Source organism: Streptomyces sp. NPDC057616 (genome assembly GCF_042800575.1).
Lineage (GTDB): Bacteria > Actinomycetota > Actinomycetes > Streptomycetales > Streptomycetaceae > Streptomyces.
The window spans coordinates 203,982-315,672 of sequence record NZ_JBHVGU010000004.1 but is presented as its reverse complement, the minus strand read 5'-3'; the positions used below and the strand labels follow the sequence as shown (position 1 = coordinate 315,672).

Genomic DNA, 111,691 nt, shown 5'->3' with positions numbered 1-111,691 from the left:
AAGGGGCGCGGCCGAGGGGTCGGGTCCGGCCGTCGCGGTGGGTTCCACGGTGGGGGGGTCCTTCCTTTTCGCCCCCCCCCCCCCCCCCCCAGGGCCGCGGCCACGCCCTGCATCGTCAGCATCCCGGACGAGTGCAACCCCAGGGCGTGGCCGCTCAGCTCGCCCGGGGTCAGCGCCATCAGCCGCTCCTGCTGGACCAGGCTCGCGCCGAACCCGACCGAGGCGAGGGCCGCCGCGAGGGCGGCGAGCGGCAGCGCCGGGTGGAGCACGAAGAAGACGTACGGCGTGGCCAGCAGCAGGAGCAGCGGGGTGGCGAGCCGGCGGCGCAGCGCGGGCGGCACGAGGCGGCCCACCGTCACGTCGCCCGCCAGCATCCCGGCCGCGGCGCAGGCGAACAGCGTGCCCGCGGCGTGCGGGGCGTAGGGCACGTAGAGGGACTCGCAGCCGACGACCAGCCCGTTGGGCAGCCACAGTCCGAGGTAGGTGAGGCGACGCGGGCGGGAGGACCACAGCAGCGCGTTGGCGCGCCAGGTCGCGGCGACGGAGGGGCGGCCGGTGGCGCGGGGCGGGCGGCGGGTCAGTCCGAGGCGGGTGACCAGCGCCGCGAGCAGGTGCAGCAGGGCGGACAGGAGCAGCGCGGCCCGCGGGGACAGGGTGGCGACCAGGACGCCGCCGGCCGCGTAGCCGATGATCTGCATGAGGCCGTTCGCCATGTTGAACAGCGACCGGGCCGGGAGATAGCCGTCGCCGGCGACGATCTCGTTGAGCAGGCCCCAGCGCACCCCGCCGCCCAGCGAGCTGACCAGGCCGAGCGACAGGCTCAGCGCGAGCAGGGCCCCGATCGGCAGGCCGGGCGCGGTCATGGCCGCCGTGCCGGCCGCGAACGCCAGTGAGATCGCGGTGAGGGCCGCCCGCGGCGGGATGCGGTCGGCCGCCGACAGCAGGGTGGTCGCGCCCAGGACCTGCGCCAGCTGCGGGGCGAACATGCTGACCGCCGACAGCAGCGGGGAGCCGGTCGCCGCGTAGACCAGGGTGCCCAGGGCCGGTCCGCCGACGGTCGCGGCGGCCGCCATGGACCCGGTGGACAGGAACAGCGGGGTGAACTCCCTTACCCGGAAGAGGTCTTGGTAGCTGCGCATGCGGCGAGTCTGGGAGGTCCGCAATCCGGCCGGTACTGTTTCGCGCACACGCGAAAGGTGGTGCCCCATGGGCTGGTGGCAGGTGAGCGCCGACACCCTCGCCCGCAGCCGGTTCGTGCTCTCTCCGCTCGCGGAGACCTTTGCCTGCCTCAAGCTCCTGCACGCGGGGGTGGGCGCGCACCCGGGCGAGCGGGCCTGGCTGCGGGACCGGCTGCCCGCCTACCGGAGCCGTCTCGCGGCCGATCCGGTCGCCGCGGCGATCGTGCGCGCGGGGCTGGGGCGGGAGTGGATCGCGGACTTCCTGACGCCGACGCCGCGGGACGGGGAGTCCTTCGAGGAGGGGGTCGCGCGGGTCCGCGCGGCCCGACCCGAGGACGCCCGCGCCCACCTCCTGGTGGCCCTCGGCGGCGCCCCGCTCCCGCCGGAGCTGGAGCGCGACGACCTGCCCGCGCGGGCGGCGGACCTGCTGCATCACGTCTGGGAGACGGCCGTACGGCCGGACTGGCCCCGGCGCCGGCGCATCCTCCAGGCCGATGTGACCGCCCGCACCGCGCAGTTCGGGCAGGGCGGCTGGGCGGCCGTGCTGGAGGGGCTGCGGCCCGGGCGGACACGCTGGCTCGGCGAGAACCGGCTGCAGGTCAACGCCCACGAGTACCCACCGCGCGACCTGTCCGGCGCCGAGCTGGTCTTCGTGCCGGTCACCCCGCAGCGGCACGGCTGGGTGTCCTGGGAGGGGCACGAGCGGTACGCCGCCGTCTATCCCTGTGTGGGCGCCCTGGCGGGCGGCTCCCGGGACGCCGCGCCGGAGTCGCTCGGCGCCCTGCTGGGCCCGGCCCGCGCAGGCGTACTCGTCCTGCTGGCCTCCCCCCTGAGCACGACGCAGCTGACCGCCGTCACCGGCCAGGGCCTCGGCTCGGTGGGCCGGCACCTGCGGGTGCTGCTCGACGCGGGGCTGGTGGAGCGGCGGCGCGCGGGCCGCTCGGTCCTCTATTGCCGTACGGCCGCGGGCGACGTCCTGACGGAGGCGCAGAACCGGCACGACACGTGGCGGAGTTAGCATCCGCTCATGACGACTGCAGACAGCAACGGTTGCGCACCCCTCGACGTGGAGATCGGCGCCCTCCAGGGCGGCTCCGCCGGCCTCTCCCAGTACGCGGGCAAGGCCGTCCTCATCGTGAACGTGGCCTCCAAGTGCGGGCTGACCCCGCAGTACAGCGGACTCGAGCGCCTCCACGAGCGCTACGCCGAGCAGGGCTTCACGGTCCTCGGCGTGCCCTGCAACCAGTTCATGGGACAGGAGCCGGGCAGCGCCGAGGAGATCGCCGAGTTCTGCTCGGCGACGTACGGCGTGAGCTTCCCCATGACCGAGAAGGTCGAGGTGAACGGCGACGGCCGGCACCCCCTCTACGACCGCCTGACCGGCTTCGCCGACGCCGAGGGGCACACCGGCGACATCCGCTGGAACTTCGAGAAGTTCCTGATCGGGCGGGACGGCAAGGTGGTCGCCCGCTTCTCCCCGCAGACCGAGCCGGAGGCGGCGGAGGTCGTGGCCGCGGTCGAGAGCGCCCTCGCCTAAGGCCGGCCGCGAACCGGCCGGGGGCGCGGCGCGATCACTTCAGCTCGTCGGGGCAGGGCGTGCCGCGCGGCAGCTGGTAGGGCGCCCCCAGCCGGTACAGCCCCGCCTTCGGGGCCACCAGGATCGTCCACCGGTCCCCCTTGTCGTCCTCCTCCGTCTGCATCAGGCAGCCGTTGACGTTGTCGAAGGACTTGGGCGTGCCGTCGGGGCGGTGCTTGGAGGCGTCCGTCTCCTTGGGCGGCTTGACGCCCTTGCCCTTGGCGTCGACGAGGCCGAGCCAGGGCGAGTACGGGACGCGGATGAGGACGCGGCCGGGCTTCTTGACCTCGATGGTCAGCTCGCCCTGCTCCGCGCGGTCGACGGTCGCGGGCGGATCGGCCAGCGGCACGGGGTCGGTGACCCGGAACAGCTGCCAGTTGGCGTCGCCCCAGATCTGCTTCAGATACGGCATGCCCCGCTGGACGAGCTCCCGCTCGCGCTCACCGCCGTCGCCGTCCGGCTCGCCCTTGGGCAGCACGACGTAGTGGACGGCCCAGCGCTGCAGCCACTCGTGGTAGTTCGCCGAGTTGAGGGTGTCGTCGTAGAAGAGGGGGTTGCGCTCCATGTCGGCCTGGCGGTTCCAGCCGCGGGCCAGGTTGACGTACGGGGCGAGCGCGGAGGCCTCGCGGTGGGAGCGGGCCGGGACGACCTCGACGCGGCCCTTCTCGGCGCCGACGTCCTGGAGCTCGTTGACGAGCGGTGCCAGCTCACGCGCCCAGGACGCGGCCGGGGTGGTGTGGACGACGTCGTCGACGGCCTTGAAGCCGATCCAGAAGGTGAAGCCCAGGAAGGTCACCACGGCGAGGTACCACTCGCGCGAGCGCGGGATCTGGAACGGGAGCGCGGCCACCAGCGTGACACCGGCGAACAGCATCGCCAGGCGCGTGATGTTGGAGCCGATCTGGGAGCTGACCAGCCACACCCCGACGACCGAGAGGCCGTAGACCGCGGAGGTCAGCCGGACGGTCGTCCAGTGCTTGGGGACGAGCACGAAGACGAAGACCGAGTAGAGGAAGGGCAGGATCACCGAGGCGAACGCCATCGGCTGGGTGCCGGAGAAGGGGAACAGCCACGCCGAGACGGCCACGACCACGGCGGGCGCGATGCCCAGGGCCCAGGCGCCGGGACGGCGTTTCTGCAGGAAGAGGGCGACCGCGACCAGGCCCACGAACAGGCCGGCGACCGGGGACGACATCGTCGCCAGCGCGGCCAGGGGGGCGGCGCACAGGGCCTTGGCCCAGCGCTTGTAGCGCCACTTGTGCGGCCAGCAGAAGACGACGGCCACCGCGCCGAGCGCGAACACCGTGCCCAGCCCGAAGGTCACCCGGCCCGAGGCCGCGTTGCACAGGAAGGCGAAGACGCCCGCGAGCGACGCCCACAGCGGGTTCTTCACCGACCTGCTGCGGATGAGGATCATCGTCAGCAGCCCGGCCGAGACGGTCCCCGCGATCATCATCGTCGTACGGACGCCGAGCACCGACATCAGATACGGCGACACCATGCTGTACGACACCGGGTGCATGCCGCCGTACCAGGCGAGGTTGTACGCGGAGTCCGGGTGCCGGCCGACGAACTCGGCCCAGGCGTCCTGCGCGGCCAGGTCGCCGCCACTGTTCGCGGACGTGAAGAACCAGACGATGTGCAGGATCCCGGCGAGGGCCGTGATCGAGAGCACGGGATGGCGTAGCAGACGCTCACGCAGCGCGAGGACGGCCGCTCTCACGCGTGACGGATCGCGCTCTGCGCCGCCCGTCGTACGAGCCGTGTCACGGTCGTCCGTACGCGGTGCGGGCACCCGTATTCGCGGGCCGGTTCCCGGGCCCGGATCGGCGTCGTCGGCGCGTGTCGGCTCCGCAGTGGCCACCTGAAGGCACTCCCCGTGGTGTCCCGTCTTCTGTTCTGGGACGTGTCCCGTTGCCCGCCCGTTCGCGGCAGCGTCCCCGGGGATTTCCCGGCCGCGTCCCGTGAGCGACCGCATGCCCCGTTTCGTGACGCTAGCACGCACCCCGCCGGGAAGCGCCCTGGTGGGCACCCCGACGGGGTGTGGAGATCCCGTGACCGGATCAGGTGATGCGCTTCAGCTTCGCGCCGAAGCCGGGCTCGGTGAGGTCCTTCTGCAGGGCGACCGGCACCTTGACCGCGCCGCTCGTGCCGTCGCCCACGGTGAGCGTGCCCACCTTGGTGCCGGCCTTCGCGGAGTGCGGTACGTCGTCGGCGTCGAAGGACAGCTTCACCTTCAGGCCCGCCCAGCCGACCGCCTGGACGTCCTTGGTCAGCACGATCGGGGTGTGGCCGCCGAGCTGGTCGTCCACGTACCCGACGACGTCGCCCTTCTTGAGGATCTTCTTGGCGGTCAGCGCGTCCTGGGCACCGAGCATCGCGGTCTTGCTGACCGCGTTGACGGTGTCGATGATCGGCGCCGTGTGCTGGCCGAGGATCGCGCCGACGACGGTGACCGTCTCGCCTCCGGTCTCCTTGGTGGCGGCGAACAGGAGGTTGCCGCCGGCCTTGGTGGTGGTGCCGGTCTTGATGCCGAGCGCGCCGTTGTAGGGGACGAGCGCGTTGTAGTTGCGCCACTTGTGACCCGACGGGTCGACCCAGTTGGGCAGCTTGGTGATCTCCATCAGAGCCGGGATCTTCACCAGCTCGTTGCCGAGCAGCACCTGGTCCTGGGCGGTGGAGACGGTGGACTCCTTCAGACCGGAGGCGTCCGTGTACGCCGTGTTCTTCATCCCGAGGTCCTTGGCGGTGTCGTTCATCTTCTTGATGAACGCCGCCTCGGAGCCCGCGTCCCAACGGGCCAGCAGGCGCGCGATGTTGTTCGCGGAGGGGATCATGATGGCCGACAGGGCCTGCTTCTCGGTGAGCTTGTCGCCCTGCTTGACCGTGTTGAGGGTGGACTCGCCGTCCTTGTCGTAACCGCCCTCCTTCTCCGCCGTCGCGTCGACCGTGATCTGCTCGCCCTCGGCGCCCGGCTTGAGCGGGTGGTCCTTGAGGACGATGTAGGCGGTCATCGCCTTGGCGACGGAGCCGATGGCGACCGGCGTCTGCTTGCCGAAGTTCCCCATCGTGCCGATGCCGTTGACGTCCATCCAGCCCTGGCCCTCGCTCGGCCACGGAAGGTCGACGTTGCTGCCGTCGAAGGTGAAGGAGTCGTCGGCGGTGAGCGCGAGCGAGGGGGTGGGCAGCGGGCGCACGGCCTGCGCGATCGCAAAGACGACCGCCAGAAGCAGGACCAGCGGGGTCCAGATCTTGACCCGGCGCACGATCGTGCGGACCGGGGTCACCGGCGGGGGCGGCGTGTTCGTCAGCTCGGCCAGCAGGTCCATCGGCGGCTTCGGCGGCAGCGGCTGCTGCGCGGTGCGCTCGGGGCCGACCTGCGGGATCGCGGCGGTGGCGTCCGCGGGCTTCTTCGCGGACGGCTCGTCGAGGGGCTTGAGCGCGACGAACTTGCTGGTGCGCTCCGCCTCCGGCGGCCTGGCGGGCGTCTCGGGCGCCTTGGCGGGCGTCTCGGGTGCCTTGGCGGGCGTCTCCGGCGTCTCCGGCTTCTTGGCGGGAGGCGTGGCGGCGGGCTTGGCCGGGGCCTTGGCCGCCGCGTCGCCGAGCTTGAGCATCGTGGTGGGCTGGTCGACCTGCGGCTTGGCCGGCCGCTTGAAGACGGCGGTCGGCTGATCGACGTGCTTGGTGCCGGCGGCCTTCGCGCCCTCGCCGTCGCCGCCCTTGCCGTCCTCGGGGGTGTCCTCGGGTTCGGCGGAGTCGCCGGAGCCGGCCGGGACGGCGTCCTCGGGGGCCGCGTCCTCGACTTCCCCGGCCTCGTCGTCGCCTGCGTCCTCGGGCTGGTCCGGCACCGCGTCCGCCGGCTCGTCCTCGTCCCCGTCCGCGGCGGCGTCCCTGTCGGCGTCCGCGTCGGCGCTCTGCTCACTGTCCGTGTCGGCGTCCAACGACGCCGAGGCGTCCTCCGCGTCGTCCGGGGTCTCGGAGTCCGCGGAATCGTCCGTTCCGGAGCCCTCAGGCGCCTTCTCCGGGCCCGACGCGCTCCCGGAGTCCGTGGAGTCGCCGGAGCGGACCCAGGCCGCCACAGCGGCACGCAGGCGGTCGTCGCCCGTCGCGTCGGCCGCGTCACCGTCCGTCGCGTCGTCCTCGCCGGGGCCGCTCTCGGCGTCGCGAGCATCGGAGACATCTGCGGCGGCGTCGTCGGCTTCGGCGTCATCCGCCGTTTGCACCGTATCCGCCGTATCCGCCGTATCCGACGTATCCGCCGAATGCGCGGAAACGTCTCCGCCGCTCGCCGCGGCCTCCCCGGACTCCGCGGACTCCTCGTCGCCCTCCGGCTCCGGCTCAGGAGCCCGCGCGGAATCGGCCTCCGCCTTGAGATCCCGTACGGAAAAAATCTTCGTCGCCGTGTCCACGCCGCCGGACCTCCCGGCCTGCCCGGCCGCCGAGCCCCCGGAGGACTCCGCGTCCCGGGCCACCGCGAGGCGGGGATCGCGTGCTTCCGTGCGGGCTTCGGGAACCGGACCCGTGCTCCCCGACGTCGCTTCTGCCGACGACTCGCGCTTCTTGGACCTGTCGGGGGACTCGCCCGCCACCGATGCCTCCTCCATGCCGCACGCCCTCCGTGCGCCTACCGAACCGTGAACCGCCGCCCGGACACCGGTCAAACGCGCTGTCCGAACCATGTACCAGTGTCCTGTGTGCGGGCTTAACCCCTGCGGTAGACGAGAACGACATACCTACCGGTTCCCTCACAAAGAGGTCACGCACCCTCGACAGACCAATGTGAGAGGGGTCACCCTGTCTTTCATCCACGCGGGGAGGCATGGATGGGCAGGAGCCGCAGAACACTTCCGGAGGAGCTTCTGCTGCTGGCGCTGGACCCGACCACGGGTACCACCGCACAGCCGCAGTCGCTCGACCTCGGTCTGGCCGGAGCACAGCTAGTGGAGCTGGCGCTGGCCGGACGGATAGCCCCAGACGGGGATCGTATCGCCGTGGTGGCACCACGGCCGACTGGAGATCCAACGTTGGACTGCGCGTTGGAGTTGCTGCGTAGGCGCGGCGCTCCCGTGCGGGCAGTGAACTGGATTGGCGGACCCCGTCTCGGGCTGCGCCAGACCTATCTCTCGCATCTGGAGCGGTGCGGCATGGTGCATGCCGTGGCGGGCCAGATGTGCGGAGTGCTGCCGACGACGCGGTACCAGGCGACGGACACCGAAATCAGCCGGGAGATCAGGGCCCGGCTGGATTCCGCGATCCGTACCGGTGTACCGCCGGACCCGAGGACCGCGGCGCTCGCCGCCCTGGCCCACGCGGTCGGCCTCGGCAAGCACCTGTATCCGGGCAACGAGGGACGGTCCTCGCGCTCCCGGCTACGGGATCTGATCAGGCACGACCCCATGGGCGGCCTCGTGGCGCACGCCGTGATGGACGTCCAGAACGGCGTGGCGGCCCAGCCGCGCCGCAGCCCGGCCGCACCGCCCGGCCGGCAGGCCGCGGGGCCGGCCAGGTCCGCACCGGAACCCGCTCGTGGCGTTCCGATGCAGCCGCGCCGCGGTTCCATGGCGCGCGTCGTGGCGCACTGAGCCGCATCACCACGACGAGCGGCAGGAACCAGCACCGCAGCACCACGCACCGCCGAGCGCCGCACCGAGCCTGAACAGGCAGTCCCCAAGACCCGGTACGGGAGCCGCTGGTCCGCGCGGGGCGGCGGGGCCGTCGCACCATCCGTGTTCGCGGATGACGTGACGGTTCCGCCGCCCCGCGCGGCCGCATGTGCGGACAGAGCGCTGAACTGGCGCGTATGCAGCGCATATCCCACTGTTTCCCAGCGGTGGCGAGCACCTTGGTGGCAGTCTGCTCAACAGCAGATACGCAAAGTGGCAAGTCGAGGCACGCAGCCGGAGGTGCACGTCCCGTGGCGTCCAATGTCAATCCCACCGTCAGGCGGCGCCGACTGGGCCAGGAGCTGCGCCGGCTCCGCGAGCTCAAGGGCATGACGGCCGAGGAAGTGGCGGAGCGGCTGCTGGTGTCGCAGTCGAAGATCAGCCGGCTGGAGAACGGCCGGCGCAGCATCAGCCAGCGGGACGTCCGTGACCTGTGCGGGGTCTACGAGGTGGAGGACCACCGGATCGTCGACTCACTGATGCAGATGGCCAAGGACAGCCGCCAGCAGGGCTGGTGGCACTCCTTCGGCGACATTCCCTACAGCGTGTACATCGGCCTGGAGACGGACGCGGCGAGCCTGCGCGTCTACGACCCCCAGGTCGTCCCGGGCCTGCTGCAGACCCGGCAGTACGCGGAGGCGCTGATCGCGGGGGCGCTCCCGGAGACCGCGGCCGCGGACATCGAGAAGCGGGTCCAGGTGCGGCTGCGCCGGCAGGAACGAATCACCGCCCCGGAGAACCCGCTCCGGCTGTGGACGGTGATGGACGAGGCGGCGCTGCGGCGCGTGGTGGGCAACCGCTCCCTGATGCGCGACCAGTTGGAGCATCTGGTCGAGCAGTCCCAGCTGCCGCACGTCACCGTGCAGGTGATCCCCTTCGACATGGGGGCGCATCCCGGCCTCAACGGCCAGTACGCGATCCTCGAGTTCCCCGACGCGGCCGACTCCAGCGTCGTCTACATCGAGGGCGTCACCAGCGACCTGTACCTGGAGAAGGCCAACGACGTGCAGAAATACAGCGTGATGTACGAGCACCTGCGCGCCCAGGCCCTGAATCCGGACCAGTCACGGCAGTTCATCGCGGACATCGCAAAGGAATATGCCCGCTGAAACGCCGCACCGTACACCTTCCCCGGGTCGAATTGGAAGACCCACCTGGAATATGCCACCCAGTCGAGCGAATAGTCGCTTCGCACGCCGAGGTTCGCGAGTAGCGTCGATCACGCCACCACACACCAGAGGTTGGCGCAAACCGCGCTGTGGGTCCGGAGTCGGATCCACCGCGCGGTGACAGCAACTCGACAACTGGCACTTCGGAGCAAACATGGCAATTCGTCAGGGCGACACGCACACGTGGACCAAGTCCTCGTACTCCACCGGCAACGGTGCGTGCGTCGAGATCAAGTCACCGGTCCGTGCGGCCATGGCCGTCCGGGACTCCAAGGTCCCGGAGGGCCCCGTGCTGGCCTTCCCGGCCGACGCCTGGAACACCTTCGTCGGCTCGATCAAGGCGTAAGGGGAGGATCTTTCTGATCCTCCACCTGCGTTCACGTTCCACAACTGCACAAGCTCCACAGGAAGAGCCCTCTCGTCCAGCTTCGCCGTCCTTGCCGAGGGGGCTCGGCTTGTGCCCGGCCGCACCAGCGGCACCGGCCGCCCGCTAGCGCAGGCGGTCCACGTACGTGTCCGTCCCCGGCACGGTCGGGACGAACGGCGCCACCAGCTCGACCCTGCCCAGCCCGGCCTCCCGCACCGGCCCGTCCAGGTCCGCGAAATACGCCTCCCAGCACTCGCGCGGATCCGCCTGCAGAAACCACAGCAGGGTCAGCCTCGTGTCCACGCCCTCGACCTGCTTCACGTACGTCATGCGGTCGCCCGGCAGCGGTGTCGGCCGGAAGACGGTCACCATCGCGGCCGGTGAGCCCGCCACCCGCTTCGGCAGGTGCCGCGAGCGCAGCCAGTCCAGCAACTCGGCGCGCTGCTCGGCCGATTCGGCGTCGATCACCTCCACGACCAGTCCCGCGTAGGGATGGTCGAGGGCATGGAAGTCGCGCGGCCCGGCCGCCCCGTCCCGGTAGACCGTCGCCTCGTGGTCCTGGAACGCCGTGAAGACGTGCGTACGGTCCTGGTAGACTCGGGCGTCGCGGTTCAGGCGCTTGTTGATGGCGACGGTCCACCGCATGTGGTCGTCGTAGCGGCCGTCCGTGATCCAGTACGTGGAGATGTAGCAGCCCGCGGTGACCGGCTGGGCGATCGCCGACTGCCCGGGATAGCGCAGGAGTTGGAGGTCGCGGGTGGCCACCCAGCGGCGCCCGGCGTACATCCAGGGCATGGCCATCGCGCCGGCGTAGTAGTGGTCGTCCTCGTACCAGCGGTTGTACGCGTACTCGTGGCCGGGGTGGGGCTCGACCATGGTGATCAGGGCGTGGCCCGGGCGGACCCCGTAGGGGCCCACGGCGGCCAGCTCCGCGTACGCCTCGCTGCGGGTGTCGGTCTCCTCGGACATGGGCGTTCCCCTTCCTTCGTCGGCCGCTCGCCCATACTCTGACGCCCCGTCAGAAAATGTGCCAGGGTCAGGGCGGAGGTCAGTCATGTCACTGCTAGCGGGCAGAACGGTCGTCGTGTCGGGGGTCGGCGCCGGGCTCGGTCATCAGGTCGCGGCGGCGGTCGTGCGGGACGGCGGGAACGCGGTGCTCGGGGCGCGCACCGAGGCCAACCTCGCCAAGAGCGCCGCGGACATCGATCCGGACGGGGCGCACACGGCGTACCGGCCGACCGACATCACGGACGAGGAGCAGTGCGAGCGGCTCGCGGCGCTCGCGCACGAGCGGTTCGGGCGGATCGACGCGGTCGTCCATGTGGCCGCCTGGGACAGCTACTTCGGCGGTCTCCAGGACGCGGACTTCGCCACCTGGCAGTCGGTGATCGACGTGAATCTGCTGGGTTCGCTGCGGATGACGCGGGCCTGTCTGCCCGCGCTCAAGGAGCGCGGCGGCTCGGTGGTGTTCATCGGCACGCAGTCGTCGGTCGCGGCGCCCAGCCAGGTGCGGCAGGCGGCGTACGCGGCCTCGAAGGGCGCGCTGACGAGCGCGATGTACTCGCTGGCCCGCGAGCTCGGCCCGGACCGCATCCGGGTCAACACCGTGCTGCCGGGCTGGATGTGGGGTCCGCCGGTGCAGGCGTACGTCCAGTTCACCGCCCACACGGAGGGCGTGCCCGAGCCGGACGTGCTGCGGCGGCTCACCGAACGGATGGCGCTGCCGGACCTGGCGACGGACGGGGACGTGGCCGACGCGGCCGTCTTCCTCGCATCCGACCGGGCACGGGCCATCACGGGGCAGTCACTGCTGGTCAACGCGGGGGAGCTGATGCGCTGAGGCCCCTTCCCGACCCTCTCAAGTTGTTCATGTGAGTGAACCGAGGTCAGCAAGACGAACATCTTTACTTGCTCTTGACCTTACATCCGCTTGTCGTGTCCGCGCTAGCGCACCCACGATGAGCGGGCACTTCGCGGCCTCTCCCGGCTTCCCACGCCCCTACCCCGCTCAGGCGAAGTGCCAACCAACTGAGCGCGGTTCACAAGGCGGACCCTGGAAGGGGGCACATGAACAGTCTCGACTGGGCCGTGCTCATCGGCTACTTCGGCGTGATGGTGGCCATCGGCATCTGGTCGCACAAGCGCGTGGACAACGTGAGCGACTTCTTCACCGCCGGCGGGAAGATGCCGTGGTGGCTGTCCGGCATCTCGCACCACATGTCGGGCTACAGCGCGGTGATGTTCACCGGCTACGCGGGCATCGCGTACACCTACGGCGTGACGTCCTTCGTCACGTGGTCCTTCCCCATCGCACTGGGCATCGCCATCGGCTCGAAACTGTTCGCGCCGCGCATCAACCGGTTGCGCTCACGGCTGCATGTGGCCTCGCCGCTGGAGTACCTGAAGAACCGCTACGACCTCAAGACCCAGCAGGCGCTGGTCTGGTCGGGCATGCTGCTGAAGATCGTGGACGTCGGCGCGAAGTGGGCGGCGATCGCCACCCTGCTGTCGGTGTTCACCGGCATCAGCCTGAACCAGGGCATCCTCATCACCGGCGCGATCACCGCGGTCTACTGCACCATCGGCGGGCTGTGGGCGGACGCGCTGACCGAACTGGGCCAGTTCGTCATCCAGTTGCTCGCGGGCATCGCGATGTTCGTGGCCGTCGTGCTGAAGCTGAACGACAAGGGCATCGGCCTCTTCGACGTCTTCGACCAGCCGGCCCTGCACGGCCACGGCAAGCCGCTGGTGGGCCCGTACGGCACGGTGTTCCTGCTGGCGTTCCTGTTCATCAAGCTCTTCGAGTACAACGGCGGCATGCTCAACCAGGCCCAGCGCTACATGGCGACGGGCAGCGCTCGTGAGGCCGAGCGCTCGGCCCGGCTGTCGGCGGTGCTGTGGCTGGTCTGGCCGGTCGTCCTCTTCTTCCCGATGTGGATCTCGCCGCTGCTGGTCCACGCCCAGAAGCCGGACGGCTCCGACTCCTACGGCCTGATGACCGAACAGCTGCTGCCGCACGGCCTGCTGGGCCTGGTCATCGTGGGCTTCTTCTCCCACACGATGGCCATGTGCTCCTCCGACGCCAACGCGATCGCGGCGGTGTTCACCCGGGACGTGGCACCGGTGGTGTCGGAGAAGGCCCGGGCCTGGGGCGAGCGTTCGGGCCTGATCGCGGCGCGGGTGACCACGGTGCTCTTCCTCGGTCTGTCGATGGCGGTGGCGACGCAGGTCAACTCCCCCACCTTCAAGGACATCATCACCGTCGTCATCAAGTGGGTCGCGGGTCTGATGGGCCCGATCGCCATCCCGATGATGCTGGGCCTGCTGCGCCCCTTCCGCCGCTCCGGCCCGACGGCGGCGCTGGTCAGCTGGTCGATGGGTCTGCTCGCCTTCTGGCTGGTCAACTACCCGATCAACTGGAACGTCGACGGCGGCGTCCCGCTCCAGTACCAGGTGTCGATCCCGCTGGCCGTCTCGCTGGTCCTGTACATCCTCGTCGGCTACCTCAAGCCCGAGGACACCCCGGAACGGCTGGCGGTCATCGAGAAGATCAACACGGACGACGACGACAGCGCGGCCGTCGCCGTCCCGGTGCCGGCGGGCGAGGTGGAGGACGTCACGGGGCGTACCGCGGTCAAGGACTGACGCCCCGTCAACGACGCGGGAGGATCCGGGCCGTGAGCCAGGCCCGGGTCCTCCCGCCCGCATGCGCGCGAATCCTGCGGGCGGCAGACTGGCCGTATGACACCACCCGATCCCAAGGCCGACCTCCTGCGCTATCTGCAGGACGCCCGCGACGCCCTGCTGTGGAAGCTCGAGGGCCTGTCCGAGTACGACATCCGGCGCCCGATGACGCAGACCGGGACCAATCTGCTGGGCCTGGTCAAGCATGTGACGTTCGTCGAACTGGGCTACCTGGGCGACACGTTCGGCCGCCCGTCCGGTGTGCCGAGCCCCTGGGCCGCGCCCGCCTACGCCGACGACCCGAACGCCGACATGTGGGCCACCGCCGAGGAGTCCCGCGAGGACGTCGTCGCCCGCTACCGCGCGGCGTGGGCGCACGCCGACGCGACCGTCGAGGCGCTGGCCCTCGACACGCAGGGACGTGTGCCGTGGTGGCCGCGCGACAACGACATCACGCTGCACCACGCCCTGGTCCGCGTCCTCGCCGACACGCACCGGCACGCCGGGCACGCCGACATCCTGCGGGAGACCCTCGACGGGGCGACCGGGATGCGGGAGGACAACTCCAGCCTGCCGACCGACGATCCGGCGTGGTGGAAGGAGTACCGCGACCGGCTGGAGCGGACGGCCACCGAAGCGGCGCGCAAGGCGCCGTAGACGTAAGGGAGCCGGCTCTCGGGACCGCGGGACTCAGGCCCGCGGATACCGGGCCAGCCACCCGGGCGACGAGCCGGCCGGTCCGTGCAGGGCCGGGCCCTGGGTCATCTCCATGGCGAAGTCGTCGGCGAGTTCCAGGAGGGTCGGGCGGCCCTCCAACTCGGCGAGCCAGCCCGGCGGGAGGGCCGTCTCGCCGTGCAGGGCGCCCAGGAGACCGCCGGTGAGGGCGGCCGTCACGCCCGAGGGGCCGTCGTGGTTGACCGCGAGGCACAGGCCGTGGCGGACGTCCTCGCCCACGAGCGCGCAGTACACGGCGGCGGCCAGCACGCCCTCCGCCGTGCCGTCACCGGCCAGTTCGGCGACCCGGGCGGGCGTGGGCATCCCCTGGCGCACCGCGCCGAGGGCGTGCTGCAGCGCGTCCGAGACCGGCTGGTGCCCTGGGCGGGCGGCGAGCAGTGCGAGCGAGCGCTGCACGGCACCGTCGAGGCTCTCGCCGCGGGCCAGGCCGTGCACGATCACGGCGTACGCCCCCGCCGAGAGATGAGCCGTCGGATGCCCGTGGGTCTGGGCGGCGCACTCCACCGCGAGCTGGACCACCAGCTGCGGCTCCCAGCCGACCAGCAGCCCGAAGGGCGCGGACCGGGCGGTCGCCTCCGGCCCGGTCTCGCCGGGGTTCTTGGGCGCGTCCAGGGTCCCCATGTGCTCGTCGCCGAACCCGAGCAGCAGCGACCGGGCGGGGTCCCGGCGGGCGTAGAGCCACTCCTCGCGCGCCAGCCAGCCGTCGTCCTTGCGGCGCTCGTCGGGCCCCCAGTCGCGCTGGGTGGCCGCCCAGCGCAGATACGCCCGGTGCAGATCGGTCGGCGGGTGCCAGGCGCCGGTGTCGCGGCGGACCTGGGCCCTGATCAGCCCGTCCACGCTGAACAGGGTGAGCTGGGTGAGATGGGTCACGGCGCCGCGGCGGCCGTAGGCGGAGGCGAGGTCAACGACGCCCTCGGCGCCGTGCTCCTCCCGGATCGCGTCGAGGTCCAGCGCGTCCACGGGCGCACCCAGCGCGTCCCCGACGGCGGCCCCCAGCAGCGTCCCGCGCACCCGGCTCCGGAAGTCCTGCTGCTCGGCACGGCCCCATACGGCCCCAGTTGTCGCGTTCACCAGGACCTCCCTCCGGCACCGTCCGACGCATGACAGCTCAGCACTGTAATCGAACGGGAACGGTGGGTTGAGAGGGCAGAGTGATATGCGAAATGTTGACCGACTGATCCGGAGTGGTCAGTTATCGGCCTCGGTGACCGCTGTCAGGTAGTGGGTGATGCGGGTTCGGTCGGCGTCGGGGCTCTGCCGGAGTTCGGTGAGGACGCTGGTGAGGTAGGCGAGGTCGTCCCAGTCGTGCGTCAAGGCCAGGAACTCCGCCAGGCCCCGGTCGGCCTCCGCCCAGTCGGCGAGGGCGCAGCCGACGAAGCACCTGCCCTGCGCGCGCTCCAACGCGTTCGGTCGGTCGCTCTCGTGCAGGAACCGGGTGAGCTCCCGCCACAGGGGCTCCGCGGCCCGCAGTCCCTCGGAGCGGCTGACGGTCATCGCCAGGTGGTAGGTGCCGAGGAGCGGTTCGGCCTCGCGCAGTGCCTCGGCCCTCCGCCGGGCCTCGGCCCACTGCCCGTGGTGGCGGTGCGTCTCGATGCGGAGCTCGTCCAGTTCGGTGTCGGGCTCCGCCTCCCTTTCCGCACCGGCGAGCCGGGCGACCGCCTCGTCCCAGCGGCCGGCCAGCTGCAGCACGTCGACGGCCCTGCGACGCGCCCAGTCCGCCTCCGTCCCCAGGGCGACGCACCGGTCCAGATCGGCCAGCGCCCGGTCGATCCGTCCCGTCGCCACGAGGACTCGCGCGCGCTGGCCGTAGGCCCATCCGTCCTCGGGATCCAGCTCCAGGGCGCGGTCGAGATGCCGGAGTGCCTCCTGGTAGGCCTTCTGTGCGCGGTGAACCGCTCCGAGGCTGGCGAGCGTGGGGTCGTAGTCGGGATTCAGTTCCAGGACGTGGTGGAAGAGAACGATCGCGTCCTCGTACCGGCGGTCGAGCCGGTACTCCTCCCCCAGTTGGTGACTGAACGCGTCGACCTCGGGGTCGAGTTCGACAGCCCGGTGCAGGTCCTCGTACATGCCCGCCCGGTCGCCCAGCCGGTCGCGCGCCTGGGAGCGTATGAACATGGCCCAGGAGTAGTCGGGCTTCAGCTCCACGGCACGGTCGAGGTCGTCCAACGCCTCCTGGTCGCGCCCCAGTTCAAGCAGGGCCGCTCCCCTGCTGCCGAGCGCCGACGGGTAGTCGGGCTCGAGGGAGACCGCCCGGCCCAGTTCGGCCACGGCGTCCTCGAAACGCCCCGCGCGACGGTAGGCGTCACCGCGTTCCGACGCGACCCAGGCCGCCTCGGGAGCACGCGAGACCGCCCGGTCGAAGTCGGCGAACGCCTGGTCCGGCTCTCCCCTGCTGCCGTGCAGGCGGGCCTTGCGCACCAGCGTCCACAGGTCGTCGTCGATGCTCAGCGCACGGTCGAAGTCGGCGAGCGAGGCGTCGTACTGCCCGAGCCCGTGTCGGCTCACGGCCCGCCCGGTCAGCGCGACCGCGTCGGTCGGATCGAGGGCGACGGCCCGGTCGTAGTCGGCGACCGCCTCCTCGAAACGGGCTGCCAGCCGGTAGGTCTCGGCACGCTCGGCGATGATCCAACCGGTGTCGGGGCACAGTTCGGCCGCCCGGTCGAAGGCGGTCAGCGCCGCCGGGAGGTCGTCCATCAGCTGGAGGGTGAGACCGCGGCCGTAGTGGACCAGGTACTGCTGCGGATCGAGCTCGGCCGCATGGTCCAGATCCGCCAGGGCCCGTGCGTACTCCCGGCCGCGGCGCAGTTCCCTGGCCCGCAGCACATGGGCCATGGCCCGGCCGGCGCCGTCGAGTCCCGGACGCGCCAGGAGCAGGTCCATCGCCCTGATCACTCCGGTCTCGTCGTCCGCGAGCGCCTCGCCCAGTTCCCGGCCCCATTCGAGCAGGACCGGGTGGTCCGTCGCGGCACCCGCGTCCTGAAGCATCCGCGCCCAGCGGCGGCCGAGGACCTCGTCCGCGTCGTGGCAGGCCTCGACGAGCCGTCGCAGTGCGTCGGCGAGCGCCGCGGGCGGACGGGCGCAGAGCCGGTGATACGTCTCCTCCAGGAGCAGCGCGCGCCACTCCTCGTCCGCCCACAGGTCCTCGTCCTCCCGGCCGGCCTCGGAGTCGGCGCGCCACGCGTCGTAGGCCTCCGCCAGTTTCCGGTGCCGAGGCGCCCAGGCCCGCGGATGTTCGCGCCGCTCCAGCCTCAGCATCTGCGGCCGTACGACGTCGTGGTACCGCGTGCGCTCTCCGCCCTGGTCGACGAACGGCAGCCCCGTCAGCCATTCGTACAGTTCGTCCCGTTCGTCGTCCGGGCGGTCGACCAGGACCCGGAAGACGTCCGCGTCCAGCCACCGGGGCAGCGCGCAGAGCGTGGCGACGTCCCGGCGGGCCTTGGGCTCCCCGTCCAGGAACCGGCTCACAGCATTGCGGCTCGGATCCCGCACACTCTCCGGACCGACCGGGGGAGTCTTCGCGAGCGTCGACACGAGGATGGGCAGGCCGCCCGTGAGCCGCAGCACCTCCTCGACCACCGGCTCGGCCACCACCCCGCGCCCGGCCAGCAGCCGCCTCGCCTCCTCGTCGGTGAACGGCTCCAGCGCCACGTCCGCCACGGAGTACAGGCCACTGCCGCGGGCGGCGTCCCGGGGGCTCTGCCCGGCGGTGACCACGACGAGGGTCGCCGGCAGCCGGCGGTCCTCCTCGTCGCCCGTGAGCATCTCGTGCAGCCACGGTTCGAGATACGGTCCGGTCCGCTCGTACGTGTCGAAGAACAGCACGATCCACCGGCCGCCGGAGGCGGCGTCCCGCAGTTCGCGCAGCAGCAGCGGGGTGAGCACCTTCTCCGGTGTCAGGACCAGGTCCCGGTCGTCCTCGCTGCGGAACCGGGCGCCGAGCCCGGCCCACAGGCGGTCGGCGCCCTGGGCGAGCCGGTCCGCGGGGATACCTCTGGTGACCACACCGGCGAACGGGACGGTGGCGTCCACCAGACCGATGCCCGCCTGCACGGCGGCCGTGCTGCCGGCCGACGCCGTCGGCGGCTCGGGGGCCGACGCGGCGAGGGCGGCCGCCTCCGCCTCACGCCGCCGGTCGCGGTAGGTGGCGAGCCGCCGTTCCAGAGCTCTCAATTTCCGGTTCTGGTCCGCGAATTGACGACACATCACCTCCAGCGCCTCCGGCACGCTCCCGGCGCCCTCACCGACGTACACCGTCAACGCGCCGCGCTCGCGCGCGAGATGCCGCCATTCCCGGATCAGCGAGGTCTTCCCCACGCCGGCGGGGCCGTGCACATGGAAGCGGAAACGGTGCCGGTCGTCGCCGGGCGGGATGTCGAAGTTCCGCAGGAACAGGTCCCGTTCGGCCTCCCGGCCCACGAATCCGGCCCGCACGCTCTGTTGGTTCAGCTGCTGCAGCGACGGCTCCGCCTGCGCCACCGGTACGTCCTCTCGCCCGCGAACCCTGACTCCCACATTCTGGCTCACCGCGTGCGGGCGCACCGGTCGCCACGGGGAGAATGGCTGTCATGACCACTACCACCCCCCGTACCGCCCTCTCCCTGGCCGCCGCCCTGCTGACCGGCACCGTCGCCCTCTACATCGCCCTGGTCGCGTTCGGGAACATCACCGACTTCGGCACCAACCAGGCGTTCGTGCAGCACGTCCTGGCCATGGACACCACGTTCAAGGACGACGACCTGATGTGGCGGGCCGTCACCAGCAAGGGCCTGCAGAACACCGCCTACGTCGCCATCATCGTCTGGGAGACCGCCGCCGCACTGGTTCTGATCTACGGCACCTGGCTGTGGGCCCGGCGCGACCAGGCCCGTGCGCGTGCCGTGTCGACCTACGGCCTGCTGATGCTGCTGCTGCTCTTCGGGGCCGGCTTCATCGCCGTCGGCGGCGAGTGGTTCTCCATGTGGCAGTCGAAGACCTGGAACGGACTCGACGCGGCGCTGCGGGTGTTCATGCTGAGCGGCGTCGTCCTGATCGTCGTGCAGCTGACCGGCCGGCGCGGCGAGGAGTGACCGCCGGGCCTACTTGACGACGGCCACCTTCGTACCGGCCGTCCCGAACGTCCACATCGCCGCCCCGTCCGCCGTCCGCATCCGGATGCCGCCCGTCGGTGTCCCGGAGGCGGGCGGCGGCGAGGAGCCGTCGACGGCGTTGGAGAAGGCGATGTTGGAGCCGGACTGCACGGTGAAGTACACGATGTGCTCGATCTTCACGCCGTCCGAGCCGGTGATGGGGCCCTCGGAACGCGTGCCGACCGTGTAGGTCCCCGGCTCCGGGCCGACCGTCCCCGGCCACACGGCGATGGTGCGCCGGGCCTCGTCGCCCGAGTCGACCAGCCAGACCGTCTTCTGCCCGAGCGAGTAGACGATGCGGCGCCCCGTGCCGGAGCCGGCCGGCACCGCGACCGGCCCCTTGGAGTGCGTGGGCTTGGGATGCGCCGTGGCCGACGCGCTGGGCCGGGCCGCGACCGCGTGCGGTTTCGGTCCCTTCTCGGCCTGCACGGCCAGGACGGTGACAGCGGCTATCGCTCCCACCGTCAGGCCGGTCACCCAGACCTTCGAGGCTGGCACGGCACGCATCTCCTCGGTTACAGGACCCCTCGGACCCGTTGGAACAGGGGTCCGATCATCGTACTGTGGCGCCCTCGCTGCTCCGTCCGGGACGGGCAGGTCCGGGACGGGTTAGTCCAGGACGGGCAGCAGCTCCGGGAGGTGTCCGTCGGACGCCGCTGCGGCCCGCTGCCGTTCCTCCGGGACCTCGCCGTACAGCGTCGTCCGCGGCCTCGCCGGACGGCCGGCCGCCTCCGCCACCGCGATCAGGTCCCGCACCGACTTGTAGGAGCCGTAGGAGGAGCCCGCCATCCGGGAGATCGTCTCCTCCATGAGGGTCCCGCCCAGGTCGTTGGCCCCGGAGCGGAGCATCTCCGCCGCGCCCTCGGTGCCCAGCTTCACCCAGCTCGTCTGGATGTTGGGGATGTGCGGGTGCAGGAGCAGGCGGGCCATCGCCGTCACGGCCCGGTTGTCCCGCATCGTCGGGCCCGGACGCGCGATGCCCGCCAGGTAGACCGGTGCGTTGGTGTGGATGAAGGGCAGGGTCACGAACTCCGTGAAGCCGCCGGTGCGCTGCTGGATGCCGGCCAGCGTGCGCAGGTGGCCGAGCCAGTGGCGGGGCTGGTCGACATGGCCGTACATCATCGTCGACGACGAGCGGATGCCCAGCTCGTGCGCCGTCGTGACCACCTCGATCCAGGTCGCCGTCGGCAGCTTGCCCTTCGTCAGGATCCAGCGGACCTCGTCGTCGAGGATCTCCGCGGCCGTGCCGGGGATCGAGCCGAGGCCCGCCTCCTTGGCGGCGCTCAGCCACTCGCGGATCGACATCCCGGTGCGGGTGGCGCCGTTGACGACCTCCATCGGGGAGAAGGCGTGCACGTGCATCCCGGGCACGCGCTCCTTGACCGCCTTCGCGATGTCGAAGTACGCCGTGCCCGGCAGGTCCGGGTGGATGCCGCCCTGCATGCACACCTCCACCGCGCCCACGTCCCAGGCCTGCTGGGCGCGGTCGGCGACCTGGTCCAGGGAGAGGGTGTAGGCGTCGGCGTCCGTACGGCGCTGGGCGAAGGCGCAGAAGCGGCAGCCCGTGTAGCAGACGTTGGTGAAGTTGATGTTGCGCGTGACGATGTACGTCACGTCGTCGCCGGCCACCGACTTGCGCACGTCGTCCGCCACCCGGCACAGCGCGTCCAGCGCCGGGCCGTCCGCGTGCAGCAGGGCCAGCGCCTCGGCGTCGGTGAGCCGCGTGGGGTCGTCGGCCGCCGTCGCCAGGGCCTGGCGCACGTCGGTGTCGATGCGCTCGGGGACCATGCCGGGGGCGGCCGCCGCGCGCAGTTCGGCCCAGTCGCCGTAGACCTCGTCGAAGTCGTCGCGGCGGTCGGAGGTACGGCCCTCGGTGTCGATCGCGGTGTGCAGATCCGTACGGCCGGACGGCACGAACACCTCCTCCGGCTCCTGCCAGGGGTGGCCCTCGACCACCGCGTCCGGGCGGGCGAGGCCGGTGACCGCGTCGGCCAGGGCACTCACGTGCGGGCGCAGGCGCGGGTCCAGCCAGGGCTCGCCGCGCCGCACGAACTCCGGGTAGACACACAGGCGTTCACGCAGCTCGAACCCTGCCGCCGCGGACTTCGCCGCCAGCTCCTCGATCTGCGGCCAGGGCCGCTCGGGGTTGACGTGGTCGATGGTCAGCGGGGAGACCCCGCCCCAGTCGTCGATGCCCGCGCCGATCAGCCGCTCGTACTCGGAGTCGACGAGGTTGGGCGGCGCCTGCAGACAGGCGCCCGGGCCCATGATGTGCCGGGCGACGGCCACCGTCGCCACCAGCTCGTCCAGTTCGGCGTCCGGCATGCCGCGCATCGCGGTGTCCGGCTTGGCGCGGAAGTTCTGGATGATCAGTTCCTGGATGCCGTGGTACGCCCGCGACACCTTCCGCAGCGCGAACAGCGACTCCGCCCGCTCCTCGTAACTCTCGCCGATGCCGATGAGGATGCCGGAGGTGAAGGGGACGGAGGAGCGGCCGGCGTCCTCCAGCACCCGCAGGCGGACGGCCGGTTCCTTGTCCGGGGAGCCGTGGTGCGGGCCGCCGGGCTCGGACCACAGCCGGGTCGCGGTCGTCTCCAGCATCATGCCCATGGACGGGGCGACCGGCTTGAGGCGCTGGAAGTCCGTCCACGACATGACGCCCGGGTTGAGGTGGGGCAGCAGGCCCGTCTCCTCCAGGATGCGGATGGAGATGGCGCGGACGTAGGCGATGGTGTCGTCGTAGCCGTGCGCGTCGAGCCACTCGCGCGCCTCGGGCCACCGGTCCTCGGGCTTGTCCCCCAGGGTGATCAGGGCTTCCTTGCAGCCGAGGGCGGCGCCCTTGCGGGCGATGTCGAGGACCTCGTCCGGCGACATGAACATCCCGTGCCCGGCGCGGCGCAGCTTGCCGGGCACGGTGACGAAGGTGCAGTAGTGGCACTTGTCCCGGCACAGCCGGGTGAGCGGGATGAAGACGCTCTTCGAGTACGTGATGACGCCGGGGCGGCCCGCCGCCTCCAGACCCGCGTCGCGCACCCGGGCGGCCGACGCGGCGAGGTCGGTGAGGGCCTCGCCGCGCGCCTGGAGCAGGACGGCCGCCTCGGTGACGTCGAGCGCGACGCCGTCCCGCGCGCGTTTGAGAGCGCGACGCATGGAGTTCTCGGTCGGGCCGGTGCCGCCGGGGCGGTCGGAAGAGCCGGTTCCGGAGCTCACGGAAGTCGTCATCCTTCGAGCATACGGTCGAGCTGATCAGTGCCGAGAGGTCAGCCCAGGAAGGCTTCGTAGTCGTCCAGCACCCGCAGCACCTCGGCCTCCCCGGCCGGCGGCAGCTGGACCACGACCTCCTCGATGCCCAGGTCCGCGTAGTGCGCGAGCTTGCCGGCGCCGGGGTAGACGGCGTACGGGACGATCTGGAGGGCGTCCGGGTCGCGGCCCGCGTCCGCCCAGGCCGATCGCAGCACCGGCAGCGACTCGGTCAGGCCGCGCCCCCCGATCGGCATCCAGCCGTCGGCGTAGGCGCAGATGTGGGAGAAGAGCTTGGGGCCGGCCGCCCCGCCGACGAAGGTGCGCGGACCGACGACCGGGCCGCGCGGCTTCTGGGCCGGCTTCGGGTGCGCGTGGGAGGCCCGCACGCTGCCGAACTCGCCTTCGTACGCGGTCGGTTCCTCCGACCACAGGGCGCGCATCAGCGCCATCCGGTCGCGCACCAGCTCGCGCCGGGTCCGCCACTCCACCCCGTGGTCGGCGGCCTCCTCGACGTTCCAGCCGAAGCCGAGGCCGAGGGTGAAGCGGCCGCCGGAGAGGTGGTCGAGCGTCGCGATCTGCTTGGCGAGGGCGATCGGGTCGTGCTGCGCGACCAGCGTGATGCCGGTGCCGAGGCCGAGCCGCTCGGTCACCGCGGCCGCCTGGCCGAGCGCGACGAACGGGTCGAGGGTGCGGCCGTACTCGGGCGGCAGCTCGCCGCCCGCCGGGTACGGGGTCGTCCGCTCCACCGGGATGTGGGTGTGCTCGGGCAGGTACAGACCCGCGAAACCGCGCTGTTCCAGCTCACGGGCGAGTCGGACGGGGGCGAAGGTCTCGTCGGTGAGGAAGATCGTGACAGCGATACGCATGAGCCATCTGTACCGGGCACGAGCGAAGAAGTCCATACCGACCAGTCGGCCCTCTTTTCACGGAGAACGCCGGAAGAACTCCCAGATCCATGTACATGTCATATCGTCGAGCCGCGATTCCCTCTCCGTTCACGGAAGTTCACACCCGGACCCGAAGGTGGCTCGTATGTGTGAGGACGCCCACGGCATCGGACGACGCGCCCTGTTCGTGACGGGCACGGCCGCCGCGCTTACGTTGGGAGGCGTGAGCTTCGCGGCGGCCGACGGCCAGGACCAGGAGACCCCGACGACAGCGACGATCCGCGGCACCCTGCCCACCGGTTCGCCGGACTTCGTGTACGTACCCGTCGAAGTCCCCTCCGGCGTACGCGAGATCAAGGTCGCCTACACCTACGACAAGCCGGCCGTCCCGGCCGGCACCCAGGGCAACGCCCTCGACATCGGCATCTTCGACGAGCGCGGCACCGAGCCGGGCGGCCGGGGATTCCGCGGCTGGTCGGGCGGCGCGCGCTCCGAGTTCTTCATCCGTGCGGACGACGCCACGCCCGGGTACGTGCCCGGGCCGGTCCGCGCGGGCACCTGGCACGTGGCGCTGGGACCGTACACGGTCGCCCCGCAGGGGCTGTCGTACGAGCTGACGGTCACGCTGACCTACGGGGAGCCGGGCGAGACGCCCGCGCCCGTGTACCCGCCCGAACGGGCCAGGGGGCGCGGCCGGGCCTGGTACCGGGGCGACTGCCACCTGCACTCCTGGCACTCCGACGGGCGCCGCACCCCCGCCGAGATCGCGGCCCTCGCGCGGGCGGCCGGGCTCGACTTCATCAACTCCTCGGACCACAACACCGCCACCTCGCACCCCCATTGGGCCACCGAGGCGGGCGACGACCTGCTGATCCTGCTCGGCGAGGAGATCACCACGCGCAACGGCCACGTCGTCGCGCTCGGCACCGAGCCCGGCACCTTCGTCGACTGGCGCTACCGGGCCCGCGACAACCGCTTCGGCAAGTACGCCCGCCAGATCCGGCGGGCCGGCGGCCTGGTGGTGCCGGCCCATCCGCACGCCACCTGCATCGGGTGCGGCTGGAAGTTCGGGTTCGGCGAGGCGGACGCGATCGAGGTGTGGAACGGGCCGTACACGCCCGACGACGAGGTGGCGCTCGCCGAGTGGGACAACCTGCTGGTCGCGTCCGTGCGCGAGGGACGCGGGTGGCTCCCGGCCATGGGCAGCAGCGACGCGCACCGCGACCCGGACGCCGTCGGCCTCCCGCAGACCGTCGTCCTCGCCGACGACCTGACCCGCACCGCGATCCAGCACGGCATCCGCGCGGGACGCTCCTACGTCGCCGAGTCGCAGAAGGTCTCGCTGGCCTTCACCGCGAGCGGGGGCAAGGGCCTGCACGCCGGGATCGGCGAGCGCCTGGAGGTCGACCCCGACACCCCCGTCACGGTCCGCGTGGAGGCGAGCGGCGCCCCGCGCTGCACGATCCGCCTGGTCACCGACCAGGGCGTCCTGTTCACCGGCGACCCGCTGCCGGTCTCCGGCTCCGGCACGGCGGAGTGGCACACGACCGCGGCCTACGCCGCCTACGTGCGCGCGGAGTTGCGCCACGAGACGGCGGCGGGCCCGGTGCCCGGCGCACTCGCGGCGTTCAGCAACCCGATCTTCCTGGGACGCCGCTAGCCCTTGCCGGACGGAGCATGTGATGGGCTTCCGCCGTCCGTCGAGAAGGAAGTCAGCAGGAACCCAGGGTTCCAGGCCGGAATCGACAAGGGTCTGCGCATGCTTGGAGAAGAGAAACCGTGAGAATGAACGCCGGAATGCTCGACCTCCTGGGAGGTGTCACGCCTTCCGCTCGGGAACAGGACGTGCCGGAACCGTTCCGTGCGGTCGTGCGCGAGGGGTGGATTCTGGACGGCGGAGCGCAACTCCTGACAGTCCTGCATTCCGGGTACTCGGGAGGCGGCAGTCAGGACTTCGAAGACGTTGTCCATTACGAGGCCACGGTGAACGGCCGCGGGATGACCGACTACGACCTTCCACGGTCCGGCACCGAGAGGCTCGAGACGCTCCTACGCCGGTCCGTCGGCTACGCCTGCACAGCCCTGCAGGCCGTACCGGAGGGACGGACATGACCGCTTGAGCTCATACGCGGATGAGCACTGCTCGAGATTTCCCAGGAGGATGCGGCCGCCATGATCGTGAAGTGACGAAACCTGAGTCCACTGCAGCACGGCTCGCATGTCCCCGCGCGCTGTCACCGGAGGTCGAGATCCGCGACCACCGCCGCGTGGTCCGACGGCCATACCCCGTCGACCGGGGCGTCACCCGCTCGGCGCACGGAGCGCACCGTGCCGATTCCGCCGGGGCCGGCGGGAGCGCCGACGTGGATGTAGTCGATGCGCGTGCTCGGGCCCAGGCCCGGGTGGACGTACTCGTTCGCCGTGTCCCAGGTGGCGGACGGGGCCACCGGGTCGGCGTACTCCCAGGCGTCGAAGAAGACCTGGCCCGGCACGGCGGGAGCGGTGCGGAAGCCGCCGAAGAGGCGGATCTCGTCGGAGTCGGGCGGGGCGTTGAAGTCCCCGGTGACCACGGGCGGGAAGTCGGTGCCGCCGCGGTGGGCGGCGACGAACTCGGCGAGCGCGGCGACCTGGGTGCGGCGTACGGCGGAGGCGTGCAGCGGCGAGGACAGGTGGACGGTGAAGAACGGCACCGGGTGGCCGGGGGCGGCGATGCGGGCGTGCAGGGCGATGCGCCCGTCGTCGAGCTCCTCGGGCACGGGCAGCCGCAGCACCTCCTGCCGCACGACCGGCCAGCGGCTCAGCACCGCGTTGCCGATCTCCACCCCCGTCTCCCCGATCCGCCGCTGCCAGCGCTCGGGGGCGGGCGAGGCCGCCCAGGCCCAGTGCAGACCGAGCTCACCGGCGAGCCACTCGGCGAGGTTCTCACCGCCGGCGCACCACACCTCCTGCAGCCCCACCACGTCGGGCTGCAGATCCCGCAGCACCGCCAGCACGGCCTTCTGCCGCTCGGCCCAAGGCCCGAACCGCCACCACAGGTTCCAGGTCACCACCCGCATGAGGCCGCCCGTCTCTCGTGGAGGAACGTTCGATGTTCCGCCGCCCGTCCGATCCCCCGTGGGAGACATTGAAGAGCATCGGGACCACCGAGTGACAGGAGAACCGGAAACATGCCCGGCAGCGCGGAGAAGAAGTACCTGGCCGTCACCGCATTTCAGCGGCGGCTCAATGCCGTTGTGCGGCGGTTGCCGTTGCACACCCTGTTGGAGACCACCGGGCGCAGGTCGGGGGTGGCGCGGCGGACGCCCGTCGGGGGGCGGCGGGTCGGTGGGGCGTTCTGGTTGGTCTCCGAGTTCGGGGAGCGGTCCCAGTACGTGCGCAACATCAAGGCGGACCCGCGGGTGCGGGTCCGCCTTCGCGGGCGCTGGTACACCGGGACGGCCCATCTCCTGCCGGACGACGACCCGGTCGCGCGGCTGCGCGGCCTACCCCGGATGAACAGCCTGGCCGTGCGGGCGGTCGGGGCGTCGCTGCTGACGGTGCGGGTGGACCTCGACGAGTGAATGGGGCGGGGCCGGTCAGCCGGGCCAGACGATGGACTGCACCTCGCTGTAGGCGTGCAGTGCGTACGAGCCGACGTCGCGGCCCACGCCGCTCCTCCTGAACCCGCCGAACGGCGCCTCCATGTTGCGTCCGACGGTGTTCACGCCGACCCCGCCGGCCCGCAGCCGCCGTGCCACGCGGAAGGCGCGGGCCACGTCCCCGGACCACACGTAGTCGATGAGCCCGTAGTCGCTGTCGCCGGCGAGGGCGACGCCCTCCTCCTCGTCCTCGAAGGGGATGACCACGACCACGGGTCCGAAGATCTCCTCGCGGGCGACCCGCATGTCGTTGGTGCAGTCGGCCAGGAGGGTGGGGGCCACGTAGAAACCGCGGTCGAGGGAGGGGCGTTCGCCGCCCGTCACCACCACCGCGCCCTCCTTGCGGCCGAGTTCGACGTAGGATTCGACCCGGTCGCGGTGTGCCGCGGAGATCACCGGGCCGACCACCGTGTCCGGCTCCCGGGGGTCTCCCACCTTCAACCTGCCTGCGTACGCGGCCAGTTGCTCGACCAGGCTGTCGTAGACGCCGCGCTGGGCCAGTACCCGCGTCGGCGCCGTGCAGATCTGGCCGCTGTAGAAGGAGAAGGTGGTGCCGATGCCCGCCACCGCCGACGCGAGGTCCGCGTCGTCGAAGACCAGCGCCGCGCCCTTGCCGCCGAGCTCCATCAGCTGGCGTTTCATGTCCCGGCCGCACACCTCGGCGATGCGCTGCCCGACCGCCGTGGAGCCGGTGAAGCTCACCATGTCGACGTCGGCCGACTCGACCGCCGCCTCGCCGACGGAGGCGGACCGCCCGCAGACCACGTTCACCACGCCCGGCGGCGCGCCCGCCGCCTCCAGCGCCTCCGCCATCCGGTACACCGACAGCGGGTCCTGCGGGGCCGGCTTGACGACCACGGTGTTGCCCATGGCGAGCGCGGGGGCGATCTTGCCCGCCGGGTTCGCCCACGGGTTGTTGTACGAGGTGATGCAGGTGACGACGCCGACCGGCTGGCGCACGGCGAGGGCGCCCATGACCGCCGCCCTCCCCATCGGGCCCGCCTCGTTGATCTGCGGCGCGATCGCCCACTCGGCGGGCTCCACGCGCGCATAGCGCCGGAACCGGGCCATGCCCACCCCGACCTGCATCGCCCGCGCCGTCCCGGTGGTGGCGCCGGTCTCCGCCCGCGCCAGCTCGGCGTACGGCACGAAGCGGCTGCCGATGATGTCCGCCGCGCGGCCGAGGACCGCCGCCCGCTCCCCGGGCGGGGTTCTCGACCACGGCCCGAAGGCCTCGCGGGCCGCGGCACACGCCGCGTGCACCTGATCCCGCGAGGCCTCCGGAGCACGTCCGACGGTCTCCTCGGTCGCCGGGTCGACGACGGCGTAGTGCCCGCCGTCGGGTTCGGTCCACTCGCCCCCGACGAACAGCCGCTGCCCGTCGGCCGCCCGGCTCACCGGGTGCTCACCGTGCTCGTGTCCCGGCCGGACCGCAGCACCGTGCCGGGTACGGCGCCGCTCACCACGTCGTCCCGGATCGCCTCGACGCCGTTGACCCACACGGCCCGCACCCCGATCGCCTTGGCGTCCAGGCGCGGGCTGTCACCCGGCAGGTCGTGCACCAGGGTGGCCTGGCCGGCGTCGATCCGTTCCGGGTCGAAGAGCACCAGGTCGGCATGGAAGCCCTCCTCCACCCGCCCTCGCTCGCGCAGCCCGAACAGCCGCGCCGGGTCGTCGGTCAGCATCTTCACGGCCTGCTCCAGACCGACCAGCTTGCGCCGGCGCAGGCAGTCGCCGAGGAACCTCGTCGTGTACGGGGCCCCGCACATGCGGTCCAGATGGGCGCCCGCGTCGGATCCACCGAGCAGGACGTCCTCGTGCTGCCAGGTCTCGGCCCGCAGCGCCCAGGACGCAGGGTCGTTGTCGGTGGGCATCGGCCACAGGACGGTCCGCAGGTCGTCGGCCGCGCAGATCTCGACCAGGCAGTGGAAGGGATCGAGCCCGCGCTCCTCGGCGATGTCCCGCACCACGCGCCCGGACAGGCCCTCGTTGGCCTCGCTGTAGGTGTCGCCGATGACGTACCGCCCGAAGTTGGCGAGCCGCCGGAAGACGCCCGCCTCCTTGGACTGGGCGCGGCGCAGCATCTCGGCCCGTACGTCCGAATCCCGCAGCCTGGCGATCCGCTCCGGGACCGGCAGCCCGAGGACCGGTCCCCAGCCGGGGATCAGGTTGAGCGCGCAGAACGTGCCGAGCGACATGTTCATCGGCGTCAGGATCGGCATGGTGAGCGCGACGATCCGGCCGCCCGCCTTGCGCGCCCGCTCGCTCGCGAACAACTGCCGGGGCACGCGCTCGGGGACGGCCGCGTCCACGGTCAGCACGTTCCAGTTCAGGGGCCGTCCGGCCGCGGCGCTCATCTCCACGAACAGGTCGATCTCGGCGTCGCTGAACTGGTCGAGGCAGCCCGCGACGATCGCCTCGATCTGCGTCCCCTCGTGCTCGCCGACGGCCTTGGACAGGGCGAGCAGTTCCGCGGGCTTCGCGTGCCGCGAGGCCACCGGCTGCCCGTCGCCGTCGGAGTGGGTGGAGGACTGGGTGGTGGAGAACCCCCAGGCGCCGGCGTCCATGGCCTCGTGCAGCAGCCGTACGATCTCGGCGAGTTGCTCCTCGCCGGGCTGCCCGCCGACCGCGTCCGGTCCCATCACGTACCGCCGTAGCGCACAGTGCCCCACCATGAAGCCGGCGTTGACGGCGATGCGCCCTTCGAGGGCGTCCAGGTACTCCGCGAACGAGTTCCAGCTCCAGGGCGCCCCCTCCTCCAGCGCCACCAGCGACATGCCCTCCACCTTGGACATCATCCGCCGCGTGTAGTCGGCGTCCTCGGGCCGGGCGGGGTTCAGCGGGGCCAGGGTGAAACCGCAGTTGCCGGCGGCCACGGTGGTCACCCCGTGGTTCAGGGACGGGGTGGCGTAGGGGTCCCAGAACAGCTGGGCGTCGTAGTGGGTGTGCGGGTCGACGAACCCGGGCGCGAGGACGAGCCCGGAGGCGTCCTCGCTGCTGCGGGCCTCCTCGCTGACGGTCCCGACGACGGCGATCCGCCCGTCCCGGATGCCGACGTCGGCGGTGTACGCGGGCGCGCCCGTGCCGTCGACGACGGACGCGCCTTTGATGACGTGATCGAGCATGAACGTCGCCTCCTAGAGCCCACCGACGGCGGTCACACGGCAGCCCGGAACCGCGAGGTCCGGTGAACGGGATCCGTGTCGATCTTCGGGATCACGTGCTCGCCGATCAGCCGGATCGTCTGCAGCGTCTCCTCCTTGGGGACCCCCACCGGCAGCCCGAAGCTGAGCTGGTCGGCGCCTGCCTGCTCCCACCGCTTGCACTGGGTGAGCACCTCGTCCGGGTCGCCGCAGATCAGCAGTTCCTCCTCGATCAGCAGCTCGACGAACTCGGGGGTGTACTCGGGGAGGGTCTCCGGCCACACCGGGAAGCCCTCGGGCCGCGGGAAGGTGTCGTGGTAGCGGAAGACCAGCGAGGGCAGGTAGTGCAGTCCGCCGTGCACGGCGATGTCGATGGCCTCCGCGTGCGTCGGCGCGCAGATCGCCGTCGTCGTCACCATCACGTTGTCGTTGACGAAGTCCCCGATCGGCTCGGCGTTGACGACCGCGGTCTTGTACTGCTCCAGCACCCACTCCATGTCGGAGACCTTCTGGATGCTGAACCCGAGGACGCCGAGGCCCTTCTTCGCGGCCATCGCGTACGAGGGCGGCGAGCCGGCGGCGTACCACATGGCGGGGTGCGACTTCCCGTACGGCTTCGGCAGGACCTTGCGCGGCGGCAGCTGCCAGTGCTTGCCCTGGAAGCCGGCGTACTCGTCCTGGAGCCACATCTTGGGGAACTCGGCGATCGTCTCCTCCCAGATCTCCTTCGTGTAGTTCATGTCGGTCACGCCGGGTATGAACCCGAGGATCTCGTGCGAGCCGGCTCCGCGGCCGCTGCCGAACTCGAAGCGGTTCTCGGTGAGGTGGTCGAGCATCGCGACCTTCTCGGCCACCTTCACCGGGTGGTTGACCTGGGCGAGCGGGTTGAAGATCCCGGAGCCGAGGTGGATGCGGTCCGTGGCGTACGCCAGGTACCCGAGGAAGACGTCGTTGGCGGAGAGGTGCGAGTACTCCTCCAGGAAGTGGTGCTCGGACGCCCAGGCGTACTTGAAGCCCGACCGGTCCGCCTGGATGACGTACTCGGTCTCCTCCATCAGCGCCTTGTGTTCGGCGAGCGGGTCGGTCTCGGCGCGCTTGCCCACGTATCCCTGTACAAAGAGCCCGAATTCCAAGGCGGGTCACCATCCCTACGTTCCTGACGCACCGTCAGATTCTCTGCCGCCGAACTGTTGCACCGCCCGCATGCACCGTCAATAGCTGACGGCCTGTCAGATGTTGGTCAGACGACGGAGACGCCCGCCAGCCAGCCCCCGTCGATCACGAACGGCTGCCCGGTGATGTAGGAGGAGTCGTCGCAGGTGAGGAAGAGGGCGAGGCGGGCCACCTCCTCCGGCCGCCCGATCCGGCCGAGCGGCACGAGCTTGCGGTACAGCTCGTCCAGCGCCCGGCTCATCCCCTCCACGTCCGCCGTCGGATCCAGCTGGGCGGGGTTGGACATCGCGGTGTCGACGGCGCCGGGGCACATCGCGTTGACCCGGATGCGCCGGTCGGCCAGTTCCAGGGCGGCGACCCGGGTGAGGCCAAGGATGGCGTGCTTGGTGGCGGCGTAGGAGCCGACGGCGGCCATGCCGGTCACGGCCGTGTAGGAGGCGGTGTTGACGATGGTGCCGCCGTCCTCCATCACCGGCGCCACCGTCTTCATGCCGAGGAAGCAGCCGACCTGGTTGACCTGCACGACCTGCATGAACTCCTCGAGCGGGGTGTCGAGCAGGGAGTTGAAGCGCAGGATGCCGGCGTTGTTGACCAGCCCGTCGACGCGGCCGAAGGCGTTCTTGACCGTGCCGACCGCCGAGCGCCACTGGTCCTCCCGGCTCACGTCCAGGTGGACGTAGCGGGCCCCCAGCTCCTCGGCGAGCGCCCCGCCCTGTTCGTCCAGGACGTCGGCGACCACGACCTCGGCCCCCTCCGCCCGGAACAGGCGGGCCTCCTGCTCCCCCTGTCCGCGCGCCGCTCCGGTGACGATGACGACGCGTCCGTCCAGCTTGCCCATGCGGTACTCCTCAGAGGTGGGGCGCCACGTCGGCGCCGAACGCGGCCATCTGGTCGGTGAGTTCGCTCCGGCTGCGGCAGCGGAAGCGCACCTGGATCTGGTGCACTCCCATCGCCCCGTAGGCCCGCAGGGACTCCGCGAGCCGGTCCGGGGAGCCGGTGAGGGTGCGGCGCCCGACGTCCCAGGAGGGGGCGCCGACGTACAGCGGCTCGGTGATGGCGCCGACGGTGACCGGGTCCTCGATGCCGGCCTCGGCGCGCAGCCGCTTCAGGGTGGCGATCTGTCCGGGCAGCCGGTCGCGCGGATCGCCCTGCGGCAGCCAGCCGTCGCCCCTGAGCGCGGCCCGGCGCACGGCGGCGGGCGAGGAGCCGCCGACCCAGACGGGCACCTTCTCCTGGGCCGGCCTCGGGCGCTGGCCGAGGCCCTCGAAGTCGTAGAGCTTGCCGTGGTGTTCGGGGTACTCCTGCGGGCCGAGCGCGGCGCGCAGGGCGTCGACGGTCTCGTCGAGCACGGCCCCGCGCCGCTCGAAGTCGGCGCCGAGGACCTCGAACTCCTCGCGGACGTGCCCGGCCCCGACGCCGAGGATCAGCCGGCCTCCGCTGAGGTGGTCGAGGGTCGCGTACTGCTTGGCGCTCAGCAGGGGGTGGCGCAGCCCCACCACGGCGACGTGGCTGAGCAGCCGCACGCGCTCGGTCACGCCCGCGAGGTAGGCGAGCGTGGCCACCGGGTCGTACCAGATCGTGCTCATGGCGGAGGCCAGGCGACGCGGGATGGCGACGTGGTCGCAGCTCGCGACGTAGTCGAAGCCGGCGCGCTCGGCGGTGCGGGCGATCTCCACCAGGTCCCCGGGACCCGCGTCCGCCTCCCAGTCCTCGGCGTAGATCGTGCTCTGGGACTGGACGGGCAGCTGGATGCCGTACACCAGGCCGGCGCTCACCGCGCCCCGCTCCACAGTCCCTCGCCGGTCAGGCCCAGCAGGTCGATGGCGTTGCCGCGCACGATCCGCTCCACCACGTCCGGTGCCAGATGGCCCATCTGCGCCTCGCCCACCTCGCGGGACTTGGGCCAGGTCGAGTCGGAGTGCGGGTAGTCCGTCTCGTACAGGACGTTGGCCAGGCCGATGGCGTCGAGGTTCCTGAGCCCGAAGGCGTCGTCGAAGAAGCAGCCGTAGACGTGCTCGGCGAAGAGTTCGGACGGCGGGCGGTGGACCTTGTCGGCGACCCCGCCCCAGCCGCGGTTCTCCTCCCAGACGACGTCCGCGCGCTCCAGGATGTACGGGATCCAGCCGATCTGGCCCTCGGCGTACATCACCTTGAGGTTCGGGAAGCGCTCGAACTTGCCGCTCATCAGCCAGTCGACCATGGAGAAGCAGCAGTTGGCGAAGGTGATGGTCGAACCGACCGCGGGCGGCGCGTCCTTGGAGGTCGAGGGCATGCGGCTGCTGGAGCCGATGTGCATGGCGACGACCGTGCCGGTCTCGTCGCAGGCGGCGAGGAAGGGGTCCCAGTCGTCGCCGTGGATGGAGGGCAGGCCCAGGTAGGGCGGTATCTCGGAGAAGGCGACCGCACGCACCCCGCGGGCCGCGTTGCGCCGCACCTCGGCGGCGGCGAGCTCGGGGTCCCACAGCGGGATGAGCGTGAGGGGTATCAGCCGGCCCCGCGCCTCGGGGCCGCACCACTCCTCCACCATCCAGTCGTTGTACGCCCGCACGCACAGCAGGCCGAGTTCGCGGTCCTTGGCCTCGGTGAAGGTCTGGCCGCAGAAGCGCGGGAAGGTCGGGAAGCAGACGGCGGACTGGACGTGATTGACGTCCATGTCGGCCAGGCGCTGCGGGACGTCGTAGGAGCCGGGGCGCATCTGCTCGTAGGTGATGATCTCGAGCTTGATCTCGTCCCTGCTGCAGCCGACCGCCGTGTCCAGGCGGGTGAGGGGGCGGTGCAGGTCCTCGTAGACCCACCAGTCGCCGATCGGGCCGTCGTCGCCGGGTCCGCCCATCACCGGCCTGAACCGGCCGCCCAGGAAGGACATCTCCTTCAGCGGGGCGCGGACGATGCGCGGTCCGGTGTCCTGGTACTTCTTCGGCAGGCGGCTGGTCCAGACGTCGGCGGGCTCCACGGTGTGGTCGTCGACGGAGATGATCAGGGGAAACGTGGCCTGGGTGCCGGGTTGGGTGTCCATGGCGGCCACGGTAGCGCTGATCTGACGGTCCGTCAGCTATGCGTGTCGTGGGGATCTCGTTGCTCGGGTCTGTCCGGAAGTGTGCGAAGACCGGGTGTGGGCCTTGTGATATCCCGCGCGTCCGGCTGTGAGCGCGCTCTCCACAGCTGACGCATCCGCCATGGACAAGGCAGACTGACGGAGTTGCTCACTGTGTCTAGGGGGACGGCGATGGACGGTGTACCGCGAGTGCCGGAGCAGAGGCGTGCCGGCTCCTCGGCGGAGCCTGCCGCGCTGAGCTTCGCCGTGCTCGGTCCGGTACGGGCCCGGCGCGGCGAGGAGGCCGTCGGCACCGGCTCCCCTCAGCAACGCGCCCTGCTCGCCGCCCTGCTGCTGCGCGAGGGCCGCACCGCGACCGCGGCCGAGCTGATCGACGCCCTGTGGGGCGAGGAGCCGCCGTCGCAGGCGCTGGCGGCGCTGCGGACGTACGCCTCCCGGCTGCGCAAGGTGCTGGACCCCGGGGTCCTGGTGAGCGAGTCCGGCGGGTACGCGGTGCGCGGGCTCGGCGAGGGCGCGCTGGACCTGGCGGTGGCGCAGGAGCTGGCGGCCGAGGCGGAGAAGGCGCGTGGCGCCGGCGACCTGGGCCGGGCGCGCGCGGTGCTGGGCCGGGCCCTCGCGCTGTGGGAGGGCGAGGCGCTGGCCGGGGTGCCGGGCCCGTACGCGGACGCGCAGCGGGTGCGCCTGGAGGAGTGGCGGCTGCAACTGCTGGAGTCCCGCCTCGACATGGACCTGGAGCAGGGCTGCCACGCGGAGGCCGTGTCGGAGCTGACCGCGCTGACCGCCGCGCACCCGCTGCGCGAGCGGCTGCGCGAGCTGCTGATGCTGGCGCTGTACCGCAGCGGCCGGCAGGCCGAGGCCCTGGCCGTCTACACGGACACCCGGCAGCTGCTCGCCGACGAGCTGGGCGTGGACCCGCGGTCCGGCCTGCGCGAACTCCAGCAGCGCATCCTCCGGGCCGACCCGGGTCTCGCGGAGCCCCCCTCTCCGGCGGCCGAACCGGCCGTCGCGCCGGTGCGGCCCGCCCAACTCCCGGCGACCGTCCCCGACTTCACGGGCCGCTCGGCCTTCGTGGCCGAGCTGGGCGAGGTGCTGGCCTCGGCCGAGGGCCGCGTCATGGCCGTCTCGGCGGTCGCGGGCATCGGCGGCGTCGGCAAGACGACGCTCGCCGTGCACGTCGCCCACCAGGCCCGGGCCGCCTTCCCGGACGGGCAGCTCTACGTCGACCTCCAGGGCGCCGGGGCGGCCTCGGCGGAGCCGGAGACGGTGCTGGGCTCCTTCCTGCGCGCGCTCGGCACCACGGACTCGGCGATCCCCGACTCCCTGGAGGAGCGGGCGGCGCTGTACCGCTCGGTCCTGGACGGCCGCCGCGTGCTGGTGCTGCTGGACAACGCCCGGGACGCGGCCCAGGTGCGGCCCCTGCTGCCCGGCACCGAGGGCTGCGCGGCCCTGGTGACCTCGCGGGTGCGGATGGTCGACCTGGCCGGCGCGCACCTGGTGGACCTGGACGTGATGTCGCCGGACGAGGCGCTGTCGCTGTTCACGAAGATCGTGGGCGAGGAGCGGGTGGCGTCCGAGCGGGAGGCCGCCCTGGACGTCGTCGCGGCGTGCGGCTTCCTCCCGCTGGCCATCCGGATCGCGGCCTCGCGGCTGGCGGCCCGGCGCACCTGGACCGTCTCGGTCCTGGCCGCGAAGCTCGCGGACGAGCGCCGCCGCCTGGACGAGCTGCAGGCCGGCGACCTCGCGGTCAAGGCGACCTTCGAACTCGGCTACGGCGCGCTGGAGCCGCCCCAGGCACGGGCGTTCAGGCTGCTGGGCCTGGCGGACGGCCCGGACATCTCGCTCGCGGCGGCCGCGGCCGTCCTCGACCTGCCGCCGGAGGAGACGGAGGACCTGCTGGAGTCCCTCGTCGACACCTCGCTGCTGGAGTCGGCGGCGCCGGGCCGCTACCGGTACCACGACCTGGTCCGGCTCTACGCGCGTGCGTGCGCCGAGCGCGACGAGTGGCCGCCCAGCGAGCGGCTCGCGGCGATGTCCCGGCTGCTGGACTTCTACCTGGCCACGGCGGCCGGGGTGTACGCGACGGAGCGGCCGGGCGACCGGCTGGTGGACCACCTGGAGCCGGCGTCGTATCCGGGCCTCGGCTTCAAGGACCGGCACGAGGCGCAGGACTGGCTGTACGCGGAGGCGGTCTGCCTGCTGGCCTGCGTCGCGCAGTCCGCGGGCCGCCCGGAGACCCTCGCGCGCGCCATCGACCTGCTCTGGGCCGCGCACGACCTGTCCGAGTCGGGCGCCAACTCCAAGGGCTACGAGGCGACCGCGGAGGCGGTGCTGGAGTCCGCCCGGCTGCACGGCGACCCGCGGGCCGAGGCGCGCGCGCTGACGACGCTGGTCAACGTCCACCACGTCAGCGGCCGTTTCGAGCAGGCGGGCCAGGAGGCCGAGCGCGCCACCCTCCTCGCGCGGCAGGCGGGCGACCTCCTGCCGGTCTGCTGGGCGAGCAACGCGCTCGGCATCATCGCGCTCTACCAGAGCCGCCACCAGGACGGCGAGGAGCACCTCTCGCAGGCCATCGAGCACTTCCGCACACTGGGCGACCGCCCCGGCGAGGCCAGCGCCCTGTGCAACCTCTCCCGCATCCACCTCGCCACCGGGCGCACGGGCAGCGCGGTCGCGCTCGCCCGCGAGGGCATCGAGATCTACGACGCCATGGGCAACACCATGCGCGGCGCCAACGCCCGGTACGCGCTGGGCCTGGCGCTCACCCAGAGCGGCGAGCTGGACTCCGCGACCGCGCGGCTGCACGAGGCGCTGGAGGTGTTCCGCGACAGCCGCCAGCGCCTGTGGGAGGGCATGAGCCTGTTCCGCCTGGCCGAGGTCGACCTCGCCGCCCGGCGCCCCGCGCAGGCCGCCGCCAGTGCCGAAATGGCGCTGACCGTGCTGCGCGGCATCGGCGGCGAGTGGCGCCGGGGCAACGTCCTGACCGTCCTGGGCCGCGCCCTCGCCGGCATCGGCCAGACCGGCCGCGCCCAGGTCTGCTGGCGCGAGGCCATGGGGATCTACGACGAGCTGGGCTCGCCCGAGGCCGGCGAGGTACGGGCCCTGCTGACACCGGTTCAGGCGGCCTGACGCACCGCGCCGCGGCGTTCATCGTTCGTTTATCGCCGCGCGCCATGCTGGACCCAGTCGATCCGTCGCGTCGGGGGGCAGACGGGTCACTGCTGAGGGGCCTCCACCAGGCAACTAGTGTGAGCGCCCCGGAAGGGCCCGTCCGGCCACCCTCGGGGGAGTGACCGGGCGGGCCCTGCCCATCCATCCATGTGATCCGTCCCGAAGGGGAGTTGACGACCATGAGCGACCAGCTCAAGCCCGCCGACCTGCACGCCACCGGCACCACCGACGGCGGGGCGACCACCGAGGACCTGCACGCCACGGACGAGCCCGTGACGACGGACGACCTGCACGCCACCGACGAGCCGGTCGAGACCAAGGACCTGCACGCCACCTCGGAGCCGTTCAAGCCGGCCAAGTAGGGCTCCCCGCAAGGGGATCGACCGCGGCGGCGCGGAGGGGAGCCGCCGCGGTCCCCGTGCGCCGCGCGACGGGACCTAGCCGGTCCGGCCGCGCAGCTCCCCCTTGACCACCTTGCCGCTCGCGTTGCGCGGCAGCTCCGCCAGGAACTCCACCTGCCGCGGCACCTTGTAGTTGGCCATCTCGCGCCGGGCCCAGGCGATCAGGTCGTCGCCCGTGAGCACCGAGCCTGCCCGCCGGACGACGTAGGCCTTGCCGACCTCGCCCAGCCGCGGATCCGGTACGCCGACGACCGCGACGTCCGCCACCGCCGGGTGCAGGCCGAGCAGTTGCTCTATCTCCGCCGGATAGGCGTTGAAGCCGCCGACGATGAACATGTCCTTGATGCGGTCGGTGATGCGCAGGTTGCCGTCCTCGTCGAGCACGCCCACGTCCCCGGTGCGCAGCCAGCCGTCCTCGGTCAGCGTCCGCTCCGTGGCCGCCGCGTCCTCGTAGTAGCCGCGCATGACGTTGAAGCCGCGCACCAGGACCTCGCCGGGCCGTCCCGCCGGCGCCTCCACCCGCACCTGCGTGCCCGGGATCGCCCGCCCGGACGTCGAGGCGATGACCGCCGGGGAGTCGCCGCGCCGGCACATCGTCACGATGCCGCTGGCCTCCGAGAGGCCGTACGCCGTCAGGACCGTCTCCACGCCCAGCTCCCCGCGCAGCCGCTCCACCAGCCGCAGGGGCACCACGGCGGCGCCCGTCACCACCAGCCGCAGGGCCGAGAGGTCGTGGGTGTCGCGGGCGGGATGGTCCAGCAGGGACTGGTGCAGGGTCGGCGGGCCCGGCAGCACCGACACCCGCTCCGCGGCGATGTTCGCCAGCACGGTGTCGATGTTGAAGACCGGCTGGGGGATCATCGTCGCCCCCCGCATCAGACAGGCGAGCACGCCGGCCTTGTAGCCGAAGGTGTGGAAGAAGGGGTTCACGATCAGATAGCGGTCGCCGCGCCTGAGCCCGGCGAGATCGCACCAGATCTCGTAGGCCCTGAGCGTCTGCGCGTGCGTGATCACCGCGCCCTTGGGGCGGCCCGTCGTGCCGGAGGTGAAGACGATGTCCGACGGCTGGGAGCCGTCCACGGCCGCCTCGCGCGCCCGTACCTCCGCCTCGCCCACCCCGTCGCCGCCGGCCAGGAAGTCCTTCCAGGTGCGGAAGTCGGCGGGCGCGTCGTCGGAGAGCACCACCACCTGCTCCAGGTCCGGCAGCCCCCGCCCCCGGGCGATCTCCCGCCGCAGCGACGCCACGTACGACGTCCCCAGGAACGTGCCGGTCACGAACAGCAGCCGCGCCCCGCTGCGCCGCAGCACGTCGGCCGCCTCACCGCCCTTGAAGCGGGTGTTCAGCGGCACCAGCACCGCGCCCGCCGACACCGCGCCGAGCGCCGCCACGATCCAGTCCAGCGAGTTCGGGGCCCAGATGGCGACCCGGTCGCCCGGCGCGACCCCGCCCGCCATGCAGGCCGCCGCCGACCGCTCGACGCGGGCGCCGAGTTCGGCGTACGAGACCCTCGTGCGCCCGTCCACCACCGCCTCCACGTCCGCGTACCGACCGGCCGCGGACCGGACGAGCTCCGGGATGCTCCCCCACTCCAAGTCACCGCGCACCACGACCTCCAGAACCACTAGCTGACTACCCGTCAGATTAGCTGTAGCCTGACGGCCTGTCAGCAGCCGCTTCAGCATGCGGAGGTGCGCGCAGCATGACGTCAGGCACCGGCCTCAAGGACGCCACCGCGATCGTCGGCATCGGTCAGACACCCTTCGCCAGGAACCTTCCGGACGACGAGAGAACCCTGGCCTGCCGTGCCGTTCTCGCCGCCCTCGACGACGCCGGCATCGACCCCGGCGAGGTCGACGCCCTCGCCTCGTACACCATGGAGGAGACCGACGAGGTCGAGCTGGCGAAGGCGGTCGGCCTCGGCGACCTCACCTTCTTCAGCAAGGTCGGCTACGGCGGAGGCGGTTCGTGCGCCACCGTCGCGCATCTGGCCACCGCCATCGCCACCGGCCAGGCGAGCGTCGGCGTCGCCTGGCGCTCCCGCAAGCGCGGCAGCGGGCCCCGGCCCTGGCGCAACACCACCGTCCAACTGCCCACGCCCGCCCAGTGGACCCGGCCCTTCGGCCTGCTGCGGCCGGTCGACGAGATCGCCATGCTCGCCCGGCGCTACATGCACGAGTTCGGCGCCACCCGGGACCACCTGTTCAACGTCGCGCTCGCCTGCCGCAACCGGGCCAACCAGAACCCCGCCGCGATCATGTACGAGCGGCCCCTGACCCGCGAGATGTACATGACCTCCCGCTGGATCAGCGAGCCGCTGTGCCTGTTCGACAACTGCCTGGAGACGGACGGGGCGCTGGCCTGCGTGGTCGTCTCCGCGGAACGGGCCCGCGACTGCCGCCGCACCCCCGTCTACGTCCACTCCGCCGCCCAGGGCCTGCCCGCGCAGCACCACGGCATGGTCAACTACTGGAACGACGACCCGCTCACCGGCCCCGCCTGGTCCGCCGCCCGCCACCTGTGGAAGCACGCCGACTTCACACCGCAGGACGTGGACGTGGCCCAGATCTACGACGCGTTCACGGCGCTCATACCGCTCTCCCTGGAGGGCTACGGCTTCTGCGGCCGGGGCGAGGGCGGCGCCTTCACCGAGCAGGGCGCCCTGGAGATCGGCGGCCGGCTGCCGGTGAACACCGGCGGCGGCGGGCTCAGCGAGGCCTACGTGCACGGGTTCAACCTCATCAACGAGGGCGTCAAGCAGCTGCGCGGCACCAGCACCGCGCAGGTCCCCGGCGCCGCCACCTGCCTCGTCACCGCCGGCGAGGGCGTCCCCACCTCCGCGCTGCTCCTGAGGAGTTGATCCACGGTGCTCTCCCCCGTCACCGACGCCGACGGCGCCCCCTTCTGGGGCTACGCGCGCCAGGGCGAACTCCGCGTCCAGGCCTGCGCCTCCTGCGGCGAGCTCCGCTTCCCGCCCCGCCCCTGCTGCCCGCACTGCCGGTCCTTCGAGAGCGAGTGGCGCAGGGTGTGCGGCCAGGGCCGCATCTGGTCCTACGTCGTCCCGCACCCGCCCCTGCTGCCCGGCTACGCCGAGCAGGCACCGTACAACGTGGTCGTGGTCGAGCTCGCCGAGGCGCCCCGCATCCGGCTGGTCGGCAACCTGGTCGCCGAGGCCGGCGCCCGCCTCGACTCCGTGCCGCCCGAGCGCATCCGGATCGGCGCCCGGGTGCAGGTCGTGTTCGACGCGGACGGGCTGCCGCGGTGGGTCCTGGAGCGCGCATGACGAGCGCCGTGCGGCTCACCGCCGACAAAAACACCGGCGTCGCGGTCGTCACCCTCGACCGCCCGGACCGGCTCAACGCCGTCGACCTCACCATGCGGGACCAACTGCGCGAGGTCTGGCGGGAGGTGCGGTTCGACGACTCCGTTCGGGCCGTCGTGCTGACGGGGGCGGGCGAGCGGGCGTTCTGCACCGGGCTGGACCGGGACGCCGTCGTGCCGCAGCCCTCCTCCCCCTACATGGCGGACGACCCGCTCCTGCGCGTCGGCCCGAAGTCCAACGACCTCTGGAAACCGGTGATCGCCGCCGTGCGGGGCATGGCCTGCGGGGGTGCCTTCTACCTGCTCGGCGAGAGCGACTTCCTCGTCGCCGACACCACCGCCACCTTCTTCGACCCGCACACCACCTACGGCATGGTCAGCGCCTACGAGTCGGTGCTGATGGCGCTGCGGATGCCGTACGGGGAAGTGGCCCGGATGATGCTCATGGGCACGGCGGAGCGGATCTCCGCGCAGCGCGCGCACGACATCGGCCTGGTCTCCGAACTCACCGCCCCCGGCGAGGCGTTGGCGGCGGCCACGTCCCGCGCCGCGGTGATCGCGGGACACCCGCCCGAGGGTGTGCAGGGCACCGTACGGGCCCTGTGGGCCGCCAGGGAGCAGGCGATCGCGGCCGGTTTCGCCCAGGCGCCGCACCTGATCGCACTGGGCAACCTGCCGGGCGAACGGCAGGCGGAGCTGTTCACCGCCCGCCGCCCGGCGTTCCGCACGCGCTGACGTCAGCTCACCGGCTGGGCCACGTCGTCCAGGTCGCAGTGGTCGACGCGGGCGGCGCTCCCGCTCACGTACTCGTGCACCGTCACCGTTCCGCCCGCCGGCACGTCCACCTGGTCGAGCCGGGTGTCGACGTCGCCGCCGTTCGCGTCCTTGAAGGTCACGTCGACCGAGAAGGTGCCCGAGGTGCCGTTCGGGTTGGTGACTTCGACGGTCGCGTACGGCTGCTTGACGGTCGCGCAGCTCACCAGCCTGGTGGTCGCGTCCTGGAGCGGCGTCGCGGTGGGCGTCGAGGAGACTCCCGAACCGCCGGAGCCGGTGCTGCCGTAGTCGTCGTCATCGTCGTAGTAGGTGTGCCGGTGCGACGTCGAGCTGTCGTGGTCCTGCGAGCCGCTGCTGCAGCCGCCCCCGCTGCTCCCGTGGCTCTTGCCGATGCCGTGGTGCCCGTGTCCGGTGAACCCGGTCAGCGAGAGGACCACGAATCCCAGTACCGCCGTGAACTTGAGCCTGCGCCCCCGTAGATGCATGCGGAGACACTATCGATCACCTGTCACGACCATGTCACCGCGTGGCATCCGTCGCGTACCCGGCGTAGCGTCTGCCTGGACGGCCGCCGTCTGGACCCTTCCGTGAACCCGTTCGACGGCCGTCACCGAAACGCCTACGTGGTGCGCGCCGTCCCGGTGCCCTTCTCCGCGTCCAGCGCGTACACGCACCGGTCCTTGCTGCACGCGTACACGACGCCGTCCCTGACCACCGGCGAACCGGTGATCTCGCCGCCGGTGGCGAGCTTCCAGCGCAGCCGTCCGTCGTCGGCCTTCAGCGTGTAGAGCAGATGGTCGGTCGAGCCGAAGTGGATACGGCCCTCGGCGACCGCCGGGGCGCCCACGATCTCGCCGCCCGACTGGAAGCGCCACTTGGGCGTGCCGGTGACCGCGTCCAGGGTGTACAGCCCCTTGCCGCTGCCCACGTGCACATGGCCCGCCGCCACCAGCACCGGCTCGATCGACGCCCGGGACTCGGTGGCGATGCGCCAGCGGTCGCGGCCGTCGGTGGCGTCGAGGGCGTAGACCGTGCCGAGGTAGTCGGCGAGGTAGATGCCGCCGCCGGTCACCGCGGGGCCCGGCGCGAAGGTGGGCGGGCTGAGGAAGACCGCCGGGGCCTCGAAGTGCCACCGCACGCGGCCGGTGGCCACGTCGATCGCCAGGACCCGGCTGCCGGCGCAGACATAGACATGGCCGTCCGGCGCGTACGTCGCCCGCAGCGGCACCCCGCCGCAGGAGGCCGCGTCGCCGATCGGGTACGACCAGCGCTCGTCGCCGGTGCGGGCGTCCAGGGCGCGCAGCCGGGCGTCCTGCCAGACGTAGACGGTGCCGTCGTGCACGGCGGGACCGGCCTCGGGCGACTCGAAGTCGGTCTGGGCGCCGGTGAGCTCCCACAGCTTCTGGCCGCTGGAGGCCTCCCACGCCTGGACGCCGCCGCCGCGCGTGCCGGTGACGACCGTGCCCCGGTCGGCCTGGAGCGAGTAGACCCAGGCGTCCGTGGACAGCCGCCACAGGTCCGCGCCCTCACGGCAGTCCAGGGCGAACAGGGTGGGCCCGTCGGAGGCGTGGATGCGGCCGTCCGCGATCGCCATCGACCAGGCGACGTCCCGGGTCTTGAAGCGGCGGCGGCCGGTGGCCACGTCCAGGGCGTGCACCTCGAAGGAGGTGACGTAGACGAGGTCGCCGGCGACCGAGGGGGTGCCCCACACGTCGTTCGACATCCGGAAGCGCCAGGGGCGCCAGCCCGCCGGCGCCTCGGGGGGCGCGGAGGGCAGCGCCGTGGGCACGACGGGGTCGGCGCCGTTGACGCCGGGGCGCGGCTTGGACCAGGAGCCGGCCAGCGCCGCCTCGGGAGGGGGCGCCTTCACGGCGGCGGCGCGCACGTCGGAGACCCGCGGCCCGGGCCCGATGGGCACCTGGGCGCCGGCCAGCCGGACCGGTCCGGTGTCGGGGACGCCGACGGGGACCGGCACCACGGGGTCGTGCGAGGGCAGCGGCGGTACACCTCCGGGCCGCGCGCCGCCACCGCTGCGGCCGCCGCCCTGGGTGCCGGGCTTGACCGCGGGACGGCCGTTGCGCCGCCCCTCGATGAGGGCGACCGCCTTCTCCGGCAGCCAGGCCGAGGCCGTACCGCTGTCGTCGGAGCCCGAGCCGAAGAGGTGGGGTGCCAGCTGGGCCTGGAGGTCGGCCGGGTTGGGCCGGCCCGTGGCCTCCATCTGCATGCAGGACTCGATCAGCGGGCGCAGCTCGTCGGGCAGGCCCTCCAGGTCCGGGCCCTCCCTGAGCAGCATGAAGACCGTCTCGACCGGGTTGGCGCCGTGGAAGGGCGGGTGCCCGGTCGCGGCGAAGACGAGCATCGAGCCGAGGGAGAAGACGTCGCTCGCGCCGGTCACGCTGCGCGAGTCCTTCGCCTGCTCCGGCGACATGTAGGCGGGCGTGCCCACGGCCACGTTCGTCATCGTCAGACGGGTGTTCGAGACGCCGGACGCGATGCCGAAGTCGATGACCCGGGGGCCGTCCTCCACGACGAGCACGTTCGACGGCTTCAGGTCGCGGTGCACCAGCCCGGCGCCGTGGATCGACTGCAGCGCCTCGGCGACACCCGCCGCCAGCCAGCGCACCGCCTGGGCCGGCAGCGGCCCGCAGTCGTTCACTATCTCCTCGAGCGAGGGCGCGGGGACGTAGGCGGTGGCCAGCCACGGCACGGCCGCACGGGCGTCGGCGTCGACCACGGCCGCCGTGTAGAAGCCGGAGACCGCACGGGCGGCCTCGACCTCACGCGAGAAGCGGACGCGGAACAGCTGGTCCTCGGCGAGCTCCGTACGGACGGTCTTGATCGCCACGCGCCGGCCGGACGCCGAGCGCGCGAGATAGACCAGCCCCATGCCGCCGGCACCGAGCCGTCCCAGCACCTCGAACGGACCGATACGCCGCGGATCGTGCTGTGTCAGCTGATCCACCACTTGCCTGCCACCTCCCCGTCCGGGCCGCGCCGCCCACCTTTGCACGCGACCCCGTGCAGCGTCTCACCACCGCACCGCCATGGCGGCACGCACCCCGATTCTTCCTGTCCCGGGCACTGGTTGCGAACCCGGGGTCGAGTCGGGATGCCTCACCCCAAATCGGTACGTTTCATCGCTCCGTCTGGTTCAGTCGTTCCAGTACGGCGAACGACGCACCCTGATTGTCGGTGACGACGGCCACCCTTCCGTACGACGTCTCGAATGGTGGCGCCTGGATCCGACCGCCGAGACGGCTCACCGTACCGAGAACGGCCTCGCAGTCGTCGACGCCGAAGTGGACCAGGAAGTGCGGCGGCATCTCGGCGGGGAAGACCTCCGAGACGGGCGCCCGGCCGAAGTCGGGCTCGGCGTCCGGCCCGAACAGGGCCTCGTGGAAGAGCTCGCCGTAGAAGACGTTGGCGGCCTCGGTGTCGCGGGCGTACAGCTCCGCCCAGACGAAGGTGCCGGTCTCGTGCCGCCGGCCGAAGCCCGGATGGCCGGCCGGTTCCCAGAGGCCGAAGACGGCGCCCTCCGGATCGGTGACCAGCGCGGCCGTGCCCAGGTCCGCCAGCGGCATGGGCGCCGTGACGACCTGGCCGCCGGCGGCGTGGATCCGGTCGGCCAGCCCCTCGGCGTCCGGCGTCGCGAAGTACACCGTCCACACCGTCGGCAGCCGCCCGTCCGTCTTGCGCGCGAGCCCGGCCACCGCCTCCCCCTCGTGCCGGGCCCAGCAGGAGCCGGGCACCTCGGGCCGGTCCTCGAAGGTCCACCCGAAGAGCTCACCGTAGAACCGCCTGCCCGCCTCCACGTCGGATAGCTGTGCGTCCACCCAGCACGGGACGCCCTCCGTGTACGCGGCTGCCCTGTTTTCGGCCATAGCGCCAAAGTAACGGCGGCCCACTCGGCCCGCAGACCAGGCGCACCCGCCCCTGCCTCCTCATGCACCCCATTTGCAGTCGGCCGAATCGCGCTCCGATCACCCCTCGGTAAGCTGACGACATGACAGGACAAGTGCGTACCGTCGACGGCCGCGTGGCCGGCCGGCGTGGGCAGGCGACCCGGCAGAAGCTGCTCGACTGCCTCAGCGAGATGCTCAGCTCCTCCCCCTACCGGGACGTCAAAGTCATCGATGTCGCCCGGAAGGCGGGCACTTCGCCCGCCACCTTCTACCAGTACTTCCCGGACGTCGAAGGCGCCGTCCTGGAGATCGCCGAACAAATGGCCACCGAGGGAGCCGGGTTGACCGAGCTGCTCGAGGGCCGGTCGTGGGTCGGCAAGGCCGGCTGGCAGACCGCGCAGGAACTCGTCGACGGTTTCCTGGAGTTCTGGCGCAAGAACGACGCGATCCTGCGCGTGGTCGACCTCGGTGCGGCCGAGGGCGACAAGCGGTTCTACAAGATCCGCATGAAGATCCTGAACTCCGTGAACAACTCCCTGGCGGATTCGGTCGCCGAACTCCAGTCCAAGGGGCGCGTCGACAAGGACGTGAACCCGGCCGCGGTGGCCGGTTCACTGGTCGCGATGCTCGCGGCCGTCGCCTCGCACCAGAAGGGCTTCCAGACCTGGGGCGTCAAGCAGGCCGAACTCAAGCCGAATCTGGCGCTGTTGGTGCACCTGGGCGTGACCGGCAAGAAGCCGACGAAGTAGCAGGCCCCTTTTTCCAGTATCCAGGCCCCTCAAGTCCTGTCTGGCAGGCGGTGGTTCACGGACCGTTCCGTGGATCACCGCCTGTTGTGCTGTGCGGGCAGCGGACGGTCCTTGACCACGTGCTTCATCACCAGCGTGGAGGTGAGCCGCTGCACCCCGGGCAGGGTGGCCAGCCGCTCGTCGTACAGCCGCTGGTAGCCGGCGAGGTCGGCGGCGACGACCCGCAGCAGATAGTCCGGCTCCCCGAACAGCCGCTGCGCCTCCACCACCTCGTCCACCTCGCCGAGCGCCCGCTCGAACTCGGCGACCGTCTCCCGGTCCTCCTGCCGCATGGAGACGAAGACCAGCGCCTCGAAGGTCAGGCCCACGGCGGCCGGATCCACCACGGCCCGGTACCCGCTGATCGCCCCGGACCGCTCCAGCTCGCGCAGCCGCCGGTGGCACGGCGAGACGCTGAGGCGCACCCGTCCGGCCAGTTCGGTCACGGTCAGCCGCCCGTCCCGCTGCAGCTCGGCAAGGATTTCCCTGTCCACGTCGTCCATGAAGAAGATTCTTCCACCGAACCCGCGATCATGGGCAAACTTCGGAAACACCTTCGGCCTGTTCGCGCCTAATGTCCCCCTCATGAATTCGGGAACCCTGCTCTCCTTCCTCACCCTCGACCTGCTCCTCGTCTGTGTGCCGGGAGCCGACTGGGCGTATGTGATCGCGGCCGGGGTCCGCGGCCGGCCGGTGGCGCGGGCGGTGGCGGGGCTGGTCGCCGGGTACGCGGTGCACACGGTGCTCGCGGTCGCCGGTCTCGCCGTCCTGGTGGCGAGCTCGCCCGGGCTGCTCACGGCGCTGACGGTCGCGGGGGCGGGGTACCTGGTGTGGCTGGGCTGGAGCGTGCTGCGCCGTCCGGCGGCACCGGCGGCGGACGGCGGGGCGCACTCGGGCGGGCTCTTCCTGCGCGGCGCCGCGATCAGCGGCCTCAACCCCAAGGGCCTGCTGCTCTACCTCTCGGTGATGCCCCAGTTCCTGGTCACGAGCGGCGAGCGCGTCTCCGTGCCGCTGCAGACCGCGGTCCTCGGCCTGCTCCACATGGCGTGCTGCGCGGCCGTCTACGCCACGGTCGGCACCGGGGCCCGCGTCGTCCTGGGCGCCCGCCCGACCGCGGCCCGCGCGGTGACCCGCACGTCGGGGGCGGCGATGCTCGGAATCGGCGCGCTGCTGCTGGTGCAGCGGCTGGCGACTCTCTGAACACAAGGCATCCGGTCTACGTAGGTATGGGGAGATACGCCTGCATGCCTCACGAAAGGAGAGGCAGTCATGAACCTCCTGCAGCGTGCCGCCCCCGCGGTGGCCGCGGTGGCCCTGATGGCGGGAACCGCCGCCTTCGCCGCCGCCCCGGCCTTCGCGGGCCAGCCGAACCAGTCCTGCGAGGACCAGACCGCTCGACCGGGCCACTCGGCGTCAGCTCCCGGATCCGCCTTCAACCCGGACGGGACCGCCGGCACCAAGTACGCCGGCGAACAGCCCCAGAACTCCAACAACCCCATGTCAGTGTCCCAGTACGACGTCGCCTGCACCCAGGTCTCGTCCCACTGACCCCACTCACCGGCGGGAGATGCGGAACAGCCGTATCTCCCGCTCCACCCGCTGCTGGTAGGTGGCGTACGGCGGCCAGAAGGTGAGCGCGGTCCGCCACACCTCCGCACGCTCCTCCCCCTGGAGCAGCCGGGCCCGCACCGGGATGCTCGTGCCCTTCCAGTCGATCTCGGCGTCGGGGTGGGCGAGCAGGTTGTGGGTCCAGGACGGGTGGTCCGTGCGGCCGAAGTTGGAGCCGACGAGGATCCAGCTGCGGCCGCCGTCCTCGGGCATGCACGCCAGAGGCGTACGGCGGGCCAGCCCGCTTCGGGCGCCCGTGGACGTGAGGATGACGCCCGGGAGCATCCGGGCACTGAGCAGGACCCTGCCGCGGGTGAGCCGGTGGACGGCGCGGTCGAGGACCGGCACGACATGCGGGGCGACCTTCGCGAAGCCGCGCGTCGAGGAGATCTTCTGCACCGCCCGCTCGCCGATCACACCGTCACCTCCCGGCCCTCGAAGAGCCGCGCCGCGTCCGCGGCGTGCGCCCGCAGCCGGTGCACCGGGCCGAAGAGCAGGTCGTCGCCGGCGGCCCGCTTGAAGGACAGGTGGGCCTCGTGCTCCCAGGTGAACCCGATGCCGCCGTGCAGCTGGATGCCCTCGGCGGCCGCGGTGCGCAGCGCCTCCAGAGCCTGTGCGAGGGCGAGTCCGCCCACCCGTTCGTCGTGCGCGGTCGCCCAGGCCGCGTAGTAGGCGGCCGACCGCGCCGCCTGCACCCCTACGTAGACGTCGGCCAGCCGGTGCTTGACCGCCTGGAAGGACCCGATCGCCCGCCCGAACTGCTCCCGCTGCCGCACGTACTCCACGGTCCGCTCCAGCGCCCGGTCGGCCGCCCCGACCGCCTCGCAGGCGAGGACGGCGGCGGCCGAGTCCCCGGCCCGGGCGAGCGCACCCAGCACGTCGGCGCCGTCCTCCCCCAGCAACTCGGCCTCCACGTCGCGCAGTTGGACACGCGCCTGGGACCGGGTGGCGTCCAGTGCGGTCCGCCGTGTCCGTACGACGCCGTCCGCGTCCCCCGGCACCAGGAAGAGCAGGGTCCGCGAGCGGGCGAAGCCCCCGGTGTGCGCGGCGACCAGCAGCAGGCCCGCGCTGTGCCCGTCGAGCACCTGCTCGGCCTGCCCGTACAGCCGCCACCCCTCGCCCGCGCGGCGGGCCTGCACTCCGCCGGCCCGACCGCCGCCCGCCCACTCCCCGCCGTTGTCGCCGCTCAGGGCGAGGGCGGTGGCGAGCGCGGCGCCGGGGACGGCGAGCGTGGCGGTGAGGGCGCCCGAGGCCAACCGGGGCAGCAGGGCGGCCCGTTGGGCGTCGGTGCCGAGGGCGAGGACCAGGGGCGCGGCGAGGACGGCGGTGGCGAGGAAGGGGGAGGGGGCGAGCGCGCGGCCGGTCTCCTCCGCCGCCAGGGCGAGTTCGGTCACCGAGCAGCCGACACCGCCGTACGCCTCCGGGAGGGCGAGTCCGGGCAGCCCGAGGCCGTCGGCCAGCGCCGTCCACAGCTCCGGGTCGTGTCCGGCCGGGGTGTCGAGGGCGGCGCGCAGCGCCTCGGGTCCGCAGCGCCTGTGCAGCAGTTCACGCAGGGCGCGGCGGATCTCCTCCTGCTCCGCGGTGAAGCCGGCGTCCATGGCCTTCCCCCTCTTCCCTACGGATCTGACGGTCCGTCATATTAGGAGGGCCGGAGCGATATGCCCAGGGGCAGGAGGCCGTTCATGAGTCGCGGGAGCCGGAACGTCGCCGTGGTCGGGGTGGCCCTCTCGGACTGCGGGCGGGTGGACGAGGCGACGCCGTACGCCCTGCACGCCCAGGCGGCCCGCCGGGCGCTGGCCGACGCGGGGCTCGGCCGCGAGGCGGTGGACGGCTTCGCCTCGGCCGGGCTCGGCACGCTGGCCCCCGTCGAGGTGGCCGAGTATCTGGGCCTGCGCCCCACCTGGGTCGACTCCACCTCCGTCGGCGGCTCCACCTGGGAGGTGATGGCGGCGCACGCGGCGGACGCGATAGCGGCGGGGCACGCGAACGCCGTGCTCCTGGTCTACGGCTCCACGGCCCGCGCGGACGTCAGGGCGGGCCGGCGCACCGGGAACCTGTCCTTCGGCGCCCGCGGCCCGCTCCAGTTCGAGGTGCCGTACGGGCACACGCTGATCGCCAAGTACGCGATGGCCGCCCGCCGCCACATGATCGAACACGGCACGACCATCGAGCAGTTGGCGGAGGTGGCCGTGCAGGCGCGGGCGAACGCCGCCCTCAACCCGGAGGCCATGTTCCGCGACCCGGTCACCGTCGACGACGTGCTCGCCGGCCCGGTGATCGCCGACCCCTTCACCAAGCTGCACTGCTGCGTCCGCTCCGACGGCGGGGCGGCCGTGCTGCTCGCGGCCGAGGAGTACGTACGGGACTGCCGCACCGCCCCCGTCTGGGTGCTCGGCACCGGCGAGCACGTCTCGCACGCCGCGATGTCGGAGTGGCGGGACTTCACGGTGTCCCCGGCGGCGGTGAGCGGCCGGCTGGCCTTCGAGCGGGCGGGGGTGCGCCCCGCCGAGATGGACTTCGCGCAGCTCTACGACGCCTTCACCTACATGACGCTGGTGACGCTGGAGGACCTGGGGTTCTGCGCGAAGGGCGAGGGCGGGGCGTTCGTGGAGAAGGGGCGGCTGCGGGTCGAGGGCGGGGAGCTGCCGGTGAACACGGACGGGGGCGGGCTGTCGGCCCAGCACCCCGGGATGCGCGGCCTGTTCCTGCTGGTGGAGGCGGTGCGGCAGCTGCGCGGAGAGGCGGGGGCGCGCCAGGTGCGGGCCCGCGACGGCGCGTTGCCGCGGCTGGGGGTGGCGTCCGGCACGGGCGGCTGGTTCTGCTCGTCCGGGACGGTGGTGCTGGGGCGGTGAGAGCCCGCGGCGCCGGCGGTCAGCCGCCGACGTCCACGGACGCCTCGTCGTTGCTCGCGTCGGGATCGTGCCGCCCCGACGTGCCCCCGGGGGCGGGCGAGGCGGAGGGGCCGGACCCCGTGTCCTCCAGACGCACGCTGCCGGTCGCCGGGTCGCCCAGGCGCAGGGTGAACTCGAAGGTGCGGGACGCGCCCGGTTGCAGGCCCTCGACGTCACAGGTGTACGTGAATCCGTCGTTGTCGCAGTAGGGCTCGAAGTCGCCGTCGTCGATCTCCGTCATCGGCTCCTTGAGGACCGCGGTGCCGGGCGGTGGGACGAAGACGAGCCGGGTGGAGTAGCCGGGGTTGCCGGGGCCGTTGTTGCGGACGGTGAGGCGGACCTTGCGGGTGTCGCCCGGGTCGCCGTGCAGGTCGGCGCCGGAGACCTCGTAGTCGGCGCCGGCGGCGAGCAGGACGCTCACGAAGTCGCCCGCCTCGGTGAACGTGCCGGAGGGCGTCTTCGCCGCCTCGGCCCGCAGGGCCGGCCCGTCCCCGTGCTCGCCTCCCCGGGAGAAGCTCTGGTTCGGGCCCGGCCCCGCCTTCAGCGGCCAGACCAGGCGGTGGAAGGAGCCGTACATCGTCGTGGCGGAGGCGCGCAGGCGCAGACCGGGCCGGACGGTGACGCTCCGTCCCGGCGCGATGCGCACGTCCGGGAAGCTGCACACCGCCTGGCTGCCGTGCTGCAGGTCCGGATACCGGCAGTTGGCGTAGCGCTGCACGAACGCGAGGTCTCCGGCGTCGACGACGAGCGCCAGCCCCCGCACGGGCACGTCCCCGGCGTTGCGGACAACCACCGGGTACGTCACCACGGCGCCAGGGCGAACTCCCTTGTCCGGGGCGGGGGTCAGCAGTTCCAGCGACGGCTCCCCCACGATCACCCGGGTGCGCGCGGTGAGTTTCCCGCCGTCCGTCATGACGTACGTGAGCCGGAGATACCCGGTGTCACCGGGCTTGCTGCCCTTCGCCGCGAGCGGGGCGAACGCGTCGGTGGTGAGGCCGATGAGGTGCGCGGCCGGACCCTCGCAGACGACGTGGGTGGCGCTCCCCCGGCAGTCCCGGCTGTCGTCGCGCAGCCGCACGGCGCGCTCCGAGCCCGCCTCGACGTCCACGGTCAGCCGCCGGGCACCCGGGGTGTAGGGACCGGGGCCGTCGACACGCAGGGGGAAGACCTTCTTGCCGCCGTTCGCCGGAGCGTAGAAGATCTCGGGTGCGGAGAGGGAGAACGCCTTCCCGTCGCCGGCACAGGCGGTGAGGGCACCGAGCAGCAGCAGGACGACGGCGAGGGCCGCGCCCGCGAAGTGCCGTGACCGCCGCACCCGTCGCACCGCCCCTCCCTCGCAGAACTCCGCCGGCCCCGGGATCAACGTACTGCGCAGACACCTTCGGCGTATGGAGGAACCGACATGGCCCTGAACCGCGAAGAGCGCGAGACGTTTCTCGCCGAGCCGCACATCGCCGCCCTGGCGGTGGACGCGGGCGAGGGACGCGCCCCGCTGACCGTGCCGATCTGGTACCAGTACGCGCCCGGCGGCGAGGTGTGGATCATGACGGGCAAGGGGTCCCGCAAGAACGAGCTGATCGCCGCCGCGGGCCGCTTCTGCCTCATGGTCGACCGGCTGGAGCCCACCATCCGCTACGTGTCCGTGGAGGGCCCGGTGACGGCGACCGAGCCCGCCACCGTCGAGCAGCTCAGGGAGATGTCGGCGCGCTACCTTCCGGCCGGCAAGGTCGACGGCTACGTGGACTTCGCCTGGAAGAACCACGGCGAGCAGGTCGTCGTCCGGATGCGGCCCGAGCGCTGGGTGTCGTCGGACCTGGGCACCGTCTGAGCCGCCCCGCACGTGACAATCGGGGCATGGGAACGGATCTGCACGAACTGCTGAGGTCGCTTCGGGTGTGGGACCCGGAGGTGACGGAGCTGCCGCCCTTCGACCCCGCGGCCGCCCCCGCCGCGCCGCTGCCCCTGTTCACCACCTGGTTCGCCGAGGCGGTCGCGGCCGGCCAGCCGGAGCCGCACACGATGTCGCTGGCCACGTCGGACGCGGCCGGCCTGCCGGACGTGCGGATCGTGATGCTGCACGGCGCGGACGAGGCCGGCTGGTCGTTCGCCACCCACGCGACCAGCCACAAGGGCGCGCAGCTGGCCGCCCGCCCGCACGCCGCCCTCGCCTTCTACTGGCCGGTGCTGGGCCGCCAGGTCCGGCTGCGCGGCCCGGTCACCGCCGCGCCGGCGCAGGAGTCCCAGGGCGATCTGCACGCCCGCTCGACCGGCGCCCTGGCCGCCGCGCTGACCGGCCGCCAGAGCGAAGTCCTCGGCTCCCTGGAGGAGTTGGCGCACACCTCGCAGTCGGCCTGGGAGCAGGCCCGGCGGGAGCCGGACGCACCGGTCCCGACCTGGACCCTGTACCGCCTGCGCCCGGACACCGTGGAGTTCTTCCAGGGCGACGAGCGGCGGCGGCACGTACGGCTGAACTACCGCCGTGAGCCGGGAGTTTGGGCGCGCGAGCTGCTGTGGCCGTAGGGCTCAGGCCGTGAAGGCGTACCCCGCGAAGTCCGTCACCGGCCGGTAACCGATCCGCTGGTACAGCGCGTTGCTCGTCGGGTTGGCGAGGTCCGCGAAGAGCAGGACCTCCTGGGCCCCCGCCGCCCGCGCGGCCCGGCTCACCTCGGCGGTGACCGCGCCGGCGTAGCCCCGGCCGCGCAGCGGGGCCGGGGTGTACACGGGAGCCACGCGCACCTGGCCGGCGATCATCGGCGTGGTGCCGGCCATGGACAGCGGGGTGCCGTCGCCGTCCTCCCAGAGCGTCAGTCCGCCCGAGGCAATGCGCGCGTCGGCCCAGCTCTCCGCGCGCTGGGGCGCGCCGCCGCCGACCGCCTCCTTGAACTCGTCGTACCAGCGCATCAGTTGTTCCCGGTCGGCTTCCCCGGCGACCCTCGCCCGTCCCGCGGGCCACGGCTGGGGGACGGTCAGCGCCTCCAGGCGGTACAGCCGGGAGCGCTCGCCCGGCCGCGCGGTCTCGCCCGTGTGCCGCTCCCAGGCCCGGGCCAGCGCTCCGGCCGTCCCGCTCTCGCCGGAGACGCCCGGCAGCGGGCGGCCCGTGCCGGCCAGGTGCACGGCGAGCGCCTCGGCGTCCCCGGGCGTGAGGGGCGTGACCTGGAGGGGGTGGGGCGGGGTACGGAAGTAGGCCGCCCGGACCGTGCCCGCGCGCTCCAGCACGCCGAAGTAGGGCGGCTCGTCGCCGTACACGCCGGGCCCGCGCGTGCGCAGCCCCTCGGTCACCGTCAGCGGGACGGTGTGCAGGTCCGGCCGGGAACGCAGGAACTCCCCGGCGCGGGCGAGGAATGCGTGCAGGTCGTCGATGAGATACCAGTCGTCGGGCCGCATGCCTCATGATCCCGTGCGGCGGCCCCGGGCGCCTTCCGGTTTTTCCGCGGCCCCCGCTACGGGATCTCCGGCTCCGGATCGGTCGCCAGCCGGCCGTGCAGATGGACGTCCCGGAAGGTGTCGCAGCGGCCCGCCTCGAACATCGCGCCGCGCAGGGTCCCTTCGTAGCGGTAGCCGCACCGCTCGGCCACCCGGCACGAGATCTCGTGGCCGAGCGCGTGGCCGAGTTCGAGCCGGTGCAGCGCCAGTTCGGTCAGCGCCCAGCGGGAGGCCGCGGCCAGGGCGTGCACGGCGACGCCGCGTCCGCGGGCCTCGGGGAGCACCCAGTAGCCGACGCGGGCCACGCGCTGGACGGGGTCGATGGCGTTGATGCCGACGTGGCCCAGGACCGCCCCGCTCGCGGCGTCGACGACGCAGAACGACGCCGCGCTCCCCTCCGCCGTCAGCCGCGTCTTGGCGCACAGCGAGTCCCGGGCGCCGACCGCGTCGGTGATCGGCCGGTGCGGGGTGTTCCAGCGCCGGAACTCGGGGTCGGTGGTCCCGCGCAGCCAGGCCGCGACGTCCGCGTCGGACTCCGCGTCCCACCCGCGCAGCCGGATGCCGGGGCCGAGCAGTTCGGGCAGGGCGGCGGTGAGGTGTTCGTCGGTGGAGGCCACCGGCCCATTGAAACCCCTGCGGCCGTCCGGCGCACCGGCATTGTCCGCGTCAGCCGCGCGGGCGGAAGACCGGTGTCCCCTCCCGGAACGCGACCTCCAGCTCCATCCCCGCCCGCAGCGTGCTCCCGCCCGCCCCGACGACCTCCGTCATCATCCGCGGCCCCTCCGCGAGGTCGACGACGGCGGCGACGTACGGGGTCCGCTCCCCGAAGGGCGGCAGGTCGTTGCGGTGCACGACGGACCAGGTGTAGAGCACGGCCCGGCCGCTCGCCGGCTCCCACGCGACGTCCTCGCTCCAGCAGAAGGGGCAGAACTCCCGCGGGTAGTGGTGCGCCCGCCCGCACGCGCCGCACCGGCGGATCAGCAGCCGGCCCTCGGCCGCCGCGTCCCAGTACGTCCGCGTGAAGGCGTCGGCCTCCGGCACGTCGAAGCGGGGCGCGCTCATCCGAAGAGCCCCAGGGCACTGTCCAGCGACCAGCTCTGCCACGACATCGCGAACAGCGCGACCACCGACATCAGGGCCATCATCGAGTTCTGCCCCTGCTCGGCGACCTCGTGAATCATCAGCGTGAAGTAGAGGACGTTCAGGAGCAGTCCGCCCACCAGCGCGACCGGGGTCAGGAACCCGGCGACCAGCCCGAGGCCGATGGCCAGCTCCGCGTAGACCACCACGTACGCCATGGTCCGGGGCCGCGGCGCCACCATGACCTCGAAGCCGGACCGTACGGCGTTCCAGCGGTGCTTGGCCGCCACCGACGCCGCCCACGTGATGCCGGTGCCGCGCTCGAACCAGGCCTTGCGGTCCTTGTGCCGCCAGCTCTCCAGCCACCACAGCCCAAGGCCTATGCGCAGCACGGCCAGCCACTCAGCGCCACTGAGCCAGATCGAGTCCATGAATCTGACGGTACGTCAGATACTCCGATCCCGGAACCCCGTGCGCCGGCCGTACGGCTGTGCACCGGCTGTGAAGCTGTGCATCCACCGTGGATACCCGCGGATTGTTGGCAATTTTGTTCGCAGCCGCCCTACCTTCGCAGCCGACAGCCGATAACCCCGAGGGAGTCGCACCGTGAAGCACAGGGCAGTCAAGCGCAGGACCGTGGTGACGGGCATCGCCGCCACCGCAGGCGTCGCCGCCGTCGGCGGTGTGGCACTCGACGCGCAGGCGTCCGGCACCTCGTCGTCCCCGGCGGACCCGCTGGCCTTCGACCCCGACGCCTGCACCGCGCTGACGACGACCGTCACGGACACCGGCGGCGACGAGCACCAGGTGACGTACCACTTCTGGAAGGCGATCACCTACGTCGCCGACCCGGTGGACGCGAGGTACCAGTCGCTGATCGTCAGCGCCCCGGTCGAGATCGACGGCGAGACGGTCGACCCGGCGAACGCGCCGATCCTGCTGGCGAACTCCATCGGCGGCTACATGCCCTCCTCCGTCGCGGACGCCACCGGGGTCGGCGCCGGGGGCATGTCCGGCGGCGGCGCTCCCGGCGGGAGCGCCGCGCCGAGCGCCTCGGCGTCCGCGCCGGGCGCGAACGGCAACACCAACGCCACCGGCGGCGCCACCGCCTCCAACCAGCTCCTGGCGCTGGCCGCCGGCTACGTCGTCATCGAGCCGGGCGCCCGCGGCCGCACCCTCAAGGACTCCTCCGGCACGTACTACGGCACCGCCCCGGCCGTGATCGTCGACCTGAAGGCGGCGGTGCGCTACATCCGGCACAACCGGGGCCGCATCCCCGGCGACGTGGACCGGATCGTCTCCGCCGGGACCAGCGCGGGCGGCGCGCTGTCCACGCTGCTCGGCGCGTCCGGCGACAGCCCGATCTACGAGAAGTACCTGAAGGAGCTGGGCGCGGCCGACGCCTCCGACGCGATCTTCGCGGTCGGCGCCTGGTGCCCCATCACCGACCTGGAGCACGCCGACGGCGCCTACGAGTGGAACTGGGGCACCAGCGCGCTGAGCACGGGCAAGCAGGTCGACCGGACGGTCTCCAAGGAGCTCACGTCCCGGTTCGCCGAGTACCAGGCGGGGTTGCGGCTGCGCGGCCTGAACGGCTTCGGCCCGCTGACCGCCCGCAATTACGACGCGTACCTGGTCGAGCAGTACCTGCGGCCGTCGGCGACGACGTACCTCGCCGCCCTGTCCGACGCGGACCGCACGACGTATCTGGCCGAGAACACCTTCATCACCTGGAAGAACGGCAAGGCCAGCTTCACCTGGGAGGACTTCCTCACCCACGTCGGCGCCCGCAAGAAGACCGTCCCGGCCTTCGACGCCTTCGACCTGTCGGCCGGGGAGAACAACGAGTTCGGCGCCGGCGCCACCGAGAACCGGCACTTCACGGCGTACGGCGCGAAGAACGACACCACCGGGCTCGCCACCCGGCGGGTGGCGGCCGACATCCCCGAGAAGCTGCGCCTGATGAACCCCATGTACCACCTGGTGGAGAAGGTCAACGGCCGCCGCTCCAAGCACTGGTGGATCCGCCTGGGCACCAGCGACTCGGACACCTCGCACGTGATCTCCGCGAACCTCGCGGCCCGCCTGGACGACCTCGGCGACGAGGTGGACCACCTCTACTACTGGGACCAGGGCCACGGCGCCAACACCGACCCGGGCGACTTCATCACCTGGATCGGCCGGGTGACGGGCCACCGGGCCGGGGCCGGGAAGTAGGCATGGGGAGGGTGGGGCCGCGCGCCGTACCACCACAACCAGGTGGCCTACGTCACAAGCCCCACCCAGTCCTCCTACACCCGTGATCAATCCGAAACCAATTCCGGGCTTGACCGAGACCCATCAACCCGGTGCGTGATTACGCTCGCGCTCATGGCCGACTCCATACCGTCCCCAACCCCCACGGACCGACCCGTCTACATCATCGGCGGCGGCCCGGCAGGACTGTCCGTGGCGCACACGCTGCGGGTCCGGGGCATACGCGCCGTCGTGCTGGAGAAGTCCGACCGCGTGGGCGCGGCCTGGCGGCGCCACTACGACCGGCTCCACCTGCACACCACCCGCCGCCTGTCGGCCCTGCCGGGGCTGCCCATGCCGCGCCGCTTCGGGCGCTGGGTGGCCCGGGACGACATGGTGCGCTACCTGGAGAAGTACGCCGAGGCGCACGCGCTGGAGATCGTCACCGGCGTCGAGGTCTCCCGCGTCGAGCGCTCCCCCGACGGCACCGGCTGGCTGCTGCACGCGACCGGCGGGCGCGCGCTCACCGGCGCCGCCGTGGTCGTGGCCACCGGCTACAACCACACGCCCTACGTCCCGGACTGGGCCGGACGCGACACCTACAAGGGCGACTTCGTGCACGCCGGCGAGTACCGCAACGCCACGCCGTACGCCGGGCGGGACGTCCTCGTGGTCGGGGCCGGCAACACCGGCGCCGAGATCGCCGTCGACCTGGTGGAAGGCGGCGCCTCGCGGGTGCGGCTGTCGGTGCGGACGGCTCCGCACATCGTGCGGCGGTCCACCGCCGGGTGGGCCGCCCAGTACACGGGCGTGCTGGTGCGGCGGCTGCCGACCAAAGTGGTGGACCGGCTGGCCCGGCCGCTGGCGAAGCTGAGTGTGCCCGACCTCGCGGAGAAGGGGCTGCCCCGCCCGGACACCGGCCTCTACACCCGGGTCAAGGAGGGGGCGATCCCGGTGCAGGACGTCGGCCTGATCGACGCCGTGCGCTCCGGGAAGGTCGAGGTCGTGGCCGCCGTCGACAGCTTCGAGGGCGGCAAGGTCGTCCTCGCCGACGGCACCCGCGTCGCACCGGACGCCGTCGTCGCCGCCACCGGGTACGCCCGCGCGCTGGAGGGCCTCGTCGGCCATCTCGGCGTCCTCGACGAGAGAGGCAGACCCGTGCCGCACGGCGCCCGCGCCGCGCAGCAGGCCCCCGGGCTGTACTTCACCGGCTTCACCACGCCCATCAGCGGCACGCTCCGCGAGGTGGCCATGGACGCCGAGAAGATCGCGAAGGCCGTCGTGAAGAAGAGCGGGGACACCCTCTCCCGTCTGCCCGGATGACCCGGGAACCCGCTGCCCGGATGACGTAGGAATCCTCAACTTCCCTCCTCGGCGCTCCCGTTGCCCATGAGCCGGATGTGACGGGAGCGTTGAAGCGTGCCGCCTCACGGGGCCAGAATCTGAACACTGCTCACTTTCTGGCACCACACTCTCTCCACACGGAGGATGCACGTGGCACGCGAAAGACAGCACAACCCCCGTCCCCTGACCCGGCGTTCCCTGCTCGGCGGCGCCGCCGCCGCTGCCGGGGCCGCCACCCTCACCGGCACCGCCGCGGGCCCCGCGGCCGCGGCCGCCTCGCGGACCGTGGACGTCGCGATCGTCGGCGGCGGGCTCGCCGGCCTGACGGCCGCCCGCGACCTGGTGGCCGGCGGTAGGACGGTGGCCGTCCTGGAGGCCCGCGACCGCGTCGGCGGCCGCGTCGTCAACCTGCCGCTGCCGGGCGGCGGTTACACCGAGGGCGGCGGGGAGTTCATCGGCCCCACCCAGGACCGCATCAAGGCGCTCGCGGACTCGCTCGGCGTGGCGACCTTCACCACCTACAACACCGGCAAGAACCTCCTCTACAAGGACGGCAGGAGGACCCCGTACGCCACCGACGGCATCCTCGGCTCGGTGCCGCCGATCGACGCGGCGGGCCTCGCCAACGCCGCGATCGTGCAGGCGTCCCTGGACGACATGGCCAAGCAGATCCCGCTGGACGCGCCCTGGACGGCGCCGAAGGCGGCCGAGTGGGACAAGCAGACCTTCGAGAGCTGGCTGAACGCCAACGCGATCGTCCCGTCGGCCAAGTTCCTGCTGGACGTGGCCTGTACGTCGATCTTCTCGGCGCAGCCCAGCGAACTCTCCCTGCTCTTCGTGCTCTTCTACATCGCCGCGGCCGGCAACGAGTCGAACACCGGCACCCTGGAGCGCCTGACCGACACCGCAGGCGGCGCCCAGGAGTCCCGCTTCGTCGGCGGCTCCCAGCAGGTGCCGATCAAGCTGGCCGCCACCCTCGGCGACCGCGTGGTGCTGAGCGCACCGGTGCGCTCCGTCAAGCAGTCCGGCGGCTCGTACCTCGTCACGGCCGACGGCATCACGGTGACCGCGAAGAAGGTGGTCGTCGCCGTACCGCCGCCGCTCGCGGCCCGCATCTCCTACGACCCGCTGCTCCCGGCCGCCCGCGACCAGTTGAGCCAGCGTCTGCCGATGGGCTCCATCGGCAAGGCGATCGCCGTCTACGACAGCCCCTTCTGGCGGGCCGACGGCCTCAACGGCCAGGTCGTCAGCGACTCCGGCGTGGTCCGCTCGACCTTCGACAACTCCCCGCCGGACGCCTCCTACGGCGCCCTGATGGGCTTCATCGAGGCCGACGAGATGCGCGCCTACGACGCCGCGAGCACCGACGAGGTCAAGGCCGCCGTCCTGAAGGACTACGCCGGCTACTTCGGCGACAAGGCCAAGTCGCCGACCGCCTTCGTCCTCCAGCGCTGGGACAACGAGGGCTTCTCCCGCGGCGGCCCGGTCGCCTACGCGCCCCCGGGCGTACTCACGCAGTACGGCGCCGGCCTGCGCAAGCCGTTCGGCGGCATCCACTGGGCGGGCACCGAGACCTCCACCCACTGGAACGGATTCATGGACGGAGCGGTGCGTTCGGGCGAGCGGGTGGCGAGGGAAGTGCTGGCGGAGTTGTAGCGGGCCGCAACCATTTGCGACCCGACCCGTTCCTGACTGGGCGTCAGTTCAGTAATCTGACAGTGCGTCAGTTATTGCTGTCACACAGGAGCGGGCGGACCGATGCTTGGATCAACCCACGGCACCCTCACCACCGACTCCCGCCGGGCCCGGGTGATCGCCTGCGGCGAGCAACCCGGACCCGCCGTCCACGGCCGGCCCGCGGACGTCGACGACCTCGACGTCGGCGGGCGGCCGCTGTACGCCGACGTACCCGACCTGGACCGGTTCTTCCGCCCCGAGTCCGTCGCCGTGATCGGCGCCTCGGACACCGAGGGGCGGCCCAACACCGGCATCACCCGCCAGCTGGTGGCGTGGGCGGAGCGGGTCGGGGCGCGGCTGCACCCCGTGCACCCCACCCGCCCGTCCGTCTTCGGCATCCCCTGCTCCCCCTCGGTCGCCGAGCTGCCCGAGCAGGTCGACCTCGCCGTCCTGCTGCTCGCCGACCCCTTCGCCGTGCTCGGCGAACTGGCCGAGGCCAAGGCGAAGTTCGCGGTCGTCTTCGCCTCGGGGTTCGCCGAGACGGGTGCCGAGGGCGCGGCCGCGCAGGAGCGGCTCGCCTCCGCCGTGGCCCGCTCCGGGATGCGGCTGCTGGGCCCCAACACCAACCTCAACGCCTTCGAGCGCTTCCGGGACGACCTCGACGGACCCGCCATCGCGCTGATCACCCAGTCCGGGCACCAGGGCCGCCCCGTCTTCTCCCTCCAGGAGCTCGGCATCCGCCTCTCCCACTGGGCGCCCACCGGCAACGAGGCCGACCTGGAGACCGCCGACTTCATCTCCTACTTCGCCGAGCGGCCCGAGGTCGGCGCCATCGCCTGCTACGTGGAGGGGCTGAAGGACGGCCGCTCGTTCCTGCTCGCGGCCGACCGGGCCGCCCGGCGCAAGGTGCCCGTCGTCGCCGTCAAGGTGGGCCGCACCGAGACCGGAGCCCGCACCGCCGCCTCCCACACCGGCAAGCTGACCGGCGCGGACACCGTGGTGGACGCGGCGATGCGGCAGTTCGGGGTGATCCGGGTGGACGGGCTGGACGAACTCCAGGACACCGCCGCCCTGCTGGCGCGCGCCCGGCCGCCGCGCGCCGAGGGCGTCGTCGTCTACTCCATCTCCGGCGGCACCGGCGCCCACTTCGCCGACCTGGCCACCGAGGCGGGCCTGCGGCTGCCGGAGCTGTCCGAGAGCAAGCAGACCGAGCTGCACCGGTGGATACCCGAGTACCTGAGCGTGGCCAACCCGGTCGACAACGGCGGGCACCCGGTCGGCGACGAACGCGGCCGGAAGATCATCGACGCGATCCTCGACGACCCCGAGGTGGGGGTCCTGATCTGCCCGATCACCGGCCCGTTCCCGCCGCTCAGCGACCGTCTGGTGCGGGACCTGGTGGACGCGGCCGAGCGCACGGACAAGCTGGTCTGCGTGGTGTGGGGATCCCCCGTCGGCACCGAACCCGCCTACCGGGAGGTCCTGCTGGGCTCCTCCCGGGTCGCCACCTTCCGCACCGTCGCGAACTGCATCACCGCGGTGCGCGCCTACCTCGACCATCACCGCTTCGTCACCGGCTACCGCTCCCCCTTCGACGAGGCCCCCCGCACCACCTCGCCCTCGTTCCGCAAGGCGCAGGCGCTGATGTGCCCGGGCCGGCAGCTCAGCGAGCACGCGGCGAAGCAGCTGCTGCGGGCGTACGGCATCCGGGTCCCGCGCGAGCAGCTGGTGACCAGCGCGGCGGCGGCCGTCCGCGCGGCGAGCCTGGTCGGCTACCCGGTGGTGATGAAGGCGTCCGGCGCGCAGATCGCCCACAAGACCGAGCTGGGGCTGGTGAAGGTCGGGCTCACCTCCGCGAGCCAGGTGCGCGACGCCTACCGCGAGTTGACGGACATCGCCCGCTACGAGGAGGTGTCCCTGGACGGCGTCCTCGTCTGCCAGATGGTCGAGCGGGGCGTGGAGATGGTCGTCGGCGTGACGCACGACGAGCTGTTCGGGCCGACGGTCACGGTCGGGCTCGGCGGGGTGCTGGTCGAGGTCCTCCAGGACGTCGCCGTCCGCGTGCCGCCCTTCGGCGAGGACCAGGCCCGGGACATGCTCGGCGACCTGCGCGGGCGGGCCCTGCTCGGCGGGGTGCGCGGCCGCCCGCCCGCCGACCTCGACGCCCTCGTCGAAGTGGTGCTGCGGGTGCAGCGGATGGCGCTGGAGCTCGGGGGCGACCTCGCCGAGCTCGACATCAACCCGCTGATGGTGCTGCCCCAGGGGCAGGGAGCCGTGGCCCTGGACGCCCTGGCGGTGTGCCGGTGAGCGAGCGGACGTGGGTGCTGCACGAGAGGGTCGACCAGGTCGCGTACCTCACGCTGAACAGGCCGGAGGCCCTCAACGCCCTCACCCCCGGGCAGCGCGACCGGCTCATCGGGCTGCTCGCGGACGTCTCGGCCGACCCCGAGGTACGGGCCGTCGTCCTCACCGGCACGGGCCGCGGCTTCTGCGCGGGGGCGGACCTGCGGGGCGGTGCGGGTCCGGGCGAGCGGGTCGCGGGCGACGTGGCCCGCACCCTGCGCCTCGGCGCGCAGCGGCTGGTCGCCGCCGTCCTCGACTGCGAGAAGCCGGTGCTCGCCGCCGTGAACGGCACGGCGGCGGGCCTCGGCGCCCATCTCGCGCTCGCCTGCGACCTCGTCCTGGCCGCCGAATCGGCGCGCTTCATCGAGGTGTTCGTACGGCGGGGCCTGGTGCCGGACGGCGGCGGGGCCTACCTGCTGCCCCGGCTGGTCGGCCCGCAGCGGGCGAAGGAGCTGATGTTCTTCGGCGACGCGCTCGCGGCCGCCGACGCCGAACGCCTGGGCCTGGTCAACCGGGTCGTCCCGGACGAGGAGCTGGACAAGACGGCCCGCGAGTGGGCCGCGCGGCTGGCCGCCGGGCCCACCCGCGCCCTCGCCCTCACCAAGCAGCTCGTCAACGCCTCGCTCGACGGCGACCGCGCCACCGCCTTCGCGGCGGAGGCGTCCGCGCAGGAGATCAACATGACGACCGAGGACGCGCAGGAGGGCGTGCGCAGCTTCGTGCAGCGCACCACCCCCGAGTACAGGGGCCGTTGACCCTTCACATCTGACGTACCGTCAGCTTCAATGGGAGGCGTGATGGGACACGCAGGGGCGGCAGCAGCGGCCGTCCGCTACCTCCGGTCGGCCGGGGCTCCGGCCCCCGTGGACGCACTGCCGCGCCCGGAACTCAGATGCGTCGGCGAGGACGAGCGGGCGCCGCTCGACCCGGCCGAGTTCCGGCGTGTGCTCGGCAGCTTCGCGACGGGCGTCACCGTCGTCACGGCTCCCGCCGCACCCGGCGAGGACGCCCCCGCGGGCTTCGCCTGCCAGTCGTTCTCGTCCCTCTCCCTCGACCCGCCCCTGATCGCCTTCATGGTCGGCCGTACGTCGACGACCTGGCCGCGGATCGCCCGCGCGGGCGTCTTCTGCGTCAACGTCCTCGCCTCCCACCAGGGCGGGCTGTGCCGGTCCTTCGCGGTGAGCGGCGCGGACAAGTTCGCGGGCGTCGCCCACGACGCGGCGCCGGTCTCCGGCTCCCCGCGCCTGGCCGGTGCGCTCGCGTGGATCGACTGCACGATCCACGCGGTGCACACCGGCGGCGACCATCTGATCGTGGTGGGCCGGGTGGACGCGCTGGGCACGAGCGACGAGGACGGGGAGCCCCTGCTCTTCCACCGGGGCGGCTTCCACCAGACCGTCAGGGCCACGTCCGCTAGGCCGTCGCGGCGGCCACCGCGGTGACGGGTGCCGGCCTGCGCCGGATCACCAGCGCCATCAGCGCCGCCGCCGCGCACAGGGCCCCGGAGGCGTACCAGACCATGTCGTAGGAGCCGAAGACGTCGCGGGCCACGCCCCCGAGGAAGGCCACCAGCGCGGCGCCGACCTGGTGGGAGGCGAGGACCCAGCCGAAGACGATGGCGCTGTCGTCGCCGAACTGCTCGCGGCACAGCGCGACCGTCGGCGGGACGGTGGCGACCCAGTCGAGGCCGTAGAAGACGATGAAGAACAGCATCGGCGGGTGGACCGAGGGCGCCAGCAGCATCGGCAGGAACAGCAGCGAGATGCCGCGCAGGGCGTAGTAGACGGCCAGCAGGCGGCGCGGCTCGAAGCGGTCGGTGAACCAGCCGGAGGCGATCGTGCCGACGACGTCGAAGACGCCGATGACCGCGAGCAGCGAGGCCGCCGCCGTGACGGGCATGCCGTGGTCGTGGGCGGCGGGCACGAAGTGGGTCTGGATCAGGCCGTTGGTGGAGGCCCCGCAGATCGCGAAGGTCCCGGCGAGCAGCCAGAAGGTGCCGGTGCGGGAGGCCGTGAACAGGACGCCGACCGCCCGGCGCGCGGCGCCGCGGGTGGGCGGGGGCTTCGGCACGAACTCCTCGGCGCCGTACGGCTTCAGGCCCACGTCCGCCGGGTGGTCGCGCAGCAGCAGCCAGACGAAGGGGACCACCGCGAGCGCGGCGAGGGCCACCGTGACGGCCGCCGGCCGCCAGTCGTGCGTCTCCACGATCCAGGACAGCACGGGCAGGAAGATCAGCTGCCCCGAGGCCGAGGCGGCCGTGAGGATGCCCGTCACCAGGCCCCGGCGCTCGGTGAACCAGCGGTTGGTGACCGTGGCGGCGAAAGCCAGGGCCATCGAGCCGCTGCCGAGGCCCACCAGCAGGCCCCAGCACAGCATCAGCTGCCAGGCCGCCGTCATCCACACCGTCAGGCCGGAGCCGAGCGCGATCACGGTCAGGGCCACGGCGACGACCTTGCGGATGCCGAAGCGGTCCATCAGCGCCGCCGCGAACGGGGCGGTGAGGCCGTAGAGCGCGAGGTTGACGGAGACGGCCGCGCCGATGGTGCCGCGCGACCAGCCGAACTCCTCGTGCAGCGGGTCGATCAGCAGCCCGGGAAGGGAACGGAAGGCGGCCGCGCCGATGATCGTCACGAAGGTGACGGCGGCGACGAACCATGCCATGTGCACGGGCATGCGGCGGCCGGGCCGCGGGCGCGGCTTCCGGGTAACCGGGTTGTCCTCTGCGGCGGCCGCGGCCTCGGTTGTCTGGGTCACGACATAGAGCATCCAGGCCCGGACCGACCGCAACCACTGGCCCGAAGGACAGCATTCGTTAGAATCGGGCCATGGAGAAGGTCACGGAGAAGGTCATGGACACGGCCGCGGAGTTCCGCCCGCACCGCGTCGTCGTCCTCGCCATGGACGGACTGCTCCCCTTCGAGCTGGGCATCTTCGGCCGCCCGAAGGACGCCCTGCGACGGCGGCTCTACGAGGTCATGACCTGCTCGGTCCGGCCGCCGGGCCCGGTGCGGACCGACGCCGACTTCTCGATCATGGTCGAGCACGGCCCGGAGCTGCTGGCCACCGCCGACACGGTCGTCGTCCCGGCGTCGTACGAACTCGGCCCGGTCTTCGAGGAGGGCGTGCTCACCGCCGAGCTGGCCGCCGCCCTCGCCCACATCCGGCCCGGCACCCGGCTCGCCTCGATCTGCACCGGCGTGTTCGTCCTCGCCGCCGCCGGCTATCTGGACGGCCGGCCCGCGACCACGCACTGGGCGGAGACCGACCAGCTCCAGCGCCTCTTCCCGAAGATCGACGTCGACCCGGACGTGCTGTTCATCGACGACGGCGACATCCTGACCTCTGCGGGCGTCGCGGCCGGCCTCGACCTGTGCCTGCACATGGTGCGCCGGGACCACGGCGCGGCGGTCGCCAACGAGGTGGCCCGGCGCACGGTCGTGCCGCCGCACCGGGACGGCGGGCAGGCGCAGTACATCGAACGCCCGGTGCCCGAGCCCCAGCTGGCCACCACCACCGCCGCCCGCGCCTGGGCCCTGGGCCGCCTGCACGAGCCGATCCAGCTGCGCGACATGGCCGCCCAGGAGTCCATGTCCGTGCGCACCTTCACGCGCCGTTTCCGCGAGGAGGCCGGCGTCAGCCCCGGGCAGTGGCTGACCCAGCAGCGCGTGGAGCGGGCGCGGCACCTGCTGGAGTCCAGCGACCTGTCCGTGGACCAGGTGGCCCAGCAGGCCGGGTTCGGCACGGCGCAGTCGATGCGGCAGCACCTCCAGGCGGCGCTCGGGGTCACCCCCACCGCCTACCGCCGCACCTTCCGCACCGGCGTCAGAACGTGAGCACCCCGCGCGCGACCCGCCCCGCCTCCGCGTCGGCCTCGGCCTTCGCGAAGTCCTCGACCGGGTAGGTCTCCGTCACCAGCTCGTCCAGCAGCAGCCGGCCCGCCCGGTACAGCTCGGCGTACAGGGCGATGTCCCGCTGCGGCCGCGACGACCCGTACCGGCAGCCGAGGATGGACTTGTCGAGGTACATGGAGGAGACGAGGAAGGACGCCTCGGCGGTCGCCGGCGGGACGCCGAGCAGCACGGCCTGGCCGTGCCGGTCCAGCAGGTCGATCGCCTGCCGGATCAGCTCCACCCGCCCGACGCACTCGAAGGCGTGGTCGGCCCCCGTCGGCAGGATCTCCTTGACCCCGTCCGTCGACGTCAGGAAGTGCGTCGCCCCGAACTGCCGGGCCACCGCCTCCTTCGCGGGGTTCGCGTCGACGGCGACGACGGTGGACGCACCGGCGATCCGGGCACCCTGGATGACGTTGAGCCCGATGCCGCCGGTGCCGATGACGAGGACGGACTCCCCGCGGTCCACCCGCGCCCGGTTGAGCACCGCGCCCACGCCGGTCAGCACGCCGCACCCGATCAGGGCGGCGGACGGCAGCGGGATGTCCTTGGGGATGCGGACGGCCTGCACCGCCTTCACCACCGTCCGCTCGGCGAACGCGGAGTTGGAGGCGAACTGGTACACCGGCCGCCCGCCCCGCGTGAACGGCCGCCCCGGCCGCCCGATCGCCTGCCGGCACATCGTCGGCCGCCCGCGGTCGCACTCCGCGCACGTACCGCAGTTGGCGAGCGTGGACAGGGCCACGTGGTCGCCGGTCGCGACGTGCGTGACCCCGGCGCCCACGGCCTCGACCACACCCGCCCCCTCGTGCCCCAGCACCACGGGGACGGGGAAGGGGATGGTCCCGTCCACCACGGACAGATCGCTGTGGCACAGCCCGGCCGCCGAGATCGCGACCAGCACCTCCCCCGGCCCCGGGTCCCGCACCTCCAGGTCGTCCACGACCTCGACCCGTTTGCCGTCGAACAGCACTCCGCGCATCAGGCGACTCCCTTGGGCTCCCTCGGCAGGCCGAGCACCCGCTCGGCGATGATCGTGCGCTGAACCTGGTCCGAGCCGCCGTAGATGGTGTCGGCCCGGGAGAAGAGGAACAGGTGCTGCAACGCGTCGAGTTCGTACGGCGCCGAGGGCGACCAGTCGGCCGGCCCGACCGCGGCGGCCGCCCCGCGCACCTCCATGGCCAGCTCCCCCAGCCGTTGATGCCAGCCGGCCCACAGCAGCTTCGCCACGCTGGGCGCCCCGGCATCCCCCGAACTCCCCAGCGTGCGCAGGGCGTTCCACCGCATGGCCCGCAGCTCGGCCCACTGCCGCACCAGCCGCTCCCGTACGACGGGGTCGGCGACGGCCCCCGACTTCACCGCCGCCTCCACGATCCGCCCCAGCTCGGCCGCGAACCCGATCTGCTGCGCGAGCGTGGACACGCCCCGCTCGAACCCCAGCAGACTCATCGCGACCTGCCACCCGCCGCCCGGGTCCCCGACGACGTGCTCCGCACGCGCCGAAGCCCCGTCGAAGAACACCTCGTTGAAGTCGCTGGTGCCGGTCATCTGCCGGATCGGCCGCACCTCGACGCGCCCGGGCTGGTCCATCGGCACGAGCAGGAAGCTCAGCCCGCGGTGCCGCGTCGAGCCGGGCTCGGTCCGCGCCAGCACGAAGCACCAGTCGGCCTCATGGGCGAGCGAGGTCCAGATCTTCTGCCCGCTGATCCGGTACGTCCCGTCCGGGCCCCGCTCGGCCTTCGTGCGGATCCCGGCGAGGTCCGAACCGGCCGCGGGCTCGCTGTACCCCTGGCACCACAGCTCCCGGCCCTCGGCGATCGCCGGCAGGAAACGCGCCTTCTGCTCGGCCGTCCCGTGCGCCAGCAGGGTCGGCGCCAGCAGGTTCTCCCCGATGTGCCCGGACCGCGGCGGCGCGACGGACCGGGCGTACTCCTCGGCCCAGACCACCTGCTGGGTGAGCGAGGCGGTCCGGTTCCCGAACCCGGCCTCCCCCCACCCGATCCCGACCCATCCGTCCTTGCCCAGGGTCCGCTCCCAGTCCCGGCGGCCCGCCGCCCCCGGGGCATGCTCCGCAAGCCACTGCCGCACCTCACCCCGAAAGCCTTCGTCCTCAGCACTGAACCCGAATTCCACGGACCCTCCTCGGCCGCAACGCCTTCAGGGGCGCGGGGAACTGCGCGACACGCCACACCAGACCCGCACCCGCCACACAACAGAACCCCCCAACCCCTCAGGCGTTGGGCCGCTCCCCCCGCACCGCCGCCCGCTCCATCGCCGCCAGCCGCTCAAGCATCGGCATCGGATCCACACCGACCGACCCCGGCAGGAACTCCGCGATCGATTCCGGAGTCCAGGACCCCCCCTCCGCGTAGGCCGCACGCAGTTCATGCGGCTGCGCCCACACCGCCAGCTTCGCCCCGGCGATCGTGTACACCTGCCCGGTCACCCCGTGCCCCTTGGCCCGCTCGGACAGCAGATAGACGACAAGGGCAGCGACGTCCTCCGGCTCCCCCATCTCCGCGAGCTCCATCGGCACGTTCGCCGACATCCGCGTACGGGCGACGGGCGCCACCGCATTGGCCGTCACCCCGTACTTGTTGAGGCCCAGCGCAGCGCTCCGCACCAGCGAGATGATCCCGCCCTTGGCCGCGCTGTAGTTGGCCTGCGACACCGACCCCTGGTGGTTGCCGCTGGTGAACCCGATCAGCGTGCCCGCACGCTGCTTGCGCATCACCGCCGAGGCGGCCCGGAACACGGTGAACGTCCCCTTCAGATGCGTGGCGACGACCGGGTCCCACTCCTCCTCGGACATGTTGAACAGCATCCGCTCGCGCAGGATCCCGGCGACGCACACGACCCCGTCGAGCCGCCCGTACGAGGCCAGCGCGGTGTCCACCACCCGCTGCCCGCCGGCCATCGTGGAGATGTCGTCGGCGACGGCGACCGCCTCCCCGCCCGCGGCCTCGATCTCCTTGACGACGGCCTCGGCGATCTCGCTCGCCGGGGACGCGCCGTCGACGGAGACGCCGTAGTCGTTGACGACGACCCGGGCGCCCTCGGCCGCGGCGGCCAGGGCGACCGCCCGCCCGATGCCCCGCCCGGCACCCGTCACGGCGACGACCTTGCCTGCCAAGAAGTTCCCCACGTCCGGCCCCTTCCCGCGGTTTCTGACGGACCGTTAGATTTTATGACCCGTCAGATACCTGGAGACAAGCCCCGGGGAGGACCGATGTCGCTGCCGGATTCGTTCCACGAGATCGCCAAGCGCGTGAACAACTGGGGTCGTTGGGGCTCCGACGACGAGATCGGCACGCTCAACCTGATCACCGACGAGGTCGTGCGCGAGGCCGCCGCGACGGTCCGCTCGGGCCGCCGCATCCCGCTCGCCCTGCCCCTGAGGCAGGACGGCGTGCAGACCGGGATGATCCCGGGCCGGGTCAACCCCCTGCACACGATGGTGCAGATCAACCAGGAGCTGTTCGGGCCGGGCACGGTCGCCTGCAGCGACGACGCCGTGACCATGGGCCTGCAGGCGGCCACCCACTGGGACGCGCTGCCCCATGTCTCGCACTCGGGCCGGCTCTACAACGGCCGCCCGGCCGGCACCGTCACCGCGCACGGGGGCGCGGAGTTCGCCGGCATCGACAAGGCGCGGCACATCGTCTCGCGCGGGGTGCTGCTGGACGTGGCCCGCGCACGGGGGGTGGACCGGCTGGACGGCGGGCACGCGGTCACGCCCGAGGACCTGGAGGCCGCGGAGGAGTTCGGCGGTACGCGCGTACGGTCCGGCGACATCGTCCTCGTACGGACCGGCCAGATCCAGCTCTGCCTCGCCGGCGACCGGGAGGCGTACGGCTACCCCTCGCCGGGCCTTTCGGTCCGTACGCCGGAGTGGTTCCACGCGCGCGATGTCGCCGCCGTGGCCAACGACACCCTGACCTTCGAGATCTTCCCTCCCGAGATCGAGGACCTGTGGCTGCCCGTGCACGCGCTCGACCTGGTGGAGATGGGCATGCTGCAGGGCCAGAACTGGAATCTGGAAGAGTTGTCCACAGCCTGTGGAGAAGCGGGCCGGTACGCGTTCCTGCTGTCGGCGATGCCCGAGCCGTTCGTCGGCGCGACCGGAACTCCCGTGGCCCCCGTCGCCGTTCTGTGAGGAGCTGCGGCCGGCGGCGCGGCGCTCCCGCCCCGAGCACGGCACCACGCACCGCCGACCGACTTCGGCGCACCCCGCCGATTCCACCTGGCCCCTGAACGGAACCGGCGCCGAACCGCGACCCGCGCTCGACGAGGGCTCCCGTCACCGAAGCCCTCGCCGTCCCCTCACGGCGACCCGCAGACCAACAGCGTGATCAAACGGACACGTTGCGTCAACACCCGTACGGAGATTTATTACTTAAGCCCTATTTGCCATGGGCGCGCACGGAAGCACGTCCCGGCGCATCACACCTGGCCGGACCGGACAGGGGGGCGGCCTCTGCGACCGTGCACCGCGGTTGACCGGAATCCCTGCTTCCGTGCGCCGGTCACACCGCCTCGAACGCCAGCCCCTCGTACACCGGCACGCCACCCATGCACGACTCCGCCTCCTGGCGGGACTGTGCGCAGCGGTCGAGTTCGCACCAGATGCGCTTGCCCGCCCCTTCGGGGCTCCAGCCCCAGCGGTCGGCGAGACCGTCGACGAGGGCGAGGCCGCGGCCGCCGGTCGCGTCACCGTCGGCGCAGCGCGGCACGGGGGCCCGGTCACTGCTGTCGGCCACCTCCAGCCGGACGGTGGCCGATTCGCCGGCCACACCGGGCAGCGACAGGCGCAGGACGGCCGGACAGCCGGTGTGCACCACGGCGTTGGTGACCAGTTCGGAGACGAGCAGGATCAGCGTCTCGGCGAGCGGCTCGTCGGCCTCTATGCCGGACCCGGCGAGACGCGAACGGGCCCACCTGCGGGCTCGCCCCACCTCAGCGGGGTCGGGCCGGACTTCCAGCTGCACCTGAAGCACCTGCACCGCTCACACCATCCGAACCGGCGGACACATGACCTCGCGCCACGTGCGCGCCGCGACGAGGGCCACGATCGTAGCCATTTTCCGCATGGCCATAACAACGGCCAGTGCAGAGCCCAGAGCAGGGGTCACGGAACGTGAATCCCTTAAAAGACAGCATGGTTGACGTACAGTCACCCCAACAAGCGCTTCGGGCATATTCCAGCGCGAAGGAGTACCCGTGCGGCATACTGTGCGACGCTCACCGCGAGGAGTCGAACAGGCCTGCTGAGGCATCACCCCGGGGGCAACACCGGCACGGCACGCGCTCGGAACCACTCGCATCCCACAGAAGGTACCGGAGCGGGACACCGACTCCAGGACGTGACGGGTCACGCATAGGACACAACCCGATATCAACGCTCCGTAATTCCGGTATGCCACAATCCGCGACATCTGCGAGGTCGGATTCCGTGGCACCGCAGGCCGACGGCTCTCACACGGTCAGATCGGCCGCGAGCAGCTCCTCACTCTCCGTAGCTCCGCCGGCACGTTGTGCCCGGACCCAGGCCCGCTTCAGATGCAGATGGACCTCGCTCTCCCAGGTGAAGCCCATGCCGCCGTGCACCTGGAGGCAGTCGCGGGCGCCGCGCTCGGCGGCCTCGTCCGCGAGCAGCCGGGCCGCGGCGATGTCGGCCCGGTCGGCGGTGACGGCGGCGGCGTAGACGGCGGCGCGGGCGACCTCGACCCGTACCAGCATCTGCGCGCACAGGTGCTTGACGGCCTGGAAGGCTCCGATCGGCTGCCCGAACTGCTCGCGCGTCCGGGCGTGTTGCACGGCCAGCTCGCACACGCGCGTGGCCGTGCCGAGCTGCTCGGCGGCGGTCAGCAGGACGGCGACCGGATCGGTACGGGCCGGCGCGGGCACCCGGTGCAGAGGCGTGAGCGGGTCCACCGAGCGCAGCGGCACAGCGCCCTCGGCGCCCCGCCGTACGACGTCGGCCTCGTCCAGCCACTCCACCAGCCGGCCGTCGGCGGCGGCCACGACGACCTCCCCCTCCGCCGCCCCCGGGACCTCCCCGGCCGCCAGGTGCGTGGCGACGAGCGGCCCGGGCACCAGCGCCCGCCCGGCCTCCTCGAACACCAACACGGCCTCGGGAAGCCCGAGTCCGACCCCTCCGTCGGCCTCCGCCAACCGCAACGAGAAGAACCCGAGCTCTCCGAGGGCCCGCCACATCTCCCGATCGACGCGGGGCTGGGAATCCCCGGGTTCCGCACCCCCGCCCAGGGGCCACGACGAACCGCCACCCGCCCGCCGACCGACAGCCGAACGCACCGTGGCGCGCAACGCCCGCTGCTCCTGGGTCGGTTGAAACCGCATGCTCATCGCCCCTTCGGCAGCCCGAGCACCCGCTCGCCCACGATGTTCCGCTGGATCTGCGACGTCCCGGCCGCGATCGTGTACGACAACGACGACAGCCGATCGACCGTCCACGGCCGCTCCAGATCCAGCGAGTCCGGCCCGAGTACGTCCGCCGCCGCGTCGAAGAGTTCCTGGCGCGCGTGCGAGTAACGCAGCTTGAAGACCGACCCGCCCACCCCCGGCACACCGCCGGAGGCCTCCGCCTCGCTCACGTTCCACTGCGTCAGCCGCCACAGCGCCCGGAACTCCGCGTTGAGCCTGCCGAGCCGGCGCCGCAACGCGGGGTCGTCCCATCGGCCGTTCTCCCGGGCCTCGGCGGCGAGTTCGCCCAGCACGCGGCGGCAGGCGACGACCTCGCCCACGAACGCAGTGCCGCGCTCGAACGAGAGCGTCACCATGGTCACGCGCCAGCCGTCGTTCTCCGCGCCGACCCGGTTGGCGACCGGCACGCGTACGTCGTCGAGGAACACCTCGGCGAACTCGGCCGACCCGGCCAGCGTCCGCAGCGGCCGTACGGTGATGCCCGGGGCGTCCATGGGCATCGCGAGCCAGGAAATGCCCCGGTGCTTGGGCGCCTCGGGATCGGTGCGCACCAACAGCTCGCACCAGTCGGCCACTTCGGCGTGCGAGGTCCAGATCTTCGAGCCGCGCACCACGTAGTCGTCGCCGTCCCGCCACGCGCGGGTGCGCAGGGCCGCGAGATCGGAGCCCGCGTCCGGTTCGCTGAAGCCCTGGCACCAGACCTCCTCGCCGCGCAGCACCGGCGGCAGCCAGCGCGCCCGCTGCTCCGGCGTCCCCTCGGCCGCGATCGTGGGCCCCGCGTGCAGCAGCCCGACGAAGTTGGCCCCGACGTAGGGCGCACCGGCCCGCTCGGTCTCCTCCAGGAAGATCAGCCGCGTGGTCGGGGTGCTGTCCCAGTGGACGTCGGCGTACCCGGCCTCGTACAGCATCCGCTGCCAGCCGAGGTCGTACGCCCTGCGCGCGGGCCAGTCCTGCGGGGACGGCTTCGGCGGCAGGGCCGGCAGCACCTTGCCGAGCCACCCCCGCAGCCGCGCCCGGAACTCCTCCTCCTGCGGGGTGTACGACAGGTCCACTAGCGGTCCAGGTCGAGGTCGAGCATGCGGATGGCGTTGCCCCGCATCAGCTTGTAGACGGTCTCGTCGTCGAGGCCCTTCACATGGTCGAGGGCGATCTCCTTGGTGTGCGGGAAGGTCGAGTCGACGTGCGGGTAGTCGGTCTCGAAGGTGGCGTTGTCCCGCCCGACGACGTCCAGCGAGGCGACCCCGTGCTTGTCGCGGAAGAAGCAGCAGAACATCTGCCGGTAGTAGTACGTCGACGGCGGATCGGGCACCAGGTCCCTGACCCCGCCCCAGGCGCGATGCTCCTCCCACACGTCGTCGGCGCGCTCCAGGGCGTAGGGGATCCAGCCCATCTGCCCCTCGGAGTAGGCGAGTTTGAGCCGCGGGAACTTCACCAGCACCCCGCTGAAAAGGTAGTCCATCATCGAGGCCATGGCGTTGTTGAAGCTCAGCGACGCCTGGACGGCGGGCGGCGCGTCCGGGGAGGCGGCCGGCATCTGGGAGCTGCTGCCGATGTGCATGTTGACGACCGTGCCGGTCTCCTGGCAGACCGCGAAGAAGGGGTCCCAGTAGCCGGAGTGGATGGACGGCAGGCCGAGGTAGGTGGGGATCTCGGAGAAGGTCACCGCCCGGACCCCGCGGGCGGCGTTGCGCCGGATCTCCGCGACCGCCAGCTCCACGTCCCACAGCGGGATCAGGCACAGCGGGATGAGCCGGCCGCCGCTGTCGCCGCACCACTCCTCGACCATCCAGTCGTTGTAGGCGCGCACGCAGGCCAGCGCGACCTCCTTGTCGTGCGCCTCGGCGAAGGTCTGCCCGCAGAAGCGCGGGAAGGACGGGAAGCAGAGGCTGGCCTCGACGTGGTTGAGGTCCATGTCGTCCAGCCGGGCCTTGGGGTCCCAGCAGCCGCGCCGCATCTCCTCGCGGGTGATGCCCTCCAGGGTCATCTCGTCGCGGTCGAAGCCGACGGCGGCGATGTTGCGCTTGTACGGGAACTTCAGGTCCTCGTAGATCCACCAGTCGGTCGGCTGGCCCTCCGGGTCCATCGTGATCTGGTACTTGCCGGCGACGTAGGCGAGTTCGCCGATGCCCGCGGTCAGGGGTTGCGGGCCCCGGTCGCGGTACTTCGCCGGCAGCCACGTCTCGAAGAGGTGCGCGGGCTCGATCACATGGTCGTCGACGCTGATGATGCGGGGCAGTTCGGTCATGGGTCCCCTCCGCCTGACGCGACTGTTTTCTGATGGACCGTCAGATTCACCAAGCAGGCTAGTCCCGCACCCCTGGACCGACAAGGCGCCGAGCCCTACGCTCTGCGCACGATCTGACAGTCCGTCAGTTCAACCGAGGGGGCCGCCGTGACCGACACCGCCCACGCACTCAGCGCGTCCCGCACCCTCTGGGACCTGCTCGCCCGCCGCGCAGACCTGACCCCCGACCGCCCGGTCCTCCTGCAGGACGACCGCTGCCTGAGCTTCGGCGAGCTGCGCGCGGGGGCCGAGCGCGTGGCGGCGGGCCTGTACGACATGGGCGTACGCCCCGGCACGGTGGTCGCCTGGCAGCTGCCCACCCGTCTGGAGACGGCCCTGCTGACCTTCGCCCTGGCCCGCCTGGGCGCCGTGCAGACGCCGATCATCCCCTTCTACCGGGACCGCGAGGTCGCCTTCGCGCTGCGCGAGTCCAAGGCCGAGTACTTCGCCGTCCCCGGCGAGTGGCGCGGCTTCGACCACACCGCGATGGCCCGGCGGCTGGGCGCCAAGGGCGTCTTCGAGGCGTACGACGACCTGCCCGAGGGCGACCCGTCCGTCCTGCCCGCCCCGCCCGCCGAGGGCACCTCCGTGCGCTGGATCTACTGGACCTCGGGCACCACCTCCGACCCCAAGGGCGTGCTGCACACCGACCGCTCGCTGATCGCGGGCGGCTCGTGCCTCGCGCACGCGCTGCACCTGTCGCAGGACGACGTGGGCTCGATGGCCTTCCCGTACGCGCACATCGCCGGGCCGGACTACACCGTGATGCTGCTGCTGTACGGCTTCCCCGCGGTGATGTTCGAGCAGTTCGCGCTGCCGGACGCGCTGGAGGGCTACCGCAGGCACCGCGTGACGGTCGCGGGCGGCTCCACGGCCTTCTACTCGATGTTCCTCGCCGAGCAGCGCAAGCAGCCGGGAGAGAAGGTCATCCCCTCGCTACGGCTGCTCGCGGGCGGCGGGGCGCCCAAGCCGCCGGAGGTGTACCACGCCGTCGTCCGCGAGATGGGCGTGCAGCTCACGCACGGGTACGGCATGACCGAGGTGCCGATGATCACCATGGGCGCGCCGGACGACACCGCGGAGAACCTGGCGACGACGGAGGGCCGGCCGCCGGAGGGGATGGAGATACGGATCGCCGGCGGGGAGGTGCGGCTGCGCGGGGAGGCGGTGTGCCAGGGGTATCTCGATCCGGCGCAGACCACGGAGGCGTTCGACGAGGAGGGGTTCCTGCGCACCGGTGACCTCGGGCGGGTGACCGCGAGCGGGCATCTGGTGCTCACCGGACGGCTCAAGGACGTGATCATCCGCAAGGGCGAGAACATCTCGGCCAAGGAGATCGAGGACCTGCTGGCCGCCCACCCGGCCGTCGGGGACGTCGCCGTGATCGGGCTGCCGGACGCCGAGCGCGGGGAACGGGTCTGCGCCGTGGTGGAGCGGCGCCCCGGGGTGGGCGACCCGACCCTGGACGCGCTGACGTCCTATCTGCGCACGGAAGGGCTCTCGGTGCACAAGCTGCCGGAGCAGCTGGAGGTGGTGGACGCCCTTCCGCGCAACGACACCTTGCGCAAGGTGCTCAAGTACCGGCTGCGGGAGCGCTACTCGGGGACGGTGAAGTAGCGGGCGAACGCGGGGACGATCTCCGACTCGCCGACCCTGCCGTCGCCGTCGGTGTCGAGCACGGCGGCGCTCGCCCGGGCGACGTCCTCGCCCACGCCCAGGATCCGCAGCACCCGCGCGGTGTCCTCGACGGTGGCCGCACCGTCGCCGTCGGTGTCCGCGACGGCCAGCGCCGCGTGCAGGAAGGGCCGGGCGATCTCGGCGAACCGGTCGGGGTTGTCGCGCAGCCGCTTGACCGCGCCGTTCACGAACTCCTCGCGGTCGATGCGCTGGTCGCCGTCGCGGTCCGCTATGCCGGCCATGCCCTGCCAGAACGCCTCGGCGCCCGCGTACAGCGCCTGGCCCTTGTCGGAGCGGGCCGCGACACCGAACTCGGTGAGCAGCGCCTTGGCCGCCACGTTGAAGTCCTCGCGGTCGATATAACCGTTGCCGTCCTGGTCGAAGGTGGCGAACCGGGCCGCGATCCTGCGCTCGTACTCGCTGCTGACCATGTCTTGTCGGGCCGCCTCACGTCACGTCGGGGTCTATCTGGACGCGAGCGTACGACGCGCCGTGGCCTCCGGGCGGGGGAAAGCGGCGCTTGTGCCAAGACCGGGGGAATTTTGGAACAACGATGTGGCAGAAGGCCCCGGTGCTTGCTACGCGGAGAGCGGGCCTGCCTCCTCGGAGACGGCGTCGTCCACGTCGGCGTACACGTCGAACAGGCGGCGCACGCCGAGGGCGCCGAGGACCCGGTTGACGTGGGAGCCGTCGACCGCGCCCTGCGCCGGGAGGATCAGCCGCAGGCTGCCCTGGCAGGAGCGGATCAGGCGGCGGGCGGCGATGAGCACGCCGACGCCGCTGGAGTCGCAGAAGAAGACGTCGGAGAGGTCGAGGACCAGGCTGTGGCGGCCGTCCGCCACGACGCCGTGCACCCGCTGCCGCAGCACCGGCGAGGTCACCAGGTCCAGCTCGCCCGACACACTGAGCACGGTCCAGTCGCCCTGCTCGCCGCCGGTCACATAGAACGCCACCACCATGCCCTTCGTTCGCCGGCCCCCCACTCAAACGGAAGCCATCCCTTCGCTTCCTTGCAGCGCGGCTGCCCAGCCGCCGTTCCCTGAAACACGTCACAAGAAACGAAAACCGATCGGAAACGGCTTGTTTTGTTCGGCTTCGATCCTGTTCGATCAGATGCGGACCGGGTAGGCGAGTCCGCACTATCACCTCCGGCCGCGCTGGGGGCGCCCAATGGCACAAAGGGGCGTACGCCGTCGGACGTGCCGACTACATTCGAGGAGACGATGGACGCAGGCTGGGACGACGCAGACACACGGGTACGGGTGAGGGGGCCGCATGGCGAAGAAGGACGTACCGCCCCGCTGGGACCGCAAGATGCAGCAGCGGCTCGCACGCGGTGAGGCGGCCGCCCTCGGCGAGCTCTACGACCGGTTCGCCTCGCTCGTCCACGGCCTCGCCCACCGCGTCCTCGGCGACGAGCGCGCCGCCGACACCGTCACCCGCGAGGTGTTCGTGCACGTCTGGGAGCACCCCGAGTCCTACGACCCGAGGCAGGGCCCGCTGCGCTCCTGGGTCGCCACGCTGACCCACCGCCTCGCCGTCCAGCGGCTGCGCGCCACCGAGACCGCCGCCATGGCCCAGGGCTCCGGCGGCTCCGCCGAGGAGCTGGAGCGCAGGGTCCGCCGCGCCTCGATCGCCGCCCGCGCCGACTACATCGTCCAGTCCATGCCCGTCCCGCTGCGTGCCGCCCTGGAGCTGGCCTACTTCCAGCGCCGCGACTACCGCCAGACCGCGGCCGACCTCGGTGTCACCGAGGACGAGGCCCGCCGGCGGCTCCGCCTGGGCCTGCAACTGCTGTCCACCGCCCACGACGCCGGCGCACCCGGGGCCCCGCCCGGCTACGGGGGTGCGGCGTGAACGACGCAGGCAACGCGGACCGCTTCGAGTCCGGGGGCTTCGAGGGCAAGGACGACAAGGAGGAGCACGGCGGCGCGACCGGGCGGCAGCGCGAGCCCGGCGGCCCGGGCGGCCCCGCACAGGGCGGCGGCCCCGGCAAGGACCCCGGCCGCCCGCCGCGCATACCCATGCCCCGCTCCTCGGTGGAGGACGGCGGCCGGCCGCTGCCCGCGCTGGAGAACCCCGACGAACCGGCGCCGCGGCCCGTCCCACTCGTACTGGAGCACCGTGTGCTGAAGTCGCTCCTCGGCGCCTGGGCGCTGTCCGCCTGCTCGCCGGAGGAGACGGCGGCCGTCGAGGAGCACCTGGGCGAGTGCGGCACCTGCGCCGAGGAGGCGCTGCGGCTGCGCGACGCGGTCGGCCTGCTGCACCCGCAGGAGAGCCTCGACCTGGACCCGGCCCTGCGCACCCGCGTCCTGGACAGCTGTCTCGACCGGCGCCCGCCGCGCATCCCGGTGCCCGGATGGGCCGCTCCCTACGACGCCGAGACGGCCCGCCTGGACGCCCTGCTGCAGGACATCGGGGACGCCGAGTGGCACGCGCCCGTGCGATTGCGCTGGTTCGACGGCGAGGGCCCGGCGAGCCGCCGGACGACCGTCGCCGGCGTCATCGCCCACCTGCTCTCGGTCGACGGCCTGGTCGCGATCGCGCTCGGCCTGGACGACCCGCTGGGCGAGTGCGCCGCGGAGGGCCCCTCGCCGCGGACCCGCACCGAGACGTACTGGCGCACCACGCACGTCCCGCCCGGCCGCTCCGTGCGGGCGCCCTGGCGGGAGCAGACCCACGACCTCGTCCGCACGGTGGCCTTCGCGGGCGGCGGCACCGGCTCCGCCCGCCTCGCCGTCTCCTACGGCGACTTCGTCCTGCCGCTGCACGACGCGATGGTGGACCGGGCCTTCGAGTGCTGGGTGCACGCGGAGGACATCGCCGAGGCGGTCGACTACCCGTACGGCCCGCCCGCCCCGCGCCATCTGCACCGGATGATCGACCTCGCGGCCCGCGTGCTGCCGGCCGCGCTGGCCGAGCGCCGCCGGACGGGGCTGGCCTCGCCCACCCACGGACGCCACCTCGTCCCGGCCGGCGAGCCCGGCCGCAGCCTGCGCCTGGAGATCGAGGGTTCGGGCGGCGGCGAGTGGCTGATCCCCCTCGACTCGCCCGCCGCGGTGGGCTCCGCCGAGCACGAGGTCGCCCATATCGCCCTGGACGGCGTGGAGTTCTGCCGCCTGGCGGCCGGGCATGTGCCTCCGGCGGATGCGGCGGTCGGGCAGGTCGGGGACAAGGAGGCGATCAGGGATGTGCTGTTCGCCGCGGCCTCTTTGAGTCGTTTGTAGTTCGCCGGTTGTGCGGGTGGGTGCGGGTTTGGTCGGCGGCTGCGGGTGCGTCGCGGCTTGTCGCGCGGTTCCCCGCGACCCTGAGGACGCTTGCAGTACCGCTTCCTGGGGGCGCGGGGAACTGCGCGATCAGCCACGGACGACCCGCAGCCGCCGACGCACCCGAACCCCCGGGCTCCTAGGCGAACACCACCGTGCGGCGCCCGTTCAGCAAGATACGCCGCTCCGCATGCCACTTCACGGCCCGCGCCAGCGCCTGGCACTCCACGTCCCGCCCCACCGCCACCAGCTGGTCCGGCGTCGCGTCGTGCCCGACGCGCTCGACCTCCTGCTCGATGATCGGCCCCTCGTCGAGGTCGGCGGTCACGTAGTGCGCCGTGGCCCCGATCAGCTTGACCCCCCGGATGTGGGCCTGGTGGTACGGCTTCGCGCCCTTGAAGCTCGGCAGGAACGAGTGGTGGATGTTGATGATCTTCCCGTTCAGCTGCTTGCACAGATCGTCGGAGAGCACCTGCATGTACCGGGCCAGCACGACCAGTTCGACGTCGTTCTCGCGCACGATCGACAGCAGCCGCGCCTCCGCGTCCGCCTTGGTGTCCTTGGTGACCGGGATGTGGTGGAAGGGGATCTCGTACGAGCCCGCCAGCTCGGCGAAGTCGGTGTGGTTGGACACCACGGCGGCGATCTCCACCGGCAGCGCACCGATCCGCGCCCGGAACAGCAGGTCGTTCAGGCAGTGCCCGAACCTGCTGACCATGAGGACGATCCGCATCTTCTCGTCGGCCCGGTTGATCTGCCAGTCCATGTGGAAGGAGTCGCCGATGGCCGCGAAGCTCGCCCGCAGCTTGTCCACCGTCACCGGGGTCTCGGCCGAGAAGTGGACGCGCATGAAGAACAGACCCGTGTCGTGGTCGCCGAACTGCTGGCTGTCCTCGATGTTGCAGCCGGTCATGAAGAGGTAGCTGGAGACGGCGTGCACGATGCCCTGCTTGTCCGGGCAGGAGAGCGTGAGGACGTACTGGTCACTGGCCGCCGCGGCTCGGGTGGACTGCTCGTTCATGCAGGACAGGGTCCCATACGCGGGCCCGCGGACGGGCCCGGGTCCGTCAGGCGGACCGCGTCATGATCCGCAGCACCTCGAGGGTGCGCGGCGGGGTGTCCGCGTCCTCGCCGTCGGCCGCCGCCATCCGCACGTGCGCGTCCCGTGCCGCCCGGACCGCCTCCGGCCAGCCCGGGTTGTCGAAGTACGCGGAGACCTGGGCGTCCGGCCCGACCTGGTGCATGATCCGCAGCACCCGCAGCACGGCGGTGTCGACGAGGGCCGCCTCCTGGGAGTCCCGGAAGATCGTGCCGACGTACTTCTCGGCGGACCAGTTGTCCAGCCAGGTGTCCTCGACCAGGCGGTAGACGGCGTCGGTCACGTCCCCGTACCCGTCGACGCCGGCCAGCCAGACGTCACGCTGGAACACCGGATCGGAGAGCATGTGCAGCGCGGAGCGCACATTGCTGCGCCAGCGCCACCACGGCATGTCGTTGAGTGGCATGCCGCCCATGGTGGAGGAGCGACGGCCACGGCGGGAAGAGTTCTCCGGAGCTTGCACGGTCATCGATCGTACGTTCTTCCGCCCGGGCGCCTCATCGGCCCCCGTAATTCACCTTGACGCCACCGTTCGATAACCGAGGGTCACCCCCGGGTTGGCGATGTGGCGGAAGCGTGTGTGTCCATGACCGGTCGGCGACGTATCCGCAACACCATCCGTCCCCTGCGCACCAGGCCTCGCAGAGCCACCGTGTTGTCGGCGGGGGCCTTGGCGGCGTGTGCGTCCCTCGCCGCCGGATGCGGGGTCATCCCCGGTGCCACGGGGGGCTCCGGGGATGGCCCGATCACGGTCATGACCTGGGCCCCGGAGCAGACCGGCGCGACCAACAAGCCCGGCATGCCCGCCTTCGCCCGGGCCTACGCCCGCTGGGTCAACGCCCACGGCGGCATCGCCGGCCACCGGCTGAAGGTCCTGACCTGCAACGACCACAACGACAGCGTGGCCGCCGCGCAGTGCGCGACCACCGCCGTCAAGAACGACGTCGTCGCGGTCGTCGGCTCCTACAGCCAGTACGGCGACTCCTACCTGCCGACGCTGGAGAGCGCCGGCATCCCCTACATAGGCGGCTACGGCGTCACCACCGCCGAATTCACCAGCCCGCTGTCCTACCCCGTCAACGGCGGCCAGCCCGCCCTGCTGGCGGGACTCGGCAAGGAGCTCTCCGGCGGCTGCGGCCCCGTGGCGCTCGTGCGGCCCGACAGCATCGCGGGCGACGAGCTGCCCGCCATGCTCGACTCCGGCCTCAAGGCGGGCGGGCACCCGGCCGCGACGGACCAGCGGGCGGCGGACGACACCACCGAGTACTCCTGGCCCTCGCAGAAGGCGCTGAAGACCACCACCACCGACCCGGCGAAGAAGGGATGCGTGATCCCCGCGCTCGGGGACCGCACCGACACCTTCATGGACTCCTTCCGGCGCGACCGCGAGGACTACCCCGCGGTGAAGACCGCCGCCACGCTCGACAGCGTCGACCAGACGGTGATCAACGAGTCCGGCGGTCAGTCCGGGCCCTACGAGGGCTCGTACGTCACCGGCTGGTACCCGGTGGCGAACGACAAGCGGTGGGACCCCATGAAGAAGGTGATCCAGGAGCAGGCCTTCGGCGACAACCGCATCGACCCCGCGGACGCCGGGGTGCAGACGACCTGGATCGCGTACACGGTGTTCAAGGCCGCCGTCGAGTCGCTCGGCAGCGGCGACGTCACCGCCGACACCGTGCGCAAGGCCCTCGACGACGGGCTGAAGGTCAGCACGGGCGGCCTCACGCCGACGCTGCACTGGGCCGACGAGAGCCGGCTGGCCGCCATCGGCTTCCCCCGCCTGGTCAACGCCGACGTCACGCTCCAGGTGGTCCGCCAGGGCCAACTCGTCGCCGCGGACAAGGGGTTCGTCAACGCGACCGGGACGCTGGAGGGCGCGGACGTGCACTGAGTGCACCTCCACGCCCTCGGCGCGCGTCCCGCCCGCCGCTCAGAGCTGGGTCGGCTGGCGCTGGGTGAGTCCGTACGTCTTGGCGATGGCGTTCCACAACCCGGCCGCCTGCACCTTCTGCTGGCTCGCGGTGCCGCTCGCGCGGTTGCCGGCCTGGGTCTGGGGGGTCGAGCGGGCCTGGCCCTTCTTGCAGCCCTTCTTGCCGCCCACCTGGTCGGCCCAGGCCGCGTAGTGGTTGTCGGCGGCGGCGGACGCCTGCCACGCCTTGGTGAGCGCGGTGGTCAGCGCCGCGTGGTTCGGCAGCTTGTCGACGGTCAGGCCGGACAGCCGGGTGACCAGCTGGTTGCGCTGCTTGGCCGCGGAGCGCAGGTCCGAGGCCGCCTGGCCCAGGTTCGTGCACCCCTTGACGTCGGCCACCGCGCGGATCACCGAGGCCCGGCTGTCGCCGCTGTCCGACAGCAGCTTGTCCAGGGCGACGGCCTGCTGCTTCGCCGGGTCCGCGGCGGCCGAGGCGGAGCCCTCCGTCGCCGGGGCCGTGGCGGAGACCGTCTGGTTCTTGTCCTTGCCGTCGCCGCCCCCGCCGCCGAGCAGCGCCCCGGCGCCCACGCCGAGGACAACGATGCCGACGCCGATGGCCGCGATGACCGGTATCCGCTTCGATCCGCCCCGGTCGCCGCCGCGCCGGCCCCGGCCCTCGTCCACGGGCGGGGCGGGCGGGACGTACCCCGGCTGCTGGGGGCGGCCGTAGGCGGGCTGCTGGGGCTGCTCGAAGCGCGGCATCTGCTGGGTGGCCGCGGCCGGGCTCTCGCCGCCCGGACCGCTGCGGAAGAGGTTGTCGAACTCCGCGGGCGGCTGCCGGTCCTCACCCTGCGCCATGCCGTACGGCGCCGCGCCGGGCTGGTCGGTCACCGGGGCGATGTACTGCGTGGCCTCGGCGTCGGGTCCGGACGCGGGCGGCATCGGCCCGGCACCGGGCTGCTGCGCGTGCCCCAGGAACTGCGTCGCCTCGGAGCCGGCGGGTGCGCCGCCCACCTCGGGCGGCAGCGCTCCTGGCCCGACGGGGGGTATGTACTGCGTCGCCCCTTCGTCGGCCGAAGCGGTCACCGGCGGGATGAACTGCGTGGCGCCCTCGTCGGCGGCGGGCGGCAGGGGGCCGCCGTACGCTCCGGCGGCGGGAGCGCCGTAGGCGCCGTGGTCGGCGGGCGGCAGCGGCGCGCTCGCCTGACCGTAGGCACCCTGGTCTGCGGGCGGCAGAGGTGCGGAGTGGCGGCCCTGCCGGGGCGGCGAGAGGGCCGCGCCGTGGCCGCCGTAGGACGAGCTCTCCGGCGGCGGCACCGACGCGTCGGGCGTGCCCCACTGGTCCGCCTGCGGCTGGTGCTGCTCGGGCGTGCTCCAGGTCTGGGTCCCCGGCGCCGCCCAGCCCTCGCCCGGCGACGGGGCCGGGCTCTGCTGCTCACCGGGACCCCAAGGCGTGCCCCAGGCCTGACCGCCGGTCGGGGCTCCGGCCTGCGGACCGCCGTACGAGCCGGTGGCGTCGTGCGCGCCGCCGTGCCGGGCCTGGTACGGGCCTGCCGCGGCCTGTGCGCCCAGCATGCCCGGCAGCAGCGGTTCGCTCCCGTCCGAGGGCAGCACGATGCCTTCGCGCGCTTCGCGCTGCGAGGGCTCCTCGCCCTGTCCACTCTGCGTCACCGGGACTCCTACGAATGGGGGACCTTCGGAATCGTCGGCTCACGCTACCGGGTCCCCCGAGCCGGGTGCCACGCAGCTCTGGGCCCAACCTCCTTCCCTGTGACAGCAGTAACAAAACCGGTCTACAGAGCGCTGCTTTTGTCCATGTTTCGCGGCTCGCGCGGCGCTCAGGCCGCCGCCTGCAGGTCCATGCGCGCCCCGAACTCCCTTACCACCGGCTCGTCCTGGTACGGCTCCAGCCGCTGCTGGAAGTCCTCGAGGTACTCCGCGCCCCGGTTGGAGCGGAGCGTCTCCAGAAGGCCCACGGCCTTCAGCCCGGTGGTGCAGGCCTGCTCGATCTCGCGCTGCTGCACCAGCGCCGTGGCCAGCAGGACGTAGCCGATGGCCCGCCTGCGTGCCTTCGTCTCGGGGAGCCGGTCCAGCGCCTCCTGCGCCTGCCGGGCGGCCGCGTCGGCCTGTCCGAGGTCGCGGTGGCAGTGCGCCAACTCGTCGGCGAGATACGCCTCGTCGAAGTGCGTGATCCACGCCGGGTCGTCGCCCGACGCGGAGTCGGCGGCCTCAAGTGCCGTGACCGCCCGGCCCGATGCCGCCGCGGTCGCACGCGCGTCGCCCATCAGCGCGTGCCCGCGCGCCTCCGCCGCATGGAACATCGCCTCCGCGCGCGGGGTCACGCGCCCCCGCGCCCCCTCCTGCGCCGCCCGCGCCAACTGCGCGATCTCCCGCGGGTTTCCGAGCTGCGCGGCGAGGTGGCTCATGGAGGCGGCCAGCACGTATCCGCCGTATCCGCGGTCGCCCGCGGCCTGGGCCAGGCGCAGGGCCTGGATGTAGTAGCGCTGGGCGAGCCCGGGCTGGCCGGTGTCGACGGCCATGTACCCCGCGAGCTCGGTCAGCCGGGCCACCGCGGCGAACAGGTCGCGCCCGACCGCCTCCCGGTACGACCCCGCCAGCAGCCCCGAGACGACGCTGTTGAGGTAGTGCACGACGACCGGGCGCACATGCCCGCTGCCGTACTGGTGGTCCAGGTCGGTGAGGGCCTGCGTCATCGCGCGCACCGCCGCCACGTCGGACTGCCCCACCCGCGGCCCCGCCGAGCGCGAGACCTGTGAGTCGGGCGCGGAGATCAGCCAGTCGCGGCTGGGCTCGACGAGCGCGGACGCGGCGACGGACGAGCCGGACAGGAAGTCCCGGCGCCCCACGTCGCTGCGCCACAGCTCGCAGACCTGCTCGATGGCGCCCAGCACCGTCGGCGAGAACTGAAGGCCGACGCCCGAGGCGAGGTTCTTGCCGTTGGCCATGCCGATCTCGTCGATCGTGACCGTGCGGCCCAGCTTGCGGCCCAGCGCCTCCGCGATGATCGCCGGGGCGCGTCCGCGCGGCTGCTGGCCGCGCAGCCAGCGGGCCACGGACGTCTTGTCGTAGCGCAGGTCGAGACCGTGCTCGGCGCCGCACATGTTGACCCGGCGGGCGAGCCCGGCGTTCGAGCACCCCGCCTCCTGGATGAGCGCCTGCAACCGTTCGTTCGGCTGTCGCGCGACGAGAGGCCTTGCGGCCATGGCGTACCCCCTGGGAACAACCCCTGAAGCGAAAAGATCCGGCCGTGAAGATCAATGCCCCGGTGCCGTACGTAAAATGCGAGGCTTGCGCGGATTGCCGGGGTAAAGCCTGATGCCAACCCCGCATGTGGCTACCCAGATCCCGCGGGGGTTCCTCCCGCGCGCCCCCGCACATGCACCCATGCGCCCCAGCCGTGGAATCGATGCTCCTCCCCCGCGCGCGATACGGCCGTAACCCGAGGTGGGTGCGGGAGTTGAGTTCATCGTGGAAGAGACGATCGCGGGAACCGAAGCCGCTCAGATTCCGAAGCAGCGCGGGGATTCGCTGCTGGAGACCGCCGTACGCTACGCCGAGGAGCGCCACTGGGACGTCTTCCCCGGCACCTGGCTGGAGGCCGTCGACGGGGTGCAGCACTGCTCCTGCTCCGTCCCCGCGTGCGCCGCACCCGGGGCGCACCCGGCGCGCGAGGACTGGGCGACGCTGGCCACGGGCAGCGCGACCGTCGCCCGCCGGATGTGGCAGAAGCAGCCGACGGCGTCGATCCTGCTGCCGACGGGCCGTACGTTCGACGCGATCGAGGTGGCGGAGAGCGCGGGCTTCCTGGCCCTGGCGCGCATGGAGCGCATGGAGCTGACGCTCGGCCCCGTGACGGTCAGCCCCAACCGGCGCATGCACTTCTTCGTGCTGCCCGGCGCGGCCGTGAAGGTGCCCGAACTGGTGCGCAAGCTGGGCTGGTCGCCGGCCTCGCTGGACCTGGTCGCGCTCGGCGAGGGGGCGTACGTGGCCGGGCCGCCCACCCGCTTCGGCTCGCGCGGCGCCGTGCAGTGGGCCTGCCGTCCGACCCCCGCCAACCGCTGGCTGCCCGACGCCGAGGAACTGATCTCCCCCCTCGCCTACGCCTGCGGACGCGACCGCTGACCTCCCGTCCGGGGCCGAACCCCTAGGGTTTCCCGCATGACAGAGGGAAATGAGGTCGCTGCCGCCGCTGTGCGCGTGCGAGGGCTCTGGAAGCGGTTCGGGCAGCAGGTCGCCGTCGCCGGGATCGATCTCGAGCTGCCGGCGGGCAAGTTCATCGGTCTGGTCGGGCCCAACGGCGCCGGGAAGACCACCACTCTCTCCATGGTGACGGGCCTGCTGCGGCCCGATCAGGGAAGTGTCGAGGTCGTCGGGCACGACGTCTGGCAGGACCCCGCCGCGGTCAAGGCGCGGATCGGGGTGCTGCCGGAGGGCCTGCGGCTCTTCGAGCGGCTCTCCGGGCGTGAACTGCTCGCCTACAGCGGGCGGTTGCGCGGGCTGCCCGGCGCCGAGGTCGACAAGCGGGCCACCCAGCTGCTCGACGTGCTCGACCTGGCCGGCGCCCAGCACAAGCTCGTCGTCGACTACTCGACGGGCATGCGCAAGAAGATCGGCCTCGCGGCCGCGCTCCTCCACAATCCCGAAGTGCTCTTCCTGGACGAGCCGTTCGAGGGCGTCGACCCGGTGTCCGCCCAGATCATCCGCGGGGTGCTCGAGCGGTACACCGCCTCGGGCGCCACCGTCGTCTTCTCCTCCCACGTCATGGAGCTCGTGGAGTCGCTGTGCGACTGGGTGGCCGTCATGGCCGCCGGCCGCATCCGCGCCCACGGCCCCCTCGCCGAGGTGCGCGGCGAGGCGGCCTCGCTCCAGCAGGCGTTCCTCGAACTCGTCGGGGCGGGCGGCCGCGACACCGGCTCCGACCTCGACTGGCTGGGCGGCGGGGCCCGATGACGACCGAAGCGAACATCACCCCCGTCGTCGTACGGCTGAAGCTGTCGCTGCTGCGCAACGGCCTCAAGCAGTCCGGCGGGCGGCGGGCCGCCTACATCGTGTCGGCCGTGGCCGTGGTGCTCTTCGGGGCGCTGCAGCTGCTCGGGCTGATCGCGCTGCACGGCAACCCGCACGCCCTGTCCGTGGTCGCCCTCCTCGTGGCCGTCCTGGCGCTGGGCTGGGCCGTGATGCCGCTGTTCTTCCCGAGCGGCGACGAGACCCTCGACCCGACCCGCCTGGTGATGCTGCCGCTGCGGCCAAGGCCGCTGGTGCGGGCGCTGCTCGCGGCCTCACTCGTGGGCATCGGACCGCTGTTCACGCTGCTCCTGCTGACCGGTTCGGTGGTCGCGGTCGCGCACGGCGGCGCGGCCTACGCCGTCGGCGTCGTGGCCGTCGTCCTCGCGCTGCTGGTCTGCGTGGCGCTGGCGCGTGCCGTCGCCGCCGCCAACATCCGCCTGCTGACCAGCCGCAAGGGCCGTGACCTGGCGGTGCTGAGCGGACTGGTCATCGCGATCGGGGCGCAGCTGGTCAACTTCGGTGCCCAGCACCTGGGTTCGTCCGGCCTCTCGCAGCTCGACCCGGTGGCCGACGTGCTGAAGTGGGTGCCGCCCGCGTCGGCGATCGGCGCGGTCCGGTCGGTGAGCGAGGGCTCGTACGGTGCCGCCTTCGCACAACTGGCCCTGAGCGCGGCCGCGTTGTTCGCCCTGATCGCCGTCTGGTCGCGCCACCTGACCAAGTTGATGACCTCGCCCGACGGCTCGACGCTCCAGGCCGCCACCGACCGGCCCGGCACCCGTGAGCGCTCCGCGGGCGGCCTCGCCCGGCTGCTGCCGGCCGGCCGCACCGGCACGGTCATGGAGCGCAGCCTGCGCTACGTGTGGCGCGACCCCAAGACCAAGGCCGCCTGGGTGACCTCGCTGGCGATCGGCGTCATCGTGCCGGTGTTCAACGCCCTCCAGGGCACCGGCTCGATCTACTTCGCCTGCTTCGCCGCCGGAATGCTCGGCATCCAGATGTACAACCAGTTCGGGCAGGACACCTCCGCGTTCTGGATGGTCGCCACGACGATCTCCTCGCCGTACGACGCCTACGTCGAGCTGCGCGGGCGGGCGCTGGCTCTGCTGGTGATCACCCTGCCGTACGCCACCCTCGTCACCGTCCTGACCACCGCGATGCTCGGCGACTGGCCCCGGCTGCCCGAGGTGCTCGGCCTGTCCTTCGCGCTGCTCGGCGCGATGCTCGCCACCGGCGCCTGGACCTCCGCCCGCTTCCCGTACTCCATCCCGCAGGAGGGCTACAAGAACGTGGCCCCCGGCCAGACCGGCCTCGCCTGGATCTCCATCTTCGGCGGCATGATCTCCGCGGCCCTGCTGTGCTCACCGGTCATCGTGGCGGCGATCTGGGTCAACGTCGCGAGGGACGGCGACCGGTGGGGCTGGCTCCTCCTCCCGCTGGGCGCGGCCTACGGCGTCGCCCTCACCTGGTCCGGCCTGCGCCTGGCCGCCCCCCGCACGGCGGCCCGCCTGCCGGAGATCCTCACGGCGGTGAGCAAGGGCTGACGGCACCTGCAGGTTGCGGCCTTGGGGGCGCGGGGAACGGCGCGAGAAACCACAACGCACCGGCACCCGCCGACCCAGCCGAACCCCCCACCCCGCCAGGCGCCCGCTAAGCCCCCCGCACCGCATCGAGAAACGGCTCAATCGCGGCCCGCCACCCCTCCGGCTGGTCGTAGTGCACCAGGTGCCCCGCATCGGCGACCTCCGCGTACTCCCCGCGCGGCAGCACCCGCACCATCTCCTGAGCCTCCGCCCGCCCCAGCTCGCCGTCCAGCCCCCGCACGACCAGCGCCGCGCACCGCACCTGTGCCAGCTCCTCCCAGTGCGCGTCGTACACCCACGTCTCCCGCGACTTCAGCATCTGGTCGGGCACGAACACCGGCCGCCAGCCGTCGGCGGACTCGTGCATCACCTCGGCGTAGAACTCCCCCCGCGCTGCGTTCGGCCGCTCCACCCACGGGTCGTCCTCACCGAACCACTTGCGTACGTCGGCCAGTGTGGCGAACGGCACCGGCCACGCCTCGAACCACGCCGACCACTCCCGCTGCGAGGCCGCGCCCAGCGCCGACGCCCGCATGTCGCAGATGATCACGCCGTGCACCAGGTCGGGACGGGCCGCGGCGAGCTGCCAGGCGGTCAGCGCGCCCATGGCATGGCCGATGAGGACGGCCGGGGCGAGGCCGAGCTGCTCCAGGGCGGCCTCGGCGTCCTGGACGTAGGCCTCGCGCGTGAAGGCGGCCCGCGGGGGCTTGTCGCTCTGGCCGTGACCGCGCTGGTCGAGCGCGACCGCACGGTGCCGCTCGGAGAGCCAGCGGGCGGTGGACGCCCAGTGCGAGGCGCGGCCCATCAGGCCGTGTAACAACAGCACGCCCGGGGTGTTCTCGCCCGTCGTGCCGTCCGCCTGATCGGTCTTGGGCGGGTCGCCGAACTCCCAGGCCGCGAGGCGTACCCCGCCGGCCCCGGTCACGTCGATGCGTCGCGCCATGGTTCTGGTACCCCCCTGGCTCCGTGAACCGTGTCCTGCCGTTGCCTGCGGAGAGCGGTCACTGCGCGCCACTCCCCAGCGCACGTCCCGCGTGACCGTCCTCGCAGGCTATCGAATGGTTATTCGAAAATGCTGTATCTGCGAGCAACACCCCTCGTACGAGTGACCTCGCCGCAGGCATGATCGCCGCCGCCGAGGGGAGATCTTCTGCGGGGAGCGGACCGCTCGGGGAAAACGGTCCGTGGGGATGACCCTGGGAGCTCGGGGCTCAGGGTCAGCACTGGGGAGGACAGGCCCCGGCGCCGTAAGGCGCCGGGGCCCTCCACACGTCTGCGGCACATCCTCCCGCCCCTCCGGTCATATGCCTCACGCGACAGCCTTGCACGCGATACGTCCGAGCGCTCGCAATTTCAGCCACCGGCTCCTCGCGTCGAGGAGATTGCGAGGAAGCCCGTACGACACCTCAAATACCCCTGGAACAACGGAGGTTGACAGTTTCCCGGGGTCCGGCCAGGGTCAGCGCTTGGCGACGAACACGTGCGAGGCGACGTCCGACTCCAGCTCGGCCGCCTCGCCGCCGCTGCCCACCAGCACACCGCCGGCCGACTCCGTCACGCTCACCACCGAACCGGGCTGCACACCCGCCCGCCGCAGCGTGTACATCAGCTGCGCGTCCGTCTGGATCGGCTCGCCGATCCGGCGCACGACGACCGTCTTGCCGTCGGAGCCCGGGTCGAGGTCCGCCAGCGAGACCATGCCCTCGTCCAGGAAGGGGTTCGCGCCGTCCTTCTCGCCCAGCTCCTCCAGGCCCGGGATCGGGTTGCCGTACGGCGACTCGGTCGGGTGGCGCAGCAGCTCCAGCACGCGCCGCTCCACGGCCTCGCTCATCACGTGCTCCCAGCGGCACGCCTCGGCGTGCACCTGCTCCCACTCCAGCCCGATCACGTCGACCAGCAGACACTCGGCGAGGCGGTGCTTGCGCATCACGCGCGTGGCGAGGCGGCGGCCCTCGTCCGTGAGCTCCAGGTGACGGTCGGTGGCGACGGACACCAGGCCGTCACGCTCCATCCGCGCCACCGTCTGGCTGACGGTCGGCCCGCTCTGGTCCAGCCGCTCGGCGATCCGGGCCCGCATGGGCACCACACCTTCCTCCTCCAGCTCGAGGATGGTGCGGAGATACATCTCCGTGGTGTCGATCAGTCCGGACATACATGCCCCTCGGTGAGATCTGCCGGAAGCAACGACGGCTTACCGGCGCGTGCGCTGGCCCTGGATCCAATTCTGACGCATACCACTGACAAGCGTGCCGCGCCGGGAAAAGGGAGGCCCCGGCCACCTGTGCCACGGGGCCCCCACCACCGTATTGACACGGCACTGGTCCAGACCGCACGGTGATCCGCGACACAGACACCCGACGCCGTACCGGAAGGGCCCGCATGAGCGACGGCAAACTGGCCGACCAGTTCTTCGACGCCGCGATCGATCTCCTGCGCCGGGTCCGGGACGAGGAGACGGAGTCCATCACGGCGGCCGGCACCCTGCTCGCCGACACCGTCACCGAGGGCGGACGGCTCTTCGCCTTCGGCGCCGGGCACTCCTCGCTCGCCGCGCAGGACGTCGTCTACCGCGCGGGCGGCCTCGCCCTGATGAACCTGCTCACCGTGCCGGGCGTCGTCGGCGTCGACGTCCTGCCCGCCACCCTGGGCTCCGCCCTGGAGCGCGTGGACGGCCTCGCGAGCGTCGTCCTCGAATGCTCCCCGCTGCGCGCGGGCGACGCCCTGGTGATCATCTCCCTGTCGGGCCGCAACGCCCTCCCCGTGGAGATGGCGATGAAGGCGCGCGAGCTCGGCGTGAAGGTCATCGGCGTGACCTCGGTCGCGTACGCGACGCGGACGAGCTCCCGGCACGTCTCCGGCACCTATCTGCGCGACCACTGCGACGTCGTCCTGGACTCGAAGATCGCCGTCGGCGACGCGACCCTCGCCCTGGACTCCGTGCCGGCCCCCTTCGCCCCGGCGTCCACCGTCGTCACCAGCGCGATCCTCCAGTCGGTCATGGCCACGGCGGCCGGCGCCCTCGCCGACCGCGGCATCGAGCCCCCGCTCCTGCGCTCGGGCAACGTCGACGGCGGCCACGAGTGGAACGCCCAGGTGATGAAGGAGTACGGCGACCGGATCTTCTACCAGCAGTAGGCGCACCGGACCTGGTCAGCCGGCCGGGTCCCACGGTCCTGCCACCCGGCCGGGGTCCGCGGCCCTGTCACCCGGCCCGGCCGTCCCGCCCGCTCGTGACGCCCGCCAGATCGAGCGCCGCCGCGATCCGCACGGCCACGTCCTCCGCGTACGCCGCGTCGGACCGCTCGAAGGAACTGCGCCCACCGCCGCGCAGAAACGTCACGACACCGAGCGTCCGCCCGCGGCTGCGCAGCACCGCGCACAAGGCGTGCACCGTGTCCGCGGGCCACTGCCGCGCCACCGCCCACTCCCGCGCCTGCTCGGCCGGCACCGCCCCCACCGTCGCCCGCACCGACCCCGTCCGCTCCACGCACTGCAGCGCCGGATGCCCCTGCGCATACCGCACCGGCAGCCCCGCCTGCCCGGTGATCTGGCTCGGCCCCGGCGCCCCGGACGGCGTCGCCGCGACCCGCACCAGCCGTACGGGACCGCCCTCGCCGTCGGCCACGGCACCGCCCGCGACCCGGTCGATCAGCGCGTGATCGGCGAACCCGGCGAGCGCGAAGTCCAGATGGATCGTCGCCGCCTCCCCCGGGTCCTCGCTCTCCGCGGCGGCCCGCGCCGCCCGGTGCAGCTGATTGGCGCGGAACCGCAGCTGCGCCGCCTCCTGCTCGCCCTGCTTGCCCGCCGTCACGTCCACGAAGAGCCAGGCGACACCCAGCGGCACCGGCTCCTCCGCCAGCGGCGAGGCCAGCCGGACGAAGCCGCAGCGCCAGCACCGGCGCTGCTCGCCGTCCGCCGTCCGCACGCTCACCCAGATCTCGGCCGGCGCGGGCGGCGCACCCTCCGCGAGCACATGCGTGAGCGCGCTCTCCAGCTCCTCCACGCCCTGGGCCAGCAGCTCGCCCAGCGGACGGCCCAGCGCGGACGTACGCCCTATGCCGAGCGCCCGCGCGGCGTGCGCGTTCACCACGGCGGGCCGCAGATCGGCGTCGACCAGCACCACACCCCAGCTCGCGTCCTCGAACAGCGCCTCGCTCAGCGCGATCGACCGCTCCAGGTCGATCTGCGCGTGCACCTCGCTGAAGGCGCAGTACACGCCCGCGGGCTTGCCGTCGGGCCCGCGTACCGCGGCGGACTGCGTGCGCACCAGCACCCGCCCGCCGTCCTTCGTCAGCAGCGCGAACTCGTGCACCTGCCGTCCGGGGGCCTCCATGGCGGACATCAGCCGCCCCTCGACCTCCTGGGCGTCCGCCTCGCGCACCGCCCATCCGGCGAACCCGTGCCGCCCGACCGCCTCGGCGGCCGTCCAGCCGAGAATCCGCTCGGCCTCGCGGTTCCAGTGGGTCACCACACCGCCGGCGTCGAAGGCACACAGCGCCGCGTCCATCCCGTCGAGCAGCGCGGCCAGCAGATCGGAGCCGTCAGGGCCCGCCGGACCCACCGGCTCGGGCTCGTCCGGCCCCAGCTCGTCGGTGGTCCCACTACGCCGGGAAGCACTCACCTGGACCCCCTGCCAAGCTGCGTCCGCACCTACAGCGCGTCGGTTCGCTCACTTGCAATCATCCAACCTGAACGTGACACAGCACACACCGAGTTCCCCAAGATTGAAGGAATCGTTGCAACACCGGCCACTCCTATGATCCGGCGTCCACCAGCCGAAGATCAATCCACAGATCGTTCCCGCCGTCGAGCACATACCGGTCGACCTCGACGAACCCCTGCTTTTCGGCAAAGCGCAGGCCGTCCTCGTTGACCGCCAGCACGCATGTCTCGACCACGCCTGCCCCCAGGGAGCGCGCGTAAGCGAGTCCGTTGCGGTAGAGCGCCGTGCCGAACCCCCGGCGCCGGTACGCGGGCAGCACGCGCGCGATGACGGTCGCCACCGCGTCGGCGCCGGCGGGCGGGCGCACGGTGGAGCAGCCGACGAGCTCGTCACCGGCATAGGCGTTCTCCAGCCGGTACCGCCCGGCCCGCTCCCGCGCCTCGTCCACCGACATCGCCGCCGGCGGCACGATCACGTTGTGCACGTACCGCCACTGCTCGAGCATGGCGTCCCCGGCCACCGGCTCCATGCGCAGCCCGCTCACGACGGCTCCCCCTGCCGCCGCGCGTGCACCTCGATCTCGACTCCGACATCGGCGAACCCGCACCCGGCCTCGTGGTCGAACCCGGTGGTCCGGGAGACATGCACCCGGTCCCCGTCCACCACGGCCCGCGCGTACCCGATCCGCTCCTCGAAGTCCGACCCACTGAGAATCGCCCGTCGCTGCGTCATGCGCGAAACGCTAGGTCACGGGTCTGCGGCAAAAAAGTGGTTGATCGTGCGCGCAGTGGTTCCTAGGGTGTGGCGTACACGAGAAGGGAGGTGGTTCGGCAGATGTATGAATACCGGACGCGTGAGGTGGCTGCGGGCTAGCGGCTCGTCACCACATCCAGTGCGGTGCCGGACCAGCACGTGAAAGAAACGTGCAGCCGGCCCAATCCCAGCAGTCACCCGACCCGCGAGCTCGCCGGTACGTCCGGCCGGCTCTTCCGCCGAGGCGGAGGAACCGAGCTCGCGGGTCGTCTGCGTTTCCAGGGGGCGCGGCGCTCAGTGCGCGATGCCCTCGTATCCCGCGATCTCCTGCGGCGCCCGCGACGCCGGGCCCACGTACCGGGCCGACGGCCGCACCAGCCGTCCCGTCCGCTTCTGCTCCAGGATGTGCGCCGACCAGCCGGCCGTGCGGGCGCAGGTGAACATCGAGGTGAACATGTGTGCCGGGACCTCGGCGAAGTCGAGGACGATAGCCGCCCAGAACTCGACGTTGGTCGCGAGGACCCGGTCGGGGCGGCGGGCGTGCAGCTCCTCCAGCGCCGCCTTCTCCAGCGCCTCGGCCACCTCGAAGCGCGGAGCGCCCAGCTCACGGGCGGTACGCCGCAGCACGCGCGCGCGGGGGTCCTCGGCGCGGTAGACGCGGTGCCCGAAGCCCATCAGGCGCTCGCCCTTGTCCAGCGCGTGCTTGACATAGGCCTCGGCGTCCCCGGTCCGCTCGATCTCCTCGATCATGCCGAGCACGCGCGAGGGCGCGCCGCCGTGCAGCGGCCCGGACATCGCTCCCACGGCGCCCGAGAGCGCGGCGGCGACGTCCGCACCCGTCGACGCGATGACACGCGCCGTGAAGGTGGAGGCGTTCATGCCGTGCTCGGCGGCGGAGGTCCAGTAGGCGTCGACGGCCGCTACGTGCTTGGGGTCGGGCTCGCCCCGCCAGCGGATCATGAAACGCTCGGTGATCGAGTGGGCCTTGTCGATCTCCTGCTGCGGGACCATGGGCCGGCCCTGCCCACGGGCGGACTGGGCGACGTAGGACAGCGCCATCACGGCCGCCCTGGCCAGGTCCTCACGGGCCTGCTCGGCGTCGATGTCCAGCAGGGGTTTCAGTCCCCACACCGGCGCCAGCATGGCCAGCGCCGACTGCACGTCCACGCGGATGTCGCCGGAGTGCACGGGGATGGGGAAGGGTTCGGCGGGCGGCAGACCGGGATTGAAGGCGCCGTCGACGAGCAGCCCCCAGACATTGCCGAACGAGACGTGACCGACCAGGTCCTCGATGTCGACGCCCCGGTAGCGAAGGGCGCCGCCCTCCTTGTCCGGTTCGGCGATCTCCGTCTCGAACGCGACGACTCCCTCGAGTCCGGGTACGAAGTCGGACATCAGGCGGCTCCTCGTGATGTGTACGGCGGATAGGCACGACAGAAGGGGCGGCCCGCCGGCGGATCCCCGGCCGCTTCGTGCGACTCGTGGTCCTGGGTGGCCAGGGTGGTGATGCCCCGTACGACCGGCCGCTCAACCAGAACGGACCAGCACGATATCCCCGAGTGCCAGTTTTGGGGAGACTTCGCGGCACTGAGTGCCACGTCCGACTCTCCCATCATGACGGACGCTCCTGCGGACGGCATGCGGGCATACGGCAAGATGACCGCGTGACCGACCGAGACGCCGTCCCCCTCGACCCCGCCGCGATGCGCAGGCAGTACCGGGCCGAGGGTCTCGCCGAGACCGACCTGCCCGCGACGCCGGTGGCCCAGTTCGCGCGCTGGTTCGAACAGGCCGCGACGCAGGCCCACCTCTTCGAGCCGAACGCGATGGTCGTCTCCACCGCCGATGCCGAGGGCCACCCCAGCTCGCGCACCGTGCTGCTGAAGAGCTTCGACGACCAGGGCTTCGTCTTCTACACCAACTACGGCTCCCGCAAGGCCGCCGACCTCGCGCAGAACCCGTACGTCTCGCTGCTCTTCCCCTGGCACCCGATGGCACGCCAGGTCATCGTCTCGGGTGTCGCCCGGCGCACCGGCCGTGACGAGACGGCCGCCTACTTCCGCACCCGCCCGCACGGCTCGCAGCTCGGCGCCTGGGCCAGCGCGCAGTCGACGGTGATCTCCGGGCGCGACGAACTCGACGCGGCGTACGCCGAGCTGGCCGCGCGCTACCCCGAGGGCGAGAAGGTCCCGGTCCCGCCGCACTGGGGCGGCTTCCGGGTCGCTCCGCGGTCGGTTGAGTTCTGGCAGGGCCGCGAGAACCGGCTGCACGACCGGTTGCGCTACGTCGCGCGGGCGGACGGCGGCTGGCAGGTGGAGCGGCTCAGTCCCTGAGGCCGTCCGCGGCCGCGCCCCGGTCCTGGAGCGCCTCGTCCAGCAGCGTCGCCCACTGCGCCACCACCCGTTCCCGTCGGCCGCCGTCGTCGGTGAGCAGGTTGGCCAGGCCGAGGCCGCGGGCCATGTCCAGCAGGCCCTGGACGGTTTCGCGGACGCCGGGGCGGGACTCGTCGGCGGCGAGGAGGTCGACGGCTATGCGGTGGGTCTCGCGGCCGACACGGGCCTCCAGCTCGGTGACGCGGGGGCGCAGCTGTTCCTCGTTGGAGGCGGCGACCCACAGGTGGAGCGCGGCCCGGAACAGGGGGCCCGTGTAGAGGTCGACGAGGGCGCCGACGACGGCCCGGCGATCGCCGCAGGGGCCGTCGGGGAAGAGGGCGCGCATCGCGGTGGAGCGTTCCTCGGCGACGTATTCGACCGCCGCCGTGAAGAGGTCCTCGCGGGTCGGGAAGTGGTGCTGGGCGGCGCCGCGGGAGACGCCGGCGCGTTCGGCGACGACGGAGACCGTGGAGCCGGCCCAGCCGTGTTCGGCGAGGCAGGCCACGGCTGCCTCCAGGAGCCGCTGCCGGGTGGCCCGGCTGCGGTCCTGCTTGGGCACACGGTCGACCGAGGTCACGCCGGCCATCTCACAGCGTCCATGTCGTGGCGTCCCTCTCTCGGAGCCGTCTCACAGCACCCATGACGGGTCCCGTCGTTCCAGGAAGGCGGTCATTCCCTCGCGGGCCTGCGGGGAGGCGAACAGCCGGGCCGAGAGCGCGGTGAGATCGGCCGCGTCACGGTCGAATGTCTCGAGCACCTTAGCCGTGAGCAGCGACTTCGTCTCGGCCAGCCCCTCGGGGGCGGACCGGCGCAGGCCGTCGAGGATCGGGGCGAGGGCCTCGTCGGCGTCGTCGCCCGCGACCGTCACCAGGCCGATGCGGGCGGCCTCCGCCGCGTCGAAGCGCTCGCCGGTGAGGTAGTAGCGGGCCAGTGCGCGGGGGTCGGTGCGGGGCAGCAGGGGCAGGGAGATGACGGCGGGGGCCACGCCGATGCGGACCTCGGTGAAGGCGAAGGTCGAGGCAGTGGAGGCCGCCGCGATGTCGCAGGCCGCGAGCAGGCCGAGGCCGCCCGCCCGTACGTGCCCGGTGACCCGGGCGACGACGGGTTTGGGCAGGGCGACGATCTGCCGGAGCACGCCCACGAGGGCGTCCGGGTGCGGCGGGTCGCGCAGGTCGGCGCCCGCGCTGAAGGTGTTGCCGGAGTGGGTGAGGACGACGGCGCGTACGTCGGTGTCCTTGGCGCACTCGGTCAGCGCGTCCGCCAGTTCTTCCACGAGTGCCGCCGACAGCGCGTTGCGGTTGACGGTGGAGTCGAGGCTGAGCGTCTCGATGCCGCGTGCGCGGGTGCGTCCGACCAGGGTCACGTCTGCTCCCTCAGGGCCCGCAGTTCGCGGCGCAGGATCTTCCCGGAGGCGGCCCGGGGGACGCCGTCGATGAAGGTGACCTGGCGGACGCGCTTGTAGGGGGCGACGCGTTCGGCGACGTACATCATGACCTCTCCCTCGGAGAGGCCGGCCGCGTTCGGCTGGCGCACCACGTACGCGTGCGGGACTTCGTTGTGGTCCTCGTTGTAGACGCCGATGACGGCGGCGTCGGCGATGCCGGGGTGGGTCAGCAGGAGGGCTTCGAGTTCGGCGGGGGCCACCTGGAAGCCCTTGTACTTGATGAGTTCCTTGACCCGGTCGACGACGAACAGCCAGCCGTCCTCGTCGGTGTGGCCCACGTCCCCGGTGTGCAGCCAGCCGTCGGGGTCGATCATCTGGGCGGTGGCGTCGGGGCGGCCGAGGTAGCCCTTCATGACCTGGGGGCCGCGGATGAGGATCTCGCCGGACTCGCCGGCGGGCAGGTCCTTGTCGGGGTCGTCGAGGGAGACGATGCGCATCTCGGTGCCGGCGATGAGCTTGCCGACGGTTCCGGGCGGTGCGTCCCGCATGGCCTCCAGCGGGACGACGTGGGTGCCGGGGGACAGTTCGGTCATGCCGTAGGCCTGGCCGACGGGCGGCAGGCCGAGGCGCTGGGAGCAGGCGGCGGCGAGGGCGGCGTCCAGGGGTGCGGCGGCGCTGACGATGTGGGTCAGCGACGAAAGGTCGTACTGGGCGACCAGCGGGTGCTTGGCGAGGGCCAGCACGATGGGTGGGGCGACGAACAGGCCGGTGATGCGGTGGTTCTGGATGGCCGCGAGGAAGGTCTCCAGCTCGAAGCGCGGCAGCACGACGACCGTGGCGCCCTGCCTGAGGGGCGCGTTCATCAGGGCGGTGAGGCCGTAGATGTGGAAGAAGGGCAGGACGGCGAGGATGCGGTCGCCGGGGCGGGCCGGGATGAGCGGTTCGAGCTGGGCGAGGTTGGTGGCGATCTGGCGGTGGGTGAGCATCACGCCCTTGGGGATGCCGGTGGTGCCGGAGGAGTACGGCAGGGCGGCGACGTCCTCGGCGGGGTCGATGTCGACCTGGGGTTCGGGCGCGGCGGAGGCCAGCATGTCGATCAGCGAGCGGTGTCCGTGCGCGCTGTCGCAGACGAAGATCTCCTGGACGCCGCCGGCGAGTTCGGCGGCCCGGCGGGCGGTGTCCAGCAGCGGCGAGACGGTGACGATCCACCGGGCCGCGCAGTCCTTGAGCTGCTTGCCGAACTCCTCGGCGGTGGCCAGCGGGTGCACGGTGGTGACGGAGGCGCCCGCGCGGGTGGCGGCGTAGAAGGCGGTCGGGAAGGCGATGGTGTTGGGGCTGTGCAGGGCCAGCACGTCGCCCTTGCGCACGCCCGCCTCGGCGAGCGCGGCCGCGATGCGCCGGTGGAAGCGGTCGAGTTGTTCGTACGAGAGGGTGGTGCCGTCGGTCCCGTCGATCAGGGCGGGCCGGTCCCCGAACTCGGCGGCCCGGCCCAGGACCGCCTCGTGGATGGGGAGTTCGAGGGGCGGGACGTCGGCGTACTCGCTGCGGAACACGGTTCCTCCAAGGCGACGGCCTAGTACGACTTGGGCAGACCCAGGGTCTGGTGGGAGACGTAGTTGAGAATCATCTCCCGGCTCACCGGAGCAATACGAGCCACACGGGAGGCTGTTATCAACGAGCCGAGCCCGAATTCGCGGGTGAGGCCGTTGCCGCCGAGGGTGTGCACGGACTGGTCGACCGCCCGCACGCACGCCTCTCCGGCCGCGTACTTGGCCATGTTGGCGGCCTCACCGGCGCCGATGTCGTCCCCGGCGTCGTAGAGGTGGGCCGCCTTCTGCATCATCAGGCGGGCGAGTTCGAGATCGATGTGGGCCTGGGCGAGGGGGTGCGCGATGGCCTGGTGGGCGCCGATGGGGGTCTTCCAGACCTGGCGGTCGCGCGCGTACTCGACGGCGCGGGCGAGGGCGTAGCGGCCCATGCCGATCGCGAAGGCGGCCGTCATGATGCGTTCGGGGTTGAGGCCGGCGAAGAGCTGCAGCAGGCCCGCGTCCTCGTCGCCCACGAGGGCGTCGGCGGGCAGCCGTACGTCGTCGAGGGTCAGCTCGAACTGCTTCTCCACGGCGCTCAGTTCCATGTCGATCGCGCGCCGGTGGAAGCCCTCGGCGTCGCGCGGGACGATGAACAGGCACGGCTTGAGGTTGCCGGTGCGGGCGTCCTCGGTGCGGCCGACGATGAGGGTGGCGTCCGCGATGTCGACGCCGGAGATGAAGACCTTGCGGCCGCTGAGCAGCCAGTCGCCGGTGTCGGGGTCACGGCGCGCGGTGGTGGTGATGCGGTGGGAGTTGGAGCCGGCGTCGGGTTCTGTGATGCCGAAGGCCATGGTGCGGGTGCCGTCGGCGAGGCCCGGCAGCCAGGCCTGCTTCTGGCTGCCGGTGCCGAAGCGGGCGATGACGGTGCCGCAGATCGCCGGGGACACGATCATCATCAGCAGGGGGCAGCCGGAGGCGCCCAGTTCCTCCAGGACGATGGAGAGTTCGGCGATGCCGCCGCCTCCGCCGCCGTACGCCTCGGGCAGGTTGACGCCGAGGTAGCCGAGTTTGGCGGCCTCGGCCCAGAGGGCTTCGCGGTCGTAGTCGCGGCCGTGGCGTTTGCCGAGGGCGGCGACGGCCGCGCGGAGGGCCTTGTGCTCCGCGGTTTCCAACGTGGCGCTCACTGGTCCTCCTGAGAGACCTCGACTACGGCGAGTAGGGCACCCACGTCGACCTGGGCACCGCGGACGGCGTGCAGCGCCGTGAGCGTGCCGGTGACCGGCGCGGTGATCTTGTGCTGCATCTTCATGGCCTCCAGCCACAGCAGCGGCTCTCCGGCCTGTACGGCGGCTCCCGCGGCCAGGCCGTCGGCGATCTTCACGACGGTGCCGGGCATGGGGGCGAGCAGGGTGCCGGGGGCGTGCTGGGCGGTGGGGTCGGGGAAGCGGGGCAGGGCGGTCAGCGCGGTGGCGTTGACGTACACCTGGTCGCCGTAGCGCGTGACCTCGAACTTCCGCTGCACGCCGTCCACTTCGAGGACGACGAGGCCGGGCGTGGCCGTCACCACGCGTACGCCGTCCGCCTCCAGGCCCGCGCGGGTGTGCCGGTAGCGGACCTCGTGCTCCTCGCCGGCGGTCGTGTACCGCCTGACCTGCGGCTGGGAGGGCAGGTTGCGGTAGCCGCCGAAGCGGGAGGCGCGGGTGCGCGCGTCGGCGAGGGCGGCGGCGAGCGGGGCGTGGGGGTCGGGGGCCGGTTCGGTCAGTTCGGCGAGGTGGCGGTCGTAGAAGCCCGTGTCCATGCCGGCCCCGGTGAACTCCTTGTGCCGCAGGGAGCGGACGAGGAGGTCGCGGTTGGTGACCGGGCCGTGGATCGTGGCCCGTTCCAGGGCTCCCGAGAGCCTGCGGACGGCCTCCGCGCGCGTGGGGGCGTGGGCGATCACCTTGGCGAGCATGGGGTCGTAGTGGACGCCGATGGCGTCACCGTCGCCGTAGCCGGTGTCCAGGCGGACGTCGCCGGGGACGGCGAGGCGGTGCAGGGTGCCGGTCTGCGGGGCCCAGTCCGCCGCCGGGTCCTCGGCGTACAGGCGGGCCTCGATCGCGTGGCCACGCGCGCGTGGCGGGTCGGTCCCGAGGGCGTGGCCTTCGGCGACGCGGATCTGCTCGGCCACCAGGTCGAGGCCGAACACGGCTTCCGTGACGGGGTGTTCGACCTGGAGGCGGGTGTTCATCTCCAGGAAGTGGGCGGTTTCGGCCGCGGAGACGAGGAACTCGACGGTGCCGGCGCCGACGTAGTCGACGGCCCGGGCGGCGCGTACGGCCAGCGTGTGCAGCTCGTCCCGGAGCTCGTCGGAGAGGCCGGGTGCGGGCGCCTCCTCGATCACCTTCTGGTGGCGCCGCTGCAGGGAGCAGTCGCGGGTGCCGAGCGCCCACACCGTGCCGTGGGTGTCGGCGAGGACCTGCACCTCGACGTGCCGGCCGCCCTCCACGTACGGCTCGACGAAGACCTCGCCGTCGCCGAAGGCGCCGGCGGCCTCGGCCCGGGCGCCCTCCAGCGCGCCGTCGAGGTCCGCCAGGGCGCGCACGATCCGCATGCCGCGCCCGCCGCCGCCCGCGGCGGCCTTCACCAGCACCGGCAGGTCGGACGCGGTGACCCGGTCCCGGTCCAGTGAGGGGATGCCCATCAGCTGCTTGGCCCGGGTCTTGGACGCCATCGCCTCGATGGCCTCGGGCGGCGGCCCGATCCAGACCAGTCCGGCGTCGAGGACGGCGCGGGCGAAGTCGGCGTTCTCGGAGAGGAAGCCGTAGCCGGGGTGGACGGCGTCCGCGCCGGAGGCGACGGCCGCCTTCACGATCAGGTCGCCGCGCAGGTACGTCTCGGCGGGCGCGGCGCCCGGCAGCCGTACGGCCGTGTCGGACACGCGCGCGTGGAGCGCGTTCTCGTCGGCGTCGGAGTGCACGGCTACCGTTCGGATGCCCAGTTCGCGGCAGGTCCTGAAGATCCGGCAGGCGATCTCGCCGCGGTTGGCGACGAGCACTGAAGTGATCACAGAGGCTCCTGTTGTCGTCATGTGATCCCTCACATCCGGAAGACGCCGAAGCCGCCGCGTGCGCCCTCGAAGGGCGCCGTGTGGACGGCGGACAGGCACAGGCCGAGGACGGTGCGGGTGTCGCGCGGGTCGATGACGCCGTCGTCGTACAGCCGCCCGGACAGGAACTTCGGCAGCGACTCGGACTCGATCTGTTGCTCCACCATGGCGCGCAGCCCGGCGTCCGCCTCGTCGTCGTAGGGCTGTCCCTTGGCGGCCGCCGACTGGCGGGCGACGATCGACAGGACGCCGGCGAGCTGCTGCGGGCCCATGACGGCGGACTTGGCGCTGGGCCAGGCGAACAGGAAGCGCGGATCGTAGGCCCGCCCGCACATGCCGTAGTGCCCGGCTCCGTAGGAGGCGCCCATCAGCACCGACAGGTGCGGGACCCGGCTGTTGCTGACCGCGTTGATCATCATCGCGCCGTGCTTGATGATGCCGCCCTGCTCGTACTCCTTGCCGACCATGTAGCCGGTGGTGTTGTGCAGGAAGAGCAGCGGGATGTCGCGCTGGTTGGCGAGCTGGATGAACTGGGCGGCCTTCTGCGACTCCTCGCTGAAGAGCACGCCCCGGGCGTTGGCGAGGATGCCGACGGGATAGCCGTGCAGGGAAGCCCATCCCGTCGTCAGGCTGGTCCCGTACAGCGGCTTGAACTCGTCGAAGTCGGAGGCGTCGACGATCCGGGCGATCACCTCGCGCGGGTCGAAGGGGACCTTGAGGTCCCCGGGGACGATGCCGAGGAGCTCGTCCTCGTCGTACTTGGGGCGTGCGGCGGGGCCCGGGTCCTCGTACGCCTTGCGGTGGTTGAGGCGGGCGACGACACGGCGCGCCTGCCGCAGGGCGTCCGGCTCGTCGACGGCGAAGTAGTCCGCGAGGCCCGATACGCGCGCGTGCATCTCGGCGCCGCCCAGCGACTCGTCGTCGCTCTCCTCGCCGGTGGCCATCTTCACCAGGGGCGGGCCGCCGAGGAAGACCTTGGCGCGCTCCTTGACCATGATCACGTGGTCGGACATGCCGGGGATGTACGCGCCGCCGGCCGTCGAGTTCCCGAAGACGACGGCGACGGTGGGGATGCCGGCGGCGGACAGCCGGGTCAGGTCGCGGAAGATGGCGCCGCCCGGGATGAAGATCTCCTTCTGGGAGGGCAGGTCGGCGCCGCCGGACTCGACCAGGCTGATGCAGGGCAGCCGGTTGGCGAGCGCGATGTCGTTGGCGCGCAGGGCCTTCTTCAGCGACCAGGGGTTGCTGGCGCCGCCGCGCACGGTCGGGTCGTTGGCCGTGATCAGGCACTCGACGCCCTCGACGACCCCGATGCCGGTGACGAGCGAGGCGCCCACGGCGTAGTCGCTGCCCCAGGCGGCGAGCGGGGACAGCTCCAGGAAGGGCGTGTCCGGGTCGAGGAGCAGCTCGATGCGCTCGCGGGCGAGCAGCTTGCCCCGCCCCCGGTGCCGCTCGACGTACTTCTCGCCGCCGCCCGCGAGCGCCTTCGTGTGCTCGGCGTCGAGGTCGGCGAGCTTGGCGAGCATGGCCTCGCGGTTCGCGCGGTAGTCGGAACCGGCCGTGTCCAGGCCGGAGTTGATCACCGTCACAGCAGATCCTCCGGGATGTCCAGATGGCGGGAGCGCAGCCATTCGCCGAGGGCCTTGGCCTGCGGGTCGAAGCGGTGCTGGGCGGCGACACCGGCGCCGAGGATGCCCTCGACGACGAAGTTCAGCGCGCGCAGGTTCGCCAGGACGTGCCGTACGACGCCCAGCTCGGCCGTCTCCGGCAGCAGTTCACGGAACCGGTCGACGGTCAGGGTGTGCACCAGCCACCGCCAGGCCGCGTCCGACCGCACCCACACCCCGACGTTGGCGTTCCCGCCCTTGTCGCCGCTGCGGGCGCCCGCGACGAGACCGAGCGGGGCACGGCGCACCGGCCCGTCCGGCAGCGGCTCGGGAGCCTCCGGCTCCGGCACGTCGTCGAGTACGAGGCTGTCGCGGGCCGGGGGCACGACGATCCGGCGCCCGTCGTCGAGCACCGCGGCATGTTCCACGTCGCCCTGGGGGACGTGGACGGCCTCGAAGACGCCGTAGGGCGCGCCCTTTCCGGGCGGCGCCAGTACATGGAAGCCCGGGTAGCTGGCGAGGGCCAGCTCGATGGCGGCGCCGCTCAGCGGCCGGCCGACGACCGCCTGGTCCGGGTCGCGCACCACGAGCCGGAGCACGGCGCTCGCGGTCTCCTCGGTCGTGGCGTCGGCCCGGTCGGTGCGGACGAGGTCCCAGCGCACCTCGGCGGGCGGCGACTTGGCGAGCGCGTCGGTCATCTGCTCGCGCACCAGGGCCGCTTTGGCCTCGATGCCGAGGCCGGTGAGGACGAAGGTGACCTCGTTGCGGAAGCCGCCGAGGCGGTTGAGGCCGACCTTGAGGGTCGGCGGTGGGGCCTCGCCGCGGACGCCCTCGATGCGGACGCGGTCGGGTCCGTCCTGGGTGAGGCGGATCGAGTCGAGGCGGGCGGTGACGTCGGGACCGGCGTACCGGGCGCCGCCCGTCTCGTACAGGAGCTGCGCGGTGACCGTGCCGACGTCGACGAAGCCGCCGGTGCCGGGGTGCTTGGTGACGACGCAGCTGCCGTCCTCGAGGACCTCGGCGAGCGGGAAGCCCGGCCGGCGCAGGTCGTGCGCCCGCTCCCCGAAGAACGCGTAGTTGCCGCCGGTCGCCTGCGCCCCGCACTCCAGGACGTGTCCGGCGACGACGGCGCCCGCGAGCCGGTCGTACTCCCCCGGCTGCCATCCGAAGTGCGCGGCGGCGGGCCCGGTGACCAGGGCCGCGTCGGTGACCCGGCCGGTCACGACGACGTCCGCGCCGGCCCGCAGGCACTCGGCGATCCCGAAGCCCCCGAGGTAGGCGTGGGCGGCGAGGCTGCCCGGGTGGTCGGCGGTGAGGTCGTCGCCCTCGACGTGTGCGACGCGCACGGGGATGCCGAGCCGGTCGGCCAACTGCCGTACGGCGGCGGCGAGTCCGGACGGGTTGAGGCCGCCGGCGTTGGTGACGATGCGGACGCCGCGCTCGTGCGCGAGCCCGAGGCACTCCTCCAGCTGGCGCAGGAAGGTGCGGGCGTAGCCGGCGGCGGGGTCCTTCAGGCGGTCCCGGCCCAGGATCAGCATGGTGAGTTCGGCGAGGTAGTCGCCGGTGAGGACGTCGAGTTCGCCGCCGGTGAGCATCTCGCGCAGGGCGTCGAAGCGGTCGCCGTAGAAGCCGGAGGCGTTGCCGATGCGCAGGGTCGTCATACGGCGCCTCCCTTGGGCGCACGGCCCTCGCCGGGCGGTCCGGCGAAGGCCTGGGCGATGTCCAGCCACTGGTCGGCGTCCTCGCCCACGGCCTCGACGGCGAGGTCGGACCGGTGGGCCCGCTGGGTGACCAGGAGGCAGAAGTCGAGGGCGGGGCCGGTGACGCGGTTGTCGGCGTCCTCCGGGCCGTACGTCCACAACTCACCCGAGGGGGCGGTCAGTTCGATACGGAACTCCTCGAACGGCACGGGCAGTCCGCGCACGCCGAAGGCGAAGTCGCGGGTGCGGACGCCGAGGCGGACGATGTGCCGCAGCCGGTCGGTGGGGGTGCGCTCCACGCCCAGCACCTCCGCCACGTCCCCTCCGTGGGCCCAGGTCTCCATGAGGCGGGCGGTGGCCATGGACGCGGTGGCCATGGGTGGGCCGTACCAGGGGAAACGGGCGCCCTCGGGGGCGGCCCGCAGCGCGTCGGCCAGTGCCGTGCGCCCGGCCCGCCAGTCCGCGAGCAGCTGCGCGGGCGGCTTGGCGGCGCCCTCCGCCGCGCCGTTGTCGACGAAGTCGCCGGGCTGCGCGAGCGCCTTCTCGACCTCGCGGGAGAAGGCGTCCTGGTCCGTCACGGCCAGCACGGAGTGGTGGTCGGTCCAGGCGAGGTGCGCGATCTGGTGCGCGACGGTCCAGCCGGGCGCGGGGGTCGCGAGCGCCCACTGCTCCGGGCTCAACTCGGCCACGATGCGGTCGAGTTCCTCGCTCTCCGCGCAGAGATCGTCGATCACGGGCGTCGGGTCAGCCATGGCCCGAGCATGGCAGCGGCACCAGAAACAATCAAGCGTGCTTGCATTAATTTGTTTTCCACAGGCTGTCACCTGTGCGCGGTCGGGTGGCTACGCTCAGTGAGTGGAGGTGGTGGCCGTGCATATCCGCGAACTTGATCCCAGCGGGTCTCCCCTGGACTACTACGGCTACGAGCTGCGGCGGGCGAGGGAGGCGGCGGGCCTGACCCAGCAGGCGCTGGGGTCGATCGTGTTCTGCACGGGGTCCCTGATCGGCCAGATCGAGACGACGCTACGGGTGCCGACGCGGGAGTTCTCCGAACGGGTGGACGCGGCGCTGGGGACGGACGGGACGTTTTCGCGTCTTGTGGGGTTGGTACTGCGCAGCCAGCTGCCGAGCTGGTTCCAGCCGTTCGCGGAGCTGGAGGCGAGGGCGGCGTACATCTCCACCTTTCAGGCGCAGTTGGTCGACGGGCTCCTCCAGACGGAGAGGTATGCCCGCGCAGTCCTGGGTCTCCGTGACGACAGGGAGCTCGAATCGAAGGTTGCGGCACGTCTGGACCGACAGCGCGTGTTGAACCAGGAGCGTCCCCCGACGACTTGGGTCGTACTCAGCGAGGCGGTACTGCACCAGGAGGTCGGCGGCCGAGGCGTCATGCAGGACCAACTCGCCCATCTGTTGGCCATGCGCAAGCGGCCATGGGTGAAGGTGCAGGTGCTCCCGTTCGAGGCAGGCGCGCACACCGGGATGATGGGCTCGTTCGCCCATCTGCGCTTCAACAACGACCCCGACATCATCTACACCGAGGACTTCATCCAGGGGCACATGACGGCCAATCCGGACGCTATCCGGGAAGGGTCGGTCCGTTACGATCAACTGCAGGCCGCAGCGCTCTCCGTGGAGGATTCCGCGGCCCTGATCGCCCGCGTGATGGAGGAGCGTTATGGGAGTCAACCCGAGCCTGCCGGGCGCGATATGGCGTAAGTCCTCGTACAGCGGCGACACGGGGGGCCAGTGCCTGGAAATCGCCGTCCTCCGTCCCCACATAGGCATCCGGGACTCCAAGAACCCCGCCGGAGGTGTGGTGACCGTTTCCCGCGGAGCGTTCTCCGTGTTCGTGCGTGCCCTCCGCTGAAAAAGCAGACGCGCTGAGGCGCCGCCGGCAGTACGGTCCTCCGGTGATCGATGCAGACGGCTATTTCGGAGAGTCCGTGGCCGCGGGGTACGACGAGTCGTCGGCCGAGATGTTCACCGCGGAGGTCGTGGAGCCGGCCGTAGACCTGCTGGCGGAGCTGGCCGGGGACGGGCGGGCCCTGGAACTGGGCGTCGGCACCGGCCGGATCGCCTTGCCCCTGTCGGCCCGCGGAGTCGACGTGCACGGGATCGACATGTCCCGCGCGATGGTGCAGCGGCTGCGGGCCAAGCCCGGCGGGGACGCGATCGGCGTGACGATCGGGGACTTCGCGACGGCCGAGGCGGAGGGCGAGTTCTCGCTCGCGTACCTGGTGTTCAACACGATCTCGAACCTCACCACGCAGGACGCCCAGGTCGACTGCTTCCGCAATGTCGCACGCCACCTCAGGCCCGGTGGGCGCTTCGTCGTCGAGGTCGGGGTGCCCGACCTGCGGCGGCTGCCGCCGGGGCAGAACGCCGTGCCGTTCCACGTGAGCGAGGGACGTCTCGGCTTCGACGAGTACGACGTGGCGAGCCAGGCGATGACCTCGCACCACGTACGGGTGCGGGACGGCCGTACCGAGTACCTGTCCGTGCCCTTCCGCTACGTCTGGCCGTCCGAGCTCGACCTCATGGCCCGGCTGGCCGGGATGCGGCTGGTCCACCGGTGGGACGGCTGGACCCGGGAGCCGTTCACGAGCGAGAGCCGGCAGCACGTGTCGGTGTGGGAGAAGCCGGCCGACTGAGCCTCCCGCGCCGCCGGGCCGCTCAGGCCTCCGGAGGAATCGGCACCTTGCGGCGCCCCACCTGCGTCCGCACCGCGCCCATGCTCGCGGCGATGACCATCGCGATCGCGGCCGCCTGCACGGCGGACAGGGCCTGGCCCAGGATCAGGAAGCCCGCCGTCGCGGCGAGGGCCGGTTCCAGGCTCATCATGATCGCGAAGGTGGAGGCGGGCAGGCGCCGCAGGGCGAGCAGCTCGAAGGTGTACGGCAGGACGGACGAGAGGACCGCGACCGCCGAGCCCAGGGCGATCGTCGTCGGATCGGTGAGCTTGGAGCCCGATTCCGCGACCCCGAGCGGGAGCATCAGCAGCGCTCCGACCGCCATGGCCAGCGCGAGCCCGTCCGCCTGCGGGAACCGCCGGCCCGTACGCGCACTGAAGACGATGTACGCCGCCCACATGGCGCCCGCGCCCAGCGCGAAGGCGACACCGGCCGGGTCGAGGCGGCCGAAGCCGCCGCCGCTGAGCAGGAAGACACCGCCGAGGGCGAGCGCGGCCCATACGGCGTTGAGCGCGCGGCGGGAGGCGAAGACCGAGAGGGCGAGCGGTCCGAGGACCTCCAGGGTGACCGCGGCGCCGAGGGGGATGCGGTCGGCCGCCTGGTAGAAGAGGCCGTTCATCGCGCCCATCGCGATGCCGAAGACGACGACCGTGCCCCAGTCGGCGCGCGAGTGGCCACGCAGCCGCGGCCGGCACACCACCAGCAGGACGACGGCCGCCGCGATCAGCCGCAGGGTCACGACGCCGAGCGCCCCGGCCCTCGGCATCAGGCTCACCGCCAGCGCCGCACCGAACTGCACCGAGAAGCCGGCCCCGAGCACGAGCCCGACCGGGCCGAGCGAACCCCGGCGGCCGGGGGTGCCGGAGGGGTGCACCGCGGAGGGCGAGGACGTGGTGGTGGTGCTGGGCGTGGTCACGGGCGGTCCAGGTGCTCGGCTCGAGGTTCGTGCATCATGATGCACTGTCGAGTCCAGGGTAATGGACTCGGTCAGGCGTGTGAATCTGTTTTGCAACTGTCCCGCATCATGGACCCGGGCGTGCCGGTCATCAGGCGGCGCATGATTCCCGAGCGACCCCCGCCGAAGCTGAGGGTTCTCCCACGAAGCTGAGAGTGGGCTTATGAATCCCCGTCGATCAGG

Annotated in this window: 100 protein-coding genes and 1 pseudogene (1 of these 101 running past the window's edge); 43 read left to right on the top strand and 58 right to left on the bottom strand. The window is 72.4% G+C overall.

Features of this window, described 5'->3' with window-relative positions; genetic code table 11:
- A partial coding sequence (locus ACFU97_RS06820; RefSeq protein ID WP_384251890.1) for an MFS transporter occupies nt 1-1,139 on the bottom strand: 1,139 nt, incomplete at its 3' end.
- Nucleotides 1,140-1,206: 67 nt separating this feature from the next.
- On the opposite strand from ACFU97_RS06820, the gene ACFU97_RS06815 reads away from it, so the two are divergent.
- Nucleotides 1,207-2,196 (top strand): ArsR family transcriptional regulator, encoded by a 990-nt coding sequence (locus ACFU97_RS06815; RefSeq protein ID WP_384251887.1) that lies wholly within the window; start codon nt 1,207-1,209, stop codon nt 2,194-2,196.
- 9 nt (nt 2,197-2,205) lie between these two features.
- A complete protein-coding gene (locus ACFU97_RS06810; RefSeq protein WP_384251885.1) occupies nt 2,206-2,715 on the top strand; it encodes a glutathione peroxidase in 510 nt (169 codons plus the stop codon).
- A 34-nt stretch (nt 2,716-2,749) separates the two neighbouring features.
- Here ACFU97_RS06810 and ACFU97_RS06805 read toward each other — a convergent pair whose 3' ends face one another.
- Both ACFU97_RS06805 and ACFU97_RS06800 read right to left on the bottom strand, forming a co-directional pair.
- Nucleotides 2,750-4,618 (bottom strand): MFS transporter, encoded by a 1,869-nt coding sequence (locus tag ACFU97_RS06805; RefSeq protein WP_384251882.1) that lies wholly within the window; start codon nt 4,616-4,618, stop codon nt 2,750-2,752.
- A 199-nt stretch (nt 4,619-4,817) separates the two neighbouring features.
- On the bottom strand, nt 4,818-7,358 hold the full coding sequence (locus ACFU97_RS06800) for a D-alanyl-D-alanine carboxypeptidase (RefSeq protein ID WP_384251880.1): 2,541 nt from the start codon (nt 7,356-7,358) through the stop codon (nt 4,818-4,820).
- Nucleotides 7,359-7,577: 219 nt separating this feature from the next.
- On the opposite strand from ACFU97_RS06800, the gene ACFU97_RS06795 reads away from it, so the two are divergent.
- The 3 genes from ACFU97_RS06795 (at nt 7,578) to ACFU97_RS06785 (ending at nt 9,932) form a co-directional block, all read left to right on the top strand.
- A complete protein-coding gene (locus ACFU97_RS06795; protein WP_384251878.1) occupies nt 7,578-8,336 on the top strand; it encodes a GPP34 family phosphoprotein in 759 nt (252 codons plus the stop codon).
- A 332-nt stretch (nt 8,337-8,668) separates the two neighbouring features.
- Nucleotides 8,669-9,526: a helix-turn-helix domain-containing protein gene (locus tag ACFU97_RS06790; RefSeq protein ID WP_384251875.1), complete on the top strand. Its 858-nt coding sequence runs from the start codon at nt 8,669-8,671 to the stop codon at nt 9,524-9,526.
- 214 nt (nt 9,527-9,740) lie between these two features.
- Nucleotides 9,741-9,932 (top strand): DUF397 domain-containing protein, encoded by a 192-nt coding sequence (locus tag ACFU97_RS06785; protein ID WP_384251873.1) that lies wholly within the window; start codon nt 9,741-9,743, stop codon nt 9,930-9,932.
- Nucleotides 9,933-10,076: 144 nt separating this feature from the next.
- Here ACFU97_RS06785 and ACFU97_RS06780 read toward each other — a convergent pair whose 3' ends face one another.
- Nucleotides 10,077-10,922, bottom strand: a complete 846-nt coding sequence (locus ACFU97_RS06780; protein WP_384251870.1) for a hypothetical protein — start codon at nt 10,920-10,922, stop codon at nt 10,077-10,079.
- Between the two features lie 85 nt (nt 10,923-11,007).
- Here ACFU97_RS06780 and ACFU97_RS06775 point away from each other — a divergent pair, with 85 nt between their 5' ends.
- The 3 genes from ACFU97_RS06775 (at nt 11,008) to ACFU97_RS06765 (ending at nt 14,294) form a co-directional block, all read left to right on the top strand.
- Nucleotides 11,008-11,793: an SDR family oxidoreductase gene (locus ACFU97_RS06775; protein WP_384251868.1), complete on the top strand. Its 786-nt coding sequence runs from the start codon at nt 11,008-11,010 to the stop codon at nt 11,791-11,793.
- A 227-nt stretch (nt 11,794-12,020) separates the two neighbouring features.
- Nucleotides 12,021-13,598 carry a sodium:solute symporter family protein gene (locus ACFU97_RS06770; RefSeq protein WP_384251866.1) on the top strand — a complete coding sequence of 526 codons (1,578 nt, stop codon included), beginning with the start codon at nt 12,021-12,023 and terminating at the stop codon, nt 13,596-13,598.
- A 96-nt stretch (nt 13,599-13,694) separates the two neighbouring features.
- The gene (locus ACFU97_RS06765; protein WP_384251863.1) at nt 13,695-14,294 is read left to right on the top strand and encodes a DinB family protein; all 600 of its coding nucleotides are present in this window, start codon (nt 13,695-13,697) and stop codon (nt 14,292-14,294) included.
- A 33-nt stretch (nt 14,295-14,327) separates the two neighbouring features.
- Here ACFU97_RS06765 and ACFU97_RS06760 read toward each other — a convergent pair whose 3' ends face one another.
- Nucleotides 14,328-15,443, bottom strand: coding sequence for an ADP-ribosylglycohydrolase family protein (locus tag ACFU97_RS06760; RefSeq protein WP_384251861.1), 1,116 nt, complete (start codon nt 15,441-15,443; stop codon nt 14,328-14,330).
- A 117-nt stretch (nt 15,444-15,560) separates the two neighbouring features.
- On the bottom strand, nt 15,561-18,848 hold the full coding sequence (locus ACFU97_RS06755) for a tetratricopeptide repeat protein (RefSeq protein ID WP_384251859.1): 3,288 nt from the start codon (nt 18,846-18,848) through the stop codon (nt 15,561-15,563).
- 89 nt (nt 18,849-18,937) lie between these two features.
- Here ACFU97_RS06755 and ACFU97_RS06750 point away from each other — a divergent pair, with 89 nt between their 5' ends.
- The gene (locus ACFU97_RS06750; RefSeq protein WP_384251856.1) at nt 18,938-19,438 is read left to right on the top strand and encodes a DUF2165 domain-containing protein; all 501 of its coding nucleotides are present in this window, start codon (nt 18,938-18,940) and stop codon (nt 19,436-19,438) included.
- A gap of 9 nt (nt 19,439-19,447) precedes the next feature.
- Here the strand turns inward: ACFU97_RS06750 and ACFU97_RS06745 are convergent, their stop codons facing one another.
- The 3 genes from ACFU97_RS06745 to ACFU97_RS06735 form a co-directional block, all read right to left on the bottom strand.
- Nucleotides 19,448-20,005, bottom strand: coding sequence for a hypothetical protein (locus ACFU97_RS06745; RefSeq protein ID WP_384251854.1), 558 nt, complete (start codon nt 20,003-20,005; stop codon nt 19,448-19,450).
- A gap of 102 nt (nt 20,006-20,107) precedes the next feature.
- On the bottom strand, nt 20,108-22,720 hold the full coding sequence (locus ACFU97_RS06740; protein ID WP_384251851.1) for a bifunctional FO biosynthesis protein CofGH: 2,613 nt from the start codon (nt 22,718-22,720) through the stop codon (nt 20,108-20,110).
- Between the two features lie 38 nt (nt 22,721-22,758).
- Nucleotides 22,759-23,607 (bottom strand): LLM class F420-dependent oxidoreductase, encoded by an 849-nt coding sequence (locus ACFU97_RS06735; RefSeq protein ID WP_384251849.1) that lies wholly within the window; start codon nt 23,605-23,607, stop codon nt 22,759-22,761.
- Between the two features lie 166 nt (nt 23,608-23,773).
- On the opposite strand from ACFU97_RS06735, the gene ACFU97_RS06730 reads away from it, so the two are divergent.
- Together ACFU97_RS06730 and ACFU97_RS06725 are read left to right on the top strand one after the other, a co-directional pair.
- On the top strand, nt 23,774-25,288 hold the full coding sequence (locus ACFU97_RS06730) for a CehA/McbA family metallohydrolase (protein ID WP_384251847.1): 1,515 nt from the start codon (nt 23,774-23,776) through the stop codon (nt 25,286-25,288).
- 119 nt (nt 25,289-25,407) lie between these two features.
- On the top strand, nt 25,408-25,740 hold the full coding sequence (locus ACFU97_RS06725) for a hypothetical protein (RefSeq protein WP_384251845.1): 333 nt from the start codon (nt 25,408-25,410) through the stop codon (nt 25,738-25,740).
- 122 nt (nt 25,741-25,862) lie between these two features.
- Here the strand turns inward: ACFU97_RS06725 and ACFU97_RS06720 are convergent, their stop codons facing one another.
- Entirely contained in the window at nt 25,863-26,684 is an 822-nt protein-coding gene (locus ACFU97_RS06720) for an endonuclease/exonuclease/phosphatase family protein (protein WP_384251842.1), read from the bottom strand.
- Nucleotides 26,685-26,795: 111 nt separating this feature from the next.
- Between ACFU97_RS06720 and ACFU97_RS06715 the strand changes: the two genes are divergently transcribed.
- Nucleotides 26,796-27,188, top strand: a complete 393-nt coding sequence (locus ACFU97_RS06715; protein ID WP_384251840.1) for a nitroreductase/quinone reductase family protein — start codon at nt 26,796-26,798, stop codon at nt 27,186-27,188.
- A gap of 15 nt (nt 27,189-27,203) precedes the next feature.
- On the opposite strand, the gene ACFU97_RS06710 is transcribed toward ACFU97_RS06715, so the two are convergent.
- The 6 genes from ACFU97_RS06710 to ACFU97_RS06685 all read right to left on the bottom strand — a co-directional run bounded on the left by ACFU97_RS06710 (nt 27,204) and on the right by ACFU97_RS06685 (nt 34,598).
- Nucleotides 27,204-28,664 (bottom strand): aldehyde dehydrogenase family protein, encoded by a 1,461-nt coding sequence (locus ACFU97_RS06710; protein WP_384251837.1) that lies wholly within the window; start codon nt 28,662-28,664, stop codon nt 27,204-27,206.
- Nucleotides 28,661-30,391, bottom strand: coding sequence for an amidohydrolase family protein (locus ACFU97_RS06705; protein ID WP_384251835.1), 1,731 nt, complete (start codon nt 30,389-30,391; stop codon nt 28,661-28,663). Before ACFU97_RS06705 ends, ACFU97_RS06710 begins: the two co-directional genes overlap by 4 nt.
- A gap of 32 nt (nt 30,392-30,423) precedes the next feature.
- Entirely contained in the window at nt 30,424-31,542 is a 1,119-nt protein-coding gene (locus tag ACFU97_RS06700) for an LLM class flavin-dependent oxidoreductase (RefSeq protein WP_384251832.1), read from the bottom strand.
- Nucleotides 31,543-31,649: 107 nt separating this feature from the next.
- Nucleotides 31,650-32,420 carry an SDR family NAD(P)-dependent oxidoreductase gene (locus tag ACFU97_RS06695; protein WP_384251830.1) on the bottom strand — a complete coding sequence of 257 codons (771 nt, stop codon included), beginning with the start codon at nt 32,418-32,420 and terminating at the stop codon, nt 31,650-31,652.
- A gap of 10 nt (nt 32,421-32,430) precedes the next feature.
- On the bottom strand, nt 32,431-33,357 hold the full coding sequence (locus tag ACFU97_RS06690; protein WP_384251828.1) for an LLM class F420-dependent oxidoreductase: 927 nt from the start codon (nt 33,355-33,357) through the stop codon (nt 32,431-32,433).
- Nucleotides 33,354-34,598, bottom strand: coding sequence for an amidohydrolase family protein (locus ACFU97_RS06685; RefSeq protein ID WP_384251825.1), 1,245 nt, complete (start codon nt 34,596-34,598; stop codon nt 33,354-33,356). Before ACFU97_RS06685 ends, ACFU97_RS06690 begins: the two co-directional genes overlap by 4 nt.
- 210 nt (nt 34,599-34,808) lie before the next feature.
- On the opposite strand from ACFU97_RS06685, the gene ACFU97_RS06680 reads away from it, so the two are divergent.
- Both ACFU97_RS06680 and ACFU97_RS06675 read left to right on the top strand, forming a co-directional pair.
- Nucleotides 34,809-37,763, top strand: coding sequence for a BTAD domain-containing putative transcriptional regulator (locus ACFU97_RS06680; RefSeq protein ID WP_384251822.1), 2,955 nt, complete (start codon nt 34,809-34,811; stop codon nt 37,761-37,763).
- A gap of 221 nt (nt 37,764-37,984) precedes the next feature.
- A complete protein-coding gene (locus ACFU97_RS06675; protein ID WP_384251819.1) occupies nt 37,985-38,167 on the top strand; it encodes a hypothetical protein in 183 nt (60 codons plus the stop codon).
- 75 nt (nt 38,168-38,242) lie between these two features.
- Here the strand turns inward: ACFU97_RS06675 and ACFU97_RS06670 are convergent, their stop codons facing one another.
- Nucleotides 38,243-39,811 (bottom strand): FadD3 family acyl-CoA ligase, encoded by a 1,569-nt coding sequence (locus tag ACFU97_RS06670; RefSeq protein ID WP_384251816.1) that lies wholly within the window; start codon nt 39,809-39,811, stop codon nt 38,243-38,245.
- 95 nt (nt 39,812-39,906) lie between these two features.
- On the opposite strand from ACFU97_RS06670, the gene ACFU97_RS06665 reads away from it, so the two are divergent.
- Genes ACFU97_RS06665 through ACFU97_RS06655 form a run of 3 tightly spaced genes read left to right on the top strand, consistent with a single transcriptional unit; the run spans nt 39,907 to nt 42,260 of the window.
- A complete protein-coding gene (locus tag ACFU97_RS06665) occupies nt 39,907-41,064 on the top strand; it encodes a lipid-transfer protein (protein WP_384251814.1) in 1,158 nt (385 codons plus the stop codon).
- A gap of 6 nt (nt 41,065-41,070) precedes the next feature.
- Nucleotides 41,071-41,487, top strand: a complete 417-nt coding sequence (locus ACFU97_RS06660; RefSeq protein WP_384251811.1) for a Zn-ribbon domain-containing OB-fold protein — start codon at nt 41,071-41,073, stop codon at nt 41,485-41,487.
- The gene (locus ACFU97_RS06655) at nt 41,484-42,260 is read left to right on the top strand and encodes an enoyl-CoA hydratase/isomerase family protein (RefSeq protein ID WP_384251808.1); all 777 of its coding nucleotides are present in this window, start codon (nt 41,484-41,486) and stop codon (nt 42,258-42,260) included. The genes ACFU97_RS06660 and ACFU97_RS06655 overlap by 4 nt, the downstream gene beginning before the upstream one ends.
- 2 nt (nt 42,261-42,262) lie before the next feature.
- On the opposite strand, the gene ACFU97_RS06650 is transcribed toward ACFU97_RS06655, so the two are convergent.
- The 3 genes from ACFU97_RS06650 to ACFU97_RS06640 all read right to left on the bottom strand — a co-directional run bounded on the left by ACFU97_RS06650 (nt 42,263) and on the right by ACFU97_RS06640 (nt 46,180).
- Nucleotides 42,263-42,784: a hypothetical protein gene (locus ACFU97_RS06650; protein ID WP_384251806.1), complete on the bottom strand. Its 522-nt coding sequence runs from the start codon at nt 42,782-42,784 to the stop codon at nt 42,263-42,265.
- A 134-nt stretch (nt 42,785-42,918) separates the two neighbouring features.
- Nucleotides 42,919-45,264 carry a PQQ-binding-like beta-propeller repeat protein gene (locus ACFU97_RS06645; RefSeq protein ID WP_384251803.1) on the bottom strand — a complete coding sequence of 782 codons (2,346 nt, stop codon included), beginning with the start codon at nt 45,262-45,264 and terminating at the stop codon, nt 42,919-42,921.
- A gap of 169 nt (nt 45,265-45,433) precedes the next feature.
- The gene (locus ACFU97_RS06640) at nt 45,434-46,180 is read right to left on the bottom strand and encodes a VOC family protein (protein ID WP_384251800.1); all 747 of its coding nucleotides are present in this window, start codon (nt 46,178-46,180) and stop codon (nt 45,434-45,436) included.
- 134 nt (nt 46,181-46,314) lie between these two features.
- Between ACFU97_RS06640 and ACFU97_RS06635 the strand changes: the two genes are divergently transcribed.
- Entirely contained in the window at nt 46,315-46,950 is a 636-nt protein-coding gene (locus ACFU97_RS06635) for a TetR family transcriptional regulator (protein WP_037783139.1), read from the top strand.
- 74 nt (nt 46,951-47,024) lie between these two features.
- On the opposite strand, the gene ACFU97_RS06630 is transcribed toward ACFU97_RS06635, so the two are convergent.
- Nucleotides 47,025-47,492 carry an Lrp/AsnC family transcriptional regulator gene (locus ACFU97_RS06630; RefSeq protein ID WP_384251797.1) on the bottom strand — a complete coding sequence of 156 codons (468 nt, stop codon included), beginning with the start codon at nt 47,490-47,492 and terminating at the stop codon, nt 47,025-47,027.
- Nucleotides 47,493-47,574: 82 nt separating this feature from the next.
- On the opposite strand from ACFU97_RS06630, the gene ACFU97_RS06625 reads away from it, so the two are divergent.
- Both ACFU97_RS06625 and ACFU97_RS06620 read left to right on the top strand, forming a co-directional pair.
- Nucleotides 47,575-48,189, top strand: coding sequence for a LysE family translocator (locus ACFU97_RS06625; protein ID WP_384251794.1), 615 nt, complete (start codon nt 47,575-47,577; stop codon nt 48,187-48,189).
- 69 nt (nt 48,190-48,258) lie between these two features.
- Nucleotides 48,259-48,537 carry a hypothetical protein gene (locus ACFU97_RS06620; RefSeq protein ID WP_384251791.1) on the top strand — a complete coding sequence of 93 codons (279 nt, stop codon included), beginning with the start codon at nt 48,259-48,261 and terminating at the stop codon, nt 48,535-48,537.
- A gap of 6 nt (nt 48,538-48,543) precedes the next feature.
- Here ACFU97_RS06620 and ACFU97_RS06615 read toward each other — a convergent pair whose 3' ends face one another.
- Both ACFU97_RS06615 and ACFU97_RS06610 read right to left on the bottom strand, forming a co-directional pair.
- The gene (locus tag ACFU97_RS06615; RefSeq protein ID WP_384251788.1) at nt 48,544-49,014 is read right to left on the bottom strand and encodes a nitroreductase/quinone reductase family protein; all 471 of its coding nucleotides are present in this window, start codon (nt 49,012-49,014) and stop codon (nt 48,544-48,546) included.
- Nucleotides 49,011-50,195, bottom strand: coding sequence for an acyl-CoA dehydrogenase family protein (locus tag ACFU97_RS06610; RefSeq protein ID WP_384251785.1), 1,185 nt, complete (start codon nt 50,193-50,195; stop codon nt 49,011-49,013). Before ACFU97_RS06610 ends, ACFU97_RS06615 begins: the two co-directional genes overlap by 4 nt.
- A gap of 84 nt (nt 50,196-50,279) precedes the next feature.
- On the opposite strand from ACFU97_RS06610, the gene ACFU97_RS06605 reads away from it, so the two are divergent.
- A complete protein-coding gene (locus ACFU97_RS06605) occupies nt 50,280-51,449 on the top strand; it encodes an acetyl-CoA acetyltransferase (protein WP_384251782.1) in 1,170 nt (389 codons plus the stop codon).
- Nucleotides 51,450-51,468: 19 nt separating this feature from the next.
- Here the strand turns inward: ACFU97_RS06605 and ACFU97_RS06600 are convergent, their stop codons facing one another.
- Nucleotides 51,469-52,812: a hypothetical protein gene (locus ACFU97_RS06600; RefSeq protein ID WP_384251780.1), complete on the bottom strand. Its 1,344-nt coding sequence runs from the start codon at nt 52,810-52,812 to the stop codon at nt 51,469-51,471.
- 78 nt (nt 52,813-52,890) lie between these two features.
- Here ACFU97_RS06600 and ACFU97_RS06595 point away from each other — a divergent pair, with 78 nt between their 5' ends.
- Nucleotides 52,891-53,316 (top strand): pyridoxamine 5'-phosphate oxidase family protein, encoded by a 426-nt coding sequence (locus ACFU97_RS06595; protein ID WP_384251777.1) that lies wholly within the window; start codon nt 52,891-52,893, stop codon nt 53,314-53,316.
- A gap of 26 nt (nt 53,317-53,342) precedes the next feature.
- Entirely contained in the window at nt 53,343-54,008 is a 666-nt protein-coding gene (locus ACFU97_RS06590; protein ID WP_384251774.1) for a pyridoxal 5'-phosphate synthase, read from the top strand.
- Between the two features lie 3 nt (nt 54,009-54,011).
- Here ACFU97_RS06590 and ACFU97_RS06585 read toward each other — a convergent pair whose 3' ends face one another.
- The 4 genes from ACFU97_RS06585 to ACFU97_RS06570 are packed head-to-tail and all read right to left on the bottom strand — an operon-like array spanning nt 54,012 to nt 56,422.
- On the bottom strand, nt 54,012-54,872 hold the full coding sequence (locus tag ACFU97_RS06585) for a GNAT family N-acetyltransferase (protein WP_384251771.1): 861 nt from the start codon (nt 54,870-54,872) through the stop codon (nt 54,012-54,014).
- A 56-nt stretch (nt 54,873-54,928) separates the two neighbouring features.
- Complete coding sequence (locus ACFU97_RS06580; RefSeq protein ID WP_384251768.1) at nt 54,929-55,528, bottom strand: GNAT family N-acetyltransferase; 600 nt, start codon at nt 55,526-55,528, stop codon at nt 54,929-54,931.
- 49 nt (nt 55,529-55,577) lie between these two features.
- Nucleotides 55,578-55,973, bottom strand: coding sequence for a Zn-ribbon domain-containing OB-fold protein (locus ACFU97_RS06575; protein WP_384251765.1), 396 nt, complete (start codon nt 55,971-55,973; stop codon nt 55,578-55,580).
- A complete protein-coding gene (locus ACFU97_RS06570) occupies nt 55,970-56,422 on the bottom strand; it encodes a DoxX family protein (RefSeq protein ID WP_384251761.1) in 453 nt (150 codons plus the stop codon). Before ACFU97_RS06570 ends, ACFU97_RS06575 begins: the two co-directional genes overlap by 4 nt.
- Before the next feature lie 175 nt (nt 56,423-56,597).
- On the opposite strand from ACFU97_RS06570, the gene ACFU97_RS06565 reads away from it, so the two are divergent.
- From ACFU97_RS06565 to ACFU97_RS06540, 6 genes are all read left to right on the top strand, one after another.
- A complete protein-coding gene (locus ACFU97_RS06565; RefSeq protein ID WP_384251758.1) occupies nt 56,598-58,208 on the top strand; it encodes a subtype B tannase in 1,611 nt (536 codons plus the stop codon).
- A 153-nt stretch (nt 58,209-58,361) separates the two neighbouring features.
- Nucleotides 58,362-59,549, top strand: coding sequence for a flavin-containing monooxygenase (locus tag ACFU97_RS06560; RefSeq protein WP_384251755.1), 1,188 nt, complete (start codon nt 58,362-58,364; stop codon nt 59,547-59,549).
- Between the two features lie 171 nt (nt 59,550-59,720).
- Nucleotides 59,721-61,226 (top strand): flavin monoamine oxidase family protein, encoded by a 1,506-nt coding sequence (locus tag ACFU97_RS06555; RefSeq protein ID WP_384251752.1) that lies wholly within the window; start codon nt 59,721-59,723, stop codon nt 61,224-61,226.
- Nucleotides 61,227-61,328: 102 nt separating this feature from the next.
- Nucleotides 61,329-63,554, top strand: a complete 2,226-nt coding sequence (locus ACFU97_RS06550; protein WP_384251749.1) for an acetate--CoA ligase family protein — start codon at nt 61,329-61,331, stop codon at nt 63,552-63,554.
- Entirely contained in the window at nt 63,545-64,345 is an 801-nt protein-coding gene (locus tag ACFU97_RS06545) for an enoyl-CoA hydratase/isomerase family protein (protein ID WP_384251746.1), read from the top strand. Before ACFU97_RS06550 ends, ACFU97_RS06545 begins: the two co-directional genes overlap by 10 nt.
- A gap of 42 nt (nt 64,346-64,387) precedes the next feature.
- Nucleotides 64,388-65,032: a flavin reductase family protein gene (locus ACFU97_RS06540; protein ID WP_384251744.1), complete on the top strand. Its 645-nt coding sequence runs from the start codon at nt 64,388-64,390 to the stop codon at nt 65,030-65,032.
- On the opposite strand, the gene ACFU97_RS06535 is transcribed toward ACFU97_RS06540, so the two are convergent.
- Nucleotides 65,004-66,344, bottom strand: coding sequence for an MFS transporter (locus ACFU97_RS06535; protein ID WP_384251742.1), 1,341 nt, complete (start codon nt 66,342-66,344; stop codon nt 65,004-65,006). The two genes, ACFU97_RS06540 and ACFU97_RS06535, sit on opposite strands and share 29 nt — an antisense overlap.
- 71 nt (nt 66,345-66,415) lie before the next feature.
- Here ACFU97_RS06535 and ACFU97_RS06530 point away from each other — a divergent pair, with 71 nt between their 5' ends.
- Nucleotides 66,416-67,423 carry a GlxA family transcriptional regulator gene (locus ACFU97_RS06530; protein ID WP_384251739.1) on the top strand — a complete coding sequence of 336 codons (1,008 nt, stop codon included), beginning with the start codon at nt 66,416-66,418 and terminating at the stop codon, nt 67,421-67,423.
- Here ACFU97_RS06530 and ACFU97_RS06525 read toward each other — a convergent pair.
- The 3 genes from ACFU97_RS06525 to ACFU97_RS06515 form a co-directional block, all read right to left on the bottom strand.
- The gene (locus tag ACFU97_RS06525; RefSeq protein ID WP_384251736.1) at nt 67,413-68,462 is read right to left on the bottom strand and encodes a Zn-dependent alcohol dehydrogenase; all 1,050 of its coding nucleotides are present in this window, start codon (nt 68,460-68,462) and stop codon (nt 67,413-67,415) included. The two genes, ACFU97_RS06530 and ACFU97_RS06525, sit on opposite strands and share 11 nt — an antisense overlap.
- Nucleotides 68,462-69,613 carry an acyl-CoA dehydrogenase family protein gene (locus tag ACFU97_RS06520; RefSeq protein WP_384251733.1) on the bottom strand — a complete coding sequence of 384 codons (1,152 nt, stop codon included), beginning with the start codon at nt 69,611-69,613 and terminating at the stop codon, nt 68,462-68,464. Before ACFU97_RS06520 ends, ACFU97_RS06525 begins: the two co-directional genes overlap by 1 nt.
- 97 nt (nt 69,614-69,710) lie before the next feature.
- The gene (locus tag ACFU97_RS06515; protein WP_384251731.1) at nt 69,711-70,625 is read right to left on the bottom strand and encodes an SDR family NAD(P)-dependent oxidoreductase; all 915 of its coding nucleotides are present in this window, start codon (nt 70,623-70,625) and stop codon (nt 69,711-69,713) included.
- An 84-nt stretch (nt 70,626-70,709) separates the two neighbouring features.
- Between ACFU97_RS06515 and ACFU97_RS06510 the strand changes: the two genes are divergently transcribed.
- Nucleotides 70,710-71,636: a cyclase family protein gene (locus ACFU97_RS06510; RefSeq protein WP_384251728.1), complete on the top strand. Its 927-nt coding sequence runs from the start codon at nt 70,710-70,712 to the stop codon at nt 71,634-71,636.
- 370 nt (nt 71,637-72,006) lie between these two features.
- On the opposite strand, the gene ACFU97_RS06505 is transcribed toward ACFU97_RS06510, so the two are convergent.
- From ACFU97_RS06505 to ACFU97_RS06490, 4 genes are all read right to left on the bottom strand, one after another.
- Nucleotides 72,007-72,468 carry an ATP-binding protein gene (locus tag ACFU97_RS06505; RefSeq protein ID WP_384251999.1) on the bottom strand — a complete coding sequence of 154 codons (462 nt, stop codon included), beginning with the start codon at nt 72,466-72,468 and terminating at the stop codon, nt 72,007-72,009.
- A 487-nt stretch (nt 72,469-72,955) separates the two neighbouring features.
- A complete protein-coding gene (locus ACFU97_RS06500) occupies nt 72,956-73,840 on the bottom strand; it encodes an acyl-CoA dehydrogenase family protein (protein ID WP_384251726.1) in 885 nt (294 codons plus the stop codon).
- A 2-nt stretch (nt 73,841-73,842) separates the two neighbouring features.
- Nucleotides 73,843-74,976 carry an acyl-CoA dehydrogenase family protein gene (locus ACFU97_RS06495; RefSeq protein WP_384251723.1) on the bottom strand — a complete coding sequence of 378 codons (1,134 nt, stop codon included), beginning with the start codon at nt 74,974-74,976 and terminating at the stop codon, nt 73,843-73,845.
- Nucleotides 74,976-76,169: an amidohydrolase family protein gene (locus ACFU97_RS06490; protein ID WP_384251721.1), complete on the bottom strand. Its 1,194-nt coding sequence runs from the start codon at nt 76,167-76,169 to the stop codon at nt 74,976-74,978. The genes ACFU97_RS06495 and ACFU97_RS06490 overlap by 1 nt, the downstream gene beginning before the upstream one ends.
- A 147-nt stretch (nt 76,170-76,316) precedes the next feature.
- Here ACFU97_RS06490 and ACFU97_RS06485 point away from each other — a divergent pair, with 147 nt between their 5' ends.
- Complete coding sequence (locus ACFU97_RS06485; RefSeq protein ID WP_384251718.1) at nt 76,317-77,825, top strand: class I adenylate-forming enzyme family protein; 1,509 nt, start codon at nt 76,317-76,319, stop codon at nt 77,823-77,825.
- Here ACFU97_RS06485 and ACFU97_RS06480 read toward each other — a convergent pair.
- Both ACFU97_RS06480 and ACFU97_RS06475 read right to left on the bottom strand, forming a co-directional pair.
- Nucleotides 77,804-78,316 (bottom strand): EF-hand domain-containing protein, encoded by a 513-nt coding sequence (locus ACFU97_RS06480; protein WP_384251716.1) that lies wholly within the window; start codon nt 78,314-78,316, stop codon nt 77,804-77,806. The two genes, ACFU97_RS06485 and ACFU97_RS06480, sit on opposite strands and share 22 nt — an antisense overlap.
- Nucleotides 78,317-78,463: 147 nt before the next feature.
- Entirely contained in the window at nt 78,464-78,844 is a 381-nt protein-coding gene (locus ACFU97_RS06475; RefSeq protein WP_384251714.1) for an STAS domain-containing protein, read from the bottom strand.
- A 316-nt stretch (nt 78,845-79,160) separates the two neighbouring features.
- On the opposite strand from ACFU97_RS06475, the gene ACFU97_RS06470 reads away from it, so the two are divergent.
- Both ACFU97_RS06470 and ACFU97_RS06465 read left to right on the top strand, forming a co-directional pair.
- Entirely contained in the window at nt 79,161-79,742 is a 582-nt protein-coding gene (locus ACFU97_RS06470) for a sigma-70 family RNA polymerase sigma factor (protein ID WP_384251711.1), read from the top strand.
- Nucleotides 79,739-81,112 carry a zf-HC2 domain-containing protein gene (locus ACFU97_RS06465; RefSeq protein ID WP_384251709.1) on the top strand — a complete coding sequence of 458 codons (1,374 nt, stop codon included), beginning with the start codon at nt 79,739-79,741 and terminating at the stop codon, nt 81,110-81,112. Before ACFU97_RS06470 ends, ACFU97_RS06465 begins: the two co-directional genes overlap by 4 nt.
- Before the next feature lie 178 nt (nt 81,113-81,290).
- Here ACFU97_RS06465 and purU read toward each other — a convergent pair whose 3' ends face one another.
- Together purU and ACFU97_RS06455 are read right to left on the bottom strand one after the other, a co-directional pair.
- Nucleotides 81,291-82,172, bottom strand: a complete 882-nt coding sequence (gene purU, locus ACFU97_RS06460; RefSeq protein ID WP_384251706.1) for a formyltetrahydrofolate deformylase — start codon at nt 82,170-82,172, stop codon at nt 81,291-81,293.
- Between the two features lie 46 nt (nt 82,173-82,218).
- Nucleotides 82,219-82,719, bottom strand: a complete 501-nt coding sequence (locus tag ACFU97_RS06455; RefSeq protein ID WP_384251703.1) for a hypothetical protein — start codon at nt 82,717-82,719, stop codon at nt 82,219-82,221.
- 117 nt (nt 82,720-82,836) lie between these two features.
- Between ACFU97_RS06455 and ACFU97_RS06450 the strand changes: the two genes are divergently transcribed.
- Complete coding sequence (locus ACFU97_RS06450; protein WP_384251701.1) at nt 82,837-84,144, top strand: ABC transporter substrate-binding protein; 1,308 nt, start codon at nt 82,837-82,839, stop codon at nt 84,142-84,144.
- 39 nt (nt 84,145-84,183) lie between these two features.
- Here ACFU97_RS06450 and ACFU97_RS06445 read toward each other — a convergent pair whose 3' ends face one another.
- Both ACFU97_RS06445 and ACFU97_RS06440 read right to left on the bottom strand, forming a co-directional pair.
- Entirely contained in the window at nt 84,184-85,833 is a 1,650-nt protein-coding gene (locus ACFU97_RS06445) for a hypothetical protein (RefSeq protein ID WP_384251698.1), read from the bottom strand.
- 167 nt (nt 85,834-86,000) lie between these two features.
- Entirely contained in the window at nt 86,001-87,386 is a 1,386-nt protein-coding gene (locus ACFU97_RS06440; RefSeq protein ID WP_384251695.1) for a transcriptional regulator, read from the bottom strand.
- Between the two features lie 265 nt (nt 87,387-87,651).
- Here ACFU97_RS06440 and ACFU97_RS06435 point away from each other — a divergent pair, with 265 nt between their 5' ends.
- From ACFU97_RS06435 to ACFU97_RS06425, 3 genes are read left to right on the top strand one after another with little or no spacing between them, the layout of a single operon-like run.
- The gene (locus ACFU97_RS06435) at nt 87,652-88,305 is read left to right on the top strand and encodes a bifunctional DNA primase/polymerase (RefSeq protein WP_384251692.1); all 654 of its coding nucleotides are present in this window, start codon (nt 87,652-87,654) and stop codon (nt 88,303-88,305) included.
- Nucleotides 88,306-88,341: 36 nt separating this feature from the next.
- Complete coding sequence (locus tag ACFU97_RS06430; protein ID WP_384251689.1) at nt 88,342-89,133, top strand: ABC transporter ATP-binding protein; 792 nt, start codon at nt 88,342-88,344, stop codon at nt 89,131-89,133.
- Nucleotides 89,130-90,731 (top strand): transporter, encoded by a 1,602-nt coding sequence (locus ACFU97_RS06425; RefSeq protein ID WP_384251687.1) that lies wholly within the window; start codon nt 89,130-89,132, stop codon nt 90,729-90,731. The genes ACFU97_RS06430 and ACFU97_RS06425 overlap by 4 nt, the downstream gene beginning before the upstream one ends.
- A 106-nt stretch (nt 90,732-90,837) precedes the next feature.
- Here the strand turns inward: ACFU97_RS06425 and ACFU97_RS06420 are convergent, their stop codons facing one another.
- Together ACFU97_RS06420 and ACFU97_RS06415 are read right to left on the bottom strand one after the other, a co-directional pair.
- Nucleotides 90,838-91,713 carry an alpha/beta fold hydrolase gene (locus ACFU97_RS06420; protein ID WP_384251684.1) on the bottom strand — a complete coding sequence of 292 codons (876 nt, stop codon included), beginning with the start codon at nt 91,711-91,713 and terminating at the stop codon, nt 90,838-90,840.
- 516 nt (nt 91,714-92,229) lie between these two features.
- Nucleotides 92,230-92,922, bottom strand: coding sequence for a metal-dependent transcriptional regulator (locus ACFU97_RS06415; protein ID WP_384251682.1), 693 nt, complete (start codon nt 92,920-92,922; stop codon nt 92,230-92,232).
- 227 nt (nt 92,923-93,149) lie between these two features.
- Between ACFU97_RS06415 and ACFU97_RS06410 the strand changes: the two genes are divergently transcribed.
- Entirely contained in the window at nt 93,150-93,905 is a 756-nt protein-coding gene (locus ACFU97_RS06410) for an SIS domain-containing protein (protein WP_384251680.1), read from the top strand.
- A gap of 67 nt (nt 93,906-93,972) precedes the next feature.
- Here ACFU97_RS06410 and ACFU97_RS06405 read toward each other — a convergent pair whose 3' ends face one another.
- The 4 genes and pseudogenes from ACFU97_RS06405 to ACFU97_RS06390 all read right to left on the bottom strand — a co-directional run bounded on the left by ACFU97_RS06405 (nt 93,973) and on the right by ACFU97_RS06390 (nt 97,581).
- Nucleotides 93,973-95,391, bottom strand: a complete 1,419-nt coding sequence (locus ACFU97_RS06405) for a PAS domain-containing protein (protein ID WP_384251677.1) — start codon at nt 95,389-95,391, stop codon at nt 93,973-93,975.
- A gap of 133 nt (nt 95,392-95,524) precedes the next feature.
- Nucleotides 95,525-95,962: a GNAT family N-acetyltransferase gene (locus ACFU97_RS06400; RefSeq protein WP_384251997.1), complete on the bottom strand. Its 438-nt coding sequence runs from the start codon at nt 95,960-95,962 to the stop codon at nt 95,525-95,527.
- A gap of 59 nt (nt 95,963-96,021) precedes the next feature.
- A pseudogene (locus ACFU97_RS06395) lies at nt 96,022-96,165 on the bottom strand (RidA family protein); the annotation flags it as partial.
- Nucleotides 96,166-96,480: 315 nt separating this feature from the next.
- Nucleotides 96,481-97,581 (bottom strand): citrate synthase 2, encoded by a 1,101-nt coding sequence (locus ACFU97_RS06390; protein ID WP_384251674.1) that lies wholly within the window; start codon nt 97,579-97,581, stop codon nt 96,481-96,483.
- A gap of 269 nt (nt 97,582-97,850) precedes the next feature.
- On the opposite strand from ACFU97_RS06390, the gene pdxH reads away from it, so the two are divergent.
- On the top strand, nt 97,851-98,519 hold the full coding sequence (pdxH, locus tag ACFU97_RS06385) for a pyridoxamine 5'-phosphate oxidase (RefSeq protein WP_384251672.1): 669 nt from the start codon (nt 97,851-97,853) through the stop codon (nt 98,517-98,519).
- On the opposite strand, the gene ACFU97_RS06380 is transcribed toward pdxH, so the two are convergent.
- The 8 genes from ACFU97_RS06380 to ACFU97_RS06345 are packed head-to-tail and all read right to left on the bottom strand — an operon-like array spanning nt 98,509 to nt 108,615.
- A complete protein-coding gene (locus ACFU97_RS06380) occupies nt 98,509-99,144 on the bottom strand; it encodes a TetR/AcrR family transcriptional regulator (RefSeq protein ID WP_384251670.1) in 636 nt (211 codons plus the stop codon). The two genes, pdxH and ACFU97_RS06380, sit on opposite strands and share 11 nt — an antisense overlap.
- Before the next feature lie 42 nt (nt 99,145-99,186).
- Nucleotides 99,187-99,921 carry an enoyl-CoA hydratase family protein gene (locus tag ACFU97_RS06375; RefSeq protein WP_384251667.1) on the bottom strand — a complete coding sequence of 245 codons (735 nt, stop codon included), beginning with the start codon at nt 99,919-99,921 and terminating at the stop codon, nt 99,187-99,189.
- Complete coding sequence (locus tag ACFU97_RS06370; RefSeq protein WP_384251664.1) at nt 99,918-101,495, bottom strand: 4-coumarate--CoA ligase family protein; 1,578 nt, start codon at nt 101,493-101,495, stop codon at nt 99,918-99,920. Before ACFU97_RS06370 ends, ACFU97_RS06375 begins: the two co-directional genes overlap by 4 nt.
- Before the next feature lie 20 nt (nt 101,496-101,515).
- Complete coding sequence (locus tag ACFU97_RS06365) at nt 101,516-102,655, bottom strand: acyl-CoA dehydrogenase family protein (RefSeq protein WP_384251661.1); 1,140 nt, start codon at nt 102,653-102,655, stop codon at nt 101,516-101,518.
- Nucleotides 102,652-104,517, bottom strand: coding sequence for a biotin carboxylase N-terminal domain-containing protein (locus tag ACFU97_RS06360; RefSeq protein ID WP_384251658.1), 1,866 nt, complete (start codon nt 104,515-104,517; stop codon nt 102,652-102,654). The genes ACFU97_RS06365 and ACFU97_RS06360 overlap by 4 nt, the downstream gene beginning before the upstream one ends.
- A gap of 29 nt (nt 104,518-104,546) precedes the next feature.
- Complete coding sequence (locus ACFU97_RS06355; protein ID WP_384251656.1) at nt 104,547-106,187, bottom strand: acyl-CoA carboxylase subunit beta; 1,641 nt, start codon at nt 106,185-106,187, stop codon at nt 104,547-104,549.
- Nucleotides 106,142-107,824, bottom strand: a complete 1,683-nt coding sequence (locus ACFU97_RS06350) for an acyclic terpene utilization AtuA family protein (RefSeq protein WP_384251654.1) — start codon at nt 107,822-107,824, stop codon at nt 106,142-106,144. Before ACFU97_RS06350 ends, ACFU97_RS06355 begins: the two co-directional genes overlap by 46 nt.
- The gene (locus ACFU97_RS06345) at nt 107,821-108,615 is read right to left on the bottom strand and encodes a TIGR03084 family metal-binding protein (protein ID WP_384251651.1); all 795 of its coding nucleotides are present in this window, start codon (nt 108,613-108,615) and stop codon (nt 107,821-107,823) included. The genes ACFU97_RS06350 and ACFU97_RS06345 overlap by 4 nt, the downstream gene beginning before the upstream one ends.
- A gap of 103 nt (nt 108,616-108,718) precedes the next feature.
- On the opposite strand from ACFU97_RS06345, the gene ACFU97_RS06340 reads away from it, so the two are divergent.
- Genes ACFU97_RS06340 through ACFU97_RS06330 form a run of 3 tightly spaced genes read left to right on the top strand, consistent with a single transcriptional unit; the run spans nt 108,719 to nt 110,514 of the window.
- Nucleotides 108,719-109,579, top strand: coding sequence for a Scr1 family TA system antitoxin-like transcriptional regulator (locus tag ACFU97_RS06340; RefSeq protein ID WP_384251649.1), 861 nt, complete (start codon nt 108,719-108,721; stop codon nt 109,577-109,579).
- Nucleotides 109,539-109,730 (top strand): DUF397 domain-containing protein, encoded by a 192-nt coding sequence (locus ACFU97_RS06335; RefSeq protein WP_384251646.1) that lies wholly within the window; start codon nt 109,539-109,541, stop codon nt 109,728-109,730. The genes ACFU97_RS06340 and ACFU97_RS06335 overlap by 41 nt, the downstream gene beginning before the upstream one ends.
- A gap of 43 nt (nt 109,731-109,773) precedes the next feature.
- On the top strand, nt 109,774-110,514 hold the full coding sequence (locus tag ACFU97_RS06330) for a class I SAM-dependent DNA methyltransferase (protein WP_384251643.1): 741 nt from the start codon (nt 109,774-109,776) through the stop codon (nt 110,512-110,514).
- A gap of 22 nt (nt 110,515-110,536) precedes the next feature.
- Here the strand turns inward: ACFU97_RS06330 and ACFU97_RS06325 are convergent, their stop codons facing one another.
- Nucleotides 110,537-111,469 carry a DMT family transporter gene (locus ACFU97_RS06325; RefSeq protein WP_384251640.1) on the bottom strand — a complete coding sequence of 311 codons (933 nt, stop codon included), beginning with the start codon at nt 111,467-111,469 and terminating at the stop codon, nt 110,537-110,539.
- A 200-nt stretch (nt 111,470-111,669) separates the two neighbouring features.
- Nucleotides 111,670-111,691 carry the 3' portion of an FAD-binding and (Fe-S)-binding domain-containing protein gene (locus ACFU97_RS06320; protein WP_384251637.1) on the bottom strand. 2,933 nt of this gene lie beyond the right edge of the window, so only the last 22 of its 2,955 coding nucleotides appear in the window; the start codon falls outside the window, past its right edge — the gene reads right to left on this strand; its stop codon occupies nt 111,670-111,672.

Excerpts from the sequence above, each read along its gene's own strand:
- ACFU97_RS06625 (WP_384251794.1), top strand. The coding sequence starts at position 47,575 with ATGAATTCGGGAACCCTGCTCTCCTTCCTCACCCTCGACCTGCTCCTC.
- ACFU97_RS06775 (WP_384251868.1), top strand. The coding sequence starts at position 11,008 with ATGTCACTGCTAGCGGGCAGAACGGTCGTCGTGTCGGGGGTCGGCGCC.
- ACFU97_RS06440 (WP_384251695.1), bottom strand. The coding sequence starts at position 87,386 with ATGGCCGCAAGGCCTCTCGTCGCGCGACAGCCGAACGAACGGTTGCAG.
- ACFU97_RS06740 (WP_384251851.1), bottom strand. The coding sequence starts at position 22,720 with ATGACGACTTCCGTGAGCTCCGGAACCGGCTCTTCCGACCGCCCCGGC.
- ACFU97_RS06530 (WP_384251739.1), top strand. The coding sequence starts at position 66,416 with ATGGAGAAGGTCACGGAGAAGGTCATGGACACGGCCGCGGAGTTCCGC.
- ACFU97_RS06420 (WP_384251684.1), bottom strand. The coding sequence starts at position 91,713 with ATGGCGCGACGCATCGACGTGACCGGGGCCGGCGGGGTACGCCTCGCG.
- ACFU97_RS06630 (WP_384251797.1), bottom strand. The coding sequence starts at position 47,492 with ATGGACGACGTGGACAGGGAAATCCTTGCCGAGCTGCAGCGGGACGGG.
- ACFU97_RS06620 (WP_384251791.1), top strand. The coding sequence starts at position 48,259 with ATGAACCTCCTGCAGCGTGCCGCCCCCGCGGTGGCCGCGGTGGCCCTG.
- ACFU97_RS06680 (WP_384251822.1), top strand. The coding sequence starts at position 34,809 with ATGGACGGTGTACCGCGAGTGCCGGAGCAGAGGCGTGCCGGCTCCTCG.
- ACFU97_RS06455 (WP_384251703.1), bottom strand. The coding sequence starts at position 82,719 with ATGACCGTGCAAGCTCCGGAGAACTCTTCCCGCCGTGGCCGTCGCTCC.
- ACFU97_RS06715 (WP_384251840.1), top strand. The coding sequence starts at position 26,796 with ATGCCCGGCAGCGCGGAGAAGAAGTACCTGGCCGTCACCGCATTTCAG.
- ACFU97_RS06430 (WP_384251689.1), top strand. The coding sequence starts at position 88,342 with ATGACAGAGGGAAATGAGGTCGCTGCCGCCGCTGTGCGCGTGCGAGGG.
- ACFU97_RS06560 (WP_384251755.1), top strand. The coding sequence starts at position 58,362 with ATGGCCGACTCCATACCGTCCCCAACCCCCACGGACCGACCCGTCTAC.
- ACFU97_RS06345 (WP_384251651.1), bottom strand. The coding sequence starts at position 108,615 with ATGGCTGACCCGACGCCCGTGATCGACGATCTCTGCGCGGAGAGCGAG.
- ACFU97_RS06500 (WP_384251726.1), bottom strand. The coding sequence starts at position 73,840 with ATGCGGTTTCAACCGACCCAGGAGCAGCGGGCGTTGCGCGCCACGGTG.
- ACFU97_RS06610 (WP_384251785.1), bottom strand. The coding sequence starts at position 50,195 with ATGGACGCCGGCTTCACCGCGGAGCAGGAGGAGATCCGCCGCGCCCTG.
- ACFU97_RS06575 (WP_384251765.1), bottom strand. The coding sequence starts at position 55,973 with ATGAGCGCGCCCCGCTTCGACGTGCCGGAGGCCGACGCCTTCACGCGG.
- ACFU97_RS06735 (WP_384251849.1), bottom strand. The coding sequence starts at position 23,607 with ATGCGTATCGCTGTCACGATCTTCCTCACCGACGAGACCTTCGCCCCC.
- ACFU97_RS06510 (WP_384251728.1), top strand. The coding sequence starts at position 70,710 with ATGTCGCTGCCGGATTCGTTCCACGAGATCGCCAAGCGCGTGAACAAC.
- ACFU97_RS06525 (WP_384251736.1), bottom strand. The coding sequence starts at position 68,462 with ATGCGCGGAGTGCTGTTCGACGGCAAACGGGTCGAGGTCGTGGACGAC.
- ACFU97_RS06380 (WP_384251670.1), bottom strand. The coding sequence starts at position 99,144 with ATGGCCGGCGTGACCTCGGTCGACCGTGTGCCCAAGCAGGACCGCAGC.
- ACFU97_RS06585 (WP_384251771.1), bottom strand. The coding sequence starts at position 54,872 with ATGCGGCCCGACGACTGGTATCTCATCGACGACCTGCACGCATTCCTC.
- ACFU97_RS06540 (WP_384251744.1), top strand. The coding sequence starts at position 64,388 with ATGGGACACGCAGGGGCGGCAGCAGCGGCCGTCCGCTACCTCCGGTCG.
- ACFU97_RS06705 (WP_384251835.1), bottom strand. The coding sequence starts at position 30,391 with ATGCTCGATCACGTCATCAAAGGCGCGTCCGTCGTCGACGGCACGGGC.
- ACFU97_RS06815 (WP_384251887.1), top strand. The coding sequence starts at position 1,207 with ATGGGCTGGTGGCAGGTGAGCGCCGACACCCTCGCCCGCAGCCGGTTC.
- ACFU97_RS06770 (WP_384251866.1), top strand. The coding sequence starts at position 12,021 with ATGAACAGTCTCGACTGGGCCGTGCTCATCGGCTACTTCGGCGTGATG.
- ACFU97_RS06745 (WP_384251854.1), bottom strand. The coding sequence starts at position 20,005 with ATGCGTGCCGTGCCAGCCTCGAAGGTCTGGGTGACCGGCCTGACGGTG.
- ACFU97_RS06390 (WP_384251674.1), bottom strand. The coding sequence starts at position 97,581 with ATGTCCGACTTCGTACCCGGACTCGAGGGAGTCGTCGCGTTCGAGACG.
- ACFU97_RS06665 (WP_384251814.1), top strand. The coding sequence starts at position 39,907 with ATGACGTCAGGCACCGGCCTCAAGGACGCCACCGCGATCGTCGGCATC.
- ACFU97_RS06810 (WP_384251885.1), top strand. The coding sequence starts at position 2,206 with ATGACGACTGCAGACAGCAACGGTTGCGCACCCCTCGACGTGGAGATC.
- ACFU97_RS06730 (WP_384251847.1), top strand. The coding sequence starts at position 23,774 with ATGTGTGAGGACGCCCACGGCATCGGACGACGCGCCCTGTTCGTGACG.
- ACFU97_RS06415 (WP_384251682.1), bottom strand. The coding sequence starts at position 92,922 with ATGTCCGGACTGATCGACACCACGGAGATGTATCTCCGCACCATCCTC.
- ACFU97_RS06685 (WP_384251825.1), bottom strand. The coding sequence starts at position 34,598 with ATGGACACCCAACCCGGCACCCAGGCCACGTTTCCCCTGATCATCTCC.
- ACFU97_RS06490 (WP_384251721.1), bottom strand. The coding sequence starts at position 76,169 with ATGACCGAACTGCCCCGCATCATCAGCGTCGACGACCATGTGATCGAG.
- ACFU97_RS06480 (WP_384251716.1), bottom strand. The coding sequence starts at position 78,316 with ATGGTCAGCAGCGAGTACGAGCGCAGGATCGCGGCCCGGTTCGCCACC.
- ACFU97_RS06675 (WP_384251819.1), top strand. The coding sequence starts at position 37,985 with ATGAGCGACCAGCTCAAGCCCGCCGACCTGCACGCCACCGGCACCACC.
- ACFU97_RS06765 (WP_384251863.1), top strand. The coding sequence starts at position 13,695 with ATGACACCACCCGATCCCAAGGCCGACCTCCTGCGCTATCTGCAGGAC.
- ACFU97_RS06450 (WP_384251701.1), top strand. The coding sequence starts at position 82,837 with ATGACCGGTCGGCGACGTATCCGCAACACCATCCGTCCCCTGCGCACC.
- ACFU97_RS06595 (WP_384251777.1), top strand. The coding sequence starts at position 52,891 with ATGGCCCTGAACCGCGAAGAGCGCGAGACGTTTCTCGCCGAGCCGCAC.
- ACFU97_RS06655 (WP_384251808.1), top strand. The coding sequence starts at position 41,484 with ATGACGAGCGCCGTGCGGCTCACCGCCGACAAAAACACCGGCGTCGCG.
- ACFU97_RS06795 (WP_384251878.1), top strand. The coding sequence starts at position 7,578 with ATGGGCAGGAGCCGCAGAACACTTCCGGAGGAGCTTCTGCTGCTGGCG.
- ACFU97_RS06335 (WP_384251646.1), top strand. The coding sequence starts at position 109,539 with ATGGGAGTCAACCCGAGCCTGCCGGGCGCGATATGGCGTAAGTCCTCG.
- purU (WP_384251706.1), bottom strand. The coding sequence starts at position 82,172 with ATGAACGAGCAGTCCACCCGAGCCGCGGCGGCCAGTGACCAGTACGTC.
- ACFU97_RS06410 (WP_384251680.1), top strand. The coding sequence starts at position 93,150 with ATGAGCGACGGCAAACTGGCCGACCAGTTCTTCGACGCCGCGATCGAT.
- ACFU97_RS06350 (WP_384251654.1), bottom strand. The coding sequence starts at position 107,824 with ATGACGACCCTGCGCATCGGCAACGCCTCCGGCTTCTACGGCGACCGC.
- ACFU97_RS06650 (WP_384251806.1), bottom strand. The coding sequence starts at position 42,784 with ATGCATCTACGGGGGCGCAGGCTCAAGTTCACGGCGGTACTGGGATTC.
- ACFU97_RS06470 (WP_384251711.1), top strand. The coding sequence starts at position 79,161 with ATGGCGAAGAAGGACGTACCGCCCCGCTGGGACCGCAAGATGCAGCAG.
- ACFU97_RS06695 (WP_384251830.1), bottom strand. The coding sequence starts at position 32,420 with ATGGGCAAGCTGGACGGACGCGTCGTCATCGTCACCGGAGCGGCGCGC.
- ACFU97_RS06355 (WP_384251656.1), bottom strand. The coding sequence starts at position 106,187 with ATGGCTGCGCTCCCGCCATCTGGACATCCCGGAGGATCTGCTGTGACG.
- ACFU97_RS06590 (WP_384251774.1), top strand. The coding sequence starts at position 53,343 with ATGGGAACGGATCTGCACGAACTGCTGAGGTCGCTTCGGGTGTGGGAC.
- ACFU97_RS06800 (WP_384251880.1), bottom strand. The coding sequence starts at position 7,358 with ATGGAGGAGGCATCGGTGGCGGGCGAGTCCCCCGACAGGTCCAAGAAG.
- ACFU97_RS06750 (WP_384251856.1), top strand. The coding sequence starts at position 18,938 with ATGACCACTACCACCCCCCGTACCGCCCTCTCCCTGGCCGCCGCCCTG.
- ACFU97_RS06720 (WP_384251842.1), bottom strand. The coding sequence starts at position 26,684 with ATGCGGGTGGTGACCTGGAACCTGTGGTGGCGGTTCGGGCCTTGGGCC.
- ACFU97_RS06640 (WP_384251800.1), bottom strand. The coding sequence starts at position 46,180 with ATGGCCGAAAACAGGGCAGCCGCGTACACGGAGGGCGTCCCGTGCTGG.
- ACFU97_RS06425 (WP_384251687.1), top strand. The coding sequence starts at position 89,130 with ATGACGACCGAAGCGAACATCACCCCCGTCGTCGTACGGCTGAAGCTG.
- ACFU97_RS06400 (WP_384251997.1), bottom strand. The coding sequence starts at position 95,962 with ATGGAGCCGGTGGCCGGGGACGCCATGCTCGAGCAGTGGCGGTACGTG.
- ACFU97_RS06550 (WP_384251749.1), top strand. The coding sequence starts at position 61,329 with ATGCTTGGATCAACCCACGGCACCCTCACCACCGACTCCCGCCGGGCC.
- ACFU97_RS06780 (WP_384251870.1), bottom strand. The coding sequence starts at position 10,922 with ATGTCCGAGGAGACCGACACCCGCAGCGAGGCGTACGCGGAGCTGGCC.
- ACFU97_RS06785 (WP_384251873.1), top strand. The coding sequence starts at position 9,741 with ATGGCAATTCGTCAGGGCGACACGCACACGTGGACCAAGTCCTCGTAC.
- ACFU97_RS06605 (WP_384251782.1), top strand. The coding sequence starts at position 50,280 with ATGAGTCGCGGGAGCCGGAACGTCGCCGTGGTCGGGGTGGCCCTCTCG.
- ACFU97_RS06475 (WP_384251714.1), bottom strand. The coding sequence starts at position 78,844 with ATGGTGGTGGCGTTCTATGTGACCGGCGGCGAGCAGGGCGACTGGACC.
- ACFU97_RS06570 (WP_384251761.1), bottom strand. The coding sequence starts at position 56,422 with ATGGACTCGATCTGGCTCAGTGGCGCTGAGTGGCTGGCCGTGCTGCGC.